This is a genomic window from Pseudomonas sp. B3G-3, from assembly GCF_028640915.1.
Lineage (GTDB): Bacteria > Pseudomonadota > Gammaproteobacteria > Pseudomonadales > Pseudomonadaceae > Aquipseudomonas > Aquipseudomonas chlororaphis_I.
In genome coordinates, this window is the sequence record NZ_JAQZAB010000137.1 from 1 (window position 1) to 113,431 (window position 113,431).

The following is a 113,431-nucleotide window of genomic DNA, read 5'->3' on the forward strand; positions in this document are numbered from 1 at the left end:
TCTGCTGGCGCACCCGTTCCACGTAGTCCTTGTCGAACAGGTTGTTGACGTTCAGCTGCAGGTCGAGGTTGTGGTTGACCTTGTAGGCGAGCATGGCGTTGTGTACCCAGTAAGCGTCAAGCTTGGCGCGGGTGCTGGAGCTGACGTTGCGCTCGCTGACATAACGAGTGCCGTAACCCAGGGTCCAGCCGGCTGGCAGTTCATAGGTGGTCCACAGATTGAGCGAACGCGGTGGCGTGTTGCCCAGGGCCTGGCCCTTGCGCGCGATGCCCGAGGCGGTGTTTGCCGCGTTGAGGATTTCGCTGTGGAGGAAGGTGTAGTTGGCGAACACATCCCAATGCTCGTTGACATGCCCGGTGACGCCGATTTCCACACCCTGCACTCGTTGCTTGCCAGCCAGTTGGGTCGAACCGTCGGCCATGGTTTCCCGGGCGTTGCTCTTCTCTACGCGAAACAGCGCCCCGTCCAGTTCCAGGCGCTTGTCCAGCAATTCCCACTTGGTGCCCAGTTCCCAGGTTTCGTTCTTCTCCGGCGCCAGGTCCTGGTTGCCCTTGCTCAAGCCACCGCCGGTCGAGGCCAGGTTCTCGGCGGACGGGTTGAAGGAGTTGCCCCAGGCGGCATAGATGCGCCCGTTTTCGGTCGGTTTGAACACCAGGCCGGTGCGGGCGCTGGCCTTGTTCGTGTCCGAGACCAGGCTCTCGCTTTTCACATGGCTGGCCGAGTATTTGTCGACATCGCCCTTGATCTTGTCGTAGCGCAGGCCGAGGTTGAGGTCCCAGCGCTCGCTCAGGGCGATGGTATCGAACAGGTAGTACGCCTGGCCCTTGAGGGTGGTCTCGGTATAACCGCTGGTGGTCTTGTTGACCGGGCCGTTCCAGCGCCCGGGCGGGCTGCCCAGGGCATAGCCGTCGCGTGGATACAAGGCGGTGTTCAGGCCGTGGTTGTAGGTCTTCAGGTCGAGGGTTTCCCGGGACAGTTCCACGCCCGCCACCAGGTCGTGGCGCATGCCGGCGAACTCGAAGTCGCCGATCAGGTTGCTCTGGTTGATCCACATCTCGGTGGTGGCGTCGCGCCCGTAGGCCTGGGGCCCGGCCGGACGGTAGCGGCCCGCCGGCACGCCGCTGGTGTTGACATGGGACGCCGAGACGATGGTGTCGCGCGCGGTGCGGCTGTAGCGCGTGAGGTTCTGCAGGCGCAGGTGGTCGCTGAAGTCGTGCTCGAAATCGGCGGTGAAGGCGTTCTGTTCGATCTGCTCCTTGTCGAGGTTCTTCCAGCCGAAATAGGCATCGCGCTTGACCCCGGCCAGCTTCTTGCCGTCCAGCGCCGGTACGCCGTAGTCGGGCAGGTTGTCGTCGGTCTGGTGGAAGGCGCTGAGGGTCAGCCGGGTGGCGTCGCTGAACCCCAGGCGCAACGACGGCGCGATGCCCCAGCGCTCGCGGTCGATCTTGTCGCGGCCGGGCACATCGTTCTGATGGCCCATCAGGTTGATCCGCACCGCGCTGTCCTGGCCGACGCCTTCAAGGGGCTGGTTGCTGTCCAGCGTCAGGCGGTAGTAGTTATCGGTGCCGAGGCTACCGCCGAGGCGGGTGAACGCCTGGTTCTTCGGTTGCTTGCTGACCACGTTGATGCTGCCACCGGTGGTGCCGGCGCCGCCGAACACCGAGTTGGGGCCCTTGATCACCTCCACCTGCTCGACGTTGAAGGTGTCGGAACGGTTGGTCTGCGCGCTGTCGCGCAGGCCGTCGATCTGCATGTTGCTGTTGGCCGAGAAGCCGCGGATGTTGATGCTGTCCCCCGAGCCGCCACCGCCTTCGCCGGCGTTGAAGGTGATGCCGGACACGTTCGACAGCACCTGGCGCAGGCTCAGCGCCTGCTGTTCCTGGATCAGCTTGGGCGGCACCACGGTGATGGTCTGCGGGGTGTCCAGCAGCGGCGCCACGTACTTGGCGGAAGACGAACGTTCGGTCTTGTAGCCTTTGCCTTCCTCCGCCTCGACCTTGATGTTGTCCAGTTGCAAGACGTTCTGCCGTTCGCCAGCAGCGGTGAGACCGGAGGCAGAGACGATGGCGAGGCCTATTGTGGGGGCCAGCAGACGGTGCTGTGGCAAGGAGGAGGGGGCTTTGCTATCCATGAGAATCACTCTTTGGGTTTGATGAGATTAAATCCTATTTAAGATTGATTATTAAAAACGGAATGTACAAGAACGCTTACAATTTTTTGGCGTTAATGAGATTTATCTTTTTGTGGCGAAGGCAAGATCAGGACTTGTAAGAGATTTTTCTTTCGGTGTACTGAGGCTTATCTGCCTGGGGCAGCGGCGAATGGGCGGCAGCCTGTCGCTGCGCAGAGCACTGCAGGCAGCGGCGCACAAAGGTCAGGAGCCGGGACGGAACGAGATGGGCCGCTTAGCCAAAAGCCCACTGGCTTTTTCCTCGTCACTGCCTAAGATGACCGACAAATCTCCTTATGCAGGAAGCAGTTACGCGCGATGTCGGAAAAAGACACGATCTCCATGCAACTGGTGCGCGAAGCGCTGCTGCAAAGCTGCGCCCCGGGTGCCGCCAGCGAAGAAGTGCTGCTCAAGGTCGGCATCGACCCGGCCCGGCTGGACGTCAGCGCCGCCCGCGTGCCGGCGGTGGCCTATGCCCGGCTGTGGCGCCTGCTGGCGCGGCGCACGGACGACGAGTTCTTCGGCATGGACCCGCGCAAGCTCAAGTCCGGCAGCCTGGAGTTTCTCTGTCGCACCGCGATGGCCCGGCCGAACCTGGCGGCGGGCCTGGAGTCCGGGCTGGCGTTCCTGTCGCTGATGCTCGAACACCTGCCGGCCCAGCTGGTGCGCCAGCAGAGCCTGGCGGAGATCGTCCTGCTGGAGGACGAGCAGGCGCCGCGCCGGGCCTTCACCTATTTCACCTACTGGATGATCGTCCACGGCGTGGCCTGCTGGCTGGCCGGGCGACGCATCCCGATCCTGGCCATCGAGCTGCGCTGCGCGGAACCGGATTTCTGCGACGACTACCAGGTGATGTTCTCGCAGAACCTGCGGTTCGACCGGCCGCGCACGCGGATGATCGTCGCCGCCGACTGCCTGGACCTGCCGATCAAGCGCACTGACGAGGAGCTCAAGCGTTTCCTGGCCCAGGCGCCGGCCAATATCCTGGTCAAATACCGCGACCCGCAGAGCCTGGCCAGCCGCATCAAGCACGATCTGCGCCAGCTGCCCGCCGCGCAGTGGCCGGAAACCGAGAGCCTGGCCCACAGCCTGTGCATGTCGGCCTCGACCCTGCGCCGCCGTCTGGCGGAAGAGGGGCAGACCTACCAGGGAATCAAGGACGGGGTGCGCAAGGAACTGGCGATCGCCTGGCTGGCCGAGCCGCAGATCAGCTTCACGGAAATCGCCAGCCGCCTGGGCTTCGCCGACGCCAGTTCGTTCTACAAAGCCTTTCGCAAATGGTCCGGCTCCAACCCCGGGCATTACCGCAGCCTGATCCTCAACGACCCGGCCTGAGCGCATCCTTGTAGCCGCTGTCGCAGGCTGCGATCGACCGGAACCGTCGCAAAGGCGTGCGGCGCGGTGTCGCTGATGCACCGCGTCAAGGCTGATAGCGAGTCCTGCGGCCTCGATCGCAGCCTGCGGCAGCGGCTACGGGGAGCTTGGGTAGCCGCTGTCGAGCAGCGCGAGGCTGCGATCGGCAACGCAGTTGCCGCGAAACCTGAGCTTGCGGTGTGTCAGGCTGAATGCGTTGCCTGGGTTGCGACCGCTATGCGGGTCGATCGCAGCCTGCGGCAGCGGCTACGGGGAACTTGGGTAGCCGCTGTCGAGCAGCGCGAGGCTGCGATCGGCAACGCAGTTGCCGCAAAACCTGAGCTTGCGGTGTGTCAGGCTGAATGCGTTGCCTGGGTTGCGACCGCTACGCGGGTCGATCGCAGCCTCGCTGTCGCTTGGCAGCGGCTACAGGGCGCCTTGACCGCCATGGGGTTCTTGGCCAAACCAGTCACGCAACTTGAAAGCTTTGACCATTGTCCCGCCCGGGCCGTGGCGCCAGTATTTGCCTGATGTCTTTGTAGTTCCCATTGGTTCCCATCCTAATAAGAACAGCGAGGGATTCTGGCAATGCGCGATTACCTGTCTGCCACGGCACACTTCAATTATCAGCACACGGTCGATGCGGCCCTGCATGGCTCCTTGTCGGCACTCAATGCCTGCGTCGAATGCTGTGACCGGCACGCCTTGCCGGGGCGCATCGCGCTGTTCTGGGAGGGCCGCGACGGCAGTAGCGCGACCTACACCTTCAGCGAGTTGCAGGCCCAGGCCGCGCGTTTCGCCAACTTCCTCCTGGCCCAGGGCGTGGGCAAGGGCGACAAGGTCGCCGGCCTGCTGCCGCGCAACGTCGAACTGCTGATCGCGGTGCTCGCCACCTGGCGCATCGGCGCGGTCTACCAGCCGCTGTTCACCGCCTTCGGCCCCAAGGCCATCGAACACCGCCTGAACAGCTCCGGGGCCAAAGTGGTGGTGACCGACGCGGTCAACCGGCCAAAGCTCAATGAGGTGGCCGACTGCCCGACCATCGTCACGGTCGCGGGCACCAAGGGCCAGGGCATCGTCCGTGGCGACTTCAGTTTCTGGGCCGAGCTGGGCAATTACCCGGCGCAGTGCGAACCCGTGCTGCTGACGGGCGAAGACCCGTTCCTGCTGATGTTCACCTCCGGCACCACCGGCCCGTCCAAGGCCCTGTACGTGCCGCTCAAGGCCATCGTCGCGTTCCAGAGCTACACCCGCGACGCCGTCGACCTGCGTCCCGAGGACGCGTTCTGGAACGTCGCCGACCCGGGCTGGGCCTACGGCATCTATTTTGGCGTCACCGGCCCGCTGGGCCTGGGCCACCCGATCACCTTCTACGATGGGCCCTTCACCCTGGAAAGCACCTGCCGGGTGATCAACAAATACGGGATCAGCAACCTCACCGGTTCGCCGACCGCCTACCGCCTGCTGATCGCCGGCGGCGACGAGTTCGCTCGTTCGATCAAGGGCAAGCTACGCATCGTCAGCAGCGCCGGCGAGCCGCTGAACCCGGAGGTGATCCGCTGGTTCGCCGACAACCTCGGCGTGGTGATCCACGACCATTACGGCCAGACCGAACTGGGCATGGTCCTGTGCAACCACCACGGCCTGGAGCATCCGGTGCATGTCGGCGCGGCCGGTTTCGCCTCGCCGGGCCACCGCATCGTGGTGCTCGACGAGCAGCACCAGGAACTCTCGGTGGGCCAGCCGGGGATCCTCGCCATCGACCGCAGCCAGTCGCCGATGTGCTGGTTCAACGGCTACGACGGCGTGGTGACCAAGGCCTTCGTCGGCCACTACTACCTCAGCGGCGACACCGTGGAGCTGAACCCGGACGGCAGCATCAGCTTCGTCGGCCGCAGCGACGATGTGATCACCACCTCGGGTTACCGGGTCGGCCCGTTCGACGTGGAAAGCGCGCTGATCGAGCACCCGGCGGTGGTCGAAGCGGCGGTGATCGGCAAGCCCGATCCGGAGCGCACCGAGCTGGTCAAGGCCTTCGTCGTGCTCAGCCCGCAATACCGCGCCGCGCCGGAGCTGGCCGAAGAGCTGCGCCAGCATGTGCGCAAGCGCCTGGCCGCGCACTCGTACCCCCGTGAAATCGAATTTGTCAGCGAATTGCCGAAAACCCCAAGCGGCAAGTTGCAGCGCTTCATCCTGCGCAACCAGGAAATCGCCAAGGCTCAAGAGGCCGCGGCGCACAAGGCTTCGGCCTGAATTACCCAGGAACTCATGATGCACATCGAAAACAAGGTTTTTCTCGTCAGCGGCGGCGCTTCCGGTCTCGGTGCGGCCACCGCGCAGATGCTGGTCAAGGCCGGCGCCCAGGTGATGCTGGTGGACCTCAATGCCGAGGCCGTCGCGGCCCAGGCGCAGCAGCTCGGCTGCCGGAGCACGGTCACCGATATCACCGACGAAGCGGCCGCCGAAGCGGCGGTGCAGGCCACGCTCAAGGCGTTCGGCAGCCTGCACGGGCTGGTCAACTGCGCCGGGATCGTGCGCGGCGAGAAGATCCTCGGCAAGCACGGTCCGCATGCCCTGGCCAGCTTCAGCCAGGTGATCAACGTCAACCTGATCGGCAGTTTCAACCTGATGCGCCTGGCCGCCGCGGCCATCGCCAATAGCGAACCGAACGCCGACGGCGAGCGCGGGGTAATCATCAACACCGCTTCGGCGGCAGCCTTCGACGGGCAGATCGGCCAGGCCGCCTATGCCGCGTCCAAGGGCGCGATCGCCAGCCTGACCCTGCCGGCCGCCCGCGAACTGGCGCGCTTCGGCATCCGGGTGATGACCATCGCCCCGGGCATTTTCGAAACCCCGATGATGGCCGGCATGAGCGACGAAGTCCGCGCTTCCCTGGCCGCCGGCGTGCCGTTCCCGCCACGCCTGGGCAAGCCGGACGAGTACGCCGCGCTGGTCGGGCATATCATTAGCAACAGCATGCTCAATGGCGAGGTGATCCGTCTCGACGGCGCCCTGCGCATGGCAGCCAAGTAAGGAGGACTCTTCATGAACCAAGATCCGATCGTTATCGTCAGCGCCGTCCGCACCCCGATGGGCGGTTTCCAGGGCGAGCTGAAAAGCCTGACCGCGCCGCAACTCGGCGCCGCCGCGATCAAGGCCGCGGTGGAGCGCGCTGGGGTGGCCAGCGACAGCGTCGATGAAGTGCTGTTCGGCTGCGTGCTGCCGGCCGGTCTCGGCCAGGCGCCGGCCCGTCAGGCGGCGCTGGGCGCCGGGCTGGACAAGGCCACCCGCTGCACCACCCTGAACAAGATGTGCGGCTCCGGCATGGCCGCGACCATCGCCGCCCACGACATGCTGCTGGCCGGCAGCGCCGAGGTGGTGATCGCCGGCGGCATGGAAAGCATGTCCAACGCGCCGTACCTGCTGGATCGCGCCCGCAGCGGCTACCGCATGGGCCACGGGCGGGTGCTCGACCATATGTTCCTCGACGGCCTCGAAGACGCCTACGACAAGGGCCGCCTGATGGGCACCTTCGCCGAAGACTGCGCCGAGACCAACGGCTTCAGTCGCGAAGCCCAGGACGCCTTCGCGGTGGCCTCGCTGACCCGCGCCCAGCAGGCGATCAAGGACGGCAGCTTCAAGGCGGAAATCGTGCCGCTGCAGGTCACTGTCGGCAAGGAACAGCAGACCATCAGCGACGACGAACAGCCGCCCAAGGCCAAGCTCGACAAGATCGCCACGCTGAAACCGGCGTTCCGCGACGGTGGCACCGTCACCGCGGCCAACTCCAGTTCGATCTCCGATGGCGCCGCAGCCCTGGTGCTGATGCGCCGTTCCGAGGCCGAGAAACGTGGCCTCAAGCCCCTGGCGGTGATCCACGGTCATGCGGCGTTCGCCGATACCCCGGGACTGTTCCCGGTGGCGCCGGTCGGGGCGATCAAGAAACTGCTGAAGAAGACCGGCTGGTCGCTGGACCAGGTCGAGCTGTTCGAAATCAACGAAGCCTTTGCCGTGGTCAGCCTGGTCACCATGCAGAAGCTGGAAATCCCCCACGACAAGGTCAACGTCCACGGCGGCGCCTGCGCCCTGGGCCACCCGATCGGCGCGTCCGGCGCGCGGATCCTCGTGACCCTGCTCTCGGCCCTGCGCCAGAAAGGCCTGAAGCGTGGCGTCGCGGCGATCTGCATCGGCGGCGGCGAAGCCACGGCCATGGCCGTCGAATGCCTGTATTAAGGAATCACCATGCTGCCTAATGACGAACAACAGCAGATCAGCGACGCGGCCCGGCAGTTCGCCCAGGAACGCTTGAAGCCGTTCGCCGCCGAATGGGACCGCGAGCATCGCTTCCCTCGCGAGGCCATCGGCGAGATGGCCGGGCTGGGCTTCTTCGGCATGCTGGTGCCGGAGCAGTGGGGCGGTTGCGACACCGGCTACCTGGCCTACGCCATGGCCCTGGAAGAGATCGCCGCCGGCGACGGCGCCTGCTCGACCATCATGAGCGTGCACAACTCGGTGGGCTGCGTGCCGATCCTCAAGTTCGGCAACGACGAGCAGAAGGAGCGTTTCCTCAAGCCCCTGGCCAGCGGCGCCATGCTCGGCGCCTTCGCCCTGACCGAACCCCAGGCCGGCTCCGACGCCAGCAGCCTGAAAACCCGGGCGCGGTTGGAGGGCGACCATTACGTGCTCAACGGCTGCAAGCAGTTCATTACCTCCGGGCAGAACGCCGGGGTGGTGATCGTGTTCGCGGTGACCGACCCGGCGGCCGGCAAGCGCGGCATCAGCGCCTTTATCGTGCCCACCGACGCGCCGGGCTACAGCGTCGCGCGGGTGGAGGACAAGCTCGGCCAGCATGCCTCCGACACCTGCCAGATTCTCTTCGAGGATGTGAAGGTGCCGGTGGCCAACCGCCTGGGCGAGGAGGGCGAGGGCTACAAGATCGCCCTGGCCAACCTCGAAGGCGGCCGCGTGGGCATTGCCTCGCAATCGGTGGGCATGGCCCGTGCGGCTTTCGAGGCTGCCCGTGACTATGCCCGCGAACGGCAGAGCTTCGGCAAGCCGATCATCGAGCATCAGGCGGTGGCTTTCCGCCTGGCGGACATGGCCACCCAGATCGCCGTGGCGCGGCAGATGGTGCACTACGCCGCGGCCCTGCGCGACAGCGGCAAGCCGGCGCTGGTGGAGGCGTCGATGGCCAAGCTGTTCGCCTCGGAAATGGCCGAGAAGGTCTGTTCCGCCGCCTTGCAAACCCTGGGCGGCTATGGCTACTTGAACGACTTTCCGCTGGAGCGCATCTACCGCGACGTGCGGGTCTGCCAGATCTACGAAGGCACCAGCGACATTCAGCGCATGGTCATTTCGCGCAACCTCTGACTTTTAGCAGGAGCTGATCCATGAGTTACGAAACCATTCTGTTGGAGATCAAGGACCGCGTCGGCCTGATCACCCTCAACCGCCCGCAGGCGCTGAACGCCCTCAACGCGCAGATCGTCAGCGAAGTGAACCAGGCCCTGGACAGCCTGGAAGCCAATCCGCAAATCGGCTGCATCGTCCTCACCGGCTCGAAGAAGGCCTTCGCCGCCGGTGCCGACATCAAGGAAATGGCCGAGCTGACCTACCCGCAGATCTACATGGACGACCTGTTCAGCGACAGCGACCGGGTGGCCAACCGGCGCAAGCCGATCATCGCCGCGGTCAACGGTTTTGCCCTGGGCGGTGGCTGCGAGCTGGCGCTGATGTGCGACTTCATCCTGGCCGGCGACAACGCCAAGTTCGGCCAGCCGGAAATCAACCTCGGCGTGCTGCCGGGCATGGGCGGCACCCAGCGCCTGACCCGCGCGGTGGGTAAGGCCAAGGCCATGGAAATGTGCCTGACCGGGCGTTTCATCGATGCGGTGGAAGCCGAGCGTTGCGGCATCGTCGCGCGTATCGTGCCGGCCGATGAGCTGCTGGACGAAGCGCTGAAAGTCGCGGCGCTGATCGCCGCCAAATCGGTGCCCGTGAGCATGATGATCAAGGAAAGCGTGAACCGCGCCTTCGAAGTCAGCCTGTCGGAAGGCGTGCGTTTCGAGCGCCGGGTGTTCCATGCGGCCTTCGCCACCGAGGATCAGAAGGAAGGCATGGCGGCGTTTATCGCCAAGCGCGAGGCGCAGTTCAAGGACAAATAATCCGGGCTGTCGTTACCCATAAAAAATCGCAGCCAAGGCTGCGGTTTTTATTTGTGCGGTGTCTGTGAAGACGCTATCGCGGGCAATCAACATGCGCTGGATCTCGCTGGAGCCTTCGTAGATCTGGGTGATCCGCGCGTCCCGGTAGTAACGCTCCACCGGGTAGTCCTCGAGGTAGCCGTAGCCACCGTGGATCTGGATCGCCGAGGAGCAGACCTTCTCGGCCATTTCCGAGGCGAACAGCTTGGCCTGGGAGGCTTCCGACAGGCACGGCTGGCCGGCGCTGCGCAGGCGCGCGGCATGCAGGATCAGCAGGCGCGCGGCGTTCAGGCGGGTATGCATGTCGGCCAGCAGGTTGGCGATGCTCTGGTGCTCGATGATCGGCTTGTCGAACTGCACCCGCTCGCGGGCGTAGGCCAGCGCCGCCTCGAACGCCGCACGGGCGATGCCCAGGGCCTGGGCGGCGATGCCGATGCGCCCGCCTTCGAGATTGGACAGGGCGATGGACAGGCCCTTGCCGCGCTCGCCCAGCAGGTTGGCCTCGGGGACGGTGCATTGGTTGAAGGTCACCGCGCAGGTGTCCGAGGCGCGGATGCCCATCTTGTGTTCGCTGCGGTCGACGACAAAACCCGGGGTGTCGGTGGGCACCAGGAACGCCGACAGGCCTTTCTTGCCCAAGTCCGGATCGGTCACCGCGAAGACGATGGCCAGCTTGGCGCGTCGGCCGTTGCTGACGAACTGCTTGGCGCCGTTGATCACCCACTGGCCGTCCTTGAGTTCGGCGCGGGTGCGCAGGTTGTGGGCTTCGGAACCGGCCTGGGGTTCGGTCAGGCAGAAGCAGCCGATCGCCTGGCCGCTGGCCAGGTCCGCCAGCCAGGTCTGTTTCTGTTCTTCGCTGCCGTAGTTGAGGATCGGCCCGCAGCCCACCGAGTTGTGGATGCTCATCAGCGCGCCGGTGGCGCCGTCGCCGGCGGAGATTTCTTCCACCGCCAGGGCGTAGGCCACGTAGTCGACATAGGTGCCGCCCCATTCCTCGGGGACCACCATGCCCAGCAGGCCCAGCTCGCCCATCTTCGCCACCAGGGCGTCGTCGATCCAGCCGGCCTTTTCCCAGGCCTGGGCGTGGGGGGCGATTTCACCGCGGGCGAAGTCCCGGGCCATGTCGCGGATCATCACCTGCTCTTCGCTCAATTCAATGTCGTGCATGGCTCAGCTCCGGCTCGGGTCGAAAGCGCTGAAGAAACTCGCCACGTGCGCGGCGTCCAGCGCCTGCAGGGTGGGCGGGTTCCAGCGTGGGTTCTTGTCTTTGTCGATCAGCAGGGCGCGCACGCCCTCGATCAGGTCGCCGCGCTCGAACCACTGGCGGTCCAGGTGCAGCTCCAGGGCGAAACACTGTTCCAGGCTCAGCTGGCGACCGCGCCGGAGCATTTCCAGGGTCACGGCCATGGCCAGGGGCGAGCGGGTCGCCAGCAGGTCGGCGGTGCTGCTGGCCCATTCATGGGTATCGCCAACGGTCACTTCGCGCAACTGTTGCACGATGCTCGGCACGTCGGCCTGGGCGAAGAAATGGTCGATGGCCGGGCGCAGCGCCGCCAGCGGCGCGTCCGGCAACTGCCGCACGGCGAGCTTGGCCAGCAGGCCCTGCAGGTCCTTGAGCGGGGTGTCGCGCCATTGCAGGTTGTCGAGGCGCTGGTCCAGCAGGCTCAGTTGGTCGCTCTCCAGGTACCAGTCCGCCAGCCCGCAGTACAGGGCATCGGCGGCACGGATCTGCACGCCGCTGACCCCCAGGTAGACGCCCAGCTCGCCGGGGATGCGCGACAGGAAGTAGCTGCCGCCGACATCCGGGAAATAACCGATGGCCACTTCCGGCATCGCCAGGCGGCTGCGCTCGGTGACCAGGCGCAGGTCGGCGCCCTGGACCAGGCCCATGCCGCCGCCGAGGACAAAACCGTCCATCAGCGCCAGCACCGGCTTGCGGTAATGGTGGATTGCCAGGTCCAGCGCGTATTCCTCGACGAAGAACTCCTCGTGCAGGGTCTGGCCGTTCTTGTAGCTGTCGTAGAGGGTGCGGATATCGCCGCCGGCGCAGAAGGCTTTTTCGCCGGCGCCGCGCAGGACCACCGCGTGCACCTGCGGGTCCTGGGCCCAGGCATCGAGCTGGCGTTGCAGGGTGCGCACCATGCCGAGGGTGATGGCATTGAGGCCGGCGGGGCGGTTGAGGGTCAGGTGACCAATATGGTTGCGGACTTCGGCCAGCACGTCCTGTTGCGAGGCCTCGACCGACGTGGCGCCGGCGTCTCGCGTGGCCTGGGATGGAACCTGAGCAGTCATCACTAACTCCCTGCTTTTATTGTTCTTTATAGGTGTGTTCGCGCGCGAACGATGAGGGATCGTAACAGTGCAAATTTGCCATGTACAACCCGAATAACTGCAGGTTGGCTGTGCATTTTTGCATGGGATTCAGGAGGGCTTGGGCGATGGATTCGCAGATAGCAACCGTTGAGCCGACATGTGCGATAAATGTTTCGGACTTGCTCAAGGTTTCGGTATTTATCGTTGCAGGATCGTTATTTTTCCATGCAATTCAATCGGGCAATTGCTTGCGCAGGGAAGCCAAGCGGCACTGATATTTTTAATGTCGGCAATGTTGCTTTTAGGATTTTTGGAATTCCGCTTTAGGAATTGTCTGATTCCGATAAAGAGCAAATCTCGCCAAAATCCGGCGATGAATGAAACAGTATTCATCCCATCCTATTCCCGGTTCTTTTCCCGAAAACCATGAAGAAATCTACGAACGCTTTCGCCAGCATCGTTCTGTTGCTGGGGCTAATGGTCAGCACAATTGCTCAGGCTGAAATCAGCTTCGGTGGTTTCACCCGCTTTATTTTCGATGGCAGGCAGAAGTCGCTGATGGTCACCCTGGATAACGAAGGGGATGCGCCCGCCCTGGTACAAAGCCTTCTTCATTGGGGCGACAAGGACCAGGCGCGGGATTTGCCGATGGTCGTGAACAAACCGCTGCTGTTGATTCCCGCTCATGGCAAGGCTTCGCTGACCATCTTCTATCAGGGGGTTGGTTTACCGAGCGACCGGGAGTCGTTCTTCCTCCTGAGCGTTATGCAGGTTCCGGAGAAGCCCAGGCAGGAAAACAACATCCAGATTGCCCTGCAACACAACTTGAAGCTGATCTTTCGTCCGGATCTGCCTGGCAGCCTGGAGGATGCGCTGGAAAAACTGCGCTGGGCTCCATCGCCCAAGGCACCACCCGGCTCCTACCAGGCCCGTAACGACAGCCCCTATTACCTGACACTCACCGAAGTCGGTCTGCGTGATCGTACAGGTGCCACCTGTGGCAACTCCGTCGAGCACCTGATGATCGCGCCTTTTTCCAGCTACGACCTGGTGGTGCCTGGCTGTCACCAGGCGGCTGGCCAGATGACCTACAAGTTCATCAGCGACTCTGGAATCGCACATGCTCGCCAGAGCGATCTGTGATGCCCTTCAACTTAAAAGGTTTTGTCATGATCACTAGAAAGCTTTTAGCCATCGGCCTTTTGTTCTTTATAAGCATTCCCAGTAGCTATGCGTTGAAATGCCAGAAGGACGGGGCGGTAAGTGATTCGACCACCATTACAACGACTACCGCCATCATGAACTCAAAACCGGCTGGCACAATTCTTTGGCGCCAACCCACGCAAACCATCGAAGTTGAATGCTGGGTGGACGTTAGTGGCGCGCCTGATGAAGACATCTATCTTTATATCAACCCCGCTAAAACCGAGCTCGGCCCTGATATCGACATTGGTATTACCTATGGAGGCAAGGACTATCTGTTCTCCTCATTGACGGAAGGAAAGCTGAGTATCGGGTGGCGGGTCAGCGGTTGTGGGGCCGGAGTGACCTGCGGCTGGCAAAAAGAGAAGAAAAACCTGACCTATTCGATTTTTTTCTCGAAAAAATCTCCGGCTGGCGCCAACAAGGAAGGGCTTCTTTCTCCCATCAACAATTACAAGGCGTTTCAGCTGGATGGGAAAGGCGGAGTACGTCTTGGCTCGAGTTATAACCTCACCGTCAACGGCTTGAACAAGTTCCGTTATGTGCCTTGCACCTCGATCGTCAGCATATCCCCGACCACTGTGAATTTCGGAAAGCTCAGTAACGTGAATGCCCAGATCGGCGCCACTATCACTTCAGTGCCATTCTCGATCAATGAACAGCGCGATTGCGATGCCAGTTACGGTCTCAATGCAAACCTCGAGCCTCTGAATGCCACCCTGTCATCGACCAGGGATACGTTGATTCCAAGTAACAATACTTCGGTCGGCATCAGCCTCATCAAGGCCGATGACCAGACAGTGGTGAAGTTCAAGCAGGAGTTCGCCCTGATCCCGACAACCACCTCAAGGAACAACTCTCGCAGGCTCCTGGCCAGGCTGAAGTGGATGACTGCCCCCAAATTGGGACCATTCAACGCAGGCGCGGTGCTGAACATCTACTACAAGTGACCTGACCCCCTGACACTGCCGGTCGCAGTACATGCCGCCGGCATTCCCCCGACCTCCGAAAAAGTCCCTGGACGGATGCGCAGCCTGCAGAGTGGCTGGCTACAATGGCGCTCGACTTTCAATGACGAGGCTCCATGGACATCGACCTGGCCCGCACCTTTTTGCAAATCGTCCGCAGCGGCAGCCTGATCGCCGCGGCCGAGCGCTTGCACCTGACCCAGACCGCGATCAGCGCCCGGGTGCAGAACCTCGAAGGCCAGCTCAACTGCAAGCTGTTCGTGCGCAACCGCGCCGGGGCCCGGCTGACCGCCGATGGCGAGGCGTTCATCGTCTACGCCAACCAGCTGGTGCAGACCTGGGAGGCGGCCCAGCGCGACCTGCCGTTGCTGGCCGGTTATCGCAATGTGCTGCACATCGGCGGTGAAGTCAGCCTGTGCAATCCGCTGATGCTCAACTGGGTGCGCCGCCTGCGCCAGGCGATTCCCAGCCACGCCGTGCGCAGCCAGATCGCCGAGGGCGCGAGCCTGCAACGCCAGCTGGAGCTGGGTGTGCTGGATGCCGCGCTGGTGTTCCAGCCGGTGTACGGGCCGGGGTTGCAGGTCGAGCAGTTGCTCGAGGAAAAGCTGATCCTGGTGCGCCTGGCCGGCAAACCCGAGCCTTATGTGTACATCGACTGGGGCGAGGATTTCCGCCGCCAGCACGACGCGGCGCTGCCGGACCAGGCCAAGGCCGCGGTGGGTTTCAACCTCGGGCCGCTGGCCTTGCAGTTCATCCTCGAAGGCGGTGGCAGCGGCTACTTCCGTACCCGGGTGGTGCAAAGCTACCTGGACAGCGGCGTGCTGGAACGGGTGGAAAAGGCCCCGGAGTTCAACTTCCCGACCTACCTGCTGTACGCCCGCGAACGGGATTCGGCCCAGCTGCAGCAGGCCTTCGAAGTGCTGCGCGAAGTCATCGCCAGCGACACCGACTGGTCGCAGCGTTGGGATCCGATGATCTGACTTAAAAAACGCGGCGTCTGGTTTTACGACTGCTTCGCAGCCGAGCGCAGCCTTCGGCAGCGGCTACAGGGACCGCGGTGTTTGTGTAGCCGCTGCCGAGCCTGCGAGGCTGCGATCGGCAACGCAGTTGCCGTAAAACCTGAGTCCGCGATCTGTCCGGATAACCCCGATCACACCCGCGACGCCAACACCTCGCCAATACTGCGCCGGCGCGCATGGGCTTCGCTGGCATGGATCAGCTGTTCCAGGTCTTGCGGGGTGACGTCGAAGAACTCCTGCATCTCATCCAGCGCCAGCTTGAGGTCGGCGGCGGTGATGGCCAGGGCATCGGTGGATGGCTGCTCGGCGGGCAGCCTGGTGGTGGGTTCACTCTGGCCCTTGGGGTAGCGGATGCGGGTCAGGTTGTTGTAGGCCAGGGCGCTGAGCAACAGGCACAGGGCCGCCAGCATCACCGGGCCGAGGGCCAGCCAGTCGAGGGCGATGGTCGCCGGGTCGGCCAGCACCATCGTCAGGGCCACCGCGCCGGCCGGCGGGTGCAGGCAACGCAGCCAGCACATCAGCACCAGGGACATGCCGGCGGCCAGGCAGGCGCTGCCCAGGGTGCGTCCGAGCACATGGGCCACCAGCAGCGCCAGGACCGCGGCGCACAGGTAGCCGCCGAGGATCGACCAGGGTTGCGCCAGCGCCCCGGACGACACCGCGAACAGCAGCACCGCCGAAGCTCCCAGCGGGCCGATCAGGTGCAGCGCCACCTCCATGCCGAACACCCGGCTGCATAACCAGACACTCAACAGCGTGCCCAAGGCCATGCCGAGCGCGGCGCGGCTCCATTCCGAGGGGCGGGTATTGATGGCGGCGGGTTTCCAGCGAGCAAGCATGACGAAGCGATCCAATTCCGGTTCAAGCGGGCAAAAAGAAGGGCTTGTCTGGATTACCAGAAAGCCCTGAAGCGTTCCAACAGTTGGGGGAGGAACCGGCACAGTGTGCCGATCAATCGAAGCGCCTACAAATTCATAATAATGCTGTTTAAGTGCACTATTTTTGCACTGTCGCGGCCTGCGCCACCCGCCGTCCGCTGATGAAACACAGCAGCCCGCCGAGGGCGGTCAAGGCGCTCAGGGCATAGAACATGGTCGGTGCCGGGGTGTGTACCAGCAGATAGCCGCAGATCACCGGGCTCAAGGCGCCGCCCAGGGCCGCGAGGTTCTGCGCGCCGTAATAGCTGCCGCGCAGTGCCTCGGGGGCCAGGGTGTCGATGAACAGGAATTCCGCCGGGTAGATGATCATCTCGCCGAGGGTGAAGACGAACATCGCCAGGCACCAGCCCAGCAGGCTGTCGGCCAGGCTGAAGCCGATCAGGCCGAGGATGAACAGGCTGGTGCCGACGGCGATCCAGTGGCGCAATTGTTCGCGCTTGAGGAAGCGGCCGATCTGGTACTGCAACAGGATCACGCTGATGGCGTTGCAGGCCAGCAGGGCGGCCATGGTGTCGAGGGCGCTTTTCGCGTCTTGGGTGACCAGCAGGTACTGCGACAGGTACAGGGTGAAACGCCCGTGGACGATGGTGCTGAGCAGGCAGCCGCAGGTGAACATGATCAGCGTGCGGTCGTTTTTCAGGGTTACCAGGGTATTGAGGAAACTCTGCGGCTTGCTCAGCGAGGACAGGCCCGGCGTGGGTGGAATGCCGCGCATCAGCAGGGTGCTGAGAAAGGCGATGGCGCCGGCGATCAGGAACGGCGCCAGCGGCAGTTGCCCGGCGATCACCACGCCGAGCATGGGGCCGGTGGCGTAGCCGATATTGGTCAGGGTGTAGCGCAGGGAGAACACCCTGGCCCGCTGACTCACCGGCAGGTTTTCGCTGATGATCGCCTTGGAACCGATCAGGAACAGCGCCGAGGCGGTTTCGGTGATCACCAGGATCGCGGTGGTCAGGTAGAGGTTGTGGGCGAAGGTCAGCAGCACAAAACCGATGCCGCTGGAGAGCATGGTCAGGATCAGCAGCCGGCGCTTGTCCAGGCGATCGAGGATGTAGCCGCCATAGAGCGCAAGCAAGGTGGCGATGAACACTGCGATCCCCAGCAGCAGGCCGACGTCCTGCTGGTCGAGGCTGAGTTTTTCGCTGAGGAACAGGGTGAGCAGGGGGCTGGTGATGGCGCGACTGACGACAATGGTCAGCGAGCAGATCATCAGGCGGCGGATAACCAGCGAATAAGTGGCCACGGTGGTGCACGAGTCCTTGTTGTCTGAGTGGGCTATGGGAGGCCTATGGTTGGAGCCAGCGGTCCAGCACGGTGACGGATTCCATATCCGCCAGCCGCCACAACTGTTGTAGCAATTCGCCGGCCCGTTCGGCGGGCAGCACCCGGGTCGCCAGGCTGAGAAACTTTTCTTGCAGCGCCTGATCGCCGAGCGGGTTGCCCGGCGCGCCCAACGGCACCTCGACGCACAGGCTGGCCTGGCGCCCGTCACGGGTACGCAGGGTGACCACGGGCTCACCATCCTCTGACAGTTGTGGATCCACTTCAAGGCGGATCCGTGCCATGGCGCTGGCGATCCGCGGTGTTTCGCGGCACTGGCGATCATAGGCATCCAGCCCGGCATGGCCATGCACCAGGCGCGCCGCGAGGGCGTAGGGCAGGCTCATCTGCGCGGCGGCCAGGGAGTCGATGGCGCGGCTGCCGCACATGCCGTCGAGGAAGGCGCAGAGGGACACCTGAATGTCTTCCACCTGATCTGCCGTCACCTGCAGTTGTTCGAGCAACAGGCCCAGGGCATCGATGGCCGAGTGGGTGCCCCGGCAGGAGGCATAAGGCTTGATCGAGCAGCGTGCGAGCTTCCACACCTGGCCCAGGTTTTCGTCCAGGGCCTGGGGGATCGCATCGCTGCCGGCCAGGGTCTTGAGGAAGCCGCCCCAGACCTCCTCGAACAGCTGGCCCGGCCCGGTCACGCCTTGCCGGGCCAGCCGCGCGGCCAGCAGACCGCCTTCGGCCGCCCGGCCGCTGTGCAGTTTCTTGCTGTGCGAACCGTCGTGAATAAAGGCCCAGAGCCCGCCGCTGAAGCTGCCGGCCAGGCCCAGGGCCGAGCCCATCTGCCGGGCATCGAGGCCGAGCACCCGGCCGCAAGCGACGGCCGCGCCGAACACCCCGCAGGTGGCGGTGGAATGCCAGCCGGCACCGTTGTGGGCGGAATAACCGCCGCAGGCTTCCAGCACCCGGCGCCCGACTTCGTAACCCATGACCACCGCGGTGAGCAGTTCGCGGCCGCTGAGTGCGGTGCTGCGCAGGCTGACGGCGGCCATCACCGCCGGCAGCACCACCGCCCCGGAATGGTCGCAGCCGCCGGTGTCGTCCAGCTCCAGGGCATGGGCGGCGATGCCGTTGAGCAAGGCCGCCTGGGTGGCGCTGGTGCTCAGGTCGGTGCCCCATACCCGACTGGGGCCGGTTTCGTCGCCGAGGGCCTGTCGCGCCGCCGCGGCGACTTCGCTGTGCGCCCCGGCCAGCGCGGCACCGAAGGTGTCGAGGATATGCCGGGTGGCCTGGGCCACCAGGGCCGGGGGCAGGTCTTCGAAACGGCTGTCGACGCAGAATTGCGCCAGGCGTTGCAAACGATCGGTCATGGCAGGTAGGCCCGATAGTGACGTTCATAAATCGCCGCGGGGTGATCCTCCGCCAGCGGTTGCGCGCGTTCCGCCCACCACTGGGCTATTTCGCCGGCGCGGGCGATCCACGCATCCTCGTGCCGCTGGATGCCCTGCAACAGCTCGCGCAGCAGGCCGATGCGCCCCGGGGTGGCGATGATCTCCGGGTGCAGACGCAGCACGTAGAGCAGGCCGAAGCGGTGGAAGCCGGCGAAGTCCAGCTGCAGGTTGCCCAGGGTGTGGCTGTAGGAGGCGATCCGCGATTGCCCCGGCGGTACCGCCGGGCTGAGGTTGAAGGCGAAGTAGGGCTCGTCTTCCAGCTCGTAGTGCAAGGGCAGCTCTATCACTTGCGGCCGGGTCGCGTGGGGGAAGGGCAGGTCATCGCCGCGCCAGGACGACGACCAGCGAATGCCTTGCCCATGCAGCGCCTCGACGAACCCCGGGGCCCAGTTGCCGGCCGGAATGCGAAAGCCCCTGGGGCGCTGGCCGGTGAGTTCGGCCAGGGCCTGGCAACCGCGTTGCAGTTCCAGCTGCTGTTCGGCCAGGCTCAAGCGGTCGTAGTTGGCGTGGCGATAACCGGCGCAGGCGATTTCATGCCCGGCGGCCTGGATCGCCCGCACATGCCCGGGGTTTTCCTCGGCCACGATCCCCGGAACGAACCAGGTGGCCGGCACCCGCAGTTCGTCGAGCAGCGCCAGCAGGCGTTCGACGCCACGCTGGCTGCCATAGCGCCAGACCGACAGGGTCTTGTCGCGCCCGGCCACTTCCGGGGCCTGGGTGAGGATGCCGTGGATGTCGTTGTAGTCGACGGTCACCGCCACGGCGCAGCGGTAGCCCTGGGGCCAGACCTGGGGTTCAGCCATGGTGATGCTCCTTGAGCCACCAGCGGGCGACGTCGCGGCAGGTGGCGAACCACACGTCCTGGCGCTGGCGCATATGTTCGAACAGGCGCTCCAGCAGCAGGATGCGCCCGGGCTTGCCGGTGATCTTGGGGTGGAACAGGGTGGTCAGGCACAGCCCTTCGTCCATGGCGCCGTCGTACTCGCGGCGCCAGTTGTCCAGGGTCAGCTCGTAGCTGGCGGTGCGGTCCAGGCCCGCGGGGAAATCGGGGGCGCGGGTGTAGGCGATGGAGGCGTAGTCGTCCATCTCCCAGCGTCCGGGGATCTCCACCAGCGGCGTGGCATGGCCCGGGACCCGGACCAGGTACGGGCGGTCGTCGCCGCGCATGCTGCTGGAGTAAGTGACGCCGGCTTCCACCAGCATGGCCGGGGTTTCGGCCCGCCAGTCGCCGGACGGGGTACGGAAACCTTCGGCGCGGATATTCAGGTGCTTCCAGAACACCTCGCGGGATTTGGCCATGACCGCCTTCTGCTGCTCCAGCGGCAGCGCATAGAAGGACTCATGCTGGTAGCCGTGGTAGGCCACCTCGTGCCCGCGTTCGACGATCGCCTGGCATTGCCTGGGCCAGTTCTCCACCACCCAGGCCGGGACGAAAAAGGTGGTCGGGATCCGGAAGGCATCGAGCAGGTCGAGCAAGCGCGGCAGGGCCCGATAGGGGCCGTAGCCGCCAAAGCCGAAGTATTCCGGCTTGCGCCAGATCGAGCCGTCGAGCATGGCGTCGCCGGTCGGCCCGTCGAGGTCGAAGGCCAGGGCCAGGCACGCCTGGTGCCCGTCCGGCCAGGTGGGTTGGGGTGAGGAGGACATCGATAGCGCTCCAGTCATTGGGGCGGGCCGGTTTGCCCGTCATCCGCTGAGCAACGGCCACCTCCCGCGGACACGAGTGGCTCGCGCCCGCGGGGGGATTGCTCGGGTGGTTATTTACCGGCGTTGAGGGTCACGGTCTTGATCGCGCCCAGCTCCAGGTCCCATTTCTTCAGGATGGCCTGGTAGCTGCCGTCGTCGACCATGCTTTGCAGCGCGCTCTTCAGGGCTTCGGCCAGCTCGGGCTTCTTGTTGCTCACGCCCAGGCCGGTGAACTGCTCGGAGATCGGCAGGCCCAGGGTCTTGTAGGTGTCCTTCTCCTGGGTCTTGAGGTACGGCAGGGTCTCGCTGCCTTGCATGGCCGCGTCGATGCGGCTCTGGCGCAGTTGGGCGCGGGCGTCGGCCGAACCTTCGGCGCCGATCACCACCACCGCCGGCTTGCCGTGGGCTTCGCAGTTGGCCTTGCTCCAGGTGGCGATTTCCGTCGGGAAGGTGGTGCGACGGCTGGTGCCGACTTTCTTCCCGCACAGGTCGGTGGGTTCGTTGATCGCGGTGTTTTTCTGCAGGGTGTAGAACTGCGGCCCGCTGGTGAAGTAGTCGACGAAGGTCACGCTCTTCTGCCGCTCGGCGGTGTCGGTCATGCCCGACAGCACCGCGTCCACGCGGTCGGTGGTCAGGGCGTTGATCATTTGCTCGAAGCCGGTTTCCTGCCAGGCGATCTTCACCCCCAGGCGCTCGGCCAGGGCGTTGCCCAGGTCGTAGTCGAGGCCGGTGAGCTGGTTGGTGGCCGGGTCCTTGAAGTCCATCGGCGGGTAGTTGGGCATGATCGCTACGACGATCTCGCCCTTGGCCTTGAGGCTGGCGGGCAGCTCGGCGGCGAAGGTCAAGCTGCTGGCCATCAGGCTTGCGAGTACTGCTGGAATGACGAAGTTCTTCATGGTCGTTCTCTTATGAGTGTTGTGAGGTCCGCTCCGGGTTTGCGAGCTCGGGCCTAGGTTCGAACGGCAGAAATGAAGCTTTGGGTGCGTGGATTTTGTGGGCTTATTAGTATTTCTTCGGGGCTTCCAGCCTCCACGATCTGGCCGCCGTCCATGAACACCATGCGGTTGGAAACCTCCCGGGCGAAGCCCAGTTCATGGGTGACGACGATCATGGTCATGCCGGTCTGCGCCAGGTCGCGCATCACCGACAGCACCTCACCGACCAGTTCCGGGTCGAGTGCCGAAGTGGGTTCATCGAACAGCATCAGCTTGGGCCGCATGGCCAGGGCGCGGGCGATCGCCACCCGCTGCTGCTGGCCGCCGGACAGCTCGATCGGGTAGCTGTTGCGCTTGTCGGCCAGGCCTACCCGGGCCAGCAGCTCCAGGGCTTCCTCGTGGGATTCCTTGGGCGAGCGCTTGAGCACCTGGCACGGGCCTTCGACGATGTTTTGCAGCACGGTCATGTGCGGGAACAGGTTGAAGCGCTGGAACACCATGCCGGTGGCCAGGCGCTGGCGGGCGATCTGCGATTCGTTGAGCTCGTGCAGCTTGTTGCCGACGATGCGATAGCCCACCAGCTCGCCGTCGACCCACAGGCCGCCCTTGTCGATCTTCTCCAGCTGGTTGACGCAGCGCAGCAGGGTGCTCTTGCCCGAGCCGGACGGGCCGATGATGCACAGCACTTCGCCTTGCTCGACCTCGATGTTGACGTCCTTGAGGGCGTGGTAGTTGTCGTAGTACTTGTTCAGGCCCACAGCCTTGACGATGTTTCTCATGATCGGATTCTCCAGGGCTGCTTACGAGCGCTTGCCGGCGCCACGGGCGAAACGGCGTTCCAGGCGGCTTTGGCCGAAGGACAGGACGGTGACGGCGGCCAGGTACCAGATGCCGGCGACGATCAGCAGCTCCATCACCCGGGCGTTGGCGTAGTAGATGTTCTGGGCGTTGTAGAGCAGTTCCGAGTACTGGATCACGCTGGCCAGGGAGGTCATCTTGACCATGCCGATGAACTCGTTGCCCACCGGCGGGATGATGATGCGCATGGCCTGGGGCAGGATGATCCGGCGCAGGGCTTGCAGGCGCGGCATGCCGATCGACTTGGCGGCCTCGTACTGGCCGGTGTCCACCGACAGCAGGCCGGCGCGCACCACTTCGGCGGTGTAGGCGCCCTGGTTGATGCTCAGGCCGAGCAGGGCGGCCACGAACGGCGTCATCAGGCTCACGGTGTCCAGCTCGAACACCCCGGGAATGCCGATGGTGGGGAAGATCAGCGCCAGGTTGAACCACAGCAGCAGCTGCAGGATCAGCGGCGTACCGCGGAACAGCCAGGTGTAGGTCACGGCCACGTAGCGCAGGATCGGGTTGGCCGACATGCGCATGATCGCGGTGATGACCCCGAACACGATGCCCAGGGCCATGGCCAGGATCGCCATGACCAGGGTGTTGAGCAGGCCGAACAGGATCGCCCGGGACGTGAGGAACTGGCCGATGTACGACCATTCGATCTTGCCTTCGGCGAAGGCCCGGACCAGGCCGACGAGGGCGATGACGATCACCGTGGCGAAGAAGATCCGCCCGTAGTAGCGCCGCGGCACATGTTCGTACTGGGTGATGTCGAACTGGTTTTCGGCTTGTTTGCGCTCGGCGAGGAGGCGCTCTGCCTGGGTCTGGCTCATGGTGTTTCTCCCAACGCAGGCGGATGGCGCCTGCGGTCTGTCGGTCATCATCCCGGCGGAGCGAGCGGGCGGCATCGACGCCGGCTCGCTCCCGCGGGACTGCGTTCAAGGTTTCAGAGACGGAAACCGTCGTACTGCGCGGCCCATTGCCGCTGCGCCGCCAGGGCGGTTTTCAGCCGGGCGATCTGCGCGCGCACCTGCTCCGGCGCGGTGCCGCCCCAGCCGCTGCGGGCGGCGATGGCGGCTTCCAGGGTCAGGCTGTCGCGCACCTCTGGGGTCAGGCGCGCATCGATCTCGGCCAGCAGGGCCGGGGACGCTTCCCAGAGTTCGAGGTCGTGTTTTTCGCAGGCCTGGACCAGCGCGCCGGTGATTTCGTGGGCTTCCTTGAATGGCACCCCGCGCACCGCCAGCCAGTCGGCGACTTCGGTGGCCAGGGTGAAACCCAGTGGCGCCTGGCGCCGCAGTTCCTCGACGTTGACGGTCATGGTCGCGACCATCCCGGCCATGGCCGGCAGTACCAGCAGCAGGGTGTCGACGCTGTCGAGCACGCCGTTCTTGTCTTCGCTCAGGTCGCGGTTGTAGGACAGCGGCAACGACTTGAGGGTCGACAGCAGCCCGGTGAGGTTGCCGATCAGCCGGCCGGCCTTGCCCCGCGCCAGCTCGGCGATATCGGGGTTTTTCTTCTGCGGCATGATCGAGCTGCCGGTGGCGTAGGCGTCGTCCAGGGCCACCCAGCGGAACTGTCGCGACGACCACAGGCAGAACTCTTCGGCCAGGCGCGAGATGTTGATCCCGAGCATGCTGGCGACGAACAGGAACTCGGCCACGTGGTCACGGCTGGCCACCGCGTCGATGGAGTTCTCACAGACGCCGGCGTAACCCATTTCCCTCGCCGACTGCTGCGGCTGGCGGGCGATGGCCGAGCCGGCCATGGCCGCCGCGCCCAAGGGCGACAGGGCGGTGCGGGCATCCCAGTCCACCAGCCGCTGCACGTCGCGCAGCATCGACTGGGCATGGGCCAGCAGGTGATGGGCGAAGACGATCGGTTGGGCCTGCTGCAGGTGGGTGAAGCCCGGGCAGATGCTGTCCACATGCTGTTCGGCCTGTTCCACCAGCGCCTGCTGCAGGTCCAGCACCTGCACCGCCAGGGTGCGGACATGGTCGCGCAGGAACAGGCGCAGGTCGTTGGCGGTCTGGTCGTTGCGCGAGCGGCCGGCGCGCAGCTTGCCGCCGAGGGCGCCGAGACGCTCGGTGAGCAGGCGCTCGATGAAGGTGTGTACGTCTTCGTCGTCCAGGGTCGGGCTCACCCGGCCGGCGCGGAAGTCTTCGCCAATGCGTTCCAGGGCCTCGAGCATGGTGCGGGTTTCCTGCTCGTCCAGCAGGCCGGCGCGTTGCAGTTCCCGGGCATGGGCCTTGGAGCCGGCGAGGTCGTAAGGGGTCAGGCGGAAGTAGCGCTCGGGGCAACGCGACAGGGCGGCCAGGGCCTCGGACGGGCCGCTTTTGAAACGGGCGCCCCAGAGGCGATCGGTAGGCTGGTTCATTGTTTTTTCCTCGTCGATAACGCGAATTGAATTCGGTACAGCCGACCGGAAGGACACTCTGACAACCCGCGAAAGGGCATCGGAAAGTCTTCGGGTCAGGCAGGTTTCAAGAGGGCAGTAGCAAGTGGCGAGAACTGATCGAAGTGTCAGTTTTTAATTGCATTGAATCAGCGAGTTGCAGCGGGTCCAGGGAATACTTTGATGGTTGCCAAGCCTTGTTTTCTGTGTTCATTATTATTTGTCGGCTGTGTTTTTGTTGTGCAGCAAAGCCTGTTGAATATGCCGCCCGAGGTCAATAAGCATTATGGAAACCCCACTTTCCAATTCTGGAAACCCACCGATTAAAACCGCCCACAGAGCACCGCTGGCACTCAGCGGACTGGACTTCAAACTGCTCAAGGTGTTCAAGGCGGTGGTCGAGGCGGGCGGCTTCAGCGCTGCGCAAAACGAGCTGAACGTGGGCCTTGCGGCTATCAGCAAGCAGATCTCCGACCTCGAGATCCGCATCGGCATGCGCCTGTGCACCCGGGGCCGGGAGGGCTTTTGCCTGACCGAGGAAGGCAGCCTGGTGTACCAGGCCTCGATTGATCTGTTTGCCTCGGTGGACAACTTTCGTGATCGGCTTAGTTGCGCGCAGAATGAAATAATCGGCGATCTTGGAGTGGGGGTAATTGATAACACGATTACTGATGTTAATTCTCCGCTAGTTGCTGCCTTGCGGCGCATCAATATTGAATCTCCGAAAGTAAGGTTCAGGCTGTATGCTTCACAGCTGGATGAAGTTGAACGGGGGGTGGTGGAAGGACGCTTAGTTGCCGGAATAGTGCCGGTTTATCAAAAACGTGAAGAGTTCGACTACTTCAAATTATATGACGAAGAGTCCGCGGCTTATTGCGCCGAAGGGCATCCGTTGTTCAGCGTGGCCGATAGCGCAATCGACGCCGAGACGCTCAAGCAGCATGAGTTCATCAACCACCGCTACGCGATCCATCAGGAGAAGAGCCACTTCGCCGCGTACGACAGCTTTTCGGCGGCGGCCTCCCAGGTGGAGGCCGTGGCCATACTGATCAAGACCGGGCGTTTCCTCGGGTTTCTGCCCCGGCACTATGCCGCGGCGCTGGTGGAGCGCGGCGAAATGCGCGCGCTGCTTCCAGACCTGGTGCACTACAGCACGCCTTTCAGTCTGATCCTGCGGCACAACACGGTACGCAGCCCTTTGGTGAAGGTTTTCGCCCAGGCGCTGGGAGTGGATCTCAAGAGTAATGGCTGACACTACCAAGTTCTCGGAGCGGGCTTGTCGGGGATTAAGGGGCTGTTGCTGAAGTCGCTGTGGAAAGTACAGCGGTCGATCAGGCGAGGCGCCTGAAACGGGTGGCCGATATATCCTGCGTAATGGCATTTTCAACCCAGGACTACTGTCTTTTAGATTCCCGCGCGGTTATCCGCATGAAGTAACCGGTGAGTACAAGACATGCCATTGGCGGTCCCGCCCGCAAGCCACTTTAAATAACGCGGAGTGGCAGCCTTAGATGCCTGGAAACACCCCCGAACACCCCTCTATAGGAACGAAGCGTGCCCGCGATAAAGCCGGCACATTCAACATCGATATGGCCTGCCAGACCGCCATCGCGAGCAAGCTTCGCTCCTACGATGGGCTTGGTTTCGCAGGCAATGTCAGGCGCATGGCGCAGCGCCGGGCCGCTGGCAGGCCGTGGCGAACTTCCTCGGCCAGCACCTGTTGCAGGCGCGGCCCCAGTTGGTCGGCGTCCAGGGTGACGAAACCACAGCGCTGGTAGAAGGGTTCATTCCACGGCAATTGGCGAAAGGTGCTCAGGGTCAGGGCGGCGAAACCCTGCTGGCGCGCCTGTTCGCGCACTGTCTCCAGCAGGTGGCGGCCAATGCCGCGTCCCTGGGCGCTGCTGGCGACCGAGATTTCCCAGATATGCAGCGCATCGGCGCAGGCTTCGGCGTCGAGGAAGGCGCACACCTCTCGATCGAGCACGGCGACCCACACCCGCTGCTGGCGGATATGCGCGCGGTGCTGCGCGGCGTCGGGCACCTCGGCGTCGGCCAGCCAGGCCAGTTCGGGGTCGCGGCGAAACAGTGCGGCGGCGCTGCGTTCGATGGCGGGGAGCAGAAGGGCATCGGCCTCGGTGGCCAGGCGGATTTGCAGGGTCATGGGGCGCGAGTGTAAGGAGCCAGGGCGCGGTGGGGCAACCTTCAGGGTTGGGGGGTGGCAGGCAGGTGCAGCATGACGTAGTCATTCTTGTCGAAGCGCCCGCTGAGCACCGGGGCCAGCCGCGCCAGGGGCGTGGCCTTGAGCGTCGCCAGGTCACTTTGATCCATGATCACCCAGGCTGGGCCGGGGATGGCGGCAAGGGCCTCGGGGCGTTCGGTGAACAGTGGCTGCAGGTCCTGGTCGAGGTGGACCATGAACTTGATCGCCTTGGCGTCCTTGCCCATATGGTGCAGCACCACCGGGGCCGGGTCCTGCTCGATCAGCTTCCAGGCGGCCAGGGTGAAGGTGCGGGTGTCGTAGAGCTGGCGGGCCAGCGGCTCGAACCCAAGGATATAGGCACTCCAGACGGCCAGCACGGCGCCCAGGGCCAGGCCGCCAATCCGCCAGCGCGGCATGCGCAACAGGCCCAGCGCCGCCAGTTGAAAAACGCCGAGCAACACCAGCAGAGGGGTCAAGCCGGCCAAGGGTTCGGCAAAGCGCCGCTGCGCCACCAGCAACGCCGCTATCAGCAATCCGGGTGTCAACAGCCACAGGCCCTGGATACCCTGGCGCAGCCAGGCCAGGCCGCGACCCTGGATATCGTGGAAGGGATAAGCCGCGACGATCGCCAGCATGGGCAACATCGGTAGCAGGTAGCGGGCTTTTTTCGCCTGGGGAATCGACAGGCCGATCAACACCAGCAGGGCCGCGGCGCTGCACAGCACCAGCAGCCTGCGCGCGCGGTCCTGCTGTTCGCGGGGGCCGAGCCACACTGCCAGCCAGGTCAGGATCGCCAGCGGGTAGGCCAGGGCATAGTTGCCCAGGGAGCTGCTGAAGTAATAGAACGGGCCGCTGCTGCCTTCGCTGCCATCCATGCGCCCGGTGAACTGCATGCGGATCACCTCCTGCACAAAGGCCGGGCCGCCGCTCAGTCGGGCCAGCCCCAGCAACAGCGCCACGCACGCCAGCAGCAGGAGCAGGGCGCAGCCACCGAAGATGAACATCCGCCGCCACTGGCCTTCGAGCAGGTAATAGCTGCACAGCATGCCGCAGGGAATCACCAGGCCGATCGGCCCGCGAATGGCGAACCCCGCGACCAGCAACGCGAGGATCAGCCACAGGCGGCGCGGCGCGGCGAAATGATCGTGGGCATAGCCCAGGTAGAACACCGCCAGGGCGATGGCCGCGAGCATCAGGTCGAGGGAGACGGCGCGGGTTTCGCTGATGAAGGTGCTGCTGAGCAACAGCAGGGCGATGCTGGTCAAGGCCCAGGTTTTTGAACTGGGCGCCAGCAGGCGGTACATGAGGTTGACGATCAGCGCCCCGGCGATGGCCGTGGGCAGCCAGGCCGCGAGGGTCGTGACCCGGCCCGAGGCCAGGGCGAACAGGTCGATCAGCAGGGTCGAGGCGCTGGAGTAGTCAGCGTAGGGTTGGCCGTAGGTGGTGGGAAAGAAGCCCGGTCCATGGCGCAGCATTTCCTTGGCGAACAGCACGAAGCGCGAATCGAAGCCGATCACCGTCACTTGCCCGGCGCCGGCGCAGAACAGCAGCAGGGCCAGCAGCCCCAGCCCCCAGGCTTGCCAATGCAGGGTGCTGGAAGGCGTGCTGCCGGCCCTGGGCATTCAGGCCTTGGCCCTGGCGTCGGCCCATTGCCGGTGAGGAATCGGCAGCTGGCGCGACTCGCCGCGACCGATCGGGAAGTAGGTGAAGCCGCCACGGGCCAGGCGCTCGGCGTCGTACAGGTTGCGCCCGTCGAAGATCACCGGGGCCTTGAGGCGCTGTTGCAGCAGCTGGAAGTCCGGCGCCTTGAACTGCTGCCACTCGGTGCAGATGATCAGCGCGTCGGCGTCGTTGAGCACCGATTCCGGGGTGCCCATCAGCATCAGCTTCGGCTCGTCGGGGTACAGGCGCTGGGTTTCCTGCATGGCTTCCGGGTCGAAGGCGCGCACATTGGCGCCGGCGGCCCACAGCGACTCCAGCAGCACCCGGCTGGGGGCATCGCGCATGTCGTCGGTGTTGGGTTTGAAGGCCAGGCCCCAGAGGGCGAAGGTCTTGCCTTTCAGGTCGCCCTGGTAGAAGGCGTTGATGCGCTCGAACAGCTTGTGTTTCTGCCGTTCGTTGATGGCTTCCACCGCTTGCAAAAGGTCGCTGGAGCAATGGGCCTGCTCGGCGCTGTGGATCAGCGCGCGCATGTCCTTGGGGAAGCACGAGCCGCCATAACCGCAGCCCGGATAGATGAAGTGGTAGCCGATGCGCGAGTCGGCGCCGATCCCCAGGCGCACCGATTCGATATCGGCCCCCAGGTGTTCGGCCAGCTCGGCGATCTGGTTGATGAAGCTGATCTTGGTCGCCAGCATGCAGTTGGCGGCGTACTTGGTCAGCTCGGCGCTGCGCAGGTCCATGAACATGATGCGGTCATGGTTGCGGTTGAACGGTGAGTACAGGTCGCGCATCACGTCGCGGACTTCTTCGCGCTCGCAACCGACGATGATCCGGTCCGGACGGCGGCAGTCGGAAACCGCCGAGCCTTCCTTGAGGAATTCCGGGTTGGAGACGATATCGAACTGCAGGGCGCGCCCGTCCAGGGCTTTTTCGATATGGGCTTTCAAGGTGTCGCCGGTACCCACCGGCACCGTGGATTTCTCCACCAGGATCACCGGCTGCTCACGGTGCCGGGCCACGGCGTCGCCCACCGACAGCACGTAGCGCAGGTCGGCCGAGCCGTCCTCGCTGGACGGCGTGCCGACCGCGATAAACAGCACCTGGCCATGTTGCACCGCGAGCTTTTCGTCGCTGGTGAAGCTCAGGCGTTTGCTTTCCAGGTTGTCGCGCACCAGGCTCGACAGGCCGGGCTCGAAGATACTGACGTGCCCCTGTTGCAGCTGCTGGACCTTGTGCTCGTCAATGTCCATGCAGATGACATCGTGGCCGACTTCGGCCAGCACGGCGGCCTGTACGAGGCCGACGTAACCACTTCCAAATACGCTGATTTTCATGGGGTATTCCTGGGACTTGTCGCGGGAGCAGGTCGTGAGTTGATGGTAATGACGCCGAGGATGACCAGGGCCACCCCCAGGGTTTTCGAGAGACTGAACGGCTCGTTGAACAGCGGCAGCGCGGCGGCCAGCAAGTAGACCAGGGCGTAGCTGATGCTCAGCAGGGAATAGGCCCGGCCCAGCGGCAGGTCGCGCAGCGCCGCCAGCCAGCAGAGCATCGACAGGACATAGGCGAGGATTGCCGCCAGCACCACGCCCAGCGCCAGCAGGTCGACCTGGCCACTGGATAGCGCCGCCAGCCAGTCCGCCGGCGCCGGCAGGCGGGTCATGCTCCAGCGCATGCCCAACTGCGCGGCGCTGACCAGCAGCACGCTGCCCATGGCGAAGGTGAAGCCCAGAGCCCGGCTCATGCGTGGCGACTCAACAGCAGTACGCCAGCGAGCACCAGCGCCACGCCCAGCCAGTGGCGGCGGTCGATGGCTTCATGGAAGACGAAGCGGGCGATCAGGGTGATCAGCACGAAGTTCAGGCTGAGCATCGGGTAGGCAATGCCGACCTCGACCCGTTGCAGCACCAGCAGCCACACCAGCAAGCCCAGGCCGAGGCTGACCAGGGCCAGCCACAGCCAGGGCGAGCGCAGTTTGTCGAGCGCGCCCGAAGGCTGGCCGCGCCAGCTTTCCACGGCGAACTTCTGGGCGATCTGGCCCAGGCAGGTCAGCAGGCAGGCGACGAGCAGCAGCAACAGGCTCATGGTTGGCTCTGAGGGAAGATCAGGATCACGAGATTGCCCTGGTCATAACGTTTGAAATCCTGCGGCAACAGATCGATTTCGTAGTGTTCGTCGCCATTGATACGCATCACCACGGCCACCTGGCCCAGCTTGCGGGCCGCAGGCATCCATTCGCCGACCTTGCGCAGGTCGATGTAACGATGCTGGGTGTCAGGATAGGCCAGGCCATATTTCACTTCGCCTGTCGTGTTGTACAAGGCGATATCCGGGCGCTTGAGGCGCCAGGCCAGGGCCGAGGCGGCGCCCAGGTCGTTGCTCACCAGGGTGTGGCTCCGGGCGAGTTCCTCGGCGTGATCGATGATGAATTGATCCGGCATCTTGTTGTAAACCACCGAGTTCGGCAGGCCGGCGGGCAGCAGGGCGATGAACAGCCAGCTGCCAAGGGCCGGCGCGGCCCACAGGTGCAGCGGGCGGAAGGCCGGCAGCAGGTTGCTCATGTTCCAGCCAAGCAGGGCCAGGAACACCAACACCAGATGCCCGGGCTCGTTGCTGTACAGCGGCTTCTTCAGCTGGAAATACACCAGCGCCAACAGCAGCAACAGGCCCAGCACCAGGTTGAGCACCGCGTTGAGGCGGATGATCCGGGTCTGCCCGGCGTGCAGCCGGTCGCTCAGGCTATTGCCCATCAGCAGCGCCAGCGGCAGCAGGCACGGCAGGATATAGGCAGGCAGCTTGCCCTTGCTCAGGCTGAAGAACGCCAGCGGCAGGATCAGCCACAGCAGCAGGAAACCAATGCTCGCCTGGCGCCGGGTCTGCCAGGCCTGCTTCAAGGCGCCCGGCAGCACCAGGACCCAGGGCATGCTGAACGCCACCAGCAGCGGCAGGTAGTACCACCATGGCGAAGCGTGTTGGGCGTCTTCCCCGGCAAAACGACGGATGTGTTCATGCCAGAAAAAGAAGCGCCAGTAGTCCGCTTCCTGGGCATGCACCGCCAGGGCCCACGGCAGGCTGACGACAATCGCCACCAGCACCGCTACGCCGCCGTAGATGAACAGCTCGCGCAAGCGTTTCTGCCAGAGCATGTAGGGCAGGGCGATCAGCACCGGCAGCAGCCAGGCGAGGAAACCCTTGGTCATGAAGCCCATGCCACAGGCGAAGCCCAGGCCGGCCCAGGCCAGCAGGCGGCCGCGCAGCGTCTGGTTGTCCAGGGCGAACCACAGGGCCACCAGGCTCAGGTTGACCCAGAAGGTGAACTGCGGGTCGAGGTTGGCATAACCACCGGCGCCGACCACCACGCAGAAGCTCATGTACAGCAGGGCGCAGACCAGGCTCTTGCGCGGGTCGTTCCACAGCCGCCTGGCCAGCAGGTAGGTGAGCAGCACGCTGAGGCCCATGCTCAGGGCCGAAGCCACGCGCACGCCGAACAGGTTCTGGCCGAACACCGCCTGGCCGAGGGCGATCATCCAGTAGCCGGCGGCCGGCTTCTCGAAATAACGGATGCCCATGAAATGCGGCGATGCCCAGTGGCCGGTCAGGAGCATTTCCTGGCTGATCTGCGCATAGCGGGTTTCATCGGGAATCCACAAACCGTGGGTGGCCATTGGCAGCAGGTAGAACAGGCCGAAGGCAAGCAGTAGAAGAGGCAGGGCCCAGCGTCTGGTCATGCGCCTTGTACCCCCAGCCAGCCTTCGCGGCCTTCGAGGGCGCCACGAATGACCTGCCCCTGGGGCAGGCTCTGCAAGGACGTGGGCAATAGGTTGCCCAGGGGAGTGAAATGAATGTCGCGCTGGCGGGCTTGCGCCAGTAGCTGACGAAAATCGTTGGCCATCAGAATCCCTTCGACTTCGGCGTGAATGGTGTAGACGTTGAGCCTCTCAGGGCTGAACCGGTCCAGGATGAATGTGTTGAAGTCGTGGGCCACGACGGTCGGCCCGACCACTTCGTCGAAGGTCGGCAGGTCGACCGGAATCTGCGGGGCGCCCAGGCCGCCATCCGCCAGCCGTGGCTGGAAGATCGAGGTGCCGCGGCAGTCGCTGTTGTAGCGAAAGCCGAAGCCCTGCTTGGCTGCGATCACCGCCTCGTCGGCGCGCCAGCCGGCGGCCGCCGAACAGTCGATGCGCTGGCCGAGAATGTCATTGAGGGTGTCGACGCCCTGGCGGATCTGCTCGATCAGCTGCGCCTGGTTCCAGCGCCCGGCATTGGCCTGCCAGCCGTGGTGATCCCAGGCGTGCAGGCCGACTTCATGACCGGCGTCCCGGGCCTGACGCATCAGGTGTCCGAGGTCGCGGCCAATCGGTTTGCCCGGCCAGGCGGTGCCCGCCAGCAGGATGTCCCAGCCATACAGGCCGGCGGCGTTGGAGCGCAGCATCTTCCACAGAAATTGCGGACGGATCAGGCGCCACAGGTGGCGCCCCATGTTGTCCGGGCCGACGCTGAAGAAGAAGGTGGCCTTGATCCCGGCCTCGTCGAGCAGTTCCAGCAACCGCGGCACCCCCTCACGGGTGCCGCGATAGGTGTCGACATCGATTCGCAGACCTGCCTGCATCAGCATGCTTCTTCTTTAGAGGACTCCGCGATTTCGAGCATGGCTTCGCGCAGGAAGAAGTCCAGCGTGTTGCCGATGGTTTGCTTCATCTCGACGGTCGGTTCCCAGTTCAACAGGCGCTTGGCGTTGGCGATGCTTGGTTTGCGGTGTTCCACGTCCTGGTAGCCGGCGCCGTAGAACGACTTGCTCTCGACGTCGCGGAAACCGGCGAACGGCGGGAAGTTGCCACGCAGCGGGTGGGCTTCGAACTGACGCAGCAGCTCCTCGCCCAACTGGCGGATGCTGGCTTCGTTGTCCGGGTTGCCGATGTTGATGATCTGGCCGTTGCACACATCGTTTTCGTTGTCGACGATGCGCGCCAGGGCCTCGATGCCGTCGGCAATGTCGGTGAAGCAGCGTTTCTGCTCGCCGCCATCGAACAGGCGGATCGGCGTGCCTTCCACCAGGTTGAGGATCAGTTGGGTGATGGCCCGGGAGCTGCCGATGCGCGCCGAGTCCAGGCGGTCCAGGCGCGGGCCCATCCAGTTGAACGGACGGAACAGGGTGAAGTTCAGGCCCTTGCTGCCGTAGGCCCAGATCACCCGGTCCAGCAACTGCTTGGACACCGAGTAGATCCAGCGCTGCTTGTTGATCGGGCCGACGATCAGGTTGGAAGTGTCTTCGTCGAAGTTCTGGTCCTGGCACATGCCGTAGACCTCGGAGGTCGACGGGAAGATCACGCGCTTGTTGTACTTGACGCAGTAGCGGACCAGCTTGAGGTTCTCTTCGAAGTCCAGTTCGAACACGCGCAGCGGGTTGCGGGTGTATTCGATCGGGGTGGCGATGGCCACCAGCGGCAGGACCACGTCGCACTTCTTGATGTGGTATTCGATCCACTCGGAGTGAATGCTGATATCGCCTTCGACGAAGTGGAAATGCGGATGGTCGCGCAGGCGCTCGATGGCGTCGGAGCCGATATCCAGGCCGTAGACTTCGTACTTGTCGTCACGCAGCAGGCGCTCGGACAAGTGGTTGCCGATAAAACCGTTGACGCCGAGGATCAGCACCCGGGTGCGCCGCGGGGCACGGCCGGATTCGGCGCCGCGCAGCAGCGAGCCGTCCACCAGGCCCAGCTCGTTGGCCAGTTGCGGGCCGCTCAGATACAGGCCGTTGTCGTTGCGCTGGCCGGCGTTGATCAGCAGCGAGTCCTGGCCGCAGGCGATGCGCAGTGGATTGGTGCTGATCACCCGGCCCGGGGCCTGGCCTTCATTGCCCTTGACCACCTCGGCGCTCCAGACGATCAGCTTGTGCTCGCCCACGGCGCAGAACGCGCCCGGGTAAGGCTTGGTCACGGCGCGCACCAGGTTGAACAGTTGCTCGGCCGGTTTGCTCCACAGCAGCTTGCCGTCGGCCGCGGTGCGGCGACCGAAGTAGCTGGCCCTGGATTCGTCCTGGGCGGTCTCGCTGACCTTGCCTTGCGCCAGGGCTGGCAGGGTGTCGCGCAGCAGGCTGGCGGCGGCGTCGCGCAGCTTGCCGTGCAGGCTCAGCGCGGTATCGCTGCGCTCGATGGCCACCCGCTGCTGGGCAATGATCGCCCCGGCGTCGGCGCGCTTGACCATGCGGTGCAGGGTCACGCCGGTTTCGCTTTCGCCGTTGACCAGCACCCAGTTGGCCGGCGCGCGGCCACGGTAGCTCGGCAGCAGCGAACCGTGCAGGTTGAACGCGCCCTTGCTGGCGGTGGCCAGCAGCGCTTCGCTGAGCAGGTTGCGATAGTAGAAGGAGAAGATGTAGTCAGGCTTCAGCTTGGCGATGCGCTCGATCCACAGCGGGTGGTTGGCGTCTTCCGGGGCATGCACCGGGATGCCCTTGAGCGAGCACAACTGGGCCACGGAACCGTAGAAGGTGTTTTCCTGCGGATCGTCGGCATGGGTGAAGACCGCGCCGATTTCATAGCCTGCATTGAGCAGGGCTTCGATGCCTGCGCAGCCGATATCGTGATAGGCGAAGACAACAGCTTTATGACTCATGGCGAAACCTGATCGGAGAGAGTGGAAGTTAGACCGTCGACCGTGACAGCGGGAGCAGGGGCGGCAGGCTGGCTGCGCAGAACTTTTTCAATGAAGAAGCGCGGGCGGGCGCGCACATCGCTGTACATGCGGCCCAGGTATTCGCCCAGCAGGCCCATGCCGATGAACTGGCCACCGGTGAACACGAACAGGATGGCGAACAGCACGAACATACCGTCGCCGGCCCATTCGGCGCCGAACACCAGGCGCAGGAAAATCAGCAGCAGGGCGAACAGCACGCCGAGGCCGGCCATGCTGAAACCGATGATGCTCAGCAGGCGCAGCGGCGTGGTGGTCATGCAGGTGATCAGGTCGAACATCAGGTTGATCAGGCGCATCGGGCTGTACTTGGAATCGCCGTGTTCACGCTCGGCGTGGTTCACCAGCACCTCGGTGGTGTGGCGGGCGAAGCTGTTGGCCAGGATCGGGATGAAGGTGCTGCGTTCGCGGCAGGCGAGCATGGCGTCGACCACGCTGCGGCGGTAGGCGCGCAGCATGCAGCCGTAGTCGTTCATGGCCACGCCGGTGGAGCGTTGCACGGCCAGGTTGATCAGCTTCGACGGCCAGCGGCGCCAGGCGGAATCCTGGCGGTTGTTGCGCACCGTGCCGACCACGTCGTAGCCCAGCTCGGCCTGGGCCACCAGGCGCGGGATTTCTTCCGGCGGGTTCTGCAGGTCGGCGTCCAGGGTGATGACCACGTCGCCGCGGCACTGCTCGAAGCCGGCCATGATCGCCGCATGCTGGCCGTAGTTGCGGTTGAGGATCACCGCCACCACCGGGCTACCTTCGCGGCTGGCGGCGTCCTCGAGGATCTGCGCCGATTCGTCGCGGCTGCCGTCATCGACCAGGACGATCTCGAAATCGTGCTTGAGCTTGCGGCATGCCGCTTCAGTGCGGCGCAGCAGTTCGGGCAGGCTCTGTTCTTCGTTGTAGACCGGAATGACGATCGACACGAACTGGATTGGATAAGGTTTCAAAGGTTTCGGTCCAGACAGGTTTTGATGGCGCCGACGACCCGCTCGACATCGTCGAGGGTCATGTCGGGGAACAGCGGAATCGAGCACAGGCGTGCCGAGTTCCATTCGGTGTTGGGTAAGTGCACATCCGGGAAGCGCTGGCGGTAATAGCTGTGCAGGTGAGTGGCGACGAAGTGGATGCCGCTGCCGATGTTCTGCTCCTGCAAGGCCTTCATGAAGCCGTCGCGATCGATGCCGCAACGCTCGGCGTCGATGCGCAGGATGAACAGGTGCCAGGCATGTTGCTGCGGATACGTCGGCAGGTGCAGCGGTTGCACCGGCAGGTCGCGCAGTTGCTCAAGGTAGGCGTTGGCCAGGACTTCGCGCCGGCGATTGATCGCGTCCAGGCGCTGCAACTGCACCAGGGCGATGGCGGCATTGATATCCGCCAGGTTGTATTTGAAGCCGGGTTCGATCACCTCGGCCTGGGGCTTGCGCCCGTGGGTCAGGCGGTCATAGGCGTCGACACCCAGGCCATGGAACTTGAGCATGCGCACCCGGTTGGCCAGGGCCTCGTCATCGCTGACGAACATCGCGCCTTCGGCGCAGGTCATGTTCTTGATCGCATGGAAGGAAAAGATCGCCGTGCCCCGGGCGCCGACGGGCCGGCCGCGATAGGTGGTGCCGGCGGCGTGGGCGGCGTCCTCGATCACCGCGATCCCGTGTTTGTCGGCCAGGGCGTACAGCGGGTCGAGGTCGAAGGCGGCACCGGCGTAATGCACCGGGATGATCGCCTTGGTCCGTGGGGTGATCGCGGCTTCAACCGTGGCGGCGTCGGTCATCAGGGTGTGCGGATCGACGTCGACGAAGACCGGCGTCGCCCCCAGCAGGCAGATCATGTTGGCGGTGGAAACCCAGGTCTGCGAGGGGGTGATCACCTCGTCGCCGGGGCCGATGCCCAGCGCCAGCAGGGTGATGTGCATGCCGCCGGTGGCCGACGACATCGCCACCGCGTGCTTGCAGCCGACCCGCGCGGCGAATTGCTGCTCGAGCTCCTGGTTTTTCGGTCCGGTGGTGATCCAGCCGGAACGTAGAACCTGCTCGACCGCGGCGACCTCTTCATCGCCAATACTCGGGCGCGAGAAAGGAAGGAAAACCTGGCTCATTGAGACCTCGGGGAAAAAGGATTTCAGCAATCGAAAGAAGAAAAAGCGCCTGTGCTACAGCGGGGGGCATTCAAAAAAGGCGTTTTTGGTTCGGTCATTGAAGCGCGTCCATAAGTGAGGTCGGTGTGGTCATCCATGCCTGATTGCAGTAAAGACCATGCAAGGTAAAAGTAAAGCTATATCAATGTGTTAGCTTTTGTTTCGATTAGATGACCGGGCTGACTCCCAGCGCCCCTGAATGGATTCAGGTTAAGCGGAAAAATGTGAAACGAACATGAAAAAAAGGCCAACGGCGCGTTTATCTTTCACCTAGACAGCCGGTGTTCAGACTTCGCCACGCGTTGACCGGGAAAACCCCGGTTACAGCAATCCCAACGGTGTTTTTTTGCGCTGATGACACGGGTGAAAGTCGCTTGGCCGAGAGACGTTTTTTGCCTTTGCAGGCGCCACTGTTTTCAAACACCACCTGAACTAAGGAGCATCCGTTTGCCCACCAGCGATCCGTGGACGCTCTATCTGGCTGCCTTGACACCTTCGGGGCGCTCGACCATGGCGACCGATACGACCTGTGATAAAGCCATAGCGTTCCCGTCATATACTCCGTCGGGCTTGTAGCGGCGCCCGATCGTTTGCCTGAAGTCAAAAAACAGGGGGAAAAACCGACGCTATCGCTGTCCGAATCGGCAGAAGCAGGGCACGGACAACGACACTGCTCTACCATTCACCCCCTGACCACCAACCACTCGATATCGAATAAAAGCCAACAAGAGGCTCGTTGTGTGATTGACAGAACATCAGCCAAAGGCATCTCTCTTTTCAGCTTATTGTTACTGCCGCTATTCCTGGGAACGGTTCCTGTGCTTGAGGCACACGAATCTCTCGAGTTCCTTATTCCGGACGCGCCGCCCCTGACCATGGCCAATCAGGGCGATCGTCACGGCATAGTCGGCGACATTGTCTTGCAGGCGCTGAAAAACAGTGGCTATGCCAGTGAACCCAGAACCCTGCCGTGGGCGCGGGCGCAGAAATACGCCATCGAAAAGGACAACGTCCTGATCGCTCCACTCAGCCGCACACCCGAGCGGGAACATCGCTACACCTGGATCGCCCCGATCATGCAGATGGACCGGGCATTTTTCAGCCTCGAACATAAAGTGGCGAACTTCGAAGAAGCCCGGCGACGTTTCAAGGCCATCGCCGTGGGGCTGGGCAGCGCCCAGGAAGAAATCCTGCGTAGCAAAGGCTTCGCCCCGGAACAGATCTATGCCATCAAGATCGGCGAGAACCCCGCGCAATTGCTGTTGAAGGGCAGGGTGGACGCCTGGTTCAACGGGGTCCAGGAAAGCCGCTATATCTGGAGGCGCGTCTCCAGCCGGCCGCTGTTGATGAGCCCGCCCATGGTCGGCCATGAGCTTTACCTCGCCTGTTCCAAAGTGTGCGACGCCGAGGTCGTGACCCATGTCGCGAAAGCCATAGAAACGATGCGTCGTGACGGTTATATCGAGAAAGTCAAAGGCCGTTATCTAAATAACGATCCGATGGAAAAGTCGACAAGGTCAGGCAGCTTGTAATTGAGTGGCCCACCAATTCTGGCAATAACGAAGTTTGCCTGGCAGCCAGGGTAGATTTATTCGGACAGCACATCCTCATTGACTCGAATGATCTCATTGAGGTTTTTCAGGGTGTTGTTGAAGTGGTCCTTGGCATGGTTGAGCTTCTTGAATTGCTGCGCCAGTTCCCTGGTCTTTTGCTGCAGTGCTTCTTCACGTTTATCCAGTTCGCACTGACGCTCTTCTTGTTGCGCGCGTAGTGCGCTGTCGGCTTGCCGATCCTGATCAAGTTGCCGTTGCCATTGTTGTAACTGTTCTTCCTTCTGTTCGAACAGGCGCTCTTTCTCCTGCAGTTGGGACTCCCTGGAGTTCAAGGTCTGTTGTTGTGTCTGGCTGTGCTGTTTCTGCTGCTTGAGGCGGTCGGCGATGCTGGAGAATTCCATCAGGCTGGCCTCGACATCCTGCAGGAACTGCTCGGGGTCGGTGCCCGGGAAAGGCCAGTCGTCATCCTGGAGGCCGCCCGGGTTCTGCTGCTCGGCCGGCATCGGCAGGGGGCCGGCGTCGGAGTAGCGGGTTTCGGCCGCAGGCGCCTCTGGCCGGGGGCTTTCCGCGTCGCAGCCATCGGCCGTCTCGGTGAATTCGTGGTGTTTCTGTTCTTCAGCGCTGTGGTCCAGCTGTTCGTCGAGCTGTGCCAGGGCGGCGTCGAGTTGCTGGTCGTCGATGACGGTGGGTGAATGTTCGACCGCCGGGCCAAATTGAGCCGAAGCCTGGAAGCTCAGCAGCCTGGCGACCCATTCCTTCTTGGTGCTCAAGAGTCGATGGTGCGCCGCGGCGGCGGCAGGCAACTGTTGTTTGTTCAGGTCCAGCAGATGGTAGGGCACATCGCTTTCACGGCGTTCGCCAGTGGCGGCTTCGCGCAGGATCTGGCCGAACACGCGCATCGCCAGTTGCCCGTCTTCTTCCGAGTCCAGGGCGCCCAGGCAGTAATTGCCCCCTTCGTTGAATAACAAGGCGATATAGACGCGCAGATTATCCTCATCAATGCTTTCGTTCAGGCTATAGGCGAGAAAGTTTCGACCTGCTTCTGGAACAGAAAAACTGCAGAGCAAAGCCGCTGTCAGCATTTGCTGCTCTTTGTTTTCGATGAAGATAGTGCGTAAGAGCATATGTCACCCAGTAAACTCAAGTAAAAAATATGAGCGGTAGGATACTAGGAAATAATGTCGGTTGGCGTTAAGAGCAATACTTCGAATGCGTAAGATAAATCTTATATTTCTATTGAATGGTCTTATTCATATGGCTTTATCCCCTCATTAAAAATATCAACGTGTATTGTATTGCGCCCATTCCGGCACAACACAGCTATTGATCCTGTTGCAACTACTCAATCTCAACCCCCGCTGAATATGAATGGCCTTTAGCTGTTCACCTCAGACTTCTCTTGCTGAACCTGGAAGCCATGATTGAAATATCCAAACTAACCAAGTCTTTTTCCGGACAGGTCGCGGTCGACGACCTGTCCTGTCATATCGGCCCGGGAGAAGTTCTGGGGATTCTTGGGCCAAACGGTGCAGGTAAATCCACCACGATGAAAATGCTCACCGGCTTTCTGGCGCCGACCTCCGGCACCGCGAGCATCATGGGCTTCGACATCCGCACCCAGACCCGTCACGCCCAGCAGCAGATGGGTTACCTGCCGGAAGGCGCGCCCAGCTACAGCGACATGGCGGTCCAGGGGTTTCTCGAGTTCATTGCCAGTGTTCGCGGCTATCGCGGCGCGCAGAAGCGCGAACGGGTGGACCGGGTGATCGACCTGCTGGAACTGGGCGACGTCCGCCGCCAGACCATCGAGACCCTGTCCAAGGGCTTCACCCGCCGGGTCGGCCTGGGCCAGGCGATCCTCCACGATCCGCGGGTGCTGATTCTCGACGAACCCACCGACGGGCTCGACCCGAACCAGAAGCAACTGGTTCGCCAACTGATCCAGGACCTGGGCCAGGACAAGATCGTGATCATCTCGACCCACATTCTCGAGGAAGTATCGGCCGTCTGTAACCGCGCCCTGATCATCAGCAATGGCCGCTTGCTGGCCGACAGCACGCCGTACGAGCTGGAACGCAGTTCGCGCTATCGCCAGGCGGTGACCTTGCAGGCCGACGAGCCGCTGGACCTGCTGGCCCTGGTGGTATTGCCGGGCGTGGCGGGCGTCGAGGAGAACGCGGCCGAGGGCAGCCTGACGCTGCTGGCGCGGCCTGGCGAAGTGATTTTCCCGCAGGTCAACGCGCTGGTGACGGCGCGTGGCTGGAAGATGAAGCGCCTGGAACTGGAGCAGGGCCGTCTCGATGAAGTGTTCCAGACCCTGACCCGGGGAGAATCGGCATGAGACAGTTACCAGTGATTTTCAAGCGCGAGCTGGGCAGTTACTTCGCCACGCCGCTGGCCTTCGTGTTCATCGAGATCTTCCTGGTGCTCTCGGGCGTCTTCACCTTCTACCTGGGCAGTTTCTACGAGCGCAACCAGGCGGACCTGGCGCCGTTCTTCGACGTCCATCCCTGGCTTTATCTGTTCCTGCTGCCGGCCCTGGCCATGCGCCTGTGGTCGGAGGAGCGCAAGTCCGGCAGCATCGAATTGCTGATGACCCTGCCGGTGAGCTGTTTCGAAGCGGTGGTCGGCAAGTTCCTCGCCGCCTGGGTCGTCGCTGGTCTCACCCTGCTGCTGACCCTGCCCATGGTGCTGACCGTGAATTACCTGGGCAACCCGGACAACGGCGTGATCCTGACCGGCTATCTGGGCAGTTGGTTGCTCGCCGGCACCTACCTGGCGATCGGCTCCTGCATGTCGGCCATGGCCAAGAGCCAGGTGATCGCCCTGATCCTCGCCTTCACGGTGTGTTTCCTGTTCGTTGCCTGCGGTTTCTCCCTGGTGCTGGATGCCATCAATCCGTGGGCGCCGCAATGGCTGTTGGACTTGCTGGCCTCGCTGAGCCTGCTGACGCATTTCGGCGCGATCAGCAAAGGGCTGATCGACCTGCGCGATCCGCTGTATTTCCTCAGCGTGATCGTCGCCTGGCTGATGGCCACGGTGGTGACGGTCAACCTGAAGAAAGCCGAGTGAGGACGATTCGATGAAACGCATGCTGTATTCCACTTCCGGCCTGTTGCTGATTGCCTTGCTGTTCCTGGCCTTCAACCTGGCGACCGGACTGCTGCTTACCGGTGTCCGGCTCGACCTGACCCAGAACAAGCTCTACTCCATCAGCGCCGGCACCCGGCAGATTCTCGCGGAGCTGAAACAACCGCTCGACCTGTATTTCTACTTTTCCGACAGCGGCTCGAAGGAGCTGGTGCCGATGCGTGGCTATGCCCAGCGCGTCCAGGAACTGCTCAAGGTTTATGAGCGCGAGGCCGACGGCAAGATCCGCCTGCATGTCATCGACCCGCTGCCGTTTTCCGCGGACGAGGACAAGGCCAGCGAGTTCGGCCTGCAGGCCGTGCCGCTGGGGCAGGGCGGGGCGCCGGTGTATTTCGGCCTGGCCGGCACCGATGAGCAGAACAACGCCCAGACGATCGAGTTCTTTGCGCCGGACCAGGAGGAGTTTCTCGAGTACGACATCAGCCGCTTGCTGCAGGCCCTGGCCAACCCCAAGCGCCCGACCCTGGGCCTGCTGAGCAGCCTGCCGGCCAACGGTGGCTTCGATATCCGCACGCAGAGCAAGACCGAGCCGTGGATGCTGATCCAGGAGCTGCGCCGGGAGTTCGATCTGCAACAGCTCAAGCCCGATACCCAGGACATCCCGAAAGACCTCGACATCCTGATGCTGCTGCACCCGAAAAAACTCTCGCAGCCGACCCTGTACGCCATCGACCAGTTCGTGCTGCGCGGCGGCAAGCTGCTGGCCTTCGTCGATCCCTACAGCGAACAGGACTCCGGCGAGGAGTACTTCGGCATCCAGAGCAAGGACAAGTCGTCCAATCTCGAGCCATTGTTCAAGGCCTGGGGCATTCATATGCAACCGGGCAAGGTCCTGGGGGACAACCTCTATGCCTTGATGGAAACTTCCGAGGAGGACGGGCGTCCGCTGCCGCGGCCGTTCACCCTGGGTGTGCCGCAAGCCGCGTTGAGCCAGCAGGACCCGAGTACCGCCGGGCTGAAGTTCATCGCCCTGAGCACCGTCGGCATCCTCGAACCGGTAGCCGGCGCCAGTACGCGCTTTACCCCGCTGATGTACAGCTCCGACTCGGCCAAGGCCTTCGAGGCGGACCGTTTCGACAAGCCCGCCGACCGCAAACAAATGTTGCGTGACCAGGAGCAGCCCAGCCAGCGCTACATCGTCGCTGCCCGAGTGCAGGGGCCGGTAAAGACCGCCTTTGCCGAGGGCATCGAGGGGCGCAAGGACGGCCTCAAGGAAGCGCAGCAGGTCAACCTGGTGGTGGTGGCCGATACCGACCTGTTGAGCGACCGGATGTGGCTGGAGATGCAGGACATCAACGGGCGCCCGGCAACGCGGCCATGGGCCGATAACGCCTCCTTCGTGCTCAACACCCTGGACAACCTCGCGGGTTCGGATGCCCTGAACAACCTGCGCTCGCGCGGCCCCTACAGCCGTCCGTTCGTGGTGGTGGAGCAATTGCGCCGCCAGGCTGAAGACAGCTTCCGCGCCAAACGCTTCGCCCTTGAGGAAAGTCTCGAGGAAACCGAAGGCAAGCTGCAGCAGCTGCAGGGCTCGTCGGAAAAGGGCGAGAGCCTCAGCACCGAACAGCAGGCGACGGTGCGCCAGTTCCTGCAGGAGAAAACCCGCATTCGCAAGGAACTGCGCGAGGTGCAATACCAGCTGAACGCCGATATCGATGAGCTGGGCAGGACCTTGAAGATGCTCAACATCGCTGCGGTTCCGCTGCTGTTGAGCCTTGGCATGCTGCTGGTCTGGGCCGTACGTTACCTGCGTCGGACCAGGACCCTGTCGCGCAAGCCTGCACCGGCCGGCAAGGTAGCCGGCACGCGGCGGGCGTAAGTGACCAGGGCCCGACCTGCCATTCGTACGGCAGGTCGGGCCAGCCAAGGGCGCCAGGGCGAAGCGCTGCTACGCTGGGAGCAACTCCCTGACCTGCGATCCCGCCATGACTGACCCGCTCCCGCCCAAGCCTGCTTGCAGCACCCAACAATTGCTCAGCGCCCTCAACCTGGAACCGCACACGGAAGGCGGCTACTACCGCCGGACCTTCCAGACGGACCAGCGGCCGATGCTCGCCAGCGCGGGCGGGCAGCGTTACTTGATGAGCTCCATCTATTACCTGCTGACCGGGGATTCGCCCATCGGTCACTTTCATCTGAACCAGTCCGACATCCTGCATTACTTCCATCTCGGGGATGCCCTCGAATACTGCCTGGTGCTCCCGGACGGCCGCCTGCAAACCCGGGTGATGGGCAGCGATGTCCTGGCCGGCCAATGCTTGCAGCTGCACGTTCCCGGCGGCGTATGGAAGGCCTCGCGGCTGCTGCCCGGCGCGGCGGGTTATGGGCTGATCAGTGAGGCGGTATGTCCCGGGTTCGACTACGCGGACATGCAGCTGGGCTGCAAGCATCGGCTCAGCGAACGCTTCCCGCAGCACGCCAGACTGTTCGAGCAACTCTGCCAGGCCTGAAGAGGCCGCCACGGGGATTGCTCATTGCGATCAGTCAAGTGTCACTTGCGATCATTGTTGCGCGCGGCGCCCGGCGCTTATGGTGGCTCGGTCATCGAAGCGAACCACAGCTCCCCAGTCCGACCCTTACCAGTGACAGGAGAACACCATGTCCGATCTGAAACTGCATCCCCAGGCTGCCGCCTCCCTGCAACGCTGGCACGCCATGCTTGCCCAGGGCGACCTGGGCGCCTTGCCTGAACTGCTGGATTCGAAAGTGGTATTCCGCTCGCCCATGGCCCATACGCCTTATCCGGGCGCGCCGGTGGTTTCGACCATCCTCAATACCGTGTTCAAGGTGTTCAGCGACTTCGCCTATCACCGCCAACTGGTCACCGCCGATGGCCTGAGCGTGGTGCTGGAGTTCAGCGCGCGGGTCGGCGAAAGGCAGATCAAGGGCATCGACCTGATCCGCTTCGACGAAGCCGGCAAGATTGTCGAATTCGAGGTGATGGTCCGTCCCATGAGCGGCCTGCAGGCCCTCGGCGAAGAAATGGCGCGCCGCCTGGCGCCCTATCTGGCGGCGAGCAAGGCGTCTGGCTGAGCAGCGAGCGAGAGCAGGGCGGCCATAGGCCAACGATCCGGGCGCCGTGACAGGCGCCCGTTTTTCGTGGGTTTCACAGGCCGTAGCTTTTCGGTTCCAGGCACCAGCAGCCGTTTGCCCTTGGTGTGGCGCTGGGCAGGTGATGTCGGTGGAGCCTTTAGCGCACCAGGATTTGCTGCTCTGCCGGGTCTTTCTGCAACAGGTGCTGCAACTGTTGGCGCGCCTGTTCCTGCCCACCGTAACGGGCTTCGACATAGGCCTCGAGCAAGCGGGTGAAGTCGCTGGCGATCCCCGGCCCCTTGAGGGTCGTGACCCGTTCGCCATCCATGTACACCGGTGCCGAAGGATGCTCGCCGGCCCCTGGCAGGGAAATCCCGATATCCGCCAGCCGGCTTTCGCCCGGGCCGTTGACCACGCAGCCCATCACGGCCACGTGCATTTGCTCGACCCCGGCGAAGCGGGTTTTCCAGACCGGCATCCGCGCTGCGAGGAACTGCTCGATCTGTTGCGCCAGTTCCTGGAAGAAGCTGCTGGTGGTGCGGCCGCAGCCGGGGCAGGCGACCACGGTCGGGGTGAAGGCCCGCAGCCCCATGACCTGGAGGATCTGCTGGGCCACCAGTACTTCGCGGGTACGCTCGCCGTTGGGTTCCGGGGTCAGGGAGATCCGCAGCGTATCGCCGATGCCTTCCTGCAGCAGCACCGCCAGGGCCGCCGTCGAAGCCACGATACCCTTGGAGCCCATGCCAGCCTCGGTCAGCCCCAGGTGCAGCGGAAAGTCGCAACGGGCGGCGAGATTGCGATAGACGGCAATCAGGTCCTGGACATGGCTGACCTTCGCCGACAGCACGATACGCTCCGCCGGCAAGCCCACCTCGATGGCTCGCTGGGCGTTGTCCAGGGCCGAGACCACCAGGGCCTCGCGCATTACCGCATCGGCTTGCAGCGGCTCGGGCAACGCCGCATTGGCGTCCATCATGCGCGCCAGCAGGTCCGGGTCGAGGCTGCCCCAGTTGACGCCAATGCGCACCGGTTTGTCGTAACGACAGGCGACCTCGATCATGCTGCAGAACTGCTCGTCGCGCCGCGCGCCCTTGCCGACGTTACCGGGGTTGATCCGGTACTTGCCCAGGGCCTGGGCGCACTCGGGGTAGGCCGCCAGCAAACGGTGGCCGTTGAAGTGAAAGTCGCCCACCAGGGGCACCTGGATATCGCGGCGGTCCAGCAATTCGCGAATGCGCGCGACCTGGGCCGCCGCCTCATGCCCATTGACCGTGATGCGCACCAGTTCGGCGCCGGCCAGCGCCAGGGCTTCGACCTGCCGGGCCGTTGCCTGGGCATCGGCGGTGTCGGTGTTGGTCATGGCCTGGACCACGATCGGGCCGGCGCTGCCGAGGGTGACCGGGCCGACGGCAACCTGTCGGGTCTGGCGCCGGGCGAGGGGCGTGTTCATCGGTTCGACTCCTGTGGAGGGCGTCTCACTGGCGGGCAATCAGCCCGGCCGGCAGACGAAACTGGACCTGCTCTTCAGGCCCCGGCAGGCTCGTGATATCCAGTGGTGCGATGCGTGCCAGGGCCGCCAGCACATCCTCGATCATGGACTCCGGTGTCGAGGCTCCGGCGGTAATACCGACGGTCGGTCGCCGATCGAACCACTCGCGACGCAGCGCGCGGCCATCGGCAATCAGGTAGCTGGGAATGCCGCTTTCGCCGGCGATGTCGCGCAGGGTCACGGAGTTGGCGCTCTTCTGGCTGCCGACCACCAGCACCAGGTCGACACAGGCACTCAAGGCCCGCACGGCGACCTGGCGGTTTTGTACCGCGTAACAGATGTCCCGGGTGTCGGGGCCGACAATCTGCGGGTAGCGCCGACGGAGCGCTGCCACGACCTGACGGGTGTCGTCGACGCTCAAGGTGGTCTGGGTGATGTAGGCCAGTGGTGTATCGGCCGCAAACTCGAGCGCCTCGACCTGGGCCACTGTCAGCAAGACCGTCACCTGTGCCGGAATCTGCCCCAGGGTGCCGAGCACTTCCGGGTGCCCGGGCTCGCCGATAAGAATCAACCGATAGCCGCGGGCCGCGTACTGACGGCCCTGGTTGTGCACCTTGCTCACCAGCGGACAAGTGGCGTCCAGCACCCGCAAATGGCGTTGGCGGGCCTGGTCTTCGACGACCCTGGCCACGCCATGGGCGCTGAAAATGACCAGCGCATTCGCCGGTACTTCATCCAGTTCCTCGACGAACAGCGCACCCTTGCGCCGCAGGCTATCGACCACATGCTGGTTGTGCACGATCTCGTGGCGCACATACACCGGGGCACCCTGCAGCTCGAGTGCCTGCTCGACAGTCTCTACCGCCCGCACCACGCCTGCGCAGAAACCGCGGGGCTGGGCAAGGATGATTTTCATGGTGTTCCCTCAGTCGGTTGTTGCCGCACAGTGTTGGTCTGGCGTGAAGACTTGCCGGGCGTTCATTCCACCCCATAGCCCTGGAAGCATTGAATGAGGTCACTCGGTCAATTTCGCAGAAATTTTTTGCGCAGTCTGTTCCGCTCCGCGGATATCTAACTGTGGTTCGACTTCATGGGGATAAAACTGGGACGCCCAACGTCGGTACGCCATCAATGCGCCCTCGCCAGCGATCAGTTTCGGATCCACCACATAGCGTCGGTTGTTCCAGATAGGAAAGTCGTCACTGACCACTCGCACGAACCAGAGGTGTGCAAGCTTGATCAGAAGGGCATACGCAGGCTTGCGCAGAATGGCCGGGAACCTGTCCAAGTATGCAACGCGAACGATATCGGACCAGCGGAATGTCCACTCCAAAGGGCGCGTCTGAGTGGCAAACCCTCGGGTCTTTACTTGCACCCCGAAGCGCGGCATTTGGCTTTTTACAAGTACGTATCCAAGGCCATGACTTGTAACGTGCATGTGTAACGGCACCCCGCGCCAGTGAGCACTTAGATTGAGTTCCATCTTGGAGCTGTCTGTCTGGTGGGACATGGCGACGTCCGTGAACCCATGGACCCAGGCAAAGTGCAGCATATCCGCGCTATTTTCGATCATGTCCTGGGCATACCCGGCCAGGTCGTAGCGGCTATAGGCGGGAAGGGAGAACCCGGTGGTGTCGAGCTCCGGTATTTCCCAGTCAGGCGGGTATCCGCCGCTACTGTTCCATACCAGTACTACGCCATTGGATTCACGTGTCTGCTTGTGGGGCAATTTTGCACAAGGCGGCTTTTGCCCGATTCCGGTGCGTATGCAATGGCCTTCGGGGTTGAATGCCAAGCCATGAAACGGGCAGACCAGATTCTCGCCTTCGACTTTGCCACCATGCCCAAGATGCGCTCCGAGATGTGGGCAATATGGATCGACGGTGCGCACCTGCCCCGATCGAGTGCGGTACACCACAAGCTCCTGGCCCATGAACGGCAGCGCAAGAACGGCTCCCTGCTTGAGTTCATGGCTGAAACATATCGCGAACCAACCATTGGCATAGGGCAATGGCTGACGTGTGTCGACGCTGGATTGGCGCTGATTCATGTGCACTCCCAGGCTTTTCAGGCCGCATATCAACGGCTGCCAATCTGCAGAGGGCATGCATCTTCAGTCCTTGACTTGCCGATGCTCCAAGTTCTGCTCAGCCGTTGTTTGATCGATGTGTTCAACCCCGCTGTTGCTTGTAGACATAGGGCACTTGACGGGCGTTGAACTCACGCCCGGCTTGTCTGGCCGCTGCAACCCGATCATTGGGATGGAACTTTTTGACAGGTGCAGGACGAGCAGGGTCGTAGTCCCACCACCATTGAATCGACGGTATGGGAACCGGATCGAGGCTGTGATCATGTGACTGGTCGGTACTGTGGCCACCTTCGTAACAAGGCGTGGGGTCTCCGGGGCCCAGAATGCGATAGCGCTCATCCGTTCGATGCCACTCGAGGACGCCTGTCTGATAATGAATCAGCGCTTCAATATATTGTTCGACCTCGGCAGAGGCGTCCTGAAGCAGTTGTTCGCGCAAGCGGACAAACAAACCGATAATCCGGTCGTGCATCACGTTGAACCATGCCAGTGCTTGCCGCTCGGTGTAGTTGAACTCCCTCCTTACGGCATCGATGAGGTTGTGTCCACGCTCGTCGAGGCTGGCGCGCATACTCTCTTTCGCGTAGGAAAAAAACTCGTTTTCCCATACCACGAGAGTGGCTGCCATTTCCGTCATCGCCACTATCCGGCGGTCAAGAAACTCTTCCTGGCTAATATCGATACCGGCAACAACATGAGTAAGGCTCGGAAAAACCATCCCGCCGCCGCCCGTCAGACGCATGAACGTAGACTCATTCAAGCCGGGCGAAAGGGACGCCGCCTTGATCATTTCGATCATGAAATAGCCTTTTTGGGCTTCAACCACACGATTCACCTGAATGGGAGTGGCGTGTTGCTCGAGGCGGATGCGCAGTTCTTGCATGGACAAGGCATAACGGTCATCCGGGGCGACGGGGAACTCCGGGCATTCCAATGCCCGGTTCATTCTTGCGAATGCGACGATCATGTCCTCCGGCTTCTTTGTAACCGGGCTTTCATCGCACCACTCATCGTCCCAGGCAAAGGCCCACGCCATCCAGTCGGAAGCGATCTGAATCAATTCGTCAGTGCCTTTGGGGTAGGCGAGCGATGCCAATAGCCCCCAACCTGGCCGAATCATTCTCTGTCTCTGTTGATCGTCCCAGTAGAGCTCCCAGTGTTGCAGCCAGTCTGCCGTGCATTGGTCGAACTGGTCGGCCTTTGGGTGTTGAGTGTGTGAAAAAGGGCAATAGATACTAGGTAACGTAATAATTGCCATGACACTCTCCTTAATTATGAATAGTCCTAGGCTGAATAGAGGGAAAGTGCTCCATCCATAACGCAGACTGGGCATCGGTGTGCTCGGAATCAGGATGAATGGCACTGGTGATGGGACGGTGGACTGTTTCATTTTCCTCTCCTTGGAACAAACCGACAAACCGAGTACATCATCAGGTTTTATATCGGGTCGTTAGGGTACTGCTGGGTTTTCGTCCGGTTATGCACGATCTTGTGACGCACATACATCGCTACGCCATACAGCCTAAACACTCGCCGGACGATACTTAAGGGTAGCCCCATCTGATGCTTGTTTATTGAGTGGGTCGTATTCCCACCACCATCTCACCCCGTCTATATCAATGGGCTTTGTGTTGCTGAAGACCTCCGGTGGTTGTGGCGCTGTTAACTGTCCTCCTACAAAAATATGGTCATCTATGTTGCCGCTCAATGACTTGTATCGCCTGGTATTTTGCGACCAGACAGTCGCGCCAACATAGTAGCGAATAACAGATTCAATATAGGCTTTAACCCCTTCGGAGGCATAACTGTCTACCTCAGCCTTCAAACGTAGAAAAAGACTTAGCAAGCGCAAACGCATTTCCAGATAATCTTCAACAGCCGAGTCGAAACTGCACTGGTTTTCGCGCATCATCACCCGGATCAAATTGTGCTCTTTATAGTTTGCCCCTCGCTCCATCTCCTTGCTGAAGGCATGGGGTTCCGTTTCCCAGGCCATTAAGCTGGAGAGCATTTCGAATAGCGCTCGCACACGCCGATCTTCATATTCCCGCTGGGTAATATCGATATCGGCAATAGCATGTCCCAATGCCGGAAATGCCCAGGCCCCACCGCCGGTAGCCCGCATAAAAACACAATCGCTGACAGTAGGCGTGGCATTGGTCGCTTTCCACATCTCCGCCATCAAATAGATACGCATGGCTTCGACAAACCTGCCGGTCTGCTCCGGCTTGGCATACTTATCAAGGCGAATACGCAAGTCCCGGGCAGCCAATGCATAACGATCGTTGGTCAGTTGGTATTCCGGAGATTCGAACTGCCGCCAGATTTCCACCGATGCCTGTATGAGTTTATTCGGGTCTCGGGCAATCGGCCCCTCGTCGCAATATTCATCATCGTAGGCAAAAGCCCACATGCAAAAATCAACACCAACCTGCAATAACTCCTCCGTCCCAGTCGGATACATCATGGCACCCAACCAACTACAGTGAATGTTTGCCAGGCGCTGACGCTGAATCTCGTCCTGATACAATTCAAAACGATCCGCATAGTCCCTGGTGACCCGCTCGAACGGACTATGATCGTAAATATCCAGATCAAGAAACGGACTCGGATTTTCAGGGCAATAACTCGGGTGCACGGCAAACGAGAAGGGTTGAGGTAGCGGGGGAAGTTTGATAGTCATTTCATGATTTCCCTGTTGGGTAGAACTGTGCGGACCAGCGGCGATAGATGGCAATGTTGCCTTCACCACTCATAAAGTGCGGGCGCTCTATATATTTCCGGTTGTTCCAGATTTCGAAGTCCTCCTGTACCGTTTTCACAAACCAGCGATGAGCATAGGGCAGCAAAATGGTGTAGCTGATGTAGCGCAGAAAACGAGGAAGTTTTTCTACTTTTGCAATATGGAGATCGTCGCTCATTCTCAGCATCCATTTCCGCGGTGCGGTTTGTGTTCCTGTCACTTGCGTTCGAGCAATCAACCCCAAGCGCGGGAATGACGCTTCACCGAAGGCAAACCCCAGGCCATAGCAGACGATTTTCATACTGACCTGCTGACCAAGAAACTTGGCTTGCATAATGTAGGTCATCTTTATGCCGTCCTCTTGATGTTGAGTGTCAACGTCTTGAAGTCCGTGCAAGTAAGAAAAGTGGAGAACATCGGAACTGTTTTCTGTCATGTCCTGACAGAGCCCTTGCAGGTTGAATGTCTTGTACCTTCTCTGAGAAAAACCTTCTGGATGCAATATCGGCAACTGCCAATAGGGAGGGAGAGAGCCTTCATGGCACCAGATAAATATCCCGCCATTGATTTCGGTCGAGTAACGCTGCGTCAACGCGGCGGTCGGCGGCTTTTGGCCACTGGGGATCCCCACACAAATGCCATCTGGGTTAAATGCCATCCCATGAAAAGGGCAAACCAGCTCCTCCCCGACAATATTCCCGCCATGCCCCAGATGGGCACCAAGATGGGGGCAATAAGGGTCAATGGCTCGGGCAATACCGGACATGGTTCGATATATAACCAGCTCCTGCCCCATAAACGGGACTGTCAGTACCTGTCCGGGTTTCAGGTCATGGCTGAAGCAGGCGCAGAACCAACCATTGGGGTAGGGCAACACCGTTTCTTCCAGGCCGGTTTCGCTGCGCTTGCGCCCAGGCAAGAAGGTGATGGGGACGATGCTGTCTTGCTCTACCATCGAGAACACTTCCATGATTAATCTCCGGTCGCTGCCCTATTTTTTGCAGACAATCACGCTATAGGTCGAAACCTTGTTCTTGAGCAGCGCCACCGACCAGTTCTCCGCCAGCACCCGCAGTTCCTCCAGCGCGCCCGTGACCCCATGGGGAAATAGCTCTTTGTTTTCGATGTTGGCCTTGGCGTCCATCAGCCAGCGGGCGACATCGATATTGGCCGGCAGGACCCGCATGTCGTGGAGGGTGAAACCGCTCTGTTCGAGCACATCGCGAAAGTACCCCGGCGCCTTGCGGTGCTTGCAGGCCAGCCGGTCGACCTCGTCCGGGGTATCGGAGGTATAGGCTTGCGGCGGAGTGTTGTAGAGGTTGTCCGAGATGATCACGCTGCCGCCCTGGCGAACCCGGCCGGCAAGGGCGCGCATGGCGGTTTCGTACAGTTCGTCGGGGAAGTGCGAGATCACTCCGCGAATGATCACCAGGTCATAAGGCTCATCCGCGTCGGGCAACAACTCGATGTCCTTGGCATTGCACAGGTAGAGATCGATCCGCTCCGACAGCCCTTGCTCGGCGTGAAACTTCGCGCAGTACTCCAGCTGGCGCCGGCTGACATTCACCCCGTCCAGGCGCTGGCATTCCGGGAAACGTTCGGCCAGGTACTTGAGGATGTAGCCCCAGCCACAGCCGATATCGAGAATGCGCCTGATCGGCGGCCGATCGGGCTCTTCCAGGCCGGCCAGTTTCAGTTGTCGCTCGAAATAACGAATTCCCGATTCGTCGAGGCTGATTGGCGGCGTCGAGCGAGGATCGTCATAGACTCCGAACTGGAACAGGATGTAGTTGCCAATGGCCTTGCGCCAATCTTCGGGGCTGTCTCCGTAGGTATAAACGACCTTTTCCTGATAGGTATCGACACTGGAACCCTGGATGACGCGATACGGCAGACGGGTTTCATCGGCGATGGCTGGCTCTCTGGCTTGAATGCTCATGGCTGTCTCCTTGTGAAGATTCACTTCAGGCTCTGGCACGCAGCGAAAGCCTGTCCGTTGCGTGGTCACTGACCGGGTCTTGCAGACTGTGCTCGATGAGGAAAGCGTGGATCGATGCGCTGATGCCCTCGGCATCGAGGCCGCAGAGCCCGAGCAGTCTTTCCGGCGCGCCGTGCTCGATGAATTGATCGCCCAGGCCCAGTTGCAGCACGGGGCGCGAGAGCCCGGTGGTGGCCAGATACTCCAGGCAAGCCGAACCGGCACCGCCCATCACGCAACCTTCTTCCAGGGTGACCAACAGGTCGTGGTTGCACGCGAGCCGCTCGATCAGGGCGCCGTCGAGAGGCTTGATAAAGCGCATGTTGGCGACGCTGGCATCGAGGGTTTCGGCCGCACCCAGCGCGGGTAGCAGCATCGAACCGAAGGCCAGGATGGCGATGCGACAGCCCGACGACTGGCTGGAAATCCGCCGCATTTCGCCCTTGCCCAGTGCCAGCGGCGTCAGCTCGGAGCGGGCCGCGATCCCGCTGCCGACACCCCGTGGGTAGCGCACCGCGCAAGGACCGTCCTGGAGCAGGGCGGTATGCAGCATCTGCCGGCATTCGTTTTCGTCCGCCGGGGCCATCACCACCAGGTTCGGCACGCAGCGCAGGAAGGCGATGTCGAAGGCACCCATGTGGGTCGCACCATCGGCGCCGACGATGCCGGCGCGGTCGATGGCGAGCACCACGGGCAGGTTCTGGATCGCGATGTCATGAATCAACTGGTCATAGGCCCGCTGCAGGAACGTCGAGTAGATCGCCACCACCGGTTTCAGCCCCTCGCTTGCCAGGCCGGCGGCGAAGGTCAGCGCGTGCTGCTCGGCAATCCCGACATCGAAGTAGCGCGCGGGGAATCGTTGCTCGAATTCCACCAGCCCCGAGCCTTCGCGCATCGCCGGGGTCACCGCGACGACCCGCGCATCCCGTTCTGCCTCATCGCAAAGCCAGCGGCCGAACACCTGGGTGTAGGTCGGCTGGCTGGCTGCGCCGGGCAGGATGCCTTGCACCGGGTTGAACCTGCCCGGGCCGTGATAGAGCACCGGGTCGGCGGCGGCCGGCGAGTAGCCGTGGCCCTTTTGCGTGACGATGTGCAGCAACTGGGGCCCGCGCAGGCCCTTGAGCGCTTGCAGCGCCGGTATCAGTTCGTCCAGGTTGTGACCGTCGATGGGGCCGCTGTAGTTGAAGCCCAAAGCTTCGAACAGCGTGGCCGAGGTCATCAGGCCCTTGACCTGGGTTTCGGCGCGATGGGCCAGCTCGCGCAGGACCGGTGCTTCCCGCAGCAAGTGCTTGATGCGTTCCTTGACCGCCACCGCACAGCGCTGGGCGGTGAGCTTGCCGAAATAGTGCCGCAGGGCGCCGACGGGGGGCGAAATCGACATGTCGTTGTCGTTGAGGATCACCAGCAGCGGCAGGTCCTGGTACAGGCCGGCGTTGTTCATCGCTTCGAATGCCATGCCACCGCTCAAGGCGCCATCGCCGATCACCGCAATGCTGTGCCGTGGCTCGCGACTGTGGCGTGCCGCCAGCGCCATGCCCAGCGCGGCGGAAATCGAGGTGCTGGAATGGGCCGTGCCAAAGGCGTCGTATTCCGACTCCTGGCGCCTGGGGAAGCCGGAAATCCCGCCCAACTGACGAATGCCGGCCATGGCCTCGCGGCGTCCGGTAAGGATCTTGTGGGCATAGGACTGATGGCCGACATCCCAGACGATCCGGTCCCGTGGCGTGTCGAACACATAGTGCAGGGCGATACTCAACTCGACGGTGCCCAGGTTCGCGGCCAGGTGCCCACCTGTGCTCGAGACGCTGTGCAGGATGAACGCCCGCAGCTCATCCGCCAGTGGAACGAGGGCCGCGCTATGCAGGGCGCGCAAGTCGGCCGGGGTGTTTACCGTGTTCAGTAGCTCGAACATGCTGGGATTCCTTCCGTTGAGCCATGCCCACGTATTCCCGTGAGCGGGGAGAGCGAGTCAGTGCAAGCGGTTGATCACCAGGTCGGCCAGCTCGTGCAGCTGCTCCGCACGTTCAGCCAGCGGCTCGAGTGCCTGGTGCGCGCGCTCGTCCAGTTGCCTGACGAGTCGTCGCGAAGGCTCCAGGCCAAGGAGCGAAACGTAGTTGGGTTTGTGGTCCTGGGCATCCTTGCCGGCGGTCTTGCCCAGGGTCGCGGTGTCGGCCGTGGCATCGAGGATGTCGTCGACCACCTGGTACGCCAGGCCGATCGCGGCCGCGTAGCGATCCAGGGGCTCGAGGTCGAACGGCGCGCCCTCGGCACACAGGGCGCCCATGCGCAGCGCGGCCCGGATCAAGGCGCCGGTCTTCATCCGGTGCATCTGCTCGAGCCGGGTGAGGTCCAGCGCCTGACCGACACTGCCGATGTCGATCATCTGCCCGCCGGCCATGCCCAGTGAACCGACCGCCATGGCCAGCTCACCCATCAGCAAAGCCTGACGCTCGGCCGCCACCGGCACACGGCGCAAGGTGATGAACGCCTGGGACTGCAAGGCATCGCCCACCAGAATCGCCGTGGCCTGATCGAACTGCACATGCACGGTGGCACGGCCATGGCGCAGCTCATCGTCATCCATGGCGGGCAAGTCGTCATGGACCAGCGAGTAGACGTGCATCATCTCCAGCGCGGCCCCCACCATGTCCAGCGCCGCCGGGTTGGCTCCGGCGGCCAGGCCGGCAGCCTGGCACAACAGTGGGCGCATACGTTTACCACCCCCCAGCACGGCGTAACGCATGGCCTGGTGCAGGGTCGATGGCAAGGTTTCGGAGGAGGGCAATTGCTGCTCGAGCATGCGTTCGGTGCGCTTGACGATGGCGTGCCGCCACGCATCGAACAGGGCGCTTCGCGCCTGCTCTTGCCAGGCGCGCAAACCGATGATTCCGTGGCGTTCGAAGATCCGGCGAAACCAGATGCTGAAGGTCTGTGGCGCCTGGCTGAGGCGCTGGGATACTTGCGCCAGGCTCAGCCATTGCCAGGCGAGCGCTTCCTCGGGATTGGCGACCGGATCCTGCTGGCAGATGCCGGCGAACACATGGTCGTATTCATGCTCGATCAGCTGGTTGGAAACCTGCTCATGGTAGAGCAGTTGGGAGACGAGCCGCAGCTCGCATTCAAGCCCCATTTCCTCGAACAGCCGGCGCCTGGCCGCGGCCTCGGTGGCCTCGCCGCGACGTGGATGGCCGCAGCAGGTATTGGTCCACAAACCCTGAGAGTGATACTTGCCCAGCGCCCGTTGCTGTAACAGCAAACGGCCCTGTCGATCGAAGATGAAAATCGAGAAAGCCCGGTGCAAGAGCCCTTGCTGATGGATATGCAGCTTTTCCGCAAACCCGGTCTGACAGTCGTCTTTATTGACCAGAATAAGTGTTTCTTCCATGAAACCTCCGATACAACTCCATAATTGTGCTGGCAATTTTTATTGCGTAAAGCGCATGACAACTATATCGGGACAAGACTTTGTCGAGATGAGACTTTTTATGCGATGTAACGTGAGTGCTCACATTAGGCAGTTTCCAAAGCGCTGCAAGAGTGCGCCCTATAATTTTTAATTTCAGGCCGCGATGGTTTTATTTCGAATGCTCGAGTCTGCGAGATGCCTACATTAATTCAATTTTTTGCTCGATAGAACAATTGGCAGCGCTTTGTAATTCGCTTATTTCGATTTATTCAGCGGCTGCACTGGCTAATGGATTTTGCCTTGCTAGCCTTGGCAAACCGGAAATCCGGGTGCCCGGCGCCGTTGCCAGCGAGGCAACATTCGAGTGCGGTTTTTTTACTGCAATTTTTTAAAGTGATCGCTTCATTGTTCTAAGTAAGTTGCTGTTTGTTCTGTAAGAACATGGATTAACTTTCTACTTCAGGACGATAAATCATGTCGCAGCGGCTGTTTGTTCTCGGTTCCACCGGGTCTATTGGCGACAATGTGCTGGATGTCGTCGCGCGCAATCCGCAGACGGCCGTTATTCATGGCCTGACGGCACATCGCAACATAGGAAAACTCTATCGGCAGTGTTTGAAGTTTCGTCCGGCACTGGCGATTGTCAGTGAGCCGCACCACGCCATCGAACTTCAAGCCAACTTGCAGGCAGCCGGGTTGAATACCGAAGTTCAATGCGGGGCACAGGCTCTGTGTGCGGCAGCCTGTGCCGCCGGCTGCGACACGGTGGTGGCCGCTATCGTCGGCGCAGCCGGATTGCCGCCCACTTTGAGTGCCGCGCGGGCCGGGAAAAAGATACTTCTGGCCAACAAGGAAGCCCTGGTCATGTCCGGTACGCTGTTCATGGAAGCCGCGGCGAATTCGGGGGCGACCATCCTGCCGCTGGACAGCGAACACAATGCCATTTTCCAGTGTCTGCACGGCGCACAACGGGCTTCCGGAGACGTGCAGCGGCTGATCCTTACCGCGTCTGGAGGGCCGTTCAGGAATCGCCCGTTACAGACACTGGACCAGGTCACCCCGGACGAAGCCTGCGCCCATCCGAACTGGCGCATGGGGCGCAAGATTTCCGTCGACTCGGCGACCATGATGAACAAGGGCCTGGAGCTTATCGAGGCGCGCTGGCTGTTCGATATTCCCGCCGAACGCATCGAGACATTGATACACCCGCAAAGCATCGTTCACTCGATGGTGGTCTATCGCGACCAGTCCGTGCTGGCGCAACTGGGCAGTCCGGATATGCGCATACCGATTGCCCATGCGCTGGCCTACCCCCAGCGTATCGATTCTGGTGCCGAACCGCTCGACCTGGTGAAAGTCGCCACGCTGACCTTCGAAGCACCCGACCTGGCGCGGTTTCCGTGTCTGGCCCTGGCCCTTGAAGTCATCCGTGAAGGCGGGGCGATGAGCACCGTGCTCAATGCCGCGAATGAGGTGGCTGTGGAGGCCTTTCTCACCCACCGTATCCGCTTCACCGATATCGCCCGGGTCGTTGATGAGGTCCTGCAAAAAATACCCGGTGCAGCAGTGACCAGCTTCGACGAGGTCATGGACATCGATCAACACTCCAGGCGTATCGGGAGCGCGGTCGTGCAGCGTGTTTGCCGGATGCCGCACTCAAGTCCCAGCCTCTATGCCGCGTCCAGCGCGGCGGCGGTGAGTTTCCTGCAAGGAGGCCGTTAGAACCTCGGGTGACTCGCCTGCAGCCGGTGTTACCGCCAGCACCTGTTCTGCGCACCATGAGCCCCGTCCTGGGGCGTTTTCACTCGCTGTCGTGATCAGCAATTCTCTTCGCCAGCCTTTCTGATTAACCAAAAACCAACCGAATCAAGCACCTGCACAACGCGGCGGGTCCTTGGCACGCAATGTGCTGTTTTGGCTATATGGATAATTGGATACAAAAATACAAAAGGTGCCGCCGATGAAATTCGCCCCAGCCTATACCGAGCGCCAGCCCGTGACCGCGGAGGAGGAGGCCTACAACTTTCTGTTGGAAGCGATCTGCAAAGGGCGCTTCCGCACTGGCGAGCGGTTGATTGCCGAGGACATCGCCAGCGAAATCAACATGAGCCGCATGCCGGTGCGCGAAGCCTTCCGGCGCCTGGATGCCGATGGCCTGGTGACCTTGCGGCCCAATCGCGGGGCCATTGTCCGTGGCCTGAACATCGATGAAATGCGCGAAGTCTTCGAAATGCGTAGCGCCCTCGAAGGCCTGGCGATCCGCGTGGCGGTGGGCAAGATCACCGAGCGCCATTTCAGCCATCTGGAGCGCCTGCTCGATGAGATGGATGACTACCGCGAAGACGGCGCCGAGTGGGTCAGCCGCCATCGCGCCTTCCATGAATACCTGTGCAGCCTGAGCGAACGCCCGCGGCTGATGCGGCAGATCTCGGCGCTGTATTCGGTGATCGAGCCGCACATGCGCCTGTGGCTGCAACACGCCGACAAGCCCCGCAGCGCCCGTGACGAACACGCCTCGATCATTGCCGCGCTGCGTTCCGGCGACCCGGACAAGGCGGCGCAGGTGGTGTGCGAGCACATCGAAGGCACCATCCCGCGGCTGATCCAGTTCCTGGAGGCCCATCAGTAAAAAATCGCATTTCTTGCCGAGCGCTTAACGCCTGCCGTGAGCGCGATCCCCCCTTGCTACCCGACATGACTGGAGTAATGCCATGCACAAGCCTTGCGCGTCAGCTGCCGTTCTTACCTTGAGTCTATGTTTCCTGAATCTAGGTTGTCCCCAATGGGCGCAAGCCGCCCCCGAGTTGCCGGAGCGCTTGAGCAAGAGCGAGAAGATCGTCTACTGCTCCGGCATGGACTCGCCGCCGCTGGTGTCCTTCGACACGCAACAGAAACCGGTCGGGCTGCAGGTGGACATGGGCGAGGCGATTGCCCAGCGCCTGGGCGGCAAGCAAGTCGAGTGGCGCATCTCGCCTTTCGCCGGGTTGATCCCGGCGCTGCTGGCGCAGCAATGCGACATGATCGTCGACCAGTTGTTCGACAAGCCCGAGCGCCGGGAAGTGATCGACATCGTCAATTTCATGTACTCCAGCCAGTCGATCGTGGTGCCCAAGGGCAACCCGAAAGCGGTAAACAGCCTGGAGGACCTGTCCGGGCTCAAGGTGGCGGTGAGCAACGGTTCGACCATCCGCCTCCTGCTCGGCGCCGAGAACGACAAGCTGGTGGCGGCCGGCAAGCCACCGATGAAACTGGTGGTGTACAACGTCGACGCCGATGCCTTCCAGGCGCTGCGCATCAACCAGGTGGACGCTTTCGGCACCACGGTGGAATCCGCCGGGCACTATCAGCAACTGGCCCCGGACCTGTTCCAGTCGGCGGTGCCGGCGTTCAACCGGATCCTCACTGGCTTCGGCGTGCGTAAGCAGGACCCGCAACTGAGCGCGGCGCTGGGCACGATCCTGCAGGACATGCGCGCCGACGGCAGCTACGCCGCGTTGCTGGATAAATGGCATGTCGGCAGCGACAAACTGGACTGAGGGCAGGCTCGATGAACTTCAATTGGGACGTGTTCTGGCAGTACCTGTTGCTGCCCAGCGATGTCTACCTGACGGGGCTCGGGCTGACCTGCCTGATCAGCGTGTCGGCCATGCTCCTGGGCTGTGTGCTGGGGTTGCTGGCGGCGCTGATGAAGCTGTCGCGCAACCCGCTGTTGCAGTACCCGGTGCGCTTTTATGTGTGGCTGATGCGCGGCACGCCGCTGCTGGTGCAGATCGTGTTCCTGTACACGGCGCTGGCGGCCGGGGGGATTTTCCGCTTCGAGGACCTGGACCTGGGCTGGTTCGTGGTGCCGGGCAATATCCAGGCGGCGATCATCGCCCTGGGCCTCAACGAAGGCGCGTACATGGCCGAGATCATCCGCGCCGGCATCGGTGCGGTGGATAAAGGCCAGTACGAGGCCGGGCGCTCCCTGGGCATGACCTTCCCCAAGCTGATGCGGCGCATCGTGCTGCCCCAGGCGTTCCGGGTGATAGTCCCGCCACTGGGCAACGAGTTCAACGTGATGCTGAAGAACACCACCCTGGTCAGCGTCATCGGCGTGCAAGAGCTGTTGCTCAGTACCCAGATGGTCACCTCGGCGACCTTCCGGGTGTTCGAGCTGTACCTGGTGGTTGCTATCTACTTCCTGGCGTTGACCACGCTCTGGGGCTTTTTCCAGCGTTGGCTGGAGAGCCGTTTCGGCCAGTCCGAGCGGCCGGCGCCGGCGGCCAGCCGCCTGTTCGGGCGTAACACCATGAAGCTGCTGAGGGGGCGTTGAGCATGGCGCACATGAGTGAAGAACTGGTCATCGAAGCCCTGGATATTCATAAGTCCTTCGGCGACCTGGAGATCCTCAAGGGCCTCTCCCTGCAAGTGCGGCGCGGCGAAGTGGTGGTGCTGATCGGCGCCTCCGGCTCGGGCAAGACCACCTTTATCCGTTGCATCAATCTGCTGGAAGACATCCAGGCCGGGCAGATCCGCGTCGCCGGCCAGCCCATGGGCTACCGCACGCGGGCCAATGGCAGCCTGGTGCGCGACTCGGAACGCAACATCGCCCGCCAGCGCCGGGACATCGGCATGGTGTTCCAGCGTTTCAACCTGTTCCCGCACATGACTGCCCTGGAAAACATCATCGAGGCGCCGGTCCACGTGCTTGGAGTGCCGCGCGCCGCCGCGGAGCAACAGGCGCGGGCACTGCTCAAGCGTGTGGGGCTGGCGGAGAAGGCCGGCCACTATCCTTCAATGTTGTCTGGTGGCCAGCAACAGCGGGTGGCGATCGCCCGGGCGCTGGCGATGAAACCCCAGGCGATGCTGTTCGACGAGCCGACCAGCGCCCTCGACCCGGAGACGGTGGGCGAAGTGCTGCAAGTGATGAAGGAACTGGCGGAGGAGGGCATGACCATGGTGGTGGTCACCCACGAAATGGGCTTTGCCCGCGAAGTGGCCGACCGGGTGGTGGTGCTCGACCAGGGCGAGCTGATCGAGCAGGGCCCGCCCGAGCAGATCTTCAGCCAGCCCCGCCACGCCCGGACCCGGGCCTTTCTCAGCCGGGTGTTGTGAACCCGAATCCTCAATCTTGTGTGAGTCTTGCCATGTTCAAATTTTCTGCCCACGAGTATCCCTACGCCTCCCAGCGGCAAAGCGTGTTCGCCAAGCGCGGCATGGTCGCGGCGTCCCAGCCATTGGCCGCCGAGGCTGGCATTGAAATCATGCGCCGCGGTGGCAACGCCATCGACGCCGCGATCGCCACGGCGGCGGCCTTGACCGTGGTCGAGCCCACCGGCTGCGGCATCGGTGGCGACGCCTTTGCCCTGGTCTGGACCCAGAACAAACTGCACGGTCTCAACGCCAACGGCGTGGCCCCCCAGGCCCTGAGCATCGAGGCGGTGAAAGCCGCCGGCCATGAACAGATGCCGTTGCACGGCTGGACGCCAGTGACGGTGCCGGGTTGCCCGTCAGCCTGGGCCGAGCTGTCCAAGCGTTTCGGCCGCCTGCCATTCGCCGACTTGCTGCAGCCCGCCATCAGCCTGGCGCACGACGGTTTCCCGGTGTCGCCGGTGGTTGCCCTGCAATGGCAAAGCGCGCTGGAGAACTTCACCCCGAGCCGCAACACCGTGCTCGACAGCTGGTTCGACACCTATCTGATCGACGGCCGGGCACCCCGGGCCGGGGAGATGTTTCGCAACCCCGCGCAAGCCCGGACCCTGGCGGAACTGGCCGCCAGCGGCTGCGAAAGTTTCTACCGGGGTGCCCTGGCGCAACGCCTGGACCAGCACTCGCGGGCCACCGGCGGTTACCTGCGCGCCAGCGACCTGCAGGATTACCGCGCGCAGTGGGTCGAGCCGATCAAGGTCAACTATCGCGGCGTGGACGTCTGGGAGATTCCGCCGAGCGGCCAGGGCCTGGTGGTACTGATGACCCTGAAGATCCTTGAAGGCTTCGACTTCGATCACCGCGACAGCCAGCAGACCTGGCACCGCCAGCTGGAGGCGATGAAGCTGGCCTACAGCGACGGCCTGCACTACATCACCGACCCCGCGCATATGCGGGTGGCGGTGGAGGATTTGCTCAGCGACCGCTATGCGGCCCGGCGCCGGGCGCAGATCGGCGAACAGGCGCAGGCCCCGCAGCCGGGCGACCCGCACGCCAGCGGCACGGTCTACCTGGCCAGCGCCGATGCCGAGGGCAACATGGTGTCGTTCATCCAGAGCAACTATCACGGCTTCGGTTCGGGCGTGGTGCTGCCCGACAGCGGCATCGCCCTGCAGAACCGCGGCGAAGAGTTCAGCCTCGATCCTGCGCACGCCAACTGCCTGGCGCCCGGCAAGAAGACCTTCCACACCATCATCCCGGGTTTCCTCAGCAAGGGCGGCGTGCCAATGGGGCCGTTCGGCGTGATGGGCGGCTACATGCAGCCCCAGGGGCATGTGCAGATGGTCATGAACCTGGTGGATTTCGGCCTCAACCCGCAGGCGGCCCTGGATGCGCCGCGCTGGCAATGGCTGGGCGGGCTGCAGGTGGGGATCGAACAGAACGCCTCGCGGGACATGAGCGCCGCCCTGGCGCGGCGCGGGCACGAGGTGCAGGTGGCCTGCGACCTGACCAGCTACGGGCGCGGGCAGATCATCCTGCGCGACCCGCAAAGCGGCGTGCTGTGCGGCGGCACCGAACCGCGCACGGATGCCCATATCGCGGTGTTTTGAGCCTGGGACGAGCGGGCGGGGGCGCTGGTCCTCGCCGCGCTCCCGGCCGGCCTGGGCAGCCCTGTGGATGGCGGATCATCGACTAGACTCACGCGATCTATAACGTCTGGCACGAGGTTCCGGTCATGGCAAAAAACAACAAGGGCGCCACCAAGGGCACTGCCGTTGAGCACGCGAAGCTGAGCAAAAAAGACTATGAGGACGAGTTGCGGCGGCTGCATGTCGAGCTGGTCAAGCTGCAGGAATGGGTGCGCGAAAAGGGCATCAAGATCTGCATCGTCTTCGAAGGGCGCGACGGCGCCGGCAAGGGCGGCACCATCAAGGCCCTGACCGAACGCCTGAGCCCGCGGGTGTTCCGGGTGGTGGCGCTGCCGGCGCCGACCGACCGCGAGAAAAGCCAGATGTACCTGCAACGCTACCTGCCGCACCTGCCCGCCGCGGGCGAAGTGGTGATCTTCGACCGCAGCTGGTACAACCGCGCGGGCGTCGAGCGGGTGATGGGCTTTTGCAGCGAAGAGCAGGCGGTCGCCTTCCTCAAGGCGGTGCCGCTGGTGGAGCGGGCGATCGTCGATTCGGGCGTGATCCTGCTCAAGTACTGGCTGGAAGTCAGCCCGGAAGAACAGACCCGCCGCCTCGAAGCGCGGATCAAGGATGGCCGCAAGATCTGGAAGCTGACGCCCATGGACGTCAAGTCATACAGCCGCTGGTATGACTACTCCCGCGCCCGCGACGAGATGTTCAAGGCCACCGACACCGAACATGGGCCCTGGCTGGTGGCCGACTCCAACGACAAGCGCCGCGCGCGCCTGAATATCATCTCCGACCTGCTCAGCCGCATTCCCTACAAGGAAGTGCCACGAGAGAAAGTGGTGTTGCCCAAACGCCAGAAGCCGGGCGGCTATCGGGCGTCGGACCATCCGCTGCGGCGGGTTCCACAGAAGTTCTGACCGGCGCCTCCAGGCACATCCGCACCGCACACAAAGGACCAGCGTTCCATGAGCCACTCGGGTTCTCCACCGCCCGTCCCGGAGCCCGGCCGGATTGCCCGCCGGGATGCCGGCGCCGGGCACAACCGCTGGAGCCGCTGGCTGCCCGGGCTGCGCATGCTGCAGGACTATCGGATGGCCTGGTTGCGCCACGACTTCGAAGCCGGGCTGGTGCTGACCACGGTGCTGGTGCCTGTCGGCATCGCCTACGCGGTGGCGTCGGGCCTGCCCGGCATCTATGGCCTCTACGCGACCATAGTTTCGTTGCTCGCCTATGCACTGTTCGGGCCCAGCCGGATCCTGGTGCTGGGGCCGGATTCGTCGCTGGCCGCGGTGATTCTCGCCGTGGTCCTGCCATTGTCCGGCGGCGACCCGCAGCGCGCGGTGGCCCTGGCGGGGATGATGGCCATCGTGGCCGGGGCGGTGTGCGTCCTGGCCGGCATCGCGCGCCTGGGGTTTGTCACTGAATTGCTGTCCAAGCCGATCCGCTACGGCTACATGAACGGCATCGCGCTGACGGTGTTGATCAGCCAGTTGCCGAAGTTCTTCGGCTTTTCGGTCGAGGCCAACGGGCCGCTGAGCAACCTGTGGGCCATCGTCACCGCGATACTGGAGAGCAAGACCAACTGGACCGCCTGCCTGGTCGGCGCCGCGACCCTGGGGGTGATCCTGCTGTTCAAGGACAGCAAGCGCGTGCCGGGGATCCTGATCGCCGTCACCGCGGCGACAGTCGCCGTCGCCGCGCTGGACCTGGCGGCAAACTCCGGCGTGTCGGTCCTCGGCAAGCTGCCACAGGGCCTGCCGGCGTTCGCCATCCCCTGGATCACCCGCGCCGATATCGGCCCGGTGCTGATCGGCGGTTGCGCGGTGGCCCTGGTTTCGTTCGCCGATACCAGCGTGCTTTCGCGGGTCTACGCGGCGCGGACCCGCAGCTATGTCGATCCGAACCAGGAGATGGTCGGGCTTGGCGTCGCCAACCTGGCGGCCGGTCTTTTCCAGGGTTTTGCCATCAGCAGCAGTTCCTCGCGCACCCCCGTGGCCGAGGCCGCCGGCGCCAGGACCCAGTTGACCGGGGTCGTCGGCGCGCTGGCCGTGGCCTTGCTGCTGATGCTGGCGCCGGACCTGCTGGAGGACCTGCCCATCAGCGCCCTGGCCGCGGTGGTGATCGCATCGGCCATCGGCCTGATCGAAATCCGCGACCTGCGGCGGATTTACCGCATCCAGCGCTGGGAGTGCTGGCTCTCCATCGTCTGCACCGTCGGCGTGGCCGTGCTGGGCGCGATCGAAGGCATCGGCCTGGCCATCGTGATTGCCGTCATCGAGTTCCTGTGGGATGGCTGGCGCCCTTACTCGGCGGTCCTGGGACGGGCGGAAGGGATCAAGGGCTATCACGACATCACGCGTTATCCCGATGCGCGCCTGATCCCCGGCGTGGTGCTGTTTCGTTGGGATGCACCGTTGTTCTTCGCCAACGCCGAGCTGTTCCACGACCGGGTGCTGGACGCCGTGGCGGCCTCGCCGACACCGGTGCGCTGGCTGGTGGTGGCGGCGGAACCGGTGACCAGCGTCGACGTGACGTCCGCCGACATGCTGGCGGAGCTGGATGACACCCTGCACCAGGCCGGCATCAAGCTGTGCGTGGCGCAGATGAAAGACCCGGTCAAGGACAAGCTCAAGCGGTTCGGCCTGTTCGCGCGGTTTGGCGAAGCGGCGTTCTTCCCGACCATAGGCGATGCCGTCGACAGCTACCTCGCGCTGTATCCGTCGGAGGAGGAAGGGCGCGAGGATCGCTGAGCGACAGGGTCGAGGTTCAAGGGCATGGCAAGGTCGCAGGTGATCAGCTCCCGATCCTGCTCAGGACCTCGTCTTCCAGGGGCGACTCAGCCGAGCCGCATCGACAGTTCCACGTCGTCGCTGAAGGGCACGGACAGATAGCCGCTGCCGGGCGAACGGACCCGGGCCAGGTAGTCCGGGCAGTAGTCCGTGTTGTCGGCGACGATCAGCGCGCCCGGGCGCAGGCGGCTTTCGACCAGGGCCAGGATATCGGCATACAGCGCCTTGGCGCCGTCGAGCAGGAGCAGGTCGATGGATTCCGGAAGGTCGACCGCCAGGGTCTTCAGCGCGTCGCCCTCGCGGATCTCCACCAGGTCAGCCAGGCCGCCTTCGAGCAGGTGCTGGCGCGCCCGTTGCACCTTGGACGCCTCGAACTCGCTGCCGATCAGGCGGCCGCCGCCGTTGTCGCGGAGGGCCGCGGCCAGGTGCAGGGTCGAAATGCCGAACGAGGTGCCGAATTCGACGATGTGCCGGGCCCGGGTGCTGCGCGCCAGCATGTACAGCAGCCCGCCGGTGTCGCGTGAAACCGGCAGCCAGAGGTCTTTCAGGCGGCCATAGAAATCCAGGTATTCGGTCTTGCTGTGCATCAGGCGCTCGCGTTCTTCGCGGGAGATGCCGGCGACGGCCGGGCTGGTTGCCGTATGGGCCTGGTCGAACAGGCGATCGAGCAAGGGCGCGAGCGGGGAAGTAGTCAGTGTGCTGGTCATGGGGGTATCCCTTCCAAAATTGACGCCTGGCGGCGCGTGGCTAAAATGCGATCAATTCGTCGCATTTAGAGGATATGAGCAAGTGACCCCACCCGCTATTCGCATTGGCTCCGGCCCCGTGGGGCCGTCATGAGCAATCGCCGGACCCCGCAGGTTTCCTCGCGAAAAGCCCCTAAACAGGCGCGCTCGACGGAGCTGGTCGCGGCGATCCTGGAAGCCGCTACTCAGGTTTTGGCCAGGGAAGGCGCGCAGCGTTTCACCACCGCGCGGGTGGCCGAGAAGGCCGGCGTCAGCATCGGTTCGCTGTACCAATACTTCCCGAACAAGGCGGCGATCCTGTTCCGGTTGCAAAGCGATGAGTGGCAACAGACCACGCAGATGCTGCGCAGCATCCTCGAAGACCTTGGCAAAGCCCCGCTGGAACGGTTGCGCGTGCTGGTCCGGGTGTTTATCCAGTCCGAGTGCGAGGAAGCCAGGATGCGCGTGGCGCTCAACGACGCCGCGCCGCTGTATCGCCACGCCCCCGAAGCGCAGGCCGTGAAGGCGCAAGGAGAGAGGATCTTCCAGGCTTTCATGGAAGAGGCGCTGCCCGACGCACCGCAGGCAACCCGCGCCCTGGCTGCCGACTTGATCACCACCACGCTCAGCAGCGTAGGCAAGGAGTTTTCAGAAACCCCGCGCGGCGCCGCAGAGATCCAGACCTACGCCGACGCGATGGCAGACATGTTCTGCGCCTACCTCACGCAAGTGGCGCGCGGTGCTGGCTGACCGGTACAGGCCGCGAGGTTGCCGGGCGCCCCGGGCGGCGTTCGATGCCGGCCAGGCGCGCGGGGCAGGCCTTCTGAAAAGGCGTTTTATTCAGCCGTCAGCACCTCGGGCGAAACCACCCATACGCTGCAAGGCATCTTGTACAGCAACTGCTCTGTCGTACTGCCGATCAGGCGCCCCAGGCCACCACGATGACCGACCCTGCCCATGACAATCACGTCGACGCCATAGGCGTCTGCGTAGCTGGTCAGGACCTTGGCCGGGTTGCCCATGATCATGTGCTGGCGTTCCGCTGGAATGCCGTTGCGTTCGGCCAGTTCGTTGAAGGCGGCGCCCTGTGCGTCGAACAGGGTCTTGACTTTGCTGGACGAGAAAAACGTCGAGCTCTGGTCGAAGTTGAATTCGTCCGCGTCGATGGAAGACAGGTCATGGGCATAGATCACGTCGAGTTCGGCGTTACAGGCGCTGGCCAGTTTCGAGGCTTCATGCAGTATCCGGTCGTTGAAGTCCTGGTACTGACCATCGCGATGGAACGGATCGACCGCCGCGACGATCTTGCGTGGCAACGCATGCTGTAGATGGCTGACAAAATGCAGGGGCACCGGGCACTCGCGCAGCAGGTGGATATCCAGGGGGGTGAAGAACACCCGCGACAGCCGCGATTGATGCTCCAGGGCCTTGATCAGCAGGGCCATGGGCTGTTCCTTGAGGTGTGTCAGGATCTCCTGCAGCGGGTTTTGCACCCACACCACTTCAGTGGTGACGGTGACACCCAGTTTGCGCATCGGGCGGGCCTGCTCTTCAAGCCATTGACGATGGCGCTCGACGTAGCCCAGGCGCATCTGCTCCAGGGCCTGTTCGTTGACCAGGCTGGCCGTGGCCAGACCCTCCAGGTAATCGAAGGCGACGATGTGCAGGGCAGCATCTTCGGCCCTGGCCAGCGCGGCGGCCCGATCGAAGGCCGGGCTGTTCTCCATCAGTGGCGAGGCGACCAGCATGAAACGTGCTTGCTCGGACATGACAAATCTCCCGTGGGTAGTTGCAGGTATCGGCAACGATGCGTCTTCGGTCGTGAAACCTTGCCCCGATCCTGCCTCTGGCCGGTGGCGCGCGCTTGATCTGTATCAACCCGTCCGGTCGTGGAGCAGGCCGGCAGACGTGTGGTTGGGCGCAAAGGGCTCCATCGATGAATTGTTGATCATGATCAACCCCAGGGCCTTCCTTCCGGCGCAGCCTGAACGTCTTGCTGGACTCTAGAGCGGGCACCGGACCGGAGAATCGTCATGGCCACCATGAAAGCGGCAATTTTCGTTGAAAAGAACCGGATCGTGCTCGATGAAAAGCCGATCCCCGAAGTGGGCCCGCTGGATGCCCTGGTGCGTATCACCACGACGACGATCTGCGGCACCGACGTGCACATCCTGCGTGGCGAGTACCCGGTGGCCAAGGGCCTGACCATCGGTCATGAACCGGTGGGCATCATCGAGCGGCTGGGCTCGCAGGTGCGCGGTTTTACCGAGGGGCAGCGGGTGATTGCCGGGGCCATCACGCCCAGCGGGCAAAGCTATGCCTGCTTGTGCGGCTGCGCTTCCCAGGACGGCCCGGACACCCGTCATGGCTTTCGCGCCATCGGTGGCTGGAAGTTCGGCAACATCATCGACGGTTGCCAGGCCGAGTACGTATTGGTACCGGATGCCCTGGCCAACCTGTGCCCGATCCCCGACGGCCTCAGCGACGAACAGGTGCTGATGTGCCCCGATATCATGTCCACCGGGTTTTCCGGGGCCGAACGTGGCGAGGTCAATATCGGCGATACCGTCGCGGTATTCGCCCTGGGCCCGATCGGCCTCTGCGCGGTGGCCGGTGCGCGGCTCAAAGGCGCCAGCCAGATCATCGGCGTGGATGCCGTGGCCGAGCGCATGACGGTGGCCAAACGCTTGGGGGCGACCCAGGTGGTCAACTTCAGGGACGGCAACGTGGTCGAGCAGATCATGGCGCTCACCGATGGCCGTGGCGTCGACGTGGCCATCGAAGCCCTGGGCACCCAGGGCACCTTTGAGTCCGCCTTGCGCGTGCTGCGGCCCGGCGGGCGGTTGTCCAGCCTCGGCGTGTATTCCAGCGACCTGCACATCCCGCTCGACGCCTTCGCCGCCGGGCTGGGCGACTACAGCATCGTCAGCACCCTGTGCCCCGGCGGCAAGGAACGCATGCGTCGCTTGATGGCAGTGGTGCAAAGCGGCGGGGTCGACCTGTCGCCGCTGGTGACCCACCGCTTCAGGCTCGACGATATCGAAGCCGCCTATGAGCTGTTCGCTCACCAGCGGGACGGGGTCATGAAGGTCGCGATTACCCCGTGATACCGGGGCGGTTGACGTTCGTGCTTGAGCGGAGGTGATCGATGATCATCGACATTACAGAAAAACCGGCAGGCCACGGCTGGGTGGTGCACATGGATGCCCTGGAAGTGGACTTCGACAGCCTGGAAGCCGCAACGGCCTTCGTCGGTCAACTCAGGGCGCGCATCGATGCGCCGCATGCCTGGCCGGCCAGCCCTGGCCAGACGAGGGATGCCCCTCGGGCCGCCGGCAACCGATCCGCCCCGACGACCAGCAAGGGAGCCTGCCCAGGCCTGGTGAAGTGACCCTCGTGGCCAGGGCGGCAGGTTCATCCGGATGGAGGTTCTATGAGTGCGACCCTTGGCCTGGAGGGCGCGGCGGCTGCGCTGGGCATCGGCCTGCTTATCGGCCTGGAGCGCGAGCGGCACAAGGGGCGAGGAGACAGCCGTGCCTGTGCCGGGTTGCGCACATTCGCCATTACCGCGCTGCTGGGGTACGTGGCCATGCAGGTCGGTGGTGGCCTGCTGCTGGGGATCATGGCGATCTGCCTGGCCATGCTGGTCACCGTGGCGTATTGGCGAAGCCTGGGCAGCGACCCGGGCGTGACCAGCGAAGTGGCGTTGCTCACGGTACTGGCGCTGGGGGCGATGTGCGGTACGGCACCGGAACTGGCGATTGCCATTGGCGTGGTGATGGGCGGGCTGCTGGCCTATCGACAAAAGTTGCATCACTTCGCCCGCAGCCAACTGAGCGAAGCGGAAATGCGCGACGGCCTGGTACTGCTGATCGCCGCGCTGGTGGTGTTGCCGCTGGCGCCGGATCGTTACATCGGGCCTTATGCCGCGATCAATTTGCGCACCATCTGCACCCTGACCGTGTTGCTGATGGCCGTGGGCGCGATAGGCCATATCGCCGTCCGTAACCTGGGCACGCGTTACGGTTATGCGATCAGTTCCATCGCCTCGGGTTTCGCCTCCAGCACGGTGACCATCGCCGCCATGGGGCATATCGCTGCCAAGGAACCGGACAGCATCAAGGTCCTGGGCGCGGCGGCGTTGCTCTCCAACCTGGCCACCCTGACCCAGGTGGGCCTGATCCTCGGCGCGGTCGATACCGGTCTGCTGGGGCCTATGTGGGGGCCGCTGTTCGCCGGTGCGGCCGCCACGGCATTGTATGGCCTGTGCCTGATGTTTCCCGCACCCGCCCAGGGCACCCGCCAGCCGATCAAGGTCGGCGGCGCGTTCAACCTCAAGCTGGCCTTGCTCGTCACGCTGGCCATGACCGCTATTACTTTCCTGTCGTCGGTGATGTTGAGCCACTTTGGCGAAGTAGGGGTGATGGTCACGGCGACCCTCAGCGGTTTCGCCGACGCCCATTCCTCGACGGCGTCGATAGCCTCCCTGGCCAAATCCGGCCAGTTGCCGTTCCAGGCCATCGCCACGCCGGTGCTGATCGTGGTCAGCAGCAATTCCCTGAGCAAATGCCTGGTGGCCTGGGTCAGCGGCGGGCACCGCTTCGCCGCTTATGTCATTCCCGGCCAGGTACTGCTGACGTTGGCGATGTGGGCCGGCATCTGGTTGTACTGAAGCCTGTCGCTTCGGGTAGCTGACAAAGATCAAGTCACCCGGTCCTGAAACCTTCAATCTGCAATTCCAGCCAGGGTTTTTAGACGACCGCGTGCCGAGGTGCCTTATGTCACAGACTCAGCGTTTACTGCTCATTGCCCCGCCAGCCATGAACCGGACGCCAGCGTTCGACCGCGCCGCGGCGCTGGCTCGGGCGATGCAATTGCCCTTGCATATCGTGGCCTTCGATTATCTGCAGGCGCTGGCGGTGGCCGGCCTGTTCGCGCCCGAACAGATCGCCCAGGCCCGGGACGGGTACCTGCAAAACCATCGGCAATGGCTTGACGAGCAAGCTCGCTCGATGAGCGAACAGGGCATCGAGGTCACCAGCGAAGTGGTCTGGGTGCACCGCCCGTTCGAAGAAATCCTGCACTTGGTCAATGAGATGCCCCTGGCCCTGATCGTCAAGGATGCCGAAGAAGAGCCGGCCTTGAAGCGCGTGTTCTTCACCCCGCTGGATTGGCAGCTGCTACGGGATTGTCCGGTGCCGGTGCACCTGGTGACCAATGCCTTCAACCCGCGGCCACGCAATGTGCTGGCCATCGTCGATGTGCTGCGCAGCGACGAGCAGGACAAGGTGTTCAATGACCAGATTATCGATGCCGCGGTAAAGCTGGCCGGGCAATGTGCCGCCGGACTCGAGCTGGTGCATGTGTATGACTGGGCCGCGGTGTATGCCCAGGACATGGGGGTTGGCGTGCTGCCGTTGAGCGCCGGGATCTACGAAGTGTTGGGCGAGGCGCAATTCGAGGCATTCGCGGCACTGGCCGAACGCCATGGCGTACCGCCGGAGCGCCGCCACTTCATCGAGGGTACGCCGCTGTCGTGCATCTGCGACTTCGCGATTGCCCACCGCACTGACGTCATTGTCCTGGGAACCGTGCGGCACAAGGGATTGAAAAAACTCTTGGGCAGCACCGCCGAGCAACTTTTGCATCGGACACCTTGCAGTGTGCTGGCAATAAAACCGGACAAGAGGCTGTAATCGAGGGTGAGTCGCCCCTGGCGGACCGCTGGCCGGCACGCCAAGGGCGGCGGTTTTACAGATGGAGGCGATGGATGACCTGGCGGCTGTCGTCGGGATCGTGACTGCGTTCGAAACCCAGGGCCTTGGCCAGGTCGCGCATGGGCGCATTGCTGGCGGCGTCGATCGAATACATCTGGCGAAAGCCGTTCTGGCGGGCGGCCTTGATCAGGTGCTCCATCAACAAGGTGCCCAGGCCCAGGTGCGTCCATTCGTCGGCGACGGTCACCGCGCATTCGCATTCGTGCTCGCCCGTGGCGGCGTAGCGGCTGATGCCGATCTCGATCAGTTGTCCGTTATCGTGAGCCAGCGCGACGTAGGCCATGCGCTGCTTGCCGTCGGTGTTCATCAACTGATCGAGCAAGGCGCCACTGGGGTCGCTGATCTGGGCAAGAAAGCGCATGTGCCTGGATTCGGGAGACAGGCGCTTGATAAAGGCGTACTCCCGCTCGCGGTCCTTTTCCGCCAGAGGCCGGATCAGCACATGACGGCCGTCCCTCAGCGCTTCGATCCAGTGTTCTCCGGGGACCGCGGCGTAGACGCCGGCGGCCCGTTCGTTGTGGTCTTTGACAGTGAGCATGATGGGGTTCTCCATACGGCCGCAGGGGCGTGTGCGGCAGGGCGCACACGCGGTTTGTTTGGTTTATTTACCCTGCTGACAGCACGCGGATCTGATCTGGATCAGACACAGGCGACAGGCCTCGTTCATTGATCGGCACCTGATGTAAATCAAACCGCGCATCGGGGGACAAGGCGCACTCTTGGCGCATGCCGGCCTGTTCGACCGGTGCCTGAGCGAGGTGTGTGATGGGGCATTACCAACATTTGCTGCTGATCGCCGATCCAACCCTGCATCAGTCGCCTGCCTCGCTGCGGGCGGTTGCGCTGGCCAAGGCCAGCGGGGCTGCGCTGCATGTACGCGCCTTCGCCGAGCCAGCGCCGGTCGTGCGCTTGTGGGAAGAGAAGATCGACGAGGCGGGTTATCAGCGTTATATGCGGCGCCATCGCCGCTGGGTGGCCGAAGAGACCCAGCGGCTCGGCGACCTGGGGCTGGAGGCGACCGTCGACGTGCTGTTCACCACCCATTCGCTGCTGGACATCCTGAAGACGGTCGAGGAGCTCGGCCCCGACCTGCTGATCAAGGACGCCAGCCTGGAACCGCTGCTCAAGCGGGTGTTCATCACGCCGCTCGATTGTCATTTGCTGCGTGAGTGCCCGGTCCCCGTGCACCTGGTCAATCAGGTCCGCTACGGGTTGCCGCACCGGGTCGTGGCGGCGGTGGATCCATTCGATCCATCGACACAGATCAGCGGCCTGAACGACACCATCATCCAGACGGCCAATGCCCTGGCCCTGCAATGCGATGCGCCACTGCACCTGCTGTACGCCTATGACCTGTCGCCGGCGTTCAATGGCGATGCACCGCTGGTCAGCGGTGGCTGGGGCATGGACGTCGTCGAAGAGCTGCGTGAGTCCTTGCACCAGGCGTTTGTCACCCTGGCGGAGCGCTACGCCATCCCGCCGGAGCGCCGGCACTTCGTCCCGGGCCCGCCGGTGCCGGCGATCGGTGACTTCGTCGAGCAGTACCTGGCCGATGTGGTGGTGATGGGGACTGTGCATCGGCTGGGGATCGACCGCTTGATCGGCAGCAATACCGAGCGGGCGCTGTATTCGGTGCCGGGCAGTATCCTGGCGGTCAGGTGAACGGCTCGGGCGTCACGGGGTGAGCACGATCGCACCGTTGAACTGACCGGCCCGCAGATGCTCCAGTGCCTGGTTGGCATCGTCCAGGGCGAAGCAGGTGACGTCGCAGTGAACCGGGGTGTGCTGCAATTCTGCGAAGAACGCGATGCCGTCTTCGCGGGTCAGGTTGGCCACCGAGCGCACGCTGCGTTCGCCCCAGAGCAGTCGATAAGGGAATGCCGGGATGTCGCTCATGTGGATGCCGGCGCAGACCACGCAGCCGCCCTTGGCCGTGACGGCCAGCGCCAGCGGCACCAGCGGGCCGACGGGGGCGAAGATCAGGCTGGCGTCGAGCGGGTGCGGCGGGGGCTGGTCCGAGGGGCCGGCCCAGCAGGCCCCCAGCGACCGGGCATAGTCCTGGCCCGCGTGGTCATCGGGTCGGGTGAAGGCATACACCTGCTGTCCACGCCCCAGCGCCACCTGGATCGCCAGGTGCGCTGCCGCGCCGAAACCGTAGAGGCCCAGGTGCCGTGCGTTGCCAGCCATGCGCAAGGCGCGAAAACCGATCAGCCCGGCACACAGCAACGGTGCGGCCTGGGTGGCCGAGAGCGCTTCGGGAAGCGGCAGGCAGAAACGGGCGTCGGCGAGGGTGTAGTCGGCGTAGCCGCCGTCCAGGTGACAGCCGGTAAATTGCGCCTGGTCGCACAGGTTTTCCCGGCCCGTGCGGCAGAACTCGCATTCGCCGCAGGTCCAGCCGAGCCAGGGCACGCCCACCCGCTGGCCGATCCAGTCCGGCGCGACGTCGGCACCCACCGCGGTCACCTGGCCAACGATTTCGTGGCCCGGCACCCGTGGCAGCACGGCCTGGGGCAACTCGCCATCGACCAGGTGCAGGTCGGTGCGGCAGACGCCGCAGGCCAGGACTTTGATCAGCAGTTGCTGGGGACCGGGTGTCGGGACCGGGCGTTCTTCCCGGCGCAGCGGCTCGCCGGGGATATGCAGGACCATGGCGCGCATGATGGTTTTCCACGCTTCCAGGGATCAGCGCGGGGCTGAACGGTGGCAACCTGCGACCAATTGCTTGAGCCCCTCCATGTTCAGGACCTTGACTTCCCGGCCGGAAATTTCCACCAGCCCCTGGTCCCGCAGGTGCGCGATGCCCCGGCAGATGGTTTCCAGTCTCAGCCCCAGGTAGGAGCCGATCTCCTCGCGGCGCATCTTCAGGATGAAGTCCCTGGACGAGTAGCCACGCTGGCTCAGGCGTTGCGACAGGTTCAGCAGGAAGGCCGCCAGGCGTTCGTCGGAGTTCATGTTGCCCAGCATCATCAGCATGTCGTGATCGCGCACGATCTCGCGGCTGAGGATCCGGTTCAGGTTGTGCTGCAGCGACGGCAGCTCCAGGGCGAGTTTTTCCAGGTGGGCAAAATGGATAGGGCAGACTTCGCTGTCTTCGAGGGCCAGCGCGTTACAGGTGTGCATGTCGCTGCTGATGGCGTCCAGGCCAAGCATTTCGCCCGGCATCTGGAAGCCGGTGACCTGCTCGCGCCCATCGAGTGAAAGCACGCTGGTCTTGAACGAGCCGATACGCACGGCATACAGCGAGCGCAATGGATCGCCGGCGCGATAGAGGGCGGCGCCTTTCCTGACCTTGAACCGTTGCACGATCAGGGTGTCCAGGCGCTCGATTTCGTGCCCGGTCAGGCCAAGCGGCAGGCACAGCTCCAGGACGCTGCAGTTGGCACAGGCAGTCTTGAGATGATGGTTCGGGTGCGTCCGGGCGTCCGGCATGCCATAAGACCCCTCTATCGGTTGGTAAAGCATAGTCCTTGAACCTCGCTAGGGCGGGCCGTCCGGCTGCTGGCAAAAAGCAGGCGACGAGTGGAAGGGCCTGGTCAAGACGGCGTCGATGGAACGATGGCTTATTCAGCTTCAATGGCTTCATCGGTGCTTGATGTAAATCAAGTCCTGAGCGTTCCAGGCTCCCAGAATCGATGCATGTCGATCGGTGGGCCGGGCCCTGGCGGAGAACTTCATGAGCGGTTTCCTGAGTGCGGAACAACTGGAGACGCTGGATGCCTACTGGCGGGCCTCCAATTACCTGGCGGTCGGGCAGATCTACCTCAAGGACAACCCGCTGCTGAGGACGCCGCTGGCCCTGGCTCATATCAAGCCGCGGCTACTGGGGCACTGGGGCACCACGCCGGGGCTCAACCTCATCTACACGCACCTCAACCGGCTGATCAACCAGTACGACCTGAACATGATCTTTGTCGCCGGCCCCGGTCATGGCGGGCCGGCTGTCGTGGCCCAGACCTACCTGGAAGGCACCTACACCGAGCTCAATCCGGAGGTGGGGCGCAACGCCAGCGGCCTGAGCCGCCTGTTCAGGCAGTTTTCCTGGCCATACGGGATCTCCAGCCACGTTTCGGCGCAGATTCCAGGGTCGATCCATGAAGGCGGCGAGCTGGGTTATAGCCTGGCCCATGCCTACGGCGCCGCCTTCGATAATCCGGACCTGATCGTGGCCTGTGTCATCGGCGATGGCGAGGCGGAAACGGCAACGCTGGCGGCCAGCTGGCATTCCAACAAGTTCCTCAACCCGGCGCGCGACGGCGCGGTGTTGCCGATCCTGCACCTCAATGGCCACAAGATCGCCAATCCGGCGCTGCTCTCCAGGATCAGCGAGGACGAGCTGTCGGCCCTAATGTATGGCTATGGCTACGACCCGTATTTCGTCGAAGGCGATGACCCGATGGAGGTGCACCAGGCGCTGGCCAGGACACTGGACACGGTGCTGCAGGAAATTCGCGAGATCCAGCGCATCGCCCGCCGCAATACCCAGGACCAGGCTCCGGAGCGGCCTCTGTGGCCCATGCTGGTGTTACGCACCCCCAAGGGCTGGACCGGGCCGAAATTCGTCGACGGCCATCGGGTCGAGGGCACCTGCCGTGCGCATCAGGTGCCCCTGGCCGATTTCCAGCAGCCGCTGCACCTGCGCCAGCTCGAGGAGTGGCTCAACAGCTACCGTCCCGACGAGCTGTTCGATGCCAACGGTGCCTTGCTGCCCGAGCTTGCCGCACTGGCGCCCACCGGACACCGGCGCATGAGCGCCAACCCCCATGCCAATGGCGGCGTGTTGTTGCGGTCGCTGGATCTGCCACGGTTCGCCGACTACGCCGTGCCGCTCGCGGCGCCGGGCTGCCTGCGGGCAGAGGCCACCCGCGTGCTGGGCAGGTTCTTGCGCGACGTGATGAAAAACAGTCTGCTGTCGCGTAACTTTCGCCTGTTCGGCCCGGATGAAACGGCCTCGAACCGGCTGGACGCGGTCTATGAGGTCAGTGCCAAGGCCTGGATGGATCCACAAGAGCCCGACGACAGCCACCTGGCGGCTGACGGTCGGGTGATGGAAATCCTCAGCGAACAGGTCTGTGAAGGCTGGCTCGAGGGCTACCTGCTGACGGGGCGGCACGGCCTGCTGTCCTGCTACGAGGCGTTCATTCATATCGTCGATTCGATGGTCAATCAGCACGCCAAATGGCTGAAAACCGCCGCCGAGGTGCCGTGGCGCAAACCCGTGGCCTCGCTCAACTATCTGCTGACTTCCCATGTCTGGCGCCAGGACCACAACGGCTTCTCGCACCAGGACCCGGGGTTCATCGACCTGCTGGCGAACAAAAAGGCCGATATCGCGCGAATCTATCTGCCACCCGACGCCAATTGCCTGTTGTCGGTAGCCGATCACTGCTTGCGCAGCCGCAACTACATCAACGTCATCGTGGCCGGCAAGCAACCGGAGTGGCAGTGGCTGGATATCGATGCGGCCATCCGCCATTGCCAGGCCGGGATCGGTCGATGGGACTGGGCCAGCCGGGATGACCAGGACCCCGACGTGGTGATGGCCTGCGCCGGCGATGTGCCGACTCTGGAGACCCTGGCCGCCGTGACCCTGCTGCGCGAGTACGTTCCGGACCTGCGGGTGAGGGTGGTGAATGTCGTCGACCTGATGGTGCTGCAGCCCTCATACCAGCACCCCCATGGTTTGCCGGACAGCGCCTTCGAGCAGCTGTTTACCCTCGACCAGCCGGTGATCTTCGCGTTCCACGGTTACCCGGCGCTGATCCACAGGTTGCTGTACAAGCGAAACAATCCCGAGCGTTTCCATGTGCGTGGTTTCAAGGAGGAGGGCGCGACCACCACCCCGTTCGACATGGCGGTGATCAACAACCTGGATCGTTACCAGCTGGCGCTGGACGTGATCGAGCGGGTACCCCGGCTGCATGATCAGTTGCAGCTGGCGCGGTCGCGCTACTGGTCGACCCTGGAAAAACACAAGCTCTACCTCATCGAACACGGTCAGGACATGCCCGAGGTGCTGAACTGGCAATGGACGCCCGCGACCGGTACTTGAGTGTCAGAGCGCGCTCAGCCGCTGCGAAGCCTGGGCCGGCACCAACGGCCGGAGCGGTGGAAATTCCTCGGGAGTCAGGGTCTCCTTTTCCAGCAGCAGGCGGGCTCCGGCATCCAGGTCGTTCCGGCGGTTCTGGAGCAGGGTCTTGGCCTTGTCATAGGCTTCATCGAGCAAGGCGCGGATGGCCAGGTCAATTTCCCGGGCGGTTTGTTCCGAATAGTCTCTCTCGCCACCTCGCGGCAGGCGTTCGCCCAAATAGCTTGCAGGTTGCCGTTCGAGTACCGACTGGCCGAGGGTCGAGTCCATGCCGAACCGAGTGATCAACTGGCGGGCAATATCGGTGGCGTGCCCCAGGTCGTCAGCGGCGCCGGTGGATATCTGGCCATAGGCAAGGAACTCGGCGGCGCGTCCGGCCATCAGCACGACAATCCGGTCCTTGAGCATCTGGCAACTGATCAGGAAGTGGTCCTCGGTCGGTCGCTGCAAGGTATAGCCCAGAGAACCGGCGGCGCGCGGGATGATCGACACCTTGTGGACCGGGTCCATGGCCGGCAGGCTGCTGGCGGCCAGGGCATGCCCCATCTCGTGATAGGCCACCACCTTGCGTTCGTCGGGGTGCAGCAGGCTGCTCTTGCGTTCGATCCCCGCGACAAGGCGCTCCACCGCCGAGGTGAAGTCGTCGAGGTGGACCGACTCGGCGCCGCGGCGGGTGGCCACGATGGCGGCTTCGTTGACCAGGTTGGCCAGGTCGGCACCCGTGAAACCGGTGGTGATGTCGGCGATACGCTGGCAATCGAGGTCCGCGGCCGCGGTAATTTTTTTCAGGTGGACCTTGAGAATCGCCTCTCGGCCTTTGCGATCGGGGCGATCGATCAGCAACTGCCGGTCGAACCGGCCCGCCCGTAACAGTGCCGGGTCCAGAATCTCGGGACGATTGGTCGCGGCCAGAAGGACGACGCCTTCGCGGGGATCGAATCCGTCCAGCTCGGCCAGAAGCTGGTTGAGCGTCTGTTCTTTTTCGTCATTGCCACCGAACGCGCCGATACCCCGCATCTTGCCCAGGGCATCGAGCTCATCGATGAAAATAATGCAGGGTGCGGCCTGCCTGGCCTGCTCGAACAGATCACGCACTCGGGCGGCGCCGACGCCAACGAACATTTCGACGAATTCGGAGCCTGAGATCGAGAAAAACGGTACCCCGGCTTCCCCGGCGATGGCCTTGGCCACCAGGGTCTTGCCTGTACCCGGTGGACCGACCAGTAACGTCCCCTTGGGAATATGCGCCCCAAGGCGCGCGTACCTGGCCTTGTCCTTGAGGAACGAGACGATCTCCACCAGTTCGGCCCTGGCTTCATCGATGCCCGCGACATCGGCGAAGGTCACCCCGGTATCGCGCTCCACGAACACTTTGGCCCGGGACTTGCCAATGCTCATCAATCCACCCAGGCCCTGTTTTTCCGCCAGCCCGCGAAACAGGAAGTGCCAGACCGCCATGATGAGGACAAAAGGTAGCAACCACCCCAGCAGGTTACTCATCAGGGTGTTTTCATTGATGCCTCTGAATCCGACAGTCGATCGGGCAAGATCCGCCGCCAGCGCCGGTTCGACCCGCACCGTCGAGAACCGGTCGTGCCCATCGATGGGGGGCTGCAGTTTGCCGCTGATCCGATCCTTCTCAATCCGCAAATCGCTGACCTTCTGCTCGTTCAGCAGTTGCAGAAACTGGCTGTAAGGAATGTCCTGCACGGCATGACGATCGAAAAAGAGAAACTGAGCGAGGGCGACCATGGCCAACGCGATCACGAAGTAGGACAGGTTCCATTGGTGACTTTTGTTCATGGCCTTGGCTCACGGAGAGGGCATGGGGGGCGGGCAGGCCGCCTATCACCCGGGGAAGCCGTGGGCGCCCCGGGTGATCGATTCAGGCAATCAGCAAATGATCGTCTACCTTCCTCACTCCAGGCACCGACCAGGCAGCTCGTTCGGCTATCTGCCGTTCGCGCCACAAATGGACCTTGCCTTCAAGCTTTACCACATCGCCGTCGACCTTGATGTGAATGGCCTTGGCATCGATTTCCGCATTGCGCTTGAGGGCGTCCTCGATACGCTGCCGGATATCGCCGGCATCCACTCGCGGACGCAGGGTGAGCTGGTTGTCCACGCCCACCACGCCAGACAATTTACGTACCGCCCGCTCCGCGGTTTCTTTCTGGTACTGCCAGTCGACTTCGCCTTCGAGGGTGATCCAGCCGTTCTGTACCATGATCTTGATGTCTCCTTCAGGTACGTCTGAACTCCAGTTGAGGATGTTCAAGGCTCGGTTGGCAATGGTGTCGTCCGCCGTGCCGGCGCCTTTTTCCAGCCTGACCTGGATTTCCTCGGCCAGCGCACGCACCCCCTTGATGCCTTTTACCGCACGTTCGGCACTGATTTTCTGGGCGTAGCTGTTGACGTGGCCAGTGAGCGTGACCACACCGTTCTCCACTGTCACACCGATGTTGGCGGCATCGATATCGGGCTGGAACTCCAGCTCCTCCAGAATGAATTTACGCAGATTCAGGTCGCTCATGATGGTGTCCTTTGGCTGATGCGTTGGTTGTCCGGGTCATAAACCGGCCTCTCTGGTTTTTTTACGCCTGAGCGACGCTGTGACATTGAGCTAAATCAACAAGGCTTCGCTGACGCCGCCCGCTGATCGCTAGCCGGTATTAGTTGATAAAGATCAGAGGCTCGGCTCGATAACGCCCGATACTCGAAGCACAGCCTGAAGCTATCCAGTCGTAATCGACTGAGGGGGAAACCATGGATAAGCACTTGCCCGTTGTACTGCTGGGCATCGTGTTGGCGACGACGGCCGGTTGCAGTCAGCGACATGCCCAGGAAATCGACGCGCGCCTGGAGTCCGCGGAAAACAACGCCGCGACGGCGAGGCTCAGGGCCGATGAAGCTTATTTGAAAGCGGAACGGGCAGAGGCAACGGCCAGCCAGGCGCAACGGACCGCGGATGAGGCGAATGAACGTGCTCGTCGGATGCTCGATAAGGCGACCCGCAAGTAATGAATGATTTTTGAACGATGCTCCCGGCAGGAAGCCGGGCTGGCAGCTACACGGGTAAAGCGTTTCCAGGACGAGGTGTGTGATGTTGAAAATACAACGTTTACTGCTCATTGCACCGACGGAGATGATTCGCACCCCCGCATTCGAGCGGGCGCAGGCGCTGGCCAACGCAACAGGTGCGATGTTGCATATTGTCGCGTTCGATTACGTCAACGCACTGGCGGTGGCCGGCCTGTTCGACCACGACGCGATGACCCAGGCCCGGGAAGGTTACCTGCAGGTGCACCGCCACTGGCTCGAGCAACAGGCCAGGCTTGAGCGATGCAAAGGAGGGCAGGTGACCACTGAAGTGGTCTGGGCCAGGTTGAGCCCGGCCCACGTGCTTGAATACGTGAACGACTTCTACCCGGACCTGGTGATCAAGGATATGCAGCCGGTGCCGGCACTCGACCGGGTGTTCCATCGGCCTCTGGACTGGTTGTTGCTGCGTGACTGTCCCGCCCCCTTGCACCTGGTCATCCGTGCGGAAAACCCCAGGCCGTTGAAGATCCTCGCCGCCATCGACCTGTCCCACCTCGAAGCACTGACCCAAGGGCTCAACGAACGGATTCTCGACCTGGCCTCGACGCTGGCAACGTCCTGCGGCGCGACCGTGCACCTGCTCAATGTCAGCAACTGGTCGGTGGTGGGCGACACGGTGACGAGTGTGCCGACCTCGAGCCTGGACGACAGCCTGCGGGATGCGGTCAACGATGCCCAGCAAGAGGCCTTCGATCTGCTCGCCGAGCGCTATGGGGTCGAGCAGAAACACCGACATCAGCTGGCTGGCATCCCCCATCAGGTGATCGGCCATTTCGCCCGCCGGAACGTGTTCGACATGGTCGTGCTGGGTACGGCCTGCCGCCACGGCGTCGAGGTTTTCGTCGGCAGTACCGCCGAGAACCTGCTGCACCATCCCCCCTGCAGCCTGATGCTGGTCAAGCCGCCCGCCGAGGCCGGCTGAAATGACCGCGGGCACAGCCACGGTTGATAAAAATCAACGGTCGCCAGGGCGAAAGGAGCGATCAATAGCGTTCCCATGAAGGTTCAAGGAGACAAGCATGCGAATGTCATTTCTCGGCGCGGCCGGTACGGTCACCGGCAGCAAGTACCTGCTGGAGCATGAAGGCCAGCATGTACTGATCGATTGCGGCCTGTTCCAGGGCTACAAGCAATTGCGCCTGCATAACTGGGACCCGTTCCAGCTACCGGTTCGCGAGCTGGACGCCATTGTCCTGACCCATGCCCACCTGGATCACAGCGGCTACCTGCCGGTATTGGCGCGCAACGGTTACCGCGGCCCGGTGTATGCCACGGCCGCCACCTGTGAGCTGGTGAAAATCCTGTTGCGCGACAGCGGCCGCCTGCAGGAGGAAGAGGCCGAGTTCGCCAATCGCCATGGCTACTCGAAACACACCCCGGCGCTGCCGCTCTATACCGAGCAGGATGCGGAACGCGCCCTGAAGCTGCTGCGGCCGCTGGAGTTGCACCATCGGGTCGATATCGTCCCGGGTATGAGCATCCAGTTGCGCTGCGCCGGGCATATTCTCGGCGCGGCCACGGTGGAAGTCGTGGCCGGCGGCATCACGCTGGTGTGCTCCGGGGACCTGGGGCGGCCCAACGACCCTTTGATGTTCGCCCCGGAAACCATCGAGCACGCCGATTATCTGCTGGTGGAGTCGACCTATGGCGACCGCCGGCATCCCGTCGAGTCACCGGAAGAGCAACTGGCACAGGTCATCAGCCGAACCGCGATGCGCCGTGGCATCACCCTGGTACCGTCGTTTGCGGTAGGGCGCGCGCAATTGCTGATGTATCACCTGTACCGGCTGCTGCAGAAACGTGCGATCCCCGACCTGCCGATCTACCTCAACAGTCCCATGGCCACCGATGTCACACGCCTGTACCAGCGTTTTCGCAGTGAGCACCGCCTCTCCCAGGAGGAGTGCGAAGGCATGTGCCATGTCGCGCATTTCGTGCGCACGACCCAGGAATCGATCAACCTGGATCTGCAGCGCACGCCCGCGGTGATCATCGCCGCCAGTGGCATGGCCACCGGTGGCCGGGTGGTTCACCACCTCAAGGCGCTGGCCCCCAACCCGATCAATACGTTGCTGGTGCCGGGCTTCCAGGCCGGCGGCACCCGCGGCGCGCAGATAGTCGCAGGCGCCGAGTCGGTGCGTATCCACGGCAAGGATGTGCCGATCCGCGCCGAAGTCGTGCCGATGGAAACCTTGTCCGCGCACGCCGACGCCGATGAAATCATGCAGTGGTTGCGCGGGTTCAAGCGGCCGCCGAAACACACCTTCGTGGTGCATGGCGAACCCAACGCCTCGGACGTACTGCGCCGCCGCATCAGCCAGGAGCTGGGATGGTCGGTCTCGGTGCCGGAGTACCGCGACAGCGTCGAACTCTCGGCTGCCGACCAGCCCGCAAGCTCATCGCTCTGACAACCCCCCCCGGTGTTGCCACTCACCGATCGAGGCGTCGTGGTGGCGACGAGAGTGATCCTATGAAGGACAACGGTTTTCCCAGCGCTGAATGCGAATCGCCTTTTGAGGAACTCTCCTCGATGTTCGGCAAGTGGCTGAACCCGCTGCTATTGCTGTTCTGTGTGTTGACGCTCCTGGCCGGTGGCGTTGCGTACATGGCGCAGAAGCCCGGCTGGGCATCGCTAGGCTGGGCCGCAGGCAGCCTGGTGATGGCCCTGGTCCTGCTCGTCGAGATTGCCCAGCGCCTGGCCCGGCGCGAGGCGGGTGTAGACCTGATCGCGCTGATGTCGATGGTCGCCGCACTGGTCCTGGAGCAGATGCTGGTGGCGGCGGTGATTGCCTTGATGCTGGCTACCGGACGCACCCTGGAGTTCTTCACCAGGCAACGCGCCGAGCGCGAGCTTCGTGCGCTCATCGATCGGGCACCACGTTTTGCCTGGCTGCAGGAGCAAGGCGGCTTGCGCAGGATCCCGGTCGAGCAGATCCAACCGCAGCAGACATTGCTGGTGCGCCTGGGAGAGGTGATACCGGTCGATGGTCGCCTGCTGAGTCCCGCGGCCATCCTGGACGAATCGGCGCTCAGCGGTGAGTCGTTGCCGGTAACCCGTCGCCAAGGTGAGCAACTGCCCAGTGGCGTATCCAATGTCGGCGCACCTTTCCTGTTAACCGCCACGCGAACGGCTGCGCAAAGCACCTATGCCGGGATAGTGCGGCTGGCGGAGACGGCACGACGTTCGCGTGCACCCTTTGTGCGCCTGGCCGACCGCTATGCGCTGCTGTTCATTCCGCTGACCTTGCTGATCGCCACCGTGGCCTGGCAAATGAGTGGCGATCCCTTGCGGGTGCTTGCGGTCCTGGTGGTCGCCACACCTTGCCCGTTGATCCTGGCGGTGCCGATTTCCATCATGTCAGGCATTTCGAGGGCGGCGCGGCGCGGGATATTGATCAAGGACGGCACGACCCTGGAGGCGTTGGCCGGGATCAGGCAGGTGTTTCTCGACAAGACCGGCACACTGACCAGCGGCCATGCGCGCCTGCAGTCGATAGAGGTCAACGGGCTGGCCAATCCCCAGCACCTGCTTGGCCTGGCCGCCTCGCTGGCGCAGGCTTCGACGCATCCGATCTGCCAGGCAATGGTCGAGGCGGCACATCAACACCATTTATCACTCAGCGCTCCGCGGGAGGTTCAGGAACATCCTGGCTCGGGGCTTTGTGGTCTGGTCGAAGGCCGGCGCGTGCGTTTCGGCACCTTGTCTTTTGCGCATGAACAAGCGCCTGCGACTGACTGGAGCACGGCCATGCTGCGCCATATGGATTACCTGGCGTGTAGTGGCAGCTTCATCGACGTGGACGGGGAGCTGGCTGGCCTGCTGGTGTTTTCGGATAAGGTGCGCCGAGAAACCCCGCAAACCTTGCGGCGATTGCGCAACCGAGGCATCGAGAAAATCGTCATGCTCACCGGGGACCGCCTGGAAACCGCCGAGATGATTGCCCTGTCTGCCGGGATCGACGAGCTGCGAGCCGGGTTGACGCCCAAGGATAAAGTGCAGGCTGTCCAGCAGGGCTGCCAGCGTGCCAGCACACTGATGGTCGGCGACGGCATCAACGATGCCCCCTCGCTGGCGGCGGCCAATGTCGGTGTGGCGATGGGCGCCAGCGGTGCCACGGCATCTGCGCAAGCGGCGGGTGTCGTATTGCTGGTCGATCGCCTGGACCGTCTGGTCGATGCGCTGGACATCGCTCGCCGGACCTGCCGGATCGCCCGGCAGGGCGTATGGGTCGGCATGGGCATGTCATTGCTGGCCATGGTCGTGGCTGCGCTCGGTTACCTGCCACCGCTTGTCGGTGCCGTTGTGCAGGAGGGCATTGATGTGTTGATCATCATTAACGCCCTGCGTGCATTGGGACCTTTGCAGGGAACGGGCCCACGAAAGCTTGCCGCAGAACATATCGATCGCCTGCAAGACGAACACCAGCAACTGGCCGCAGTGCTGAGCGATCTGCATCAACTGGCCAGTGACTTTTCGCGGCGCCCCCTTGAGCAGGCGCAGGCCGACTTGCGGGAACTGGTTGGAAAACTGCAGACATCGCTGGCGCAACATGAGCGCGACGATGAAAACACCCTGTACCCGCTGCTGACTCGCAGCCTGCCGGGCGAGGACCCCCTGTCGACGATGAGCCACGCCCATCGGGAAATTTTTCGCCTTATCCATTTGCTGGCACGCATGAGCGCCGACTTCAGCGCCGACCCCGCCACGGCTTCTGCCGAGGAGATTCAGCATCAGTTGATTCGCCTGGACACCCTCGTGAGGCTGCATTTCGATCAGGAGGAAGAACTGTTCCGTTATCTCGACTGGCGCTAGCCGTGTGAAGCCGGCCCCAGCATTTGACGGCACTCGTCATCGGTCATCCGCGCATTGGCCTTTATGCGTGGCGCAGGGGCTCGCCGACAACGTGGGTTTGTTGATGAAAGTCAAGGTTTCAGGGGCTGTTTCATGGAAGCTGAAAGGACTATCGAACGGGTAGGAGAGCGACTTCATGGCTCACAGTAAAATCGTGTTTCGTGCTGCTGCTCGCGAGAAGATCCTGAGTGGCGCCACACAGTTGGCGGACGCCGTGCGCGTGACGCTGGGCCCGAAATCGAAATCAGTGCTGATTCAGAACAAGTGGGGCAATCCGACGGTCTGCAATGATGGCGTGACGATTGCCAAGCGCATCGACCTGCTCGACCCCGAGGAAAACCTCGGGGCTCAAATGCTGCGTCAAGCGGCCGAGCGCACAGGCGACGCGGTAGGCGATGGGACCAGCACGTCAACGGTATTGGCCCATGCGATCCTGGCCGATGGCATACGCAACGTCGTTGCGGGAGCCAGTGCGATCGACCTCAAGCGCGGCCTGGATCGGGGGTTGTCGTTGGTCGTGGCGTCGCTCCAGGCCCAGTCGCGGCCGGTGGGCACGCCCAGGGAAAAGGCACAGGTGGCCTCGCTGTCGGCGCATAACGATGCCGTCATCGGCCAACTGGTGGCTGACGCTCTGGAAAAGGTGGGCGTTGAAGGCGTCGTCAGCGTCGAAGAGTCCAAGACCACCGAGACCGTGGTCGAGGTCATGGAGGGGATGCGGTTCGACCGGGGTTATGTTTCGCCATACTTCGTCACCGATACCGAGAAGATGCAGGTCGAGCTCGATGACGCCTACTTGCTGCTCTGCGACCATAAGATCGGCGTACTCAAGGACTTGCTGCCATTGCTTGAGCTGGTTGCCAAAAGCGGGCAACCCCTGGTGTTGATCGCGGATGACATCGAAGGAGAGGCGTTGACCACGCTGGTCGTCAACCAGATACGGGGTGTCCTGCGCGCAGTGGCGATCAAGGCGCCAGGCTTTGGTGACCGACGCAAGGAGGTACTTCAGGACATGGCTGTCCTGACAGGGGCAACAGTGGTTTCCAACGAGTTGGGCGTCAGCCTTGAACAGGTGGAACTGGGCCAGTTAGGACACGCGCATCGAGTCGTGGTGCAAAAAGACAGCACGGCGCTGATTGGCGGGGCAGGTAGCCGTGAAGCTATCGAGGCGCGCCTGCAACAGATTCGCGCGCAAATGGGCAGTACTACCAGCGATTACGACCGGGAAAAACTTCAGGAGCGGCTGGCCAGGTTGTCTGGCGGTGTCGCGGTGATCCGGGTCGGGGCGCCTTCCGAGGTTGAAATGAAGGCCCGCAAGGATGCACTGGATGACGCGATCTCGGCGACCCGGGCGGCGATCGCCGAAGGCATCGTTCCGGGGGGCGGCCTGGCCCTGCTCAAGGCTGTCCCGACGGTTGCCGCCGAGGAGACCTTGCATGAGGGCGATGCCAGGACCGGTCTGCAGATATTGCGTCGGGCGTTGGAAGCCCCGGCGCGGCTCATCGCCGAAAACTCGTCTGTGGACGCCGGCGTCGTCGTTGCGCGCATGCTGGCGGATCCTGGGAGCATTGGCTTCGATGCATCCACCAACAGCTATGTCGACATGTACGAAGCCGGCATTATCGACCCGACCAAAGTGGTGCGCATTGCCCTTGAAAATGCCGTTTCGGTGGCCAGTATCTTGCTGCTGACCGAGGCGACCATGACCGATATTCCGGAAAAGGAATCGCCTGCCCAGCCACCATTCCCTGAGTGATGGCCGTGAGCCGGGTCGTACTCGCGCATGGGTGAAGAAGGGCGCTCCCGCCCTGATTGATATTGATAAATATGCTGGATAGCAGGCCGGGTGTCCGGGCCGGAGGGGGCATTTTGCCTGCCTTGCGCGGGCACTTGATATAAATCAACGCCAAGGGGGCATCGACGGAGGACGCTGGATTGCAAGCGCTGGTGCCTGCGCCAGCGAGGACGCCGCGGCGGCCGTCGAAAGGGCCACGGCAGGCGTTGAAACCCATCTGCCCGGAGCCCGCTCATGAGCCAGTATCAACGGTTATTGCTGATCATCAACCCGGCCCTGCGTCACTCCCAGGTCATCAACCATGCCGCAGCCCTGGCCAAGGCCAGCGGAGCGAGCCTGCATGTCTGTGCCTTGATGCCTTCCTGGAAACTCTTGGCGTTGCTCGAAGAAGGCGACCGGAAAAAGGCGCGCGCCGATTACCTGCAAGACCATCGCGACTGGCTCAAGGAACAGGCGAAAAACCTGCGCGACAAGGGGCTGGTGGTGACGACAGAGGTGACCTGGGCCGATGACCTGCAGCAAGACATTCTCGATCACGTCATGGAGATGCAGCCCGACTTGCTGATCAAACAAGTGCAGCACGAACCGGCACTCAAGCGCGCGTTTTTCACCCCGCTGGACTGGCGCTTGCTGCGCCATTGCCCGATACCGGTCTATCTGGTTGGCGAAGGTGGCCATGCCATGCCGCGCAAGGTGGTGGCGGCGGTCGATGCTTCGAGTTCCGAGCCACAGGGCGACGAGCTCAATGAGCGGATCATCAAGCAGGCCTGCGACCTTGCCATGCAGTGCGACGCCGAGCTGCACCTGCTGTATGCCTGCGATATTTCAGCCGCCTATCTGGCCGACATGGGCGGGCTGACACTTGCCGACCTCACTAAAGAGCAGCTCAGGGACATGGAGAAATCGTTCCTCAAGCTGGCCGGTCGGTATGGCGTGTCCTCTGACCGCCGGCATTTCATCCAGGGCCACCCCGTTCCGGTGCTGAGCGAATTCGCCCATCAGCAGCAGGTGGATGTGATCGTGATGGGCCGAGTCCAGTCCCGGGGCCTGGAGAAGCTGCTGGGCAGCACGACCGAACATATCCTCTATCAGGTGCCTTGCAGCGTCTTGGCGATATAGGGAAGGCCGCATCCCCACGTTACGCGGCGAGCGCCGTCATCGCCTGAGGAAGTTCTCCGATGTCCAAGAGTCCTTCATTGCAAACCATCTTGCGCGATCGGGCAGATGCCGGTCGCCGCCTGGTGGAGCCGTTGCTCGAATATGCCCATCGGCCCGATGTCATTGTCCTCGCCTTGCCCCGTGGCGGTGTTCCGGTTGCCTATGAGGTGGCCAGGGCCCTGGACATTCGCCTGGACCTGATGCTGGTCCGCAAGCTGGGCGTACCCACCCGCGAGGAATTCGCCATGGGCGCCATAGCCAGCGGCGGCATTCAGATCCTCAATGAAGACGCCCTGCGTGCCCATCCGGTCGATCAAGCCCGTTTCAATGCCGTGGTCACGCGGGAAACGCAGGAGTTGTTGCGTCGTGAACAGGTTTACCGGGAGGGCCGTCCACCGTTGCAGCTCAAGGATCAGGTGGTGATTCTGATCGACGACGGCCTGGCCACAGGCGCCTCGATGATGGCGGCGGTTCACGCGGTGCGTGCGCAAGCACCGGCGCGCATTGTCGTTGCGGTGCCGGTTGCACCGCTTGAGACAGCGGAGGCGCTGCGCAGCGAAGTGGATGAACTGGTCTGCCCGCTCACCCCCGAGTGGATGATGTCGATCGGCTATTGGTACCTGGATTTTTCCCAGACGTCGGATACCGAGGTCATCGATCTGTTGCAGCGCGCCTGGCAACGGGAATCGGTTCCCGGTCCCTCGGCCCAGGAGCCTCGCGATGTTTGAACCTCGAGTTCGACAGCTGGACCTGGAGGGCATCGAACTATCAGCCGATTTGCGCCTGCCTCCGGGCGCCAGGGCGCTGGTGGTCTTCGCTCATGGCAGTGGCAGCGGCCGTTCAAGCCCGCGCAATCGGTACGTTGCCGAGTCGCTGGCCAGGCGCGGGCTGGGGTCGCTGCTGTTCGACCTGCTCACGGAGACCGAGCAACGCCTGGATAACCGGACCCGGGAGCTGCGTTTCGACATCGCATTGCTTGCCAGGCGCCTGACTGAGGTGCTCGACTGGATCGATCGGGACCTGGAGTTGCAATCGCTGCGGGTCGGCCTGTTCGGCGCAAGTACCGGCGCGGCCGCAGCGCTGCTGGCCGCGGCCGCGCGGCCGGATGTGGTGCACGCCGTGGTCAGCCGGGGAGGGCGCACCGATCTGGCGGGGCCTGCGCTGTCTCGGGTGAAGGCACCGACCCTGCAGATCGTCGGCGCACAGGACCCGGTGGTGTTCGGCCTGAATTGCCAGAGCAGTCGTGCCCTGCAGTGTGAGCAGCGCCTGGAAGTCGTGGCTGGCGCCACGCATCTGTTTGAAGAGCCCGGTGCCCTCGAGGAAGTCGCCAGGCTTGCTGGCGACTGGTTTGAGAAGTATCTGCACGCCCCCCCTCCATAGAAGGGGCTGGCATTCGTTGACCGGCCTCACACACCGAACGGAAAGGTTTCGTCTTCCGGTTCCAGCTCCTGGCTTTTCGGCAGTGGCAGCGCCGTTACCGGTTTCGTTTGCTCGATCCAGATCATGGCGTCGAACTGTTCGGCCAGCACCGCTTCGAAGTAGTGACTGCCACGCTCGCTCTCGGGGCGATAAATCACACCGATGGCTCGCTCCAGCAAGGGTTTGGAAAGGGCTCGACGCAGTTCTTTTCGCTCTGGATCGCGCCAGTCGGTCAATGACGCGGCGACGCCGGCCTTGAGGAACTGATACTCCCAGCTGTCCGGGCGCGACGGCCGGATATCCTTGATCAACAGGTCGCCATCCCAGTCATCGGCCGCAGCCACCTGGCCACGATCAGTGCCCATGCCGATCAGGACGACCTCTCGCCCGAAGGCACTGCGGCACAGTTGACCGATATTGAACTGGCCCTTCCAGCCCATCTCCGTGGCTGCCGCATTGCCGATATGGGAGTTGTGCGCCCAGACCACGGCCTTGGCTTGCGGGCCTCGGTGTTCAAGCAGCGCGCGCAACGTATCGAACATATGTCGGTCGCGCAGGTTCCAGGAGGCCGTCGAACCTCGATAAATCGCGCGGTAGTACTGTTCCGCCGCCAGCACCACCCGGGCGTTTTGCGCCGCATCGAAGAACGCCTCGTCGTCCTTGATAAGCCCGGCCAGTTGCTCGGCCAGCAGGCTGTTGAGCTGTTCGATCACTGACTGCTCACACGGCATCAGGCCACCGCGCTCGACGAAGTGACCGTAGCGCGCCGGATCATCCTGCCAGGGCGTCAAACAGCCATAGCGCTGGCGAGCTTCACGGGCCAGCTGCGGGTCGACCCGGTCCAGATAGCTCAGGACTTCATGAATGGAGTTGCGCAAACTGTAAACATCCAGGCCACGGAATTCGACGCGGCGCTGCGGGGCGTGCTGGTGGTTGAATTGGTGCAGCCAGTGGGCGAATCCCTTCACTTCGGTGTTGCGCCACATCCAGGTCGGGAATCGGCTGAAGATATGGCGCTTCCAGGCCGAGTGTGCCAACCCGCGCACGTAACGGTCGACATGGCCCGCGTCCGGCCAGTCGGCTTCAACGGCAACGATATTGAACCCGTGCTGCTCGATCAGCCTTCGGGTGATCGCTGCCCGGGCTTGATAGAAGTCGCTGGTGCCATGACTGGCCTCGCCGATCATCACCACACGCGCCTCCGCGTAGCGGTCGAACATTTCACCGAAAGCGGGCGAATCCAGCTCCGGCAGGGGCTCGGCGTATTGGCGCAAGAGCGGGGTAATGGCGGCCTGGTCAATGTGCGCAGGCAAGCCGTACAGACTATCGAGCATGTCTTGGGAAGGGGTGTTCATGACGGTCATCCCCATCAGGATGGATTACCCGACGTGCAGCATCACGTCGACTGCCAGGAGCACAGGCGGAGGCGTTTCATTCAACGTCTCAGGCTTGTGCCGCCTCAGCCATCATTCCTACGCCTGCAGACCGTCGCCCGCTTGAGTTTTATCAATAAGGTGCCGCCTGCAGTCATTGCGCCTGGCTGGAAAAAACGACGCGCTCGATGCCCGTTCGCTGACCGAACTCAAACGAGTTCTGCAACTTGTTCCAGCTGCCGCTGGTTGACGCTCGGGACGAACTCGCCTGCATCGACTAGTCCTCTTATCCATGGCGTTGACAACAAAAAGCCCCTTGCCGGTTTCCCGACAAGGGGCAGGCTGGTCCGGACTCAATCGGCTTTGATCGGCACGACTTTCTCGGCCTTCATGGCTTCGGGCTTTTTCGGTAGCGAGATGCTCAGCACGCCTTTGCTGAAACTGGCTTCGATCTTATCGGCGTCGACACCTTTGGGCAGGTTGAACACTCGCTCGAAGGAGCCGTAGTGACGCTCGCTGAGGTGATAGCCTTTTCTTTTCTCTTCCTTGTCCTCTTTCTTTTCTCCCTTGATGATCAGGCAGCCGTTGGACAGCTTGAGCTCGATGTTCTTCTGATCCATGCCCGGCAGTTCGGCGGAGATCTCGAAGCTCTTGTCTTTCTCGGTAATGTCCACGGCGGGCAGGCCATGGCCGATCAGCTCGCGCCGCCAGAGCGGCTCGACATCGAACAGCCCGCGGCTGAAGGGCGACAGGCCAGAGCCGCGGTTGAAATCTTCGAACAGGTGATCGACCTGCTGCCGCAGTTTTTCCAGGGGCCGCCAGAGGTCTGTCGTCAGCGATGGCTGACGGGCCTTGTCTTCGCTGGTCACTGGCATTTTTTTCACGGAACTGCTCATTTTTCACTACTCCTCTTGGGTAAAGGGCAGGTTGCGAACGCTAAGTGTCAATTTCTGCGTAAATGCCCGGTTCGTGTTTGATTTAGGTCAGAAGCCGGAAAGCATTTCGTCGCCCCAGCCGTCCTGCCGGATCGTTTCGCCACCTTCAGATTCCGTTAAGAAACACCACCGATACTCCTCCCGAACTTAACCAGGGAGGCATCCATCCATGCCCGATCACGACTGGCACATCCCTCTGCCTCTGCACTTCGGCCAAGCCGAAGCGCCGCCGATGTGCCTTGCCAGGGCCTTGCCGGGCGAGCCTCAGCGTCCGCTCCTCGAAGCCTTTATCCAGCGCCGTTTCCGCAAGGCCCACGGTGCCGACATCCGTCATTTCATGCCGCAGCTGTTTGGCATGCGCAACAACGCATCGGGTGAACTCTGTGCCGTGGCCGGTGTGCGCCTGGCAAGCCACGAGCAGCTGTTCCTGGAGCGCTATCTGGACGATCCGATCGAGCCGCTGATCAGCGCAGCAGCCGATCGCGCCGTGGACCGGGCGGGCATCGTCGAGGTCGGCAACCTGGCCGCCAGCGATACGGGCAGTGCACGGCTGAGCATCATCGCCATGACCTACCTGCTGGCCATGGGGGACCTGGAATGGGTGGCGTTCACCGGCAACATCGGGCTGGTGAACAGCTTTCATCGCCTGGGCCTGAAACCCGTGACCCTCTGTGCCGCCGACCCACAGCGGCTGGGCGATGAGCGACACAGCTGGGGCAGCTATTACGAGAGCAAGCCTTGGGTGCACGTTGGCAACATTCGCGCCGGTTTCATTCATCTACGCAACATCGGGATGTTCGATCGCCTCGGGTTGCCGTCGTCTTTTGCAGAGGTCAGCCATGTCGCCTGAAAGGGAGCGCTTCAAGCAGGTTCTGCGTGACCATGCCGAGCACAGGCCCAATGCCATTGCCTTGTGGGGCGATCACCTGAAGCTGGACTACGCCACGCTGTACGCACAAGTGATGCAGCGCCAGCAGCGTTTGCGCGACGAAGGCGCCAAGGTGGTTGCCCTGGCCCTGGACAATGGCGTCGAAGCCATGCTCTGGGACCTGGCCGTGCTGTTCGAAGGCCTGACGTGCGTGCTATTGCCGCCGTTCTTCAGCCCGGCCCAGCGCGCCCATTGCCTGGAACAGAGCCAGGCAGGCTGGGTGATTGCCGAACCGGAACTGGACGCCGAGCTGGAAACGGCCGGCTACGAGCAGGCCGCAACCTTCTGGCGTCGCACCTTCAGTGGCCCGGGCCGGATGTTCGAAGGCACCGCCAAACTGACCTTCACCTCGGGCACCACCGGCACTCCCAAAGGCGTGTGCCTGAGCGCCGAGAGCATTCTACGGGTGGCTCGCGAGCTGGATCAGGCCAGCAAACCGGCGGATCCGCAGCACCACCTTGCGCTTCTGCCGCTGGCGATCCTGTTGGAAAACCTCGGCTGTTATGCCGCCTTGTATGCCGGCGTGACCCTGAGCCTGCCCAGCCAGAAAACCCTGGGCATCCAGGGTGCCAGTGGCGTTGATGTGCCGCGCCTGCTCGGTTGCCTGGCCAGCCGTGCACCGCAGAGCCTGATCCTGGTGCCGCAGCTGTTGCAGGTGCTGGTCGGCGCCGCCGAACACAAAGCCTTCAACCCCGGCACGCTGCGTTTTGCCGCGGTGGGCGGGGCACGGGTTTCTGCAGCGCTGCTGCAGCGTGCGCAACGCGTCGGCCTGCCGGTCTATGAAGGTTATGGCCTGTCCGAATGCGCATCGGTGGTCTGCCTTAACCGGCCGGAGGCGAACCGCCCCGGCAGTGTCGGCCAGCCGCTGCCCCATGTGCAGGTCCGCCTGGGCGAAGACGGCGAAGTGCTGATCAAGGGGGCGACCTTGCTCGGCTACCTGGGCGAACCGCCGCACACCGATCAATGGTGGCCCAGCGGCGATCTCGGCGAGTTCGACCCCGATGGCTTTCTTTACCTCAAGGGGCGCAAGAAGCATCAGTTCGTCACCAGTTTCGGGCGCAACGTGAACCCGGAATGGGTCGAGGCCGAATTGACCCAGCGCCGCCATATCGCCCAGGCGTTCGTCTATGGCGAAGCCATGCCGCGCAACCGTGCACTGCTCTGGCCCCATCGCCCGGACTGCACCGACGATGAACTGGCCGCCGCCGTGACCGAGGCCAACGAGGCCTTGCCCGATTACGCCCAGGTCCACCACTGGGCCCGGCTGGATCAACCCTTCACCTTTGCCAATGGCCTGCTGACCGCCAATGGCCGGCCGCGTCGCGACGCCATCGTCGAGCGTTACCGGGCGCAACTGACCGAATCCCTACCTTGCGAGGAATCCGCATCATGAGTTTTTTTGACCGCCTGCAAGAAGCTACCCACCAGGAACGTAACGAGCTGTTCAACCTGCCGATCATTCTCGACGCCCTGCAGGGCCAGGTCAGCCTGGACAGCTACCGGGCCTTCCTGGCGCAGGCCTATTACCACGTGCGCCACACCGTGCCCTTGATGATGGCCTGCGGTGCACGCCTGCCGCTGCGCCTGGAGTGGCTGCGCAAAGCGGTGTGCGAGTACATCGAGGATGAATACGGCCATGAACAATGGGTGCTCGATGACATCGAGGCCTGCGGCGGCGACAGGGACGAGGTGCGCAACGGTCGTCCCTCCTTGCCAATCGAATTGATGGTCAGCTTTCTCTACGACCTGATCGCCCGGGACAATCCGGTGGGGCTGTTCGGCATGGTCAATGTGCTCGAGGGCACCAGCATTGCCCTGGCCACCCATGCCGCTGGCAGCATTCGCCAGCGCCTGGGCTTGCCGGAAACGGCCTTCAGCTACCTCAGCTCCCATGGCTCGCTGGATGTCGAGCACATGCAGACTTACCGCCGGCTGATGAACACCCTCGACGATCCGGCCGACCAGGCTGCGGTCATTCATGCGTCCAAGGTGGTCTACAGGCTTTACACCGACATGTTCCGCGGCTTGCCCCGCGGCGGGGAGGCGCTGCATGCGCCTGTCTGACGCTCGCGTAGTACTCACCGGGGCCAGCGGCGGCATTGGCCTGGCGATCGCCGGCGCCCTGTGCGCCAGTGGCGCCAAGGTCCTGGCGGTGGCGCGCCGGCGCGACCCCCTGGAGCCTTTGCTCGCCCGTTATCCCGGCCAGTTGTGCTGGGTGGCGGCGGACCTGACCTTCCTCGCCGACCGGCGCAAAGTGCTGACTGCCGCGCAGGCCATGGGCGGCATCAACCTGCTGATCAATGCCGCCGGGGTCAATCACTTCGCCATGCTCGAACAGCTCGATGACAGCGACATCAATGCGATGCTGGCGGTGAACATCGGCGCGCCGGTCTGCCTGACCAAGACCTTGCTGCCACTGCTCAAGCAAGCCGAGAGCGCGATGGTGGTGAACGTCGGCTCGACCTACGGTTCCATCGGCTACCCCGGTTATGCCGTTTACTGCGCCACCAAGTTTGCCTTGCGCGGGTTTTCCGAAGCCCTGCGCCGGGAGCTGGCAGACACCCGGGTCGGTGTTCTGTATGTCGCGCCACGGGCCACCCATACCAGCATGAACAGCCCGGCGGCCCAGGCCTTGAATGACGCCCTCAAGTCCAATGTCGACGATCCGCAGACCGTCGCCTCGGCGGTGATCCACGCCATCGCCGGTGACCGCCGTGACCTGTACCTGGGCTGGCCGGAGCGCTTTTTCATGCGCCTCAACAGCCTGCTGCCCAATCTGGTAGACCGCGGCCTGCGCAAGCAGCTGCCGTTGATCCGTCGCCTGAGCCAGAAACCTGATAACGAGCATCTCAAACCATGAAAAAACTCATCATTGGTCTGCTGCTGGGGGCCTTGGGCCAGAGCGTCTGGGCGCTGGAGCCCGCCGACCAGCAACGCCTGAACGGTATCCAGCAACGCTGGGCACAGATTCAATACGAACTCCCGGAAGAGCAGCGCAGCGCCGCGTTCGAACAACTGGCCAGCCAGACCTCCGCGTTCACCCAGGAGCGTCAATCGCTGGCCGAAGCCTGGATCTGGTCCGGCATCGTCACCAGCAGCTGGGCCGGCGCCCAGGGCGGTCTCGGCGCGCTGAGCAAGGCCAAGGCGGCGAAGGGCTACCTGGAAAAAGCCATGACCCTGGACCCCCAGGCCCTGCAAGGCTCGGCCTACACGAGCCTGGCCGCACTGTACGACCGGGTGCCGGGCTGGCCCATCGGCTTCGGTGACGCGGAAAAAGCCGAACAGTTACTCAAGCAGGCCTTGCAGGTGAACCCGAACGGCATCGACAGTCTGTACTTCTGGGGCGATCATCTCTACCGTCAAAAACGCTACGACGAAGCCCGGGACGCGCTGCAAAAGGCCCTGCGGGCAGCCCCGAGACCCGGCCGGGAAACCGCCGACGCCGGGCGCCGCAAGGAAATCGAGGCACTGCTGGTGGACGTGAACAAGAAACTCAACTGACAGGAGTCCGTGTGCGCTTACTACTGATTGAGGATGACGTGGCCCTCGGCGAGGGGATCCAGCATGCCCTGGAACGCGAGGGCTACACCGTCGACTGGCTGCAGGATGGGAGCAGCGCCTTGCATTCGCTGCTCAGCGAAACCTTTGACCTGGCCGTGCTCGACCTCGGCCTGCCGCGCATGGACGGCCTGGATGTGCTGCGGCGCTTGCGTGACAGTGGCTGCAACCTCCCGGTGCTGATCCTCACCGCCCGGGATGCCACGGAAGACCGTATCGCCGGGCTCGACGCCGGGGCCGACGATTACCTGATCAAGCCCTTCGACCTGGCTGAACTCAAGGCGCGCCTGCGCGCCTTGCTGCGGCGCAGCGCCGGCCGTGCCCAGATGCTGATCGAGCATGCAGGCATCAGCCTGAACCCCGGGACCCAGCAAGTCAGCTATCTGGGCGAGCCGGTGGCCCTGACCCCCAAGGAATACCAACTGCTCCACGAACTGTTGTCGCCGCCTGGCCGCGTGATCACCCGCGACCACCTGATGCAGTTGCTCTACGGCTGGAGCGAGGAGGCGGAAAGCAACACCCTGGAAGTGCATATCCACCACCTGCGCAAGAAGTTCTCCAGCCATCTGATCCGGACCGTCCGGGGCGTCGGTTACCTGGTGGAAGGGCGCCCATGACCTCCATCAGGCGTCGTACCCTGAGGTTGATCCTCGGGCTGTTGTTCCTTGGCCTGCTGATCATGACCGTGCTCAATCTGCACGACAGCAATCATGAAATAGACGAGGTCTACGACGCCCAGCTGGCGCAGAACGCTCGCCTGCTGCAAGGGATCATGCGCATGCCGATGGCCAGCAAGGAGCACGCCGAGCTGTATCAGGCGTTCAACCAGGCGCTGGGCCAGGCAGCCCCCAAAGTCGATGGCCACCCCTATGAAAGCAAGATCGCGTTCCAGGTCTGGAACGCCCAGGGCGAGCTGTTGGTCCACACCTTGAGCGCGCCGGCCTTTGCCGCGGCGTCGGCCGCGCCCGGCTTCAGTGACGTGACCGATCCAAGTAGCCATAAATGGCGGGCATTCACCCTGGATGACACGCAATACGGCCTGAAGATATGGGTCGGTGAGCGGGACGATGTGCGTGCCGACCTGGTGGATCGGATTGTTCGTCACACCGTTGTCCCTAATCTGCTTGGCGCCCTGATGCTCGCCGCGGTGATCTGGCTGGCAATCGGCTGGGGCTTGAAACCGCTGGAGGATATGGCGGCGACGCTGCGCGCGAGGCATCCCGGCTCTCTCGAACCGTTGCAGTTGATGCCACTGCCCACCGAGCTTGAGCCCATGCAGGCGGCCCTCAACCGGGTGCTGGCACAGATCCAGGAAGTCATGGGCCGTGAACGGCGTTTTATCGCTGACGCCGCCCATGAAATGCGCACGCCATTGGCGGTGCTCAGGGTGCATGCGCAGAACCTGATGGAGGAGGGGAGCGAGGAGGATCGCCGTGAATCGCTCGAGCATTTGATTGCCGGCGTGGACCGCACCACCCGGCTGGTCAATCAGTTGCTGACGATGGCTCGTATCGAGCCGCAAACGGACACTCCGGCGGCCCCCAGCATCGATCTGGCGGCGACGGTTCGCGACAGCCTGGTCCAGCTGACGCCCTGGTTGTTGGACCAGGGGCTCGAACTGGCTTTCGATGTCGACGAAGACATCGGCCGGGTCAGGGTCAATGCGGCCGCCATCGATATCGCCCTGAACAACCTGGTGACCAACGCGGCAAACTTTTCGCCACCCCACGGGCTGATCAGGGTGCGACTGGCGAAGCAACAGGATCACTACGAACTGTCCGTCGAAGACCAGGGGCCGGGAATCGATGAGGCTGAACGCGAGCGGCTCTTCGAACGTTTCTATAGCCGCGGAAACGCTCAGGGAGCAGGGTTGGGGCTGACTATCGTGCAGGCCATCGCAGCGCGCCTGGGCGGGCAGATCAGGCTGGAGAATAGCCACGCTGGCGGGCTGCGGGCGACGTTGGAGATTCGTCGCTTTTAATGCAGCCAGGGCCCACGACGCCAACCGAAGCTCGATGAGCTTCGTTGCATTGCGCAGGTACGACGAATCCGTCATGCAGGGCGGTCGGGATACTTCCTGTTGCCATCGGGTAGGCCCGTATGTTCCTGGTCATTGCCAGCGTCGCCGGGGTGATGGCCACAGCCACTGCCATGTTCAGCCCTGTCAGCGTGTCCATGTCTGCCATGCCCATGCCCACGATGCATGAAGACATGCATCAGGGGGCAGGCCAGGAGCAGCAGGAATGGCAGATACGGCACGACATGGGCCCTGTGCTCGGTGAACAGGAAATAACCGATGATGGCAAGGAAGCCTAAAAAGTACCCGTTGATACCTCTTGCGCGATGCTGGGGCACGTTATGTTGATTCATGACAGCACTCCTGAGGGAGCTGGAGGGATGGTTCTGACGCAAGACCTGTGGTTTTGCTGTGTCGCGTCGGCCATTTGGAGTGTTGAGCCGGATCGGATGTCAAGGCAGCTTCTTCCTTTTCAGTTGCCGATGCGCCTCGGCCATATCCTTGTCAAACTGGCGGACGCCGCGAAAAAGTTGCACCCCGACCAAGACCGGGCACAGCAGGAATAACCCCGCCAGGACAAACGATTGGCCCGTCAGCCCCAACAGGTAAACCACTGTTGCAATACCCACACCACTCACCAGGAGGCAGATTGCAAGAACTTCGCGCTTCATGATCCGGGCTCCTGGCTCAAGCCAATACGGGCACGTTTGAGCAGCGCGGAGTTGGCAATCACCGACAACGAGCTGAGTGCCATGGCGGCGGCAGCGATGATGGGATTGAGCAGGCCAAAGGCTGCGATGGGAATGCCGACGCTGTTGTAGATGAACGCCCAGAACAGGTTCTGTTTAATCTTGACCATGGTCGCGCGCGACAGCTTGATCGCCGTGACCACGTCACGCACATCGTTCTTGAGCAAGATGATGCCGCCGGTTTCCTTGGCGACATCCGAACCCGAGCCGATGGCGATGCCGATGTCGGCGGTGGCCAGGGCCGGCGCATCGTTGACACCATCGCCAACCATGGCCACGACCTGCCCATCGCTTTGCAATTGACGGATCACGGCGGCCTTGTCATCCGGCAAGACCTCGGCGATCACCCGCTCGATGCCGACCTGGCGCGCGACCGCTTCGGCGGTACGGTGGTTATCGCCACTCAGTAGCACGACCTTGATGCCGCTTGCCTGCAATGCCGCAACGGCTTCAGCCGCTTCGGGCTTGATGGTATCGGCCACGGCAATCACCCCGAGCAGGCGTTCATCGGCACCGACCAGCATGGAGGTCTTGCCATCGGCTTCCAGGCGGATGAGGTGCTCTTCGGCCGCTTCGGTCGAAATGCCTTGGCGGGCGCACAATCGCCGGTTGCCCAGCCAGATGTGTTGATTGTCGACACGGCCTTCGATGCCGTGGCCGGCGATCCCCTGGATGCCGGTGGCTTGCGGCAAGCGGATGCCACGATGCCGGGCGGCGCGCACTATCGCTGCGCCGAGTGGATGTTCCGAACCGGACTCCACGGCGGCGGCGAGCATCAAGACCTCGTTTTCCTGTGCGGTCCCCAGCGTGATGACTTCGGTTACATTCGGTTCGCCTCGGGTAATGGTGCCGGTTTTGTCGAACACCACCGTCCGCAGCTTTTCTGCCCGCTCCAAGACTTCGCCGCCGCGGATAAGGATGCCGTTATCGGCCCCCTTGCCCACACCGACCATTAATGCGGCCGGCGTCGCCACGCCCAGCGCGCAGGGGCAGGAAATGATCAGAACCGCGATAAAGGCCAATAATCCCTGGGCAAAGTTTCCCGCAAGGGACCAGCCGATCAGGGCCAGCATCGCGACTGCCAGCACTGCGGGCACGAAGTAGGCGGTGACCTGATCGGCCAGCCGCTGGATCTGTGCCGTGCTGGCCTGCGCCTCCTCGACCATCTTGATAATCTGCGCCAGCGCGGTGTCGGCACCGATCCTGCTCGCCTTGAAACGCAATACCCCGCTGCCATTGAGCGTGCCTCCGATCAGCGGACTGCCCGGGTGCTTGTCGACGGGCATCGACTCGCCGGTCAGCATGGACTCATCCACCGTGGACTGGCCTTCACTCACGTCGCCATCGGTAGGGATTTTTTCGCCTGGCTTGACTATCAGCAACTCGCCGGCCATGACGCTCTCGGCAGGCAGGTCGACTTCTTGCCCGTCACGCATCACATGGGCGATCGCCGGTTTGAGATCGAGCAAGCGCCGTACCGCGGCAGAGGACTTCTTCTTGATGATCTCCTCCATGTACCTGCCCAGCAGCACGAAGGCGATGATGACCGCCGACACCTCGAAATAGACGTCGCGCTCGGCCACCTTGACTGGCAGGACGTCCGGGAAGAACAACACCACGACGCTGTAGAAATAGGCGACTGAGGTGCCGAGGGCGATCAGAAAATCCATGTTGATGTTACGGGTGCGAACGGCGTTCCACGCCCCCTTGTAGAAACTCCAGCCACCGATGAACTGCACCGGTGTGACCAGCAGGAATAGCCAGATGCCCCATGTGAACCAGGGGAGCGCCGGGATCGGCACCCACGTCAGCAGCGTGGCGCCCGCCGCCAGTGCAATGAAGGCGCCTGCACGCAGCAGCGCCAAGGCCAGAACCCCGGTCAGGGCGATAGTGACCCGGGTTTTCATCGCCTTCAGTTCACGTTCTGGCGACTCGAAGGTGCGCAGGCAGGTATCGCTGCAAAAGTAATAGCGGCGCCCGCCACGTTCTCGTGACAAGGCTGTGGTCTTGTCCACCATCATTCCGCAGATCGGATCCTTCGCCATGGTTTCTGACGCGAGCGCCTGCCGATGGTGGCTGTGCTGCATGTGTGACGGGTTCATCGCGGCCTCCTGCTCGAAGCGGTTATCAGGGCCGGCCATGGAGCTTGTTGGACAGCCACGCGAACACGGTGCCGACGATTGCGCCCCACGCACTCAAGACCAGCAGCGGCCCGACGAACGTCGTCACGCTGTAGTCCCGTGGCGCCTGGAGGCGAGCAAAGTCGAGGCCATGGAACAAGGCACTGAGAAAAGCGACACCCTGCGCCGGCCACAGCGCATAGAGCAGCGCACAAAGGGTGTAGGAAATGGCCATGGTCAGGGCCAGAGAAATGCCGGTTTTCCAGGGAGCGTTCATGACTGTTCTCCTGGGCCCGGAGGGGCACCAGTAGGGGGGCTGTGAGGGGTTGTCCAGGGCAGGAATGCCGGCGTCTGTTGCGAGTAAGTGCGGTAGGTATCGCCGAAATGCGCAAGCATCTCCTGTTCTTCCCGCTTCGCCAGCCTGGCGTAGACCACCAGGAGGATTGGAAACATCACCAGGGTGATCAAGGTAGGCCACTGCAACAGAAAGCCGAACATGATCAGCACGAAGCCGACGTACTGCGGGTGACGGATCCGCGCATAGGGCCCGTCGAGGGCCAGTTGCCCGGTACTTTGGGCCGTGTAGAGCACGCGCCAGGCGGCCGCCAATAACCAGAAGCCGCCGGCGATCAGCAAGTTGCTGAGAATGTGGAATGGCCCCCAGTGCGGATTGACCTTCCAGCCCATGACCATTTCCAGCAAATGCCCGGCATCGTGCGAAAGGAAGTCGATGCCAGGGAAGTTGCGCGTGAGCCAGGGCATCAGCAGGTAGATCGTCAGCGGAAACCCGTACATTTCGCTAAACAGCGCCACCAGGAACGCCGAGAACATGCCAAAGGAGCGCCAATCGCGGTTCGTCCTGGGCCGGGTGAAGCTGAAGGCGAACAAGATGAACACTAATGAATTGATAATGACCAGCGACCAGAGGCCGTAGGCCGGTTCAGCATGATTCATGGTTGGCGCTCCTCACTTGCCAGGTGTGTTTGCCGTTCATGCCTTTACTGATGATCGCCGTGGCGTGGGGCATGAACAGCTGCACAAGTGGGCAGTCAGTGTCGGCTCGGCCAGTGACTTCGCCTTGCCGGATTCTTGGCGACACACATCAGGTTCATTTCTTCATTGGCATATCCATCATCGACGACTGTTGCTCCATCATCTGCATCATCATGTCCATCATGCCTTTGCCTGCGCCGTCCTTGGCTCCGGACATCCCCATGCACCCCATGGAGCTCTGCTCCTTGCTCATCATGGCCATGCCGTTCTTCAGCGCTTTCATGCCTTCCTGCAGGGCGGCCTGGCGCTCGGCAGGCGTTTTAGCCGCCGCGGCCTTGTCATGGGCAGCCTGCATTTTCTCCATCTGCTCGGTCATGGCGTCAGTCATGGCCGTTGGCGCCGGTGCCGTGCTCTGGATTGCTCCGCCTGGAGCATCGGCCGGGTGATGCGCGTCCTCGGCAGAGGCCATGAGTGCTCCGCCAGCCAAGACGGCAGCCAGGACGAATGTTGAATGTTTATGCATGATGAACTCCTGAGTTCGTGGGGGAATAAGCAGGAATGACAGAGGCACGAAAAGCGGCGCAGCAGAACGGAGCGACCCGTGCTCTGCCAGTTTGAAAACAGGGGGGCTAATCGTTGAAGCGGACGAAAGCCAGGCGGGCCGGTTCTTTCGGCGGGGCAGGGCGCTTCAGTGCAAGGGCGGCAAAGGAGAAATCCTTCACGGGATCGAGCACCAGTATGACTGCCGCAGTTAACAGCAAGAGGGCGGCCCACTGGAGGGCGTCCAATGCTGGATGCTGCAATGCAGGTTTTATCGCCGTGACAGTGTCCTCACAGCTTTGCAGGCAACCACTGGCGTGGAGGGCATGATCATCCGCCACCTGCTGCTCGGCATAATGTGGCGCGGCTATCTCGTGATTCGGTTGCACCAGGCAACCCTGGATGGCCATCACGCCCATGGCTAACACCCACACCACGAGGGTGAGGTGCAACAGGCGTTGGCGATGACGGCGGAACCAGGACATGAAGTACAACCTCGACTGATGGTGTCGTATTGATTTCAGTCTAGCCAGCAAGGCAATGGAGAGTTTGATCAAAATCAAACTTCAGTAACAGGGTGTGCGCGATCGACCGAAGAATACCCGCGGTTTCTGAAGCGCGAGATTGCAGCGATCTGTGTTGAAGGCCAGTGCAGGCATATTCAGTTGGCATCGAAGCGCTTCGCCCATTGCTGCTCGCGGGCATGATTCACCAGCAGGTCTACGAAGACACGCGTCTTGGCCGGCAGCAGCTTCTGGCCAGCGAAGTACAGTGAGATAGGCCCCGCGTCGACATGCCAGCCCGGCAGTATCCGTTCAAGGGCGCCACTTTCCAGCGGGCCAAGCACATCGGGAATCGCCAGCAGCGCGACCCCCAATCCCATGAGAGCGCTCTGGCAAAGTGCTTGAGGGTCGTTGACCAACAACCGTGGGCGCAATTCCAGTGCCTCCCGCTGCTCCTTGGGACCTTGAAGTGTCCAACTGCGGACCTTGCCGCTTTGTAGCGAGCGCATGGCCAGATGCTCGAGGTCATTCAACTGCTCAGGACGACGTACAAGAGGGTGCCTGGACAGGTAGTCCGGCGCGGCTACGAGAACCAGATGCGCCGGCGCCAGATCCCTGGCGACCACTCCGGGCGAAAGTTCGATCCCACCTCCGATGGCAACGTCAAATCCATCGGCGATAAGTTCCACCTGGCGATTGTCGAAGTGCCACTCAGGAACCACGGCCGGATATCGCTTCATGAACTGCGGCATCAACGGCAGCAGGTAGTCACGGCCAAAAGCGGGTGCCGCGGAAATACGCAGCACTCCAGCCGGTTCTCCGGCGTGACGGGTCACATCGGCAATCGCAGCCTGGACAGTCTCCAGCCCACCCTCGAGATTGCCGAGAAAGCGCTCCCCAGCCTCGGTCAGGGCCAGTCGGCGCGTACTGCGTTGAAACAGCCGTACCCCCAGGTTGGCCTCCAGTTGGGCGACATTCCTGCTCACTGCAGCGGGCGTGATACCCAGGCGCCGTGCGGCGGCAGAGAAACTGCCTGCCTCTGCGCTGCGAACAAAGGATTGCAGATTGGCCAGGGTCTCCATGATCGATACCTTCAATTAAACGTTGAAAGTGATTCTAGCCACTCCCTACTACTTGATGAAAAAAGAAAAGCGTTTCATAGCCTCACCAACCACCACCTGAGGCTCACGCCATGAACCCTGCAATTCTTCCTCTCTCTGGCAAGATCGCCATCGTCACCGGCGGCTCACGCAGCATTGGGGCGGCCATTGCCAAACGCCTGGCCGCAGACGGCGCCTCTGTCGCCATCACTTACAACGCCTCGCCAGACCGTGCCGCGGCCCTGGTCGAGGAGATCGCCTCCGCCGGCGGTCGAGCTGTCGCGTTGGCTGCCGACGCTGGAAACCCCGAGGCTGTACGCGCAGCCGTGCAGCAAGTCGCCACGTTATTCGGCAAGGTCGATATCCTGGTCAACAACGCCGGTATCAGTGTCCTGGGGGCTCCTGAAGACATTGCTTTCGAAGACTTCCAGCGCGTCCTTGCGGTGAATGTCACCGGTGTCTTTGTGGCCACCCAGGAGGCGCTCAAGCATATGGGGCAGGGTGGGCGGATCATTCATATCGGCAGCTCGATGGTGCAATACGCCGCTTTCGCCACAGCCTGCGCCTACACCCTGACCAAGGGGGCCGTGGCGGGCTTCAGCCGAGGCCTGGTGCGAGACCTGGGACCACGCGGTATTACCGTGAATACCGTTCACCCCGGGCCGACCGATAGCGACATGAACCCCGCCGATGGTCCGGTGGCCGACTTCGTCCGTCCCAATATCGCCGTGGGACGTTACGGAGAAGGCCAGGACATCGCCAGCGCAGTGGCCTATCTGGCCAGCCCCGAGGCCAGTTTCGTCACGGGTGCCGAGTTGCTGATCGATGGCGGCTTTACCGCCTGAGGAGCCCGTCATGAGCATAAGCATCATTGGTGCCGGGGCTATTGGCAGTGCCATCGCCAGGTTACTGACGCAGGCCGGCCTGGAAGTCAGCATCGCCAATAGCCGTGGCCCCGAAAGCCTTGCGTCGTTGATCGCCGATCTGGGGCCCAAGGCTCGAGCCGTTACGACTGCACAAGCTGCCTTGGCAGACCTGGTCTTCCTGGCGGTGAACTGGTCGAAGATCCCATCGGCACTTGTTGGCCTGGGGCCATGGGAAGGACGGGTTGTGGTGGATACCAACAATCCGATTGAGGCGCCGCTGTTCACCCCCTTTGACCTGGGAGGCAAACCTTCGACCCAGGTCGTGGCGCACAGGCTGCCCGGGGCGCGTGTGGTCAAGGCATTCAACCATCTACCGCCGCATCTGCTGGCCACCCCGAACGCCGAAGGGGGCAAGCGCGTGTTGTTCATCTCTGGCGAGCATGCGGACGCCAAGCAACAGGTCATCGAGCTGATCAGGCAATTGGGGTTCCATGGCGTCGACTTGGGTGACTTGCAGCAAGGGCAACTGGCGCAGTTTCCCGGAGGGCCTTTGCCGGCGCTCAACCTGGTCAAACATGGCTAACGAGTAGGTTCAAGGAATCCCTGGGATCAGGCCACGGGCGCCTCTTGCTCGCGGGCCTGCTTGGCGCTTGAAATGTCGACGGCGCGGGGCAGGGCGACGCCGTTCTTGGCGGCGAGGATCTCGGCCATGACGCTCACGGCGATCTCGGCGGGTGTCTTGCTGCCGATGTAGATCCCGATCGGGCCGTGCAGGCGCTGGAGCGAGGCTTGGCTCTCGCCGAAGTGTTCGATCAGGCGCTCGCGGCGCAGCTGGCTGTTGCGCCGCGAACCGATCGCGCCGATGTAGAAGGCCGGGCTGTGCAAGGCTTCGAGCAGGGCCAGGTCGTCGAGCTTGGGGTCATGGCTGACGGCGACGATGCAACTGCGCAGGTCCGGGGCGAAGGCCCGGACCACATCGTCCGGCATGCCGAGCAACTGCTCCACGCCCGCCACGTTCCAGCCGTCGATGTATTCGGGGCGGGGGTCGCAGACCGCGACCCGGAAGCCGTTGAACAACGCCATGGTCGCCAGGTATTCGGCCAGCGCGCCGGCCCCGATCAGCAGCAGGCGGTAGCCGGGACCCAGGGTGTTGACCATCTGCTGGCCATCGAAGAAGAACTGTTCCGGCGCCGTGCTGGTGGCCAGGGCCACCTGGCCGGTGCCCAGGTCCAGGCTGCGGCGCACCAGCTTGCCGGCGTTGAGCTGCGCCAGCAGTTGTCCGAGGGCGGGCCTCGATGGGGTGAATTCGAGGATCAGTTCCAGGGTGCCGCCACAGGGCAGGCCAAAACGGTGGGCCTCGTCGGCGCTGATGCCGTAGCGCACCACCTGCGGCGGACCGTCCGGCAGGGCGTTGCCACTGTAGGCGCTGGTGTAGCGGTGGATCAGGTCGTCCTCGATACAGCCTCCCGAGACGCTGCCGACCACCCGACCATCGCCGCGCAGGGCCATCATCGAACCCACGGGGCGGGGCGAGGAGCCCCAGGTGCGGGCCACGGTGGCGAGCAGGACGCGATGGCCGGCCTGGAGCCAGTCATGGGCGGTACTCAGGACCAGTAGATCGATGCTTTCCATGGGGGCCTCTGTTGTTCATGCAAGGGGCTGCTGGCAAACCCGGTCCCGGTGGAGAGGGATCGCCTGCAAGCCCCCGCTTTCAGCGCATGTGCAGGATGATCGGGCTGCTGCTGGCCGGGTCGGTATGCCCGCGCAGCTTGCCGACCGCTTGCGCATCGACCGCGCCACCCTGGTTGCCCCAGGTGCCGCGCACGAAGGTCAGGACCTCGGCGATTTCCCGATCCGACAACTGCTCGCGAAAGGCCGGCATGCGGTAGGCATCCGGCACGCCGGCGGCGACCACGCGCTGCGAGCCGTTGAGGGTGATGTTGATCGCCGATGCATTCTCCTTGGCCAGCGCCGAAGTGGCTCCCGCCAAAGGCGGCATCCACTCGGCCTGGCCCTGGCCGTCCAGGCCATGGCAGGAGGCGCAGCGGGTCACGTAGGTGTGGGCTCCGGGGCTGTCCAGGCGGGCGGCGGACACGGCCTGGTACTGCCAGGGCGTGCCGTCGCGCTGCGGATCGCCGGGCAGCGACTTGAGGTAGCGGGCGATCGCGGCCAGGTCCTCGTCGGCCATGAACTGGGTGGAGTTGTTGAACGCCTCGGTCATCGAGCCGTAGACCACCGCATGCTTGTTGCGCCCGGTCTTGAGGAACTGCACGATCTGCGGCTCGCTCCAGCGCCCCAATCCGCTGTTGGCGTCCTGGCGCAGGCTCGGTGCGTACCAGCCGTCGAGCAGGGCGCCGGCAAGGAACGGCGCGCCGGACTCGTCCAGGGCTTTCTCGTTGAATGCCAGGCCACGCGGGGTGTGGCAACTGCCGCAGTGGCCCGGCCCCTGGACGATGTAGGCACCGCGGTTCCACAGCGCGTCCTCGGCGGGCTTGGCCGCGTAGGGCGTGGTCGGGGCGAACAGGCCGTTCCACAGCGCGATGGGCCAGCGCATGTTGAGCGGCCAGGGAATATCGCTGGGAACGTTGGGTTGGCTGGCCGGTTGCACGCCTTTCATGAAGAACGCGTACAGCGCGCGCATGTCATCGTCGCTGAGCTTGACGTAGGACGGGTAGGGCATGGCCGGGTAGAGCCGCCGGCCGCCCGGCGCGACGCCCTGGCGCACGGCGCGGTCGAAGTCGGCCAGGCTGTAGGCACCGATGCCGGTGTCCCGGTCGGGGGTGACGTTGGTGGCATGGATGGCCCCCAGCGGCGTGGCCATCTCCAGGCCGCCGGCGAAGGGCGCCTTGCCCGGCAGGCTGTGGCAGGCCACGCAGTCGCTGACCCGGGCGACATATTCGCCGCGGCTCACCAGGGCGGGGTCGAAGCTGGCTGCCGCGGCCTGTTCCTGCTCGAAGGGCGAGGCGGGCTGGCGGGTCACATACCAGGCCAGCAGGCCTGCCGCGACCAGGCACGGCAAGGCCAGCCAGCCTGCGGTTCTTGCGAATCGGCGGTTATTCATGGGCAGTCCTTGTCGTTAGCTGAAGGTGTATCGGCTCAATGGCAGGCTACGGATGCGCTGGCCGGTCAGCCGCGCTACCGCGTTGGCCACTGCCGGCGCCACCGCGGGGAGCGGGGGCTCGCCGATGCCGCCCATCTTTTCGCCACTCTCGACAATCCGCACATGCACCCGCGCCATGCGTGAAGGCGGCAGGATCGGGTACAGGTCGTAGTTGCGCGCCCGTGGTTTGCCGTCGACGTAGACCGCTTCTTCCACCAACGCCTGGGACAACCCCAGGGCCACGGCGCCATTGACCTGGGCCTCGATGATCGCCGGGTTGACGATGCTGCCCGGGTCGATGGCCTGCCAGATGTCGTGGACCTTGACCTGGCCGCCTTCGATCGACACCTCGGCGATCACCGCCGTGTACGAGCCGAATGGCGAGGCCATGGCCACGCCGCGGGCGCGTCGAGTGCCGTCCTCGGCGGTGAACGGGCCACGCTTCCAGCCGCCGGACAGTTCGCCCACCGCCTGCAACAGCGTGGTCAGGCGCGGGTTGTCGCGCAGCAGGTGCTGGCGGAGCTCGTAGGGGTCGCGGCCACCTTTGTCCGCCAGTTCGTCGAGGAAGGCTTCGTAGAAGAAGTCGTTGAGCGAGTTGCCCACCGAACGCCAGTAGCCGAGCATCACCGGCCCTTTGACGTAGATCTGCGCGATGCGCTTGTTGGCAATCGCGTAGGACTTGCCCGACAGCCCTTCGAGAGCCGAGGGGTCGAGTTTTTCGCCCTGCTTGCCGGCGATGGCTTCGGTGGGGCCTTCGGTGGCGCTCACCGCTTCGATCGCCACCGGCAGGCCTTCGGCGTCCAGCGCGGCGCGGAACTTGACCACGGCAACCGGGCGCAGCGCATCGCGCACGAACTCTTCCTCACGGCTCCAGATCAGCTTGACCGGACGGCCGACGGCCTTGGCCAGGGCGATGGCCTGCGGGTAGGGATTGGCCGAGTCATAGAGAAAATGCCGGCCGAAAAAACCGCCCAGCAGCGGCGAGTGCAGGGTGATCTGCGAAGCAGCAAGGCCGGTGCGCCTGGCGATGTCGTCACGGAACATGTCCGGTGCCTGGTTGGGCAGCCAGACCTCCAGCGAGCCATCGGGGTTGTAGCGCGCCAGGGCCGAAGGCGGCTCCAGCTGGGCGTGGTTGAGGTACTGGTTGTGATAGGTGGCTTCGACCCGGGTCTTGGCGCTGGCCAGGGCGGCGGCCACGTCGCCTTCGTTCTCGTCGTCGCGGGCCGGGCCTTGCTGGGCGGCGAGAAAATCGCGGAACGCATCGCTGGAAAAATCGGCGGGCATCGCCCGCACCTTCGAATCGGCCGCCGCTTCCAGCCAGTCGACCTGGATGGCTTCCACTGCGCGTTTGGCGTGCCACCAGCGTTCGGCGACCACCGCCACCGCGCCGGGCAACTGGTGAACGGAGTGCACACCTTTCATGGCCTTGACCTGCGCCTCGTTGCGCAGGCTGCCCACGGTCATGCCCAGGCGCGGCGCGTGCTGCACGGCGGCATGGAGCATACCGTCGACTTTCAGGTCGATGCTGTACAGCGCCTTGCCGGTGGACTTTTCATAGGCATCGACGCGCCGTACCGGCTTGCCGATCCAGCGGAACTGGCTCGGGTCGCGCAGGGTGATGCTGGCCGGGTCGGGCACCGGCATATCCAGGGCGCGACCGGCCAGCTCGCCGTAGCCCAGGGAGCGACCGGAAGCGGCGTGCAGTACCCGGCCAGGCGCGGTGGACAGCTCGGCCACCGGGACGCCCAGCTGTTCGGCGCCGGCCTGCAGCAGCATGGCGCGGGCGAGGGCGCCCAGGCGGCGCATGGTCGGGTAGCTCATGCGCACCGACATGCTGCCGCCGGTGATGCGCAGACCGTTCTCCATCACCACGTAGGCTTCGCCAGGCGGCGCGCTCTCGACCACAAAGGTGGCGGGATCGGCATCCAGCTCTTCACCGACGATCTGGGCCATGGCGGTGTGGGTGCCTTGTCCGCCTTCCATGAAGGGGCTGAGCAGGCGCACGGTGCCATCCGGGCGAATCTCGAGAAACGCCGGGACCTGGGTCCCGCGTTCCGCGGCGGTGGCCGTGGCGGCCAGGGCCCGGGCCGAGCCGAGTGGCAGGCCGAAGCCGAGCACCAGCGCACCCACGGCGGTACCGGTCAGAAAGCGCCGGCGGGACAGGTTGACCGGCTCGTCCAGCGCCAGGTTCAGAAGTTCATTAGCGGAGTCGATGGGCTTGTTCATCAGGCGCTTTCCTTCTTGGCAGGCTGTGCGGCCAGGTCATGCACGGCGGTGCGGATGGCGTTGTAGGTGCCGCAGCGGCACAGGTTGACCATCGCCGCATCGATCTGCGCATCACTGGGCGCGGCGTTGTGCTTGAGCAGCGCGGTGGCCGCCATCACCTGCCCGGACTGGCAGTAGCCGCACTGCGCCACCTGATGTTCGACCCAGGCGGACACCACACGCTTGCCGACCTCGTCCGTTTCGATCGCCTCGATGGTGGTCACCTCGCGGCCGACTACCCCGGCCACCGGGGTGACGCAGGCGCGCACCACGTTGCCGTCCACCAGCACGGAGCAAGCGCCGCACTGGGCCAGGCCGCAGCCGTACTTGGTGCCGGTCAGGCCCAGGTCATCGCGGATCACCCACAGCAACGGCGTGTCGGCGTCGGCATCGACCTGATAGGTCTTCTGGTTGATTCGTAGTTCCATGGCTCACCTGCTGATCATCGGTTGGTGTGTCGTTGTTTTTTCTTCAGGGAGGCGCTACGAGGCGCCTCCTTGGTCAAGAAACGCGGGTAAAGGCGCGGGTACGCCAAGCCGCTGCCCCGTGCGCCGGGCTGGCCGCAAGCACGTTGGAGTGGGCCGGCAGGCCCGGTGAGATAACGGGAAAATGCGAGGAGGTATCGAGAGTGTGTGCCAGGGGCGATGCCTGGCCGGCGCTGGCGTGGGTCATGGCGGCTGGCTCCTAGTGACCGGAACTCTAGCCCAGGGGCCAAGGGTTTCCTATCCGATACCCGTCAAGCTCATAGGATCAGGCAAGTATTCCAGAGGATTGCGCAAAAGCGGCGGGCTTGGCTGGCTGGAGCCACTGCACAAGGTAGGGGGATGGGGCGGCTGCTCAGGAGGAGGGCGAGGCGGGAGAGCGTTGCGATGAACCATCGGGCCGCGCAACCTGCGCGCGACCCGATGGGGTTGATCCCTGCTTAGATCCGGTGGATCTGGGTGATGTGCGGCTTGCCTTTGATAGGCGCGTAGATTTCCACTACCGCTTGCCAACTTTCCGACGAGCCAGGCAGCGTCGCTTTCGATTGATAGCGATAGTTCGTGCCGTTGAC

102 protein-coding genes (1 of these 102 cut by a window edge) are annotated in these 113,431 nt (G+C 63.2%); 48 read left to right on the forward strand and 54 right to left on the reverse strand.

All coding sequences use genetic code 11. From position 1 onward, the window contains the following. The coding region (locus PVZ80_RS32455; RefSeq protein WP_273865058.1) for a TonB-dependent receptor at positions 1–2,131 on the reverse strand (2,131 nt) is incomplete at its 3' end. A 357-nt stretch (positions 2,132–2,488) separates the two neighbouring features. Between PVZ80_RS32455 and PVZ80_RS32460 the strand changes: the two genes are divergently transcribed. The 6 genes from PVZ80_RS32460 to PVZ80_RS32485 all read left to right on the forward strand — a co-directional run bounded on the left by PVZ80_RS32460 (position 2,489) and on the right by PVZ80_RS32485 (position 9,687). Beyond that, on the forward strand, positions 2,489–3,505 hold the full coding sequence (locus PVZ80_RS32460; RefSeq protein WP_273865059.1) for an AraC family transcriptional regulator: 1,017 nt from the start codon (positions 2,489–2,491) through the stop codon (positions 3,503–3,505). Positions 3,506–4,111: 606 nt separating this feature from the next. Continuing rightward, positions 4,112–5,776, forward strand: coding sequence for an AMP-binding protein (locus PVZ80_RS32465; RefSeq protein ID WP_273865060.1), 1,665 nt, complete (start codon positions 4,112–4,114; stop codon positions 5,774–5,776). An 18-nt stretch (positions 5,777–5,794) separates the two neighbouring features. Next, positions 5,795–6,556: an SDR family NAD(P)-dependent oxidoreductase gene (locus tag PVZ80_RS32470; RefSeq protein ID WP_273865061.1), complete on the forward strand. Its 762-nt coding sequence runs from the start codon at positions 5,795–5,797 to the stop codon at positions 6,554–6,556. Positions 6,557–6,568: 12 nt separating this feature from the next. Continuing rightward, complete coding sequence (locus PVZ80_RS32475; RefSeq protein ID WP_009048952.1) at positions 6,569–7,756, forward strand: acetyl-CoA C-acyltransferase; 1,188 nt, start codon at positions 6,569–6,571, stop codon at positions 7,754–7,756. A 9-nt stretch (positions 7,757–7,765) separates the two neighbouring features. Next, a complete protein-coding gene (locus tag PVZ80_RS32480; RefSeq protein WP_009048953.1) occupies positions 7,766–8,893 on the forward strand; it encodes an acyl-CoA dehydrogenase in 1,128 nt (375 codons plus the stop codon). Positions 8,894–8,913: 20 nt separating this feature from the next. Then, the gene (locus PVZ80_RS32485; protein WP_025808975.1) at positions 8,914–9,687 is read left to right on the forward strand and encodes an enoyl-CoA hydratase; all 774 of its coding nucleotides are present in this window, start codon (positions 8,914–8,916) and stop codon (positions 9,685–9,687) included. Between the two features lie 12 nt (positions 9,688–9,699). Here PVZ80_RS32485 and PVZ80_RS32490 read toward each other — a convergent pair whose 3' ends face one another. Then, on the reverse strand, positions 9,700–10,893 hold the full coding sequence (locus PVZ80_RS32490; RefSeq protein ID WP_273865062.1) for an acyl-CoA dehydrogenase family protein: 1,194 nt from the start codon (positions 10,891–10,893) through the stop codon (positions 9,700–9,702). Positions 10,894–10,896: 3 nt separating this feature from the next. Next, positions 10,897–12,018 (reverse strand): enoyl-CoA hydratase/isomerase family protein, encoded by a 1,122-nt coding sequence (locus PVZ80_RS32495; RefSeq protein ID WP_273865063.1) that lies wholly within the window; start codon positions 12,016–12,018, stop codon positions 10,897–10,899. Between the two features lie 447 nt (positions 12,019–12,465). Here PVZ80_RS32495 and PVZ80_RS32500 point away from each other — a divergent pair, with 447 nt between their 5' ends. The 3 genes from PVZ80_RS32500 to PVZ80_RS32510 all read left to right on the forward strand — a co-directional run bounded on the left by PVZ80_RS32500 (position 12,466) and on the right by PVZ80_RS32510 (position 15,190). Next, positions 12,466–13,182: a fimbrial biogenesis chaperone gene (locus PVZ80_RS32500; protein WP_273865064.1), complete on the forward strand. Its 717-nt coding sequence runs from the start codon at positions 12,466–12,468 to the stop codon at positions 13,180–13,182. Then, positions 13,182–14,192 (forward strand): fimbrial protein, encoded by a 1,011-nt coding sequence (locus tag PVZ80_RS32505; RefSeq protein ID WP_124340147.1) that lies wholly within the window; start codon positions 13,182–13,184, stop codon positions 14,190–14,192. Before PVZ80_RS32500 ends, PVZ80_RS32505 begins: the two co-directional genes overlap by 1 nt. A 134-nt stretch (positions 14,193–14,326) precedes the next feature. After that, on the forward strand, positions 14,327–15,190 hold the full coding sequence (locus PVZ80_RS32510; RefSeq protein ID WP_007925718.1) for a LysR family transcriptional regulator: 864 nt from the start codon (positions 14,327–14,329) through the stop codon (positions 15,188–15,190). A gap of 170 nt (positions 15,191–15,360) precedes the next feature. On the opposite strand, the gene PVZ80_RS32515 is transcribed toward PVZ80_RS32510, so the two are convergent. The 9 genes from PVZ80_RS32515 to argH form a co-directional block, all read right to left on the reverse strand. Beyond that, entirely contained in the window at positions 15,361–16,068 is a 708-nt protein-coding gene (locus tag PVZ80_RS32515) for an HPP family protein (RefSeq protein WP_273865065.1), read from the reverse strand. Positions 16,069–16,225: 157 nt separating this feature from the next. Further along, positions 16,226–17,410 carry an MFS transporter gene (locus PVZ80_RS32520; protein WP_273865066.1) on the reverse strand — a complete coding sequence of 395 codons (1,185 nt, stop codon included), beginning with the start codon at positions 17,408–17,410 and terminating at the stop codon, positions 16,226–16,228. 43 nt (positions 17,411–17,453) lie between these two features. Beyond that, a complete protein-coding gene (locus PVZ80_RS32525) occupies positions 17,454–18,806 on the reverse strand; it encodes an MmgE/PrpD family protein (protein ID WP_273865067.1) in 1,353 nt (450 codons plus the stop codon). Further along, positions 18,803–19,690 carry a polysaccharide deacetylase family protein gene (locus tag PVZ80_RS32530; protein WP_101282448.1) on the reverse strand — a complete coding sequence of 296 codons (888 nt, stop codon included), beginning with the start codon at positions 19,688–19,690 and terminating at the stop codon, positions 18,803–18,805. The genes PVZ80_RS32525 and PVZ80_RS32530 overlap by 4 nt, the downstream gene beginning before the upstream one ends. After that, positions 19,683–20,531: a polysaccharide deacetylase family protein gene (locus PVZ80_RS32535; protein ID WP_038632320.1), complete on the reverse strand. Its 849-nt coding sequence runs from the start codon at positions 20,529–20,531 to the stop codon at positions 19,683–19,685. The genes PVZ80_RS32530 and PVZ80_RS32535 overlap by 8 nt, the downstream gene beginning before the upstream one ends. Positions 20,532–20,641: 110 nt before the next feature. Further along, the gene (locus PVZ80_RS32540; protein ID WP_124340149.1) at positions 20,642–21,466 is read right to left on the reverse strand and encodes an ABC transporter substrate-binding protein; all 825 of its coding nucleotides are present in this window, start codon (positions 21,464–21,466) and stop codon (positions 20,642–20,644) included. A gap of 53 nt (positions 21,467–21,519) precedes the next feature. Further along, positions 21,520–22,284, reverse strand: coding sequence for an amino acid ABC transporter ATP-binding protein (locus tag PVZ80_RS32545; RefSeq protein WP_009043823.1), 765 nt, complete (start codon positions 22,282–22,284; stop codon positions 21,520–21,522). A gap of 21 nt (positions 22,285–22,305) precedes the next feature. Then, the gene (locus tag PVZ80_RS32550) at positions 22,306–23,184 is read right to left on the reverse strand and encodes an amino acid ABC transporter permease (protein ID WP_009048966.1); all 879 of its coding nucleotides are present in this window, start codon (positions 23,182–23,184) and stop codon (positions 22,306–22,308) included. A 113-nt stretch (positions 23,185–23,297) separates the two neighbouring features. Further along, positions 23,298–24,725 carry an argininosuccinate lyase gene (gene argH, locus PVZ80_RS32555; RefSeq protein WP_053269034.1) on the reverse strand — a complete coding sequence of 476 codons (1,428 nt, stop codon included), beginning with the start codon at positions 24,723–24,725 and terminating at the stop codon, positions 23,298–23,300. A 304-nt stretch (positions 24,726–25,029) separates the two neighbouring features. Here argH and PVZ80_RS32560 point away from each other — a divergent pair, with 304 nt between their 5' ends. Continuing rightward, positions 25,030–25,995, forward strand: coding sequence for a LysR family transcriptional regulator (locus PVZ80_RS32560; RefSeq protein ID WP_273865068.1), 966 nt, complete (start codon positions 25,030–25,032; stop codon positions 25,993–25,995). A gap of 375 nt (positions 25,996–26,370) precedes the next feature. Here PVZ80_RS32560 and PVZ80_RS32565 read toward each other — a convergent pair whose 3' ends face one another. Genes PVZ80_RS32565 through arnB form a run of 10 tightly spaced genes read right to left on the reverse strand, consistent with a single transcriptional unit; the run spans position 26,371 to position 37,381 of the window. After that, the gene (locus PVZ80_RS32565; protein ID WP_124355018.1) at positions 26,371–26,904 is read right to left on the reverse strand and encodes a GNAT family N-acetyltransferase; all 534 of its coding nucleotides are present in this window, start codon (positions 26,902–26,904) and stop codon (positions 26,371–26,373) included. 41 nt (positions 26,905–26,945) lie between these two features. Then, on the reverse strand, positions 26,946–28,565 hold the full coding sequence (locus PVZ80_RS32570) for an ArnT family glycosyltransferase (protein ID WP_273865069.1): 1,620 nt from the start codon (positions 28,563–28,565) through the stop codon (positions 26,946–26,948). Then, the gene (locus PVZ80_RS32575) at positions 28,566–29,939 is read right to left on the reverse strand and encodes a UDP-glucose dehydrogenase family protein (RefSeq protein ID WP_028683931.1); all 1,374 of its coding nucleotides are present in this window, start codon (positions 29,937–29,939) and stop codon (positions 28,566–28,568) included. Next, positions 29,936–30,349, reverse strand: coding sequence for a 4-amino-4-deoxy-L-arabinose-phosphoundecaprenol flippase subunit ArnF (gene arnF, locus PVZ80_RS32580; protein WP_041983903.1), 414 nt, complete (start codon positions 30,347–30,349; stop codon positions 29,936–29,938). Before arnF ends, PVZ80_RS32575 begins: the two co-directional genes overlap by 4 nt. Beyond that, complete coding sequence (arnE, locus tag PVZ80_RS32585; RefSeq protein ID WP_028683933.1) at positions 30,346–30,690, reverse strand: 4-amino-4-deoxy-L-arabinose-phosphoundecaprenol flippase subunit ArnE; 345 nt, start codon at positions 30,688–30,690, stop codon at positions 30,346–30,348. Before arnE ends, arnF begins: the two co-directional genes overlap by 4 nt. Continuing rightward, positions 30,687–32,333: a lipid IV(A) 4-amino-4-deoxy-L-arabinosyltransferase gene (arnT, locus tag PVZ80_RS32590; protein ID WP_016702925.1), complete on the reverse strand. Its 1,647-nt coding sequence runs from the start codon at positions 32,331–32,333 to the stop codon at positions 30,687–30,689. The genes arnE and arnT overlap by 4 nt, the downstream gene beginning before the upstream one ends. Further along, positions 32,330–33,214: a 4-deoxy-4-formamido-L-arabinose-phosphoundecaprenol deformylase gene (gene arnD, locus PVZ80_RS32595; RefSeq protein ID WP_029526487.1), complete on the reverse strand. Its 885-nt coding sequence runs from the start codon at positions 33,212–33,214 to the stop codon at positions 32,330–32,332. The genes arnT and arnD overlap by 4 nt, the downstream gene beginning before the upstream one ends. Next, positions 33,214–35,220, reverse strand: a complete 2,007-nt coding sequence (gene arnA, locus PVZ80_RS32600) for a bifunctional UDP-4-amino-4-deoxy-L-arabinose formyltransferase/UDP-glucuronic acid oxidase ArnA (RefSeq protein WP_038632326.1) — start codon at positions 35,218–35,220, stop codon at positions 33,214–33,216. The genes arnD and arnA overlap by 1 nt, the downstream gene beginning before the upstream one ends. After that, the gene (arnC, locus tag PVZ80_RS32605; protein WP_038632329.1) at positions 35,217–36,236 is read right to left on the reverse strand and encodes an undecaprenyl-phosphate 4-deoxy-4-formamido-L-arabinose transferase; all 1,020 of its coding nucleotides are present in this window, start codon (positions 36,234–36,236) and stop codon (positions 35,217–35,219) included. Before arnC ends, arnA begins: the two co-directional genes overlap by 4 nt. Beyond that, on the reverse strand, positions 36,233–37,381 hold the full coding sequence (gene arnB, locus PVZ80_RS32610) for a UDP-4-amino-4-deoxy-L-arabinose aminotransferase (RefSeq protein WP_038632331.1): 1,149 nt from the start codon (positions 37,379–37,381) through the stop codon (positions 36,233–36,235). The genes arnC and arnB overlap by 4 nt, the downstream gene beginning before the upstream one ends. 779 nt (positions 37,382–38,160) lie before the next feature. Between arnB and PVZ80_RS32615 the strand changes: the two genes are divergently transcribed. Further along, positions 38,161–38,952 (forward strand): substrate-binding periplasmic protein, encoded by a 792-nt coding sequence (locus tag PVZ80_RS32615; protein WP_038632333.1) that lies wholly within the window; start codon positions 38,161–38,163, stop codon positions 38,950–38,952. 56 nt (positions 38,953–39,008) lie between these two features. Here PVZ80_RS32615 and PVZ80_RS32620 read toward each other — a convergent pair whose 3' ends face one another. Continuing rightward, entirely contained in the window at positions 39,009–40,055 is a 1,047-nt protein-coding gene (locus tag PVZ80_RS32620; RefSeq protein ID WP_273865070.1) for a hypothetical protein, read from the reverse strand. Between the two features lie 335 nt (positions 40,056–40,390). Between PVZ80_RS32620 and PVZ80_RS32625 the strand changes: the two genes are divergently transcribed. The 5 genes from PVZ80_RS32625 to PVZ80_RS32645 all read left to right on the forward strand — a co-directional run bounded on the left by PVZ80_RS32625 (position 40,391) and on the right by PVZ80_RS32645 (position 45,156). Continuing rightward, positions 40,391–41,314: an ABC transporter ATP-binding protein gene (locus PVZ80_RS32625; RefSeq protein ID WP_009048981.1), complete on the forward strand. Its 924-nt coding sequence runs from the start codon at positions 40,391–40,393 to the stop codon at positions 41,312–41,314. Further along, positions 41,311–42,045, forward strand: a complete 735-nt coding sequence (locus tag PVZ80_RS32630; RefSeq protein WP_009048982.1) for an ABC transporter permease subunit — start codon at positions 41,311–41,313, stop codon at positions 42,043–42,045. Before PVZ80_RS32625 ends, PVZ80_RS32630 begins: the two co-directional genes overlap by 4 nt. A 10-nt stretch (positions 42,046–42,055) precedes the next feature. Next, entirely contained in the window at positions 42,056–43,942 is a 1,887-nt protein-coding gene (locus PVZ80_RS32635) for a GldG family protein (RefSeq protein ID WP_038632337.1), read from the forward strand. Positions 43,943–44,048: 106 nt separating this feature from the next. Next, positions 44,049–44,573 carry a cupin domain-containing protein gene (locus PVZ80_RS32640; RefSeq protein ID WP_009048984.1) on the forward strand — a complete coding sequence of 175 codons (525 nt, stop codon included), beginning with the start codon at positions 44,049–44,051 and terminating at the stop codon, positions 44,571–44,573. 148 nt (positions 44,574–44,721) lie between these two features. Then, entirely contained in the window at positions 44,722–45,156 is a 435-nt protein-coding gene (locus PVZ80_RS32645; RefSeq protein ID WP_009043842.1) for a nuclear transport factor 2 family protein, read from the forward strand. Positions 45,157–45,313: 157 nt separating this feature from the next. Here PVZ80_RS32645 and ispG read toward each other — a convergent pair whose 3' ends face one another. From ispG to idi, 9 genes are all read right to left on the reverse strand, one after another. Next, positions 45,314–46,606 carry a flavodoxin-dependent (E)-4-hydroxy-3-methylbut-2-enyl-diphosphate synthase gene (gene ispG, locus PVZ80_RS32650; protein WP_041983889.1) on the reverse strand — a complete coding sequence of 431 codons (1,293 nt, stop codon included), beginning with the start codon at positions 46,604–46,606 and terminating at the stop codon, positions 45,314–45,316. Positions 46,607–46,631: 25 nt separating this feature from the next. Continuing rightward, positions 46,632–47,561: a 4-hydroxy-3-methylbut-2-enyl diphosphate reductase gene (ispH, locus tag PVZ80_RS32655; protein ID WP_041983887.1), complete on the reverse strand. Its 930-nt coding sequence runs from the start codon at positions 47,559–47,561 to the stop codon at positions 46,632–46,634. 99 nt (positions 47,562–47,660) lie between these two features. Next, positions 47,661–48,695: a Rieske 2Fe-2S domain-containing protein gene (locus PVZ80_RS32660; protein ID WP_273865071.1), complete on the reverse strand. Its 1,035-nt coding sequence runs from the start codon at positions 48,693–48,695 to the stop codon at positions 47,661–47,663. A 121-nt stretch (positions 48,696–48,816) separates the two neighbouring features. After that, entirely contained in the window at positions 48,817–49,992 is a 1,176-nt protein-coding gene (locus PVZ80_RS32665; protein ID WP_273865072.1) for a terpene synthase family protein, read from the reverse strand. A 264-nt stretch (positions 49,993–50,256) separates the two neighbouring features. Then, complete coding sequence (locus tag PVZ80_RS32670; RefSeq protein ID WP_273865073.1) at positions 50,257–51,417, reverse strand: terpene synthase family protein; 1,161 nt, start codon at positions 51,415–51,417, stop codon at positions 50,257–50,259. Position 51,418: 1 nt separating this feature from the next. Beyond that, positions 51,419–52,447 (reverse strand): Rieske 2Fe-2S domain-containing protein, encoded by a 1,029-nt coding sequence (locus tag PVZ80_RS32675; protein WP_273865074.1) that lies wholly within the window; start codon positions 52,445–52,447, stop codon positions 51,419–51,421. 21 nt (positions 52,448–52,468) lie between these two features. After that, a complete protein-coding gene (locus PVZ80_RS32680) occupies positions 52,469–53,416 on the reverse strand; it encodes an SAM-dependent methyltransferase (protein ID WP_103331242.1) in 948 nt (315 codons plus the stop codon). 25 nt (positions 53,417–53,441) lie between these two features. Then, a complete protein-coding gene (gene dxs, locus PVZ80_RS32685) occupies positions 53,442–55,367 on the reverse strand; it encodes a 1-deoxy-D-xylulose-5-phosphate synthase (protein WP_273865075.1) in 1,926 nt (641 codons plus the stop codon). Positions 55,368–55,424: 57 nt separating this feature from the next. Beyond that, positions 55,425–56,840 (reverse strand): isopentenyl-diphosphate Delta-isomerase, encoded by a 1,416-nt coding sequence (idi, locus tag PVZ80_RS32690; protein WP_273865076.1) that lies wholly within the window; start codon positions 56,838–56,840, stop codon positions 55,425–55,427. Between the two features lie 495 nt (positions 56,841–57,335). On the opposite strand from idi, the gene ispC reads away from it, so the two are divergent. The 8 genes from ispC to PVZ80_RS32730 all read left to right on the forward strand — a co-directional run bounded on the left by ispC (position 57,336) and on the right by PVZ80_RS32730 (position 66,381). Beyond that, positions 57,336–58,583: a 1-deoxy-D-xylulose-5-phosphate reductoisomerase gene (ispC, locus tag PVZ80_RS32695; RefSeq protein WP_273865077.1), complete on the forward strand. Its 1,248-nt coding sequence runs from the start codon at positions 57,336–57,338 to the stop codon at positions 58,581–58,583. Positions 58,584–58,821: 238 nt separating this feature from the next. Beyond that, positions 58,822–59,490, forward strand: a complete 669-nt coding sequence (locus PVZ80_RS32700; RefSeq protein ID WP_009048994.1) for a GntR family transcriptional regulator — start codon at positions 58,822–58,824, stop codon at positions 59,488–59,490. A gap of 82 nt (positions 59,491–59,572) precedes the next feature. After that, entirely contained in the window at positions 59,573–60,397 is an 825-nt protein-coding gene (locus tag PVZ80_RS32705) for an ABC transporter substrate-binding protein (protein ID WP_177411738.1), read from the forward strand. 11 nt (positions 60,398–60,408) lie between these two features. Next, positions 60,409–61,176, forward strand: coding sequence for an amino acid ABC transporter permease (locus tag PVZ80_RS32710; RefSeq protein WP_028683948.1), 768 nt, complete (start codon positions 60,409–60,411; stop codon positions 61,174–61,176). 2 nt (positions 61,177–61,178) lie between these two features. Next, complete coding sequence (locus tag PVZ80_RS32715) at positions 61,179–61,958, forward strand: amino acid ABC transporter ATP-binding protein (RefSeq protein WP_273865078.1); 780 nt, start codon at positions 61,179–61,181, stop codon at positions 61,956–61,958. A 32-nt stretch (positions 61,959–61,990) separates the two neighbouring features. Beyond that, the gene (locus PVZ80_RS32720; protein WP_009048998.1) at positions 61,991–63,601 is read left to right on the forward strand and encodes a gamma-glutamyltransferase family protein; all 1,611 of its coding nucleotides are present in this window, start codon (positions 61,991–61,993) and stop codon (positions 63,599–63,601) included. Between the two features lie 125 nt (positions 63,602–63,726). Further along, positions 63,727–64,548: a polyphosphate kinase 2 gene (gene ppk2, locus PVZ80_RS32725; RefSeq protein ID WP_009048999.1), complete on the forward strand. Its 822-nt coding sequence runs from the start codon at positions 63,727–63,729 to the stop codon at positions 64,546–64,548. Between the two features lie 48 nt (positions 64,549–64,596). Continuing rightward, on the forward strand, positions 64,597–66,381 hold the full coding sequence (locus PVZ80_RS32730; RefSeq protein ID WP_273865079.1) for a SulP family inorganic anion transporter: 1,785 nt from the start codon (positions 64,597–64,599) through the stop codon (positions 66,379–66,381). 86 nt (positions 66,382–66,467) lie between these two features. On the opposite strand, the gene PVZ80_RS32735 is transcribed toward PVZ80_RS32730, so the two are convergent. Continuing rightward, on the reverse strand, positions 66,468–67,127 hold the full coding sequence (locus PVZ80_RS32735) for an O-methyltransferase (protein WP_038632359.1): 660 nt from the start codon (positions 67,125–67,127) through the stop codon (positions 66,468–66,470). A 129-nt stretch (positions 67,128–67,256) separates the two neighbouring features. Between PVZ80_RS32735 and PVZ80_RS32740 the strand changes: the two genes are divergently transcribed. Then, positions 67,257–67,895, forward strand: a complete 639-nt coding sequence (locus tag PVZ80_RS32740; RefSeq protein ID WP_273865080.1) for a TetR family transcriptional regulator — start codon at positions 67,257–67,259, stop codon at positions 67,893–67,895. 86 nt (positions 67,896–67,981) lie between these two features. Here the strand turns inward: PVZ80_RS32740 and PVZ80_RS32745 are convergent, their stop codons facing one another. Next, positions 67,982–68,914, reverse strand: coding sequence for a universal stress protein (locus tag PVZ80_RS32745; RefSeq protein ID WP_016702959.1), 933 nt, complete (start codon positions 68,912–68,914; stop codon positions 67,982–67,984). 264 nt (positions 68,915–69,178) lie between these two features. On the opposite strand from PVZ80_RS32745, the gene PVZ80_RS32750 reads away from it, so the two are divergent. The 4 genes from PVZ80_RS32750 (at position 69,179) to PVZ80_RS32765 (ending at position 72,841) form a co-directional block, all read left to right on the forward strand. Then, positions 69,179–70,252, forward strand: coding sequence for an NAD(P)-dependent alcohol dehydrogenase (locus PVZ80_RS32750; RefSeq protein WP_016702960.1), 1,074 nt, complete (start codon positions 69,179–69,181; stop codon positions 70,250–70,252). Positions 70,253–70,293: 41 nt separating this feature from the next. After that, on the forward strand, positions 70,294–70,536 hold the full coding sequence (locus PVZ80_RS32755; protein ID WP_016702961.1) for a hypothetical protein: 243 nt from the start codon (positions 70,294–70,296) through the stop codon (positions 70,534–70,536). A 42-nt stretch (positions 70,537–70,578) separates the two neighbouring features. After that, the gene (locus PVZ80_RS32760) at positions 70,579–71,817 is read left to right on the forward strand and encodes an MgtC/SapB family protein (protein WP_273865081.1); all 1,239 of its coding nucleotides are present in this window, start codon (positions 70,579–70,581) and stop codon (positions 71,815–71,817) included. Between the two features lie 106 nt (positions 71,818–71,923). Then, positions 71,924–72,841, forward strand: coding sequence for a universal stress protein (locus tag PVZ80_RS32765; protein WP_009049006.1), 918 nt, complete (start codon positions 71,924–71,926; stop codon positions 72,839–72,841). Between the two features lie 55 nt (positions 72,842–72,896). Here the strand turns inward: PVZ80_RS32765 and PVZ80_RS32770 are convergent, their stop codons facing one another. Beyond that, complete coding sequence (locus tag PVZ80_RS32770; protein ID WP_101282471.1) at positions 72,897–73,460, reverse strand: GNAT family N-acetyltransferase; 564 nt, start codon at positions 73,458–73,460, stop codon at positions 72,897–72,899. Positions 73,461–73,687: 227 nt separating this feature from the next. Here PVZ80_RS32770 and PVZ80_RS32775 point away from each other — a divergent pair, with 227 nt between their 5' ends. Further along, positions 73,688–74,584, forward strand: a complete 897-nt coding sequence (locus PVZ80_RS32775; protein WP_273865082.1) for a universal stress protein — start codon at positions 73,688–73,690, stop codon at positions 74,582–74,584. A gap of 12 nt (positions 74,585–74,596) precedes the next feature. Here the strand turns inward: PVZ80_RS32775 and PVZ80_RS32780 are convergent, their stop codons facing one another. Next, positions 74,597–75,580 carry a zinc-dependent alcohol dehydrogenase family protein gene (locus tag PVZ80_RS32780; RefSeq protein WP_053269052.1) on the reverse strand — a complete coding sequence of 328 codons (984 nt, stop codon included), beginning with the start codon at positions 75,578–75,580 and terminating at the stop codon, positions 74,597–74,599. A 24-nt stretch (positions 75,581–75,604) separates the two neighbouring features. Beyond that, entirely contained in the window at positions 75,605–76,351 is a 747-nt protein-coding gene (gene fnr / locus PVZ80_RS32785; protein ID WP_009049010.1) for a fumarate/nitrate reduction transcriptional regulator Fnr, read from the reverse strand. A gap of 244 nt (positions 76,352–76,595) precedes the next feature. Here fnr and PVZ80_RS32790 point away from each other — a divergent pair, with 244 nt between their 5' ends. After that, positions 76,596–78,971, forward strand: a complete 2,376-nt coding sequence (locus tag PVZ80_RS32790) for a phosphoketolase family protein (RefSeq protein WP_028683963.1) — start codon at positions 76,596–76,598, stop codon at positions 78,969–78,971. Between the two features lie 3 nt (positions 78,972–78,974). Here PVZ80_RS32790 and ftsH read toward each other — a convergent pair whose 3' ends face one another. Both ftsH and PVZ80_RS32800 read right to left on the reverse strand, forming a co-directional pair. Further along, the gene (gene ftsH, locus PVZ80_RS32795) at positions 78,975–80,810 is read right to left on the reverse strand and encodes an ATP-dependent zinc metalloprotease FtsH (protein WP_016702969.1); all 1,836 of its coding nucleotides are present in this window, start codon (positions 80,808–80,810) and stop codon (positions 78,975–78,977) included. A gap of 82 nt (positions 80,811–80,892) precedes the next feature. After that, positions 80,893–81,540, reverse strand: a complete 648-nt coding sequence (locus tag PVZ80_RS32800; RefSeq protein WP_016702970.1) for a BON domain-containing protein — start codon at positions 81,538–81,540, stop codon at positions 80,893–80,895. Positions 81,541–81,773: 233 nt separating this feature from the next. On the opposite strand from PVZ80_RS32800, the gene PVZ80_RS32805 reads away from it, so the two are divergent. The 8 genes from PVZ80_RS32805 (at position 81,774) to PVZ80_RS32840 (ending at position 91,291) form a co-directional block, all read left to right on the forward strand. Next, entirely contained in the window at positions 81,774–82,028 is a 255-nt protein-coding gene (locus PVZ80_RS32805; RefSeq protein ID WP_016702971.1) for an Lpp/OprI family alanine-zipper lipoprotein, read from the forward strand. An 82-nt stretch (positions 82,029–82,110) separates the two neighbouring features. Beyond that, on the forward strand, positions 82,111–83,031 hold the full coding sequence (locus PVZ80_RS32810; RefSeq protein WP_028683964.1) for a universal stress protein: 921 nt from the start codon (positions 82,111–82,113) through the stop codon (positions 83,029–83,031). A 97-nt stretch (positions 83,032–83,128) separates the two neighbouring features. Further along, positions 83,129–84,517 carry an MBL fold metallo-hydrolase RNA specificity domain-containing protein gene (locus PVZ80_RS32815; RefSeq protein ID WP_028683965.1) on the forward strand — a complete coding sequence of 463 codons (1,389 nt, stop codon included), beginning with the start codon at positions 83,129–83,131 and terminating at the stop codon, positions 84,515–84,517. Positions 84,518–84,639: 122 nt separating this feature from the next. After that, positions 84,640–86,922: a heavy metal translocating P-type ATPase gene (locus PVZ80_RS32820; RefSeq protein ID WP_029526504.1), complete on the forward strand. Its 2,283-nt coding sequence runs from the start codon at positions 84,640–84,642 to the stop codon at positions 86,920–86,922. Between the two features lie 175 nt (positions 86,923–87,097). Then, on the forward strand, positions 87,098–88,714 hold the full coding sequence (gene groL, locus PVZ80_RS32825; RefSeq protein WP_273865083.1) for a chaperonin GroEL: 1,617 nt from the start codon (positions 87,098–87,100) through the stop codon (positions 88,712–88,714). A 273-nt stretch (positions 88,715–88,987) separates the two neighbouring features. Then, positions 88,988–89,872: a universal stress protein gene (locus PVZ80_RS32830; RefSeq protein WP_016702976.1), complete on the forward strand. Its 885-nt coding sequence runs from the start codon at positions 88,988–88,990 to the stop codon at positions 89,870–89,872. Between the two features lie 59 nt (positions 89,873–89,931). Continuing rightward, positions 89,932–90,639, forward strand: coding sequence for a phosphoribosyltransferase (locus PVZ80_RS32835; RefSeq protein WP_028683967.1), 708 nt, complete (start codon positions 89,932–89,934; stop codon positions 90,637–90,639). Then, complete coding sequence (locus tag PVZ80_RS32840) at positions 90,632–91,291, forward strand: dienelactone hydrolase family protein (RefSeq protein WP_028683968.1); 660 nt, start codon at positions 90,632–90,634, stop codon at positions 91,289–91,291. Before PVZ80_RS32835 ends, PVZ80_RS32840 begins: the two co-directional genes overlap by 8 nt. Positions 91,292–91,317: 26 nt before the next feature. Here the strand turns inward: PVZ80_RS32840 and PVZ80_RS32845 are convergent, their stop codons facing one another. Both PVZ80_RS32845 and PVZ80_RS32850 read right to left on the reverse strand, forming a co-directional pair. Beyond that, on the reverse strand, positions 91,318–92,685 hold the full coding sequence (locus PVZ80_RS32845) for an erythromycin esterase family protein (protein ID WP_273865084.1): 1,368 nt from the start codon (positions 92,683–92,685) through the stop codon (positions 91,318–91,320). 371 nt (positions 92,686–93,056) lie between these two features. After that, entirely contained in the window at positions 93,057–93,599 is a 543-nt protein-coding gene (locus PVZ80_RS32850; RefSeq protein WP_016702980.1) for an Hsp20/alpha crystallin family protein, read from the reverse strand. 208 nt (positions 93,600–93,807) lie between these two features. On the opposite strand from PVZ80_RS32850, the gene PVZ80_RS32855 reads away from it, so the two are divergent. The 7 genes from PVZ80_RS32855 to PVZ80_RS32885 are packed head-to-tail and all read left to right on the forward strand — an operon-like array spanning position 93,808 to position 100,105. Then, positions 93,808–94,488 carry a thermostable hemolysin gene (locus tag PVZ80_RS32855; protein ID WP_009049013.1) on the forward strand — a complete coding sequence of 227 codons (681 nt, stop codon included), beginning with the start codon at positions 93,808–93,810 and terminating at the stop codon, positions 94,486–94,488. Continuing rightward, positions 94,478–95,959, forward strand: a complete 1,482-nt coding sequence (locus tag PVZ80_RS32860; RefSeq protein WP_009049014.1) for an AMP-binding protein — start codon at positions 94,478–94,480, stop codon at positions 95,957–95,959. The genes PVZ80_RS32855 and PVZ80_RS32860 overlap by 11 nt, the downstream gene beginning before the upstream one ends. Next, on the forward strand, positions 95,956–96,630 hold the full coding sequence (locus PVZ80_RS32865; RefSeq protein WP_016702982.1) for a TenA family transcriptional regulator: 675 nt from the start codon (positions 95,956–95,958) through the stop codon (positions 96,628–96,630). Before PVZ80_RS32860 ends, PVZ80_RS32865 begins: the two co-directional genes overlap by 4 nt. After that, the gene (locus PVZ80_RS32870) at positions 96,617–97,426 is read left to right on the forward strand and encodes an SDR family oxidoreductase (protein ID WP_009049016.1); all 810 of its coding nucleotides are present in this window, start codon (positions 96,617–96,619) and stop codon (positions 97,424–97,426) included. Before PVZ80_RS32865 ends, PVZ80_RS32870 begins: the two co-directional genes overlap by 14 nt. Continuing rightward, the gene (locus tag PVZ80_RS32875; protein ID WP_198918883.1) at positions 97,423–98,067 is read left to right on the forward strand and encodes a tetratricopeptide repeat protein; all 645 of its coding nucleotides are present in this window, start codon (positions 97,423–97,425) and stop codon (positions 98,065–98,067) included. The genes PVZ80_RS32870 and PVZ80_RS32875 overlap by 4 nt, the downstream gene beginning before the upstream one ends. An 11-nt stretch (positions 98,068–98,078) precedes the next feature. Further along, entirely contained in the window at positions 98,079–98,741 is a 663-nt protein-coding gene (locus PVZ80_RS32880; RefSeq protein WP_009049018.1) for a response regulator, read from the forward strand. After that, positions 98,738–100,105: a sensor histidine kinase gene (locus PVZ80_RS32885; RefSeq protein ID WP_009049019.1), complete on the forward strand. Its 1,368-nt coding sequence runs from the start codon at positions 98,738–98,740 to the stop codon at positions 100,103–100,105. The genes PVZ80_RS32880 and PVZ80_RS32885 overlap by 4 nt, the downstream gene beginning before the upstream one ends. A 71-nt stretch (positions 100,106–100,176) precedes the next feature. On the opposite strand, the gene PVZ80_RS33885 is transcribed toward PVZ80_RS32885, so the two are convergent. The 8 genes from PVZ80_RS33885 to PVZ80_RS32925 form a co-directional block, all read right to left on the reverse strand. Continuing rightward, positions 100,177–100,494 carry a DUF2933 domain-containing protein gene (locus PVZ80_RS33885; protein ID WP_081001243.1) on the reverse strand — a complete coding sequence of 106 codons (318 nt, stop codon included), beginning with the start codon at positions 100,492–100,494 and terminating at the stop codon, positions 100,177–100,179. Positions 100,495–100,593: 99 nt separating this feature from the next. Further along, positions 100,594–100,812, reverse strand: a complete 219-nt coding sequence (locus PVZ80_RS32895) for a hypothetical protein (protein ID WP_198918886.1) — start codon at positions 100,810–100,812, stop codon at positions 100,594–100,596. After that, entirely contained in the window at positions 100,809–102,992 is a 2,184-nt protein-coding gene (locus tag PVZ80_RS32900; protein WP_009049020.1) for a heavy metal translocating P-type ATPase, read from the reverse strand. The genes PVZ80_RS32895 and PVZ80_RS32900 overlap by 4 nt, the downstream gene beginning before the upstream one ends. 25 nt (positions 102,993–103,017) lie before the next feature. Beyond that, the gene (locus PVZ80_RS32905; RefSeq protein ID WP_009049021.1) at positions 103,018–103,287 is read right to left on the reverse strand and encodes a DUF5676 family membrane protein; all 270 of its coding nucleotides are present in this window, start codon (positions 103,285–103,287) and stop codon (positions 103,018–103,020) included. Beyond that, entirely contained in the window at positions 103,284–103,964 is a 681-nt protein-coding gene (locus tag PVZ80_RS32910; protein WP_009049022.1) for a methyltransferase family protein, read from the reverse strand. Before PVZ80_RS32910 ends, PVZ80_RS32905 begins: the two co-directional genes overlap by 4 nt. Before the next feature lie 154 nt (positions 103,965–104,118). Next, positions 104,119–104,526 (reverse strand): hypothetical protein, encoded by a 408-nt coding sequence (locus PVZ80_RS32915; protein WP_038632405.1) that lies wholly within the window; start codon positions 104,524–104,526, stop codon positions 104,119–104,121. Positions 104,527–104,632: 106 nt separating this feature from the next. After that, positions 104,633–105,028, reverse strand: coding sequence for a hypothetical protein (locus PVZ80_RS32920; RefSeq protein ID WP_028683978.1), 396 nt, complete (start codon positions 105,026–105,028; stop codon positions 104,633–104,635). Positions 105,029–105,204: 176 nt separating this feature from the next. Next, complete coding sequence (locus PVZ80_RS32925) at positions 105,205–106,128, reverse strand: LysR family transcriptional regulator (RefSeq protein ID WP_198918888.1); 924 nt, start codon at positions 106,126–106,128, stop codon at positions 105,205–105,207. Positions 106,129–106,238: 110 nt separating this feature from the next. Between PVZ80_RS32925 and PVZ80_RS32930 the strand changes: the two genes are divergently transcribed. Then, positions 106,239–106,991: a 3-oxoacyl-ACP reductase family protein gene (locus tag PVZ80_RS32930; protein ID WP_016702994.1), complete on the forward strand. Its 753-nt coding sequence runs from the start codon at positions 106,239–106,241 to the stop codon at positions 106,989–106,991. A 10-nt stretch (positions 106,992–107,001) separates the two neighbouring features. Further along, complete coding sequence (locus PVZ80_RS32935; protein ID WP_016702995.1) at positions 107,002–107,595, forward strand: NADPH-dependent F420 reductase; 594 nt, start codon at positions 107,002–107,004, stop codon at positions 107,593–107,595. Positions 107,596–107,621: 26 nt separating this feature from the next. Here the strand turns inward: PVZ80_RS32935 and PVZ80_RS32940 are convergent, their stop codons facing one another. From PVZ80_RS32940 to PVZ80_RS32960, 5 genes are all read right to left on the reverse strand, one after another. After that, complete coding sequence (locus PVZ80_RS32940) at positions 107,622–108,644, reverse strand: XdhC family protein (RefSeq protein WP_198918889.1); 1,023 nt, start codon at positions 108,642–108,644, stop codon at positions 107,622–107,624. Between the two features lie 79 nt (positions 108,645–108,723). Further along, positions 108,724–110,073, reverse strand: a complete 1,350-nt coding sequence (locus tag PVZ80_RS32945; protein WP_016702997.1) for a c-type cytochrome — start codon at positions 110,071–110,073, stop codon at positions 108,724–108,726. A 15-nt stretch (positions 110,074–110,088) separates the two neighbouring features. Beyond that, on the reverse strand, positions 110,089–112,338 hold the full coding sequence (locus tag PVZ80_RS32950; protein WP_273865085.1) for a xanthine dehydrogenase family protein molybdopterin-binding subunit: 2,250 nt from the start codon (positions 112,336–112,338) through the stop codon (positions 110,089–110,091). Next, positions 112,338–112,805 (reverse strand): (2Fe-2S)-binding protein, encoded by a 468-nt coding sequence (locus PVZ80_RS32955; RefSeq protein ID WP_009049030.1) that lies wholly within the window; start codon positions 112,803–112,805, stop codon positions 112,338–112,340. Before PVZ80_RS32955 ends, PVZ80_RS32950 begins: the two co-directional genes overlap by 1 nt. A gap of 494 nt (positions 112,806–113,299) precedes the next feature. After that, a protein-coding gene (locus tag PVZ80_RS32960; protein WP_009049031.1) for a hypothetical protein crosses the window boundary here: on the reverse strand, positions 113,300–113,431 show its end. The gene runs 138 nt beyond the window's last position; 132 of the gene's 270 nt are visible here — the last part of the coding sequence; the start codon falls outside the window, past its right edge — the gene reads right to left on this strand; it ends in the stop codon at positions 113,300–113,302.

Excerpts from the sequence above, each read along its gene's own strand:
- PVZ80_RS32460 (WP_273865059.1), top strand. The coding sequence starts at position 2,489 with ATGTCGGAAAAAGACACGATCTCCATGCAACTGGTGCGCGAAGCGCTG.
- PVZ80_RS32465 (WP_273865060.1), top strand. The coding sequence starts at position 4,112 with ATGCGCGATTACCTGTCTGCCACGGCACACTTCAATTATCAGCACACG.
- PVZ80_RS32470 (WP_273865061.1), top strand. The coding sequence starts at position 5,795 with ATGCACATCGAAAACAAGGTTTTTCTCGTCAGCGGCGGCGCTTCCGGT.
- PVZ80_RS32475 (WP_009048952.1), top strand. The coding sequence starts at position 6,569 with ATGAACCAAGATCCGATCGTTATCGTCAGCGCCGTCCGCACCCCGATG.
- PVZ80_RS32480 (WP_009048953.1), top strand. The coding sequence starts at position 7,766 with ATGCTGCCTAATGACGAACAACAGCAGATCAGCGACGCGGCCCGGCAG.
- PVZ80_RS32485 (WP_025808975.1), top strand. The coding sequence starts at position 8,914 with ATGAGTTACGAAACCATTCTGTTGGAGATCAAGGACCGCGTCGGCCTG.
- PVZ80_RS32490 (WP_273865062.1), bottom strand. The coding sequence starts at position 10,893 with ATGCACGACATTGAATTGAGCGAAGAGCAGGTGATGATCCGCGACATG.
- PVZ80_RS32495 (WP_273865063.1), bottom strand. The coding sequence starts at position 12,018 with ATGACTGCTCAGGTTCCATCCCAGGCCACGCGAGACGCCGGCGCCACG.
- PVZ80_RS32500 (WP_273865064.1), top strand. The coding sequence starts at position 12,466 with ATGAAGAAATCTACGAACGCTTTCGCCAGCATCGTTCTGTTGCTGGGG.
- PVZ80_RS32505 (WP_124340147.1), top strand. The coding sequence starts at position 13,182 with ATGCCCTTCAACTTAAAAGGTTTTGTCATGATCACTAGAAAGCTTTTA.
- PVZ80_RS32510 (WP_007925718.1), top strand. The coding sequence starts at position 14,327 with ATGGACATCGACCTGGCCCGCACCTTTTTGCAAATCGTCCGCAGCGGC.
- PVZ80_RS32515 (WP_273865065.1), bottom strand. The coding sequence starts at position 16,068 with ATGCTTGCTCGCTGGAAACCCGCCGCCATCAATACCCGCCCCTCGGAA.
- PVZ80_RS32525 (WP_273865067.1), bottom strand. The coding sequence starts at position 18,806 with ATGACCGATCGTTTGCAACGCCTGGCGCAATTCTGCGTCGACAGCCGT.
- PVZ80_RS32530 (WP_101282448.1), bottom strand. The coding sequence starts at position 19,690 with ATGGCTGAACCCCAGGTCTGGCCCCAGGGCTACCGCTGCGCCGTGGCG.
- PVZ80_RS32535 (WP_038632320.1), bottom strand. The coding sequence starts at position 20,531 with ATGTCCTCCTCACCCCAACCCACCTGGCCGGACGGGCACCAGGCGTGC.
- PVZ80_RS32540 (WP_124340149.1), bottom strand. The coding sequence starts at position 21,466 with ATGAAGAACTTCGTCATTCCAGCAGTACTCGCAAGCCTGATGGCCAGC.
- PVZ80_RS32545 (WP_009043823.1), bottom strand. The coding sequence starts at position 22,284 with ATGAGAAACATCGTCAAGGCTGTGGGCCTGAACAAGTACTACGACAAC.
- PVZ80_RS32550 (WP_009048966.1), bottom strand. The coding sequence starts at position 23,184 with ATGAGCCAGACCCAGGCAGAGCGCCTCCTCGCCGAGCGCAAACAAGCC.
- argH (WP_053269034.1), bottom strand. The coding sequence starts at position 24,725 with ATGAACCAGCCTACCGATCGCCTCTGGGGCGCCCGTTTCAAAAGCGGC.
- PVZ80_RS32560 (WP_273865068.1), top strand. The coding sequence starts at position 25,030 with ATGGAAACCCCACTTTCCAATTCTGGAAACCCACCGATTAAAACCGCC.
- PVZ80_RS32565 (WP_124355018.1), bottom strand. The coding sequence starts at position 26,904 with ATGACCCTGCAAATCCGCCTGGCCACCGAGGCCGATGCCCTTCTGCTC.
- PVZ80_RS32570 (WP_273865069.1), bottom strand. The coding sequence starts at position 28,565 with ATGCCCAGGGCCGGCAGCACGCCTTCCAGCACCCTGCATTGGCAAGCC.
- PVZ80_RS32575 (WP_028683931.1), bottom strand. The coding sequence starts at position 29,939 with ATGAAAATCAGCGTATTTGGAAGTGGTTACGTCGGCCTCGTACAGGCC.
- arnF (WP_041983903.1), bottom strand. The coding sequence starts at position 30,349 with ATGAGCCGGGCTCTGGGCTTCACCTTCGCCATGGGCAGCGTGCTGCTG.
- arnE (WP_028683933.1), bottom strand. The coding sequence starts at position 30,690 with ATGAGCCTGTTGCTGCTGCTCGTCGCCTGCCTGCTGACCTGCCTGGGC.
- arnT (WP_016702925.1), bottom strand. The coding sequence starts at position 32,333 with ATGACCAGACGCTGGGCCCTGCCTCTTCTACTGCTTGCCTTCGGCCTG.
- arnD (WP_029526487.1), bottom strand. The coding sequence starts at position 33,214 with ATGCAGGCAGGTCTGCGAATCGATGTCGACACCTATCGCGGCACCCGT.
- arnA (WP_038632326.1), bottom strand. The coding sequence starts at position 35,220 with ATGAGTCATAAAGCTGTTGTCTTCGCCTATCACGATATCGGCTGCGCA.
- arnB (WP_038632331.1), bottom strand. The coding sequence starts at position 37,381 with ATGAGCCAGGTTTTCCTTCCTTTCTCGCGCCCGAGTATTGGCGATGAA.
- PVZ80_RS32620 (WP_273865070.1), bottom strand. The coding sequence starts at position 40,055 with ATGCTGACAGCGGCTTTGCTCTGCAGTTTTTCTGTTCCAGAAGCAGGT.
- PVZ80_RS32625 (WP_009048981.1), top strand. The coding sequence starts at position 40,391 with ATGATTGAAATATCCAAACTAACCAAGTCTTTTTCCGGACAGGTCGCG.
- PVZ80_RS32630 (WP_009048982.1), top strand. The coding sequence starts at position 41,311 with ATGAGACAGTTACCAGTGATTTTCAAGCGCGAGCTGGGCAGTTACTTC.
- PVZ80_RS32635 (WP_038632337.1), top strand. The coding sequence starts at position 42,056 with ATGAAACGCATGCTGTATTCCACTTCCGGCCTGTTGCTGATTGCCTTG.
- PVZ80_RS32640 (WP_009048984.1), top strand. The coding sequence starts at position 44,049 with ATGACTGACCCGCTCCCGCCCAAGCCTGCTTGCAGCACCCAACAATTG.
- PVZ80_RS32645 (WP_009043842.1), top strand. The coding sequence starts at position 44,722 with ATGTCCGATCTGAAACTGCATCCCCAGGCTGCCGCCTCCCTGCAACGC.
- ispG (WP_041983889.1), bottom strand. The coding sequence starts at position 46,606 with ATGAACACGCCCCTCGCCCGGCGCCAGACCCGACAGGTTGCCGTCGGC.
- ispH (WP_041983887.1), bottom strand. The coding sequence starts at position 47,561 with ATGAAAATCATCCTTGCCCAGCCCCGCGGTTTCTGCGCAGGCGTGGTG.
- PVZ80_RS32660 (WP_273865071.1), bottom strand. The coding sequence starts at position 48,695 with ATGAATCAGCGCCAATCCAGCGTCGACACACGTCAGCCATTGCCCTAT.
- PVZ80_RS32665 (WP_273865072.1), bottom strand. The coding sequence starts at position 49,992 with ATGGCAATTATTACGTTACCTAGTATCTATTGCCCTTTTTCACACACT.
- PVZ80_RS32670 (WP_273865073.1), bottom strand. The coding sequence starts at position 51,417 with ATGACTATCAAACTTCCCCCGCTACCTCAACCCTTCTCGTTTGCCGTG.
- PVZ80_RS32675 (WP_273865074.1), bottom strand. The coding sequence starts at position 52,447 with ATGGAAGTGTTCTCGATGGTAGAGCAAGACAGCATCGTCCCCATCACC.
- PVZ80_RS32680 (WP_103331242.1), bottom strand. The coding sequence starts at position 53,416 with ATGAGCATTCAAGCCAGAGAGCCAGCCATCGCCGATGAAACCCGTCTG.
- dxs (WP_273865075.1), bottom strand. The coding sequence starts at position 55,367 with ATGTTCGAGCTACTGAACACGGTAAACACCCCGGCCGACTTGCGCGCC.
- idi (WP_273865076.1), bottom strand. The coding sequence starts at position 56,840 with ATGGAAGAAACACTTATTCTGGTCAATAAAGACGACTGTCAGACCGGG.
- ispC (WP_273865077.1), top strand. The coding sequence starts at position 57,336 with ATGTCGCAGCGGCTGTTTGTTCTCGGTTCCACCGGGTCTATTGGCGAC.
- PVZ80_RS32700 (WP_009048994.1), top strand. The coding sequence starts at position 58,822 with ATGAAATTCGCCCCAGCCTATACCGAGCGCCAGCCCGTGACCGCGGAG.
- PVZ80_RS32705 (WP_177411738.1), top strand. The coding sequence starts at position 59,573 with ATGCACAAGCCTTGCGCGTCAGCTGCCGTTCTTACCTTGAGTCTATGT.
- PVZ80_RS32710 (WP_028683948.1), top strand. The coding sequence starts at position 60,409 with ATGAACTTCAATTGGGACGTGTTCTGGCAGTACCTGTTGCTGCCCAGC.
- PVZ80_RS32715 (WP_273865078.1), top strand. The coding sequence starts at position 61,179 with ATGGCGCACATGAGTGAAGAACTGGTCATCGAAGCCCTGGATATTCAT.
- PVZ80_RS32720 (WP_009048998.1), top strand. The coding sequence starts at position 61,991 with ATGTTCAAATTTTCTGCCCACGAGTATCCCTACGCCTCCCAGCGGCAA.
- ppk2 (WP_009048999.1), top strand. The coding sequence starts at position 63,727 with ATGGCAAAAAACAACAAGGGCGCCACCAAGGGCACTGCCGTTGAGCAC.
- PVZ80_RS32730 (WP_273865079.1), top strand. The coding sequence starts at position 64,597 with ATGAGCCACTCGGGTTCTCCACCGCCCGTCCCGGAGCCCGGCCGGATT.
- PVZ80_RS32735 (WP_038632359.1), bottom strand. The coding sequence starts at position 67,127 with ATGACCAGCACACTGACTACTTCCCCGCTCGCGCCCTTGCTCGATCGC.
- PVZ80_RS32740 (WP_273865080.1), top strand. The coding sequence starts at position 67,257 with ATGAGCAATCGCCGGACCCCGCAGGTTTCCTCGCGAAAAGCCCCTAAA.
- PVZ80_RS32745 (WP_016702959.1), bottom strand. The coding sequence starts at position 68,914 with ATGTCCGAGCAAGCACGTTTCATGCTGGTCGCCTCGCCACTGATGGAG.
- PVZ80_RS32750 (WP_016702960.1), top strand. The coding sequence starts at position 69,179 with ATGGCCACCATGAAAGCGGCAATTTTCGTTGAAAAGAACCGGATCGTG.
- PVZ80_RS32755 (WP_016702961.1), top strand. The coding sequence starts at position 70,294 with ATGATCATCGACATTACAGAAAAACCGGCAGGCCACGGCTGGGTGGTG.
- PVZ80_RS32760 (WP_273865081.1), top strand. The coding sequence starts at position 70,579 with ATGAGTGCGACCCTTGGCCTGGAGGGCGCGGCGGCTGCGCTGGGCATC.
- PVZ80_RS32765 (WP_009049006.1), top strand. The coding sequence starts at position 71,924 with ATGTCACAGACTCAGCGTTTACTGCTCATTGCCCCGCCAGCCATGAAC.
- PVZ80_RS32770 (WP_101282471.1), bottom strand. The coding sequence starts at position 73,460 with ATGCTCACTGTCAAAGACCACAACGAACGGGCCGCCGGCGTCTACGCC.
- PVZ80_RS32775 (WP_273865082.1), top strand. The coding sequence starts at position 73,688 with ATGGGGCATTACCAACATTTGCTGCTGATCGCCGATCCAACCCTGCAT.
- PVZ80_RS32780 (WP_053269052.1), bottom strand. The coding sequence starts at position 75,580 with ATGCGCGCCATGGTCCTGCATATCCCCGGCGAGCCGCTGCGCCGGGAA.
- fnr (WP_009049010.1), bottom strand. The coding sequence starts at position 76,351 with ATGCCGGACGCCCGGACGCACCCGAACCATCATCTCAAGACTGCCTGT.
- PVZ80_RS32790 (WP_028683963.1), top strand. The coding sequence starts at position 76,596 with ATGAGCGGTTTCCTGAGTGCGGAACAACTGGAGACGCTGGATGCCTAC.
- ftsH (WP_016702969.1), bottom strand. The coding sequence starts at position 80,810 with ATGAACAAAAGTCACCAATGGAACCTGTCCTACTTCGTGATCGCGTTG.
- PVZ80_RS32800 (WP_016702970.1), bottom strand. The coding sequence starts at position 81,540 with ATGAGCGACCTGAATCTGCGTAAATTCATTCTGGAGGAGCTGGAGTTC.
- PVZ80_RS32805 (WP_016702971.1), top strand. The coding sequence starts at position 81,774 with ATGGATAAGCACTTGCCCGTTGTACTGCTGGGCATCGTGTTGGCGACG.
- PVZ80_RS32810 (WP_028683964.1), top strand. The coding sequence starts at position 82,111 with ATGTTGAAAATACAACGTTTACTGCTCATTGCACCGACGGAGATGATT.
- PVZ80_RS32815 (WP_028683965.1), top strand. The coding sequence starts at position 83,129 with ATGCGAATGTCATTTCTCGGCGCGGCCGGTACGGTCACCGGCAGCAAG.
- PVZ80_RS32820 (WP_029526504.1), top strand. The coding sequence starts at position 84,640 with ATGTTCGGCAAGTGGCTGAACCCGCTGCTATTGCTGTTCTGTGTGTTG.
- groL (WP_273865083.1), top strand. The coding sequence starts at position 87,098 with ATGGCTCACAGTAAAATCGTGTTTCGTGCTGCTGCTCGCGAGAAGATC.
- PVZ80_RS32830 (WP_016702976.1), top strand. The coding sequence starts at position 88,988 with ATGAGCCAGTATCAACGGTTATTGCTGATCATCAACCCGGCCCTGCGT.
- PVZ80_RS32835 (WP_028683967.1), top strand. The coding sequence starts at position 89,932 with ATGTCCAAGAGTCCTTCATTGCAAACCATCTTGCGCGATCGGGCAGAT.
- PVZ80_RS32840 (WP_028683968.1), top strand. The coding sequence starts at position 90,632 with ATGTTTGAACCTCGAGTTCGACAGCTGGACCTGGAGGGCATCGAACTA.
- PVZ80_RS32845 (WP_273865084.1), bottom strand. The coding sequence starts at position 92,685 with ATGAACACCCCTTCCCAAGACATGCTCGATAGTCTGTACGGCTTGCCT.
- PVZ80_RS32850 (WP_016702980.1), bottom strand. The coding sequence starts at position 93,599 with ATGAGCAGTTCCGTGAAAAAAATGCCAGTGACCAGCGAAGACAAGGCC.
- PVZ80_RS32855 (WP_009049013.1), top strand. The coding sequence starts at position 93,808 with ATGCCCGATCACGACTGGCACATCCCTCTGCCTCTGCACTTCGGCCAA.
- PVZ80_RS32860 (WP_009049014.1), top strand. The coding sequence starts at position 94,478 with ATGTCGCCTGAAAGGGAGCGCTTCAAGCAGGTTCTGCGTGACCATGCC.
- PVZ80_RS32865 (WP_016702982.1), top strand. The coding sequence starts at position 95,956 with ATGAGTTTTTTTGACCGCCTGCAAGAAGCTACCCACCAGGAACGTAAC.
- PVZ80_RS32870 (WP_009049016.1), top strand. The coding sequence starts at position 96,617 with ATGCGCCTGTCTGACGCTCGCGTAGTACTCACCGGGGCCAGCGGCGGC.
- PVZ80_RS32875 (WP_198918883.1), top strand. The coding sequence starts at position 97,423 with ATGAAAAAACTCATCATTGGTCTGCTGCTGGGGGCCTTGGGCCAGAGC.
- PVZ80_RS32885 (WP_009049019.1), top strand. The coding sequence starts at position 98,738 with ATGACCTCCATCAGGCGTCGTACCCTGAGGTTGATCCTCGGGCTGTTG.
- PVZ80_RS33885 (WP_081001243.1), bottom strand. The coding sequence starts at position 100,494 with ATGAATCAACATAACGTGCCCCAGCATCGCGCAAGAGGTATCAACGGG.
- PVZ80_RS32895 (WP_198918886.1), bottom strand. The coding sequence starts at position 100,812 with ATGAAGCGCGAAGTTCTTGCAATCTGCCTCCTGGTGAGTGGTGTGGGT.
- PVZ80_RS32900 (WP_009049020.1), bottom strand. The coding sequence starts at position 102,992 with ATGAACCCGTCACACATGCAGCACAGCCACCATCGGCAGGCGCTCGCG.
- PVZ80_RS32905 (WP_009049021.1), bottom strand. The coding sequence starts at position 103,287 with ATGAACGCTCCCTGGAAAACCGGCATTTCTCTGGCCCTGACCATGGCC.
- PVZ80_RS32910 (WP_009049022.1), bottom strand. The coding sequence starts at position 103,964 with ATGAATCATGCTGAACCGGCCTACGGCCTCTGGTCGCTGGTCATTATC.
- PVZ80_RS32915 (WP_038632405.1), bottom strand. The coding sequence starts at position 104,526 with ATGCATAAACATTCAACATTCGTCCTGGCTGCCGTCTTGGCTGGCGGA.
- PVZ80_RS32920 (WP_028683978.1), bottom strand. The coding sequence starts at position 105,028 with ATGTCCTGGTTCCGCCGTCATCGCCAACGCCTGTTGCACCTCACCCTC.
- PVZ80_RS32925 (WP_198918888.1), bottom strand. The coding sequence starts at position 106,128 with ATGGAGACCCTGGCCAATCTGCAATCCTTTGTTCGCAGCGCAGAGGCA.
- PVZ80_RS32930 (WP_016702994.1), top strand. The coding sequence starts at position 106,239 with ATGAACCCTGCAATTCTTCCTCTCTCTGGCAAGATCGCCATCGTCACC.
- PVZ80_RS32935 (WP_016702995.1), top strand. The coding sequence starts at position 107,002 with ATGAGCATAAGCATCATTGGTGCCGGGGCTATTGGCAGTGCCATCGCC.
- PVZ80_RS32940 (WP_198918889.1), bottom strand. The coding sequence starts at position 108,644 with ATGGAAAGCATCGATCTACTGGTCCTGAGTACCGCCCATGACTGGCTC.
- PVZ80_RS32945 (WP_016702997.1), bottom strand. The coding sequence starts at position 110,073 with ATGAATAACCGCCGATTCGCAAGAACCGCAGGCTGGCTGGCCTTGCCG.
- PVZ80_RS32950 (WP_273865085.1), bottom strand. The coding sequence starts at position 112,338 with ATGAACAAGCCCATCGACTCCGCTAATGAACTTCTGAACCTGGCGCTG.
- PVZ80_RS32955 (WP_009049030.1), bottom strand. The coding sequence starts at position 112,805 with ATGGAACTACGAATCAACCAGAAGACCTATCAGGTCGATGCCGACGCC.